Raw genomic sequence first — 115,343 nt, 5'->3', positions numbered from 1 at the left:
CCAGCATAAGAATTAAGTAATGGGTCACCGCAGTCCCTGATTTTCTAAAGCTATTAATCATATCGTTATGTTTTTAAATGCTTTTGTTTGTGTTGTTTAATCCATTAGTTTAGAGACTTGTCTGCGAATTAATGAATAAGTGGTGGCGATTGCCCGTGGGCTTGCCGCTAAACCAGAGATATTGCTGCTGGATGAGCCTTTCGGTGCGCTGGACGCCTTAAAACGTCAGCAATTGCAGGACATGCTGGTGACGATTCGCCAGCAAACTTCGTTGAGTATTCTGCTGGTGACCCACGATGTAGAGGAGGCTATTTACCTTGCAGATCGTGTAGTCGTCATGTCGCCGCATCCAGGACGAATTCGTACCACACTGCCCATTACCTTGTCGTGGCCACGCAGCCGCACCGATAGCGCACTGCAACGACAGCGCCAACAGCTATGCGATTTGCTGTAACGGGAAGAGCAGGAAACATCTCGCACTGCACATTTAGCGGCATTGTTATGAGAATAAATGGACTCCAGCGACGATACAAGAACACATAAAGCACCCGCTTGAAGAGGATAAAATGGGTGAGCAGTTATCTATCCCTTATCCGGGATGCGCGTTTACGGGTCATAAGTAACGAAGTTTAATGCGAATGTCAGATCGTATGCGCCTGTTAGGGCGCGGCTGGTAACAAAGCCTTATAGGCGCATCTGAAAAACCTCCGCCTATGCCGGAGCATATTTATTGCGCCGACTCCACCCAGTGGCACGCCACCTGATGACCAGAGCGCACTTCGCGCAGTTCCGGAATTTCAATGCGGCAGCGTTCTGTTGCCTGCGGGCAGCGTGAAGAGAAACGGCAACCGGAGGGCGGGCGTGACGGATCGGGGATTTCCCCCTGCACCACCGCCACGGGCTCGCTTTCCGGGTCGAGCGTCGGCACCGCCGCCAGCAGCGCCTGGGTGTAAGGGTGCAGCGGCTGGCTGAACAGCGCATCGCGGCTGGCGGTTTCCACCAGTTTCCCCAGATACATCACCGCCACGTCATCACACAAATGTTCCACGACACCAAGATCGTGAGAGATAAACAGGAAGGTGACACCGTGGTCATCGCGCAGATCGGAGAACAGATTAATGATTTGCGCCTGGATGGAGACATCCAGCGCCGAGATGGGTTCGTCGGCGATAATAAAATCCGGGTTGAGGATCAGCGCGCGGGCAATGCCAATACGCTGGCGCTGGCCGCCGGAGAACTCATGGGGAAAGCGATTGTAATGCTGCGGCGCCAGGCCACAGATTTTCATCACCTCCAGCACTTTGTCGCGCAGTTCCGCTTTGCTGCACAGCTTGTGTTCCAGCATCGCTTCGCCGATCGCATCGCCAATGCGAATGCGCGGGTTCAGCGAGCTGTAAGGATCCTGAAACACCAGTTGGATTTTCGGGCGCAGCGCACGCATCTGTTTCGGCGTCAGATCCTGCAACTCTTGCCCGCGATACTTCACGCTACCCGCCGTTTTGTCATACAGCCCCAGCAGCGTGCGTCCGACGGTGGTTTTACCGCTGCCGGATTCGCCCACCAGGCCAAAAATGGTGCCGGGTCGAATGTTAAAACTGACGCCATCCACGGCGCGTAGCTGTCCGGTTTCCTGACCAAACAGCCCGTCGCGCAGCGGGAAGTGCTTTTTCAGACCATCTACTTCAATGACATATTGCTGGCTCATGCAACCGGCTCCGCTAACTCACTGTGAATACATGCGGCTTGCCGCGTTTGCCCGATCAGCGGCGGAATGCCCGCGCGGCACTGCGGCGTAGCGCGTTCGCAGCGATCGTAGAACGCGCAGTACGGCGGCAGTTCGGCCAGATCCGGCACCTGACCGGGAATCGAATAGAGGCGGCGTCGGCGCTCGCCCGGAACAGGGCGCGACGCGATTAGCCCTTTGGTATAAGGGTGCAGCGGGTTGCGCAGCACGTCGGCGGTCGGACCTTGCTCAACGATGCGTCCGGCGTACATCACTACGACGTGTTCCGCCATCTGCGCGATAACGCCCAAATCATGGGTGATCAGCATCAGCGCCATCTGCTGCGCCCGCGCCTGGTCACGCAGTAAGCGCAGGATTTGCGCCTGCACGGTGACATCCAGCGCCGTGGTTGGCTCGTCGGCAATCAACAGTTTTGGCTGGCAGCTTAGCGCCATGGCAATCATGATGCGCTGCAACATGCCGCCGGAAAGCTGGTGCGGATAGCTGCTCATCAGGCTCTCCGCCCGCGCCAGCCCGACATCGGCGATCAGTTGCGTGGCATGTGCCCAGGCCGCTTTTGCTGTTTCACCGCGATGGCGAATCAGCGGTTCGCAGAGCTGCTCGCCGATGGTCAGCACCGGGTTGAGCGCCGTCATCGGCTCCTGAAAAATCATCGCTAACTGATTACCACGCAGATCGGCCATTTTCGATGGCTTCAGACGCAGCAGATCGGTGCCCTGAAAGCGGATTTCTCCACCGTCGATACGCGCAACCTGCGGCGGTAACAGCCCCATCAGCGACATGGCGGTAACGCTTTTGCCGCAGCCGGATTCACCCACCACGCCAATGGTTTGCCCGGCCTGAATGGCAAATGAGACATTCTGCACAGCGCGCACGCGCCCCTGCTCGCTGGCGAAGGAGATGGATAAGTTGTTAAAGGTAATTAGCGGCTCGCTCATTTCAGGCTCCGTTTCATCTTCGGATCCAGCGCATCGCGCAGGCCATCGCCCAGCACGTTAATAGCGATGACGGTCAGAAAAATGGCGATACCCGGCGGCATCCACAGCCACGGGCGACGCTGAAAATCGATCAGGCTGTTGGCCGCATCCATCATATTACCCCACGACGGTGTTGGCGGTACGACGCCAAGGCCGAGATAGCTGAGCGCAGATTCCATCAGAATGGCATTGGCCACCGCCATCGTCGCCATCACCACCAGAATGGGAATGGTGTTCGGTAACAGATGGCCGAACAGGCGGCGGCGCGAAGAGAGGCCCAGTACCTGCGTCGCCAGCATAAAATCGCGTTCGCGCAGCGAGAGGATTTGCCCGCGCACCAGCCGCGCCAGCTTTGGCCACTCCAGCAGGCTGAGCATCACCACCACCATGTAGATGCGCGAATCGGGCGAGAAATCGAGCTCTGACAACATCGCCCCGGCGACAATCAGCAGCGGCAGGCTGGGGATCGTCATCACCAGATCCGCAAGGCGCATAATCAGTTTGTCCGTCCAGCCGCCGACATAACCGGAGATCGCGCCCAGCAGGTAGCCCAGCGCCACCGAAAGCAGCATGGTCAACAGGCCAATAATCAGCGAGATACGCCCTGCAAGCAGCAGGCGGGTATAAATATCGCGGCCAAGAAAATCGGTGCCCAGCCAGTGCGCTGCGCCAGGTGGTTTATTGATCATCAGCGCGTCGGTGGCGTCATCTTTCCACGGCGACCACACCGGCCCCAGCACGCACCAGATGGTCATGACCACCAGCAGAACCAGGCACAACATCGCCAGATGATTGTGGCGCAGCGCTTTCCACGCCTGACGCCACGGAGAGGGCGTGGCCTGCGCCAGCGCCGGAATTTCCGCCTTGCGCAGGCGGCGATTCGTTGAGAAAAGGGAACCGAACATCACGCCCTCACGCGAATGCGCGGGTCGGCCCACGCGTACAGCACATCGGCAATCAGATTGCCAACAATGGTTAATACCGCCAGAAACAGGGTGAATCCCATCAGCACCGGGTAATCGCGGGCGGCCAGCGAATCAATATGGATATGCCCCGCGCCCGGCCAGTTAAACACCTTTTCGGTGATGATCGCGCCGGAAAATAGCCCCGGCAGCTCAAAACCGAGTAGGGTGATGATCGGCAGCAGCGCATTGCGCAGCGCGTGTTTGAGGATCACCGTACGTTCGCGCAGCCCTTTGGCGCGCGCGGTGCGGATAAAATCCATCTTCACCACGTCCAGCATGCTGGCGCGGAAGTAGCGCGTCAGGCTGCCCGCCTGCAACATGACCAGCGCCATAACCGGCAACGCCAGATGCGCCGCAACCTGCATCACCCACGCCCAGCCGCTGTCGTCGCTGCCAGTGTTGGTCATGCCGCCCACCGGCAACCAGTGCAGATCGACCGCGAACCACTTAATCAGCAACAGGCAGAGGAAAAAGGTCGGGAATGACATGGCGGCGAACACCACCACGCTCACCAGATGATCGAACAGCGAATTGGGTTTCAGCGCAGAGGCAATGCCCACCGCCAGCCCGATGCCCCAGTAAAACACCATCGCAACGCTTGCCAGCAGGAACGAGTTCCAGATGTACTGGTTAAGTAGCTGGCTCACCGGGATTTGGTATTGCAGCGAGAACCCCAAATTGCCGCGCAGCAACTGGCCGAGCCAGTGCAGATAACGGCTGAAGAGTGGTTGATCGAGGCCATAAATGGCTTTCAGTTCGGCGGCGCGGGCGGCGGTGAGGGTAATGTTACCGTCGATAAAGTCGCCCGGCGTTTTTGCGAACAGCATAAAAATAATCAGTGATGCGAGCAGCAGCATTGGCAGGGTTTGCAGCAGTCGCCTGAGGATAAAATTTCGCATAGCTTTCTCATGACAACTGCCGGAGATCCCCGGCAGTTGTTTGTGTTACTTGACGATTTTCACATCCGGGAGGCTACCGGTCAGTCCGTTGTAGATATCCGGCTTAAAGCCGGTGACGCGGGCGCTGCTGGCCGACAGAATCTCGCGGTTACCCAGCAGAATCGCCGGTGGATCGTCCGCCAGCACTTTATAGAGCTGGTGATAGATCGGTTTGCGTTTTTCCACGTCCAGCACCGCATTGCCTTCATTGATCAACTTATCAACCTGCGGATTGTTATAGCCGGACTCTTTCGCTTCCGTGCTGTAGTAATCCCACACACCATCATGCGGATCGTTGAGCGTGCTGGTGCTGAAAGAGGCCAGGTCATAGTTGCCCGCTTTGCGTTGCGCCATCAGGGCGTTGAAATCCACCACCTGCGGTTTCAGCAGTACGCCAATCTGCTGCCAGTTCTCTTTGGCGATGGGGATCAGCGCATCATTCAGTACTTTCTTGCTGACCAGCAGCGTCAGCTCCAGACGTTTACCGTCCTTCACGCGGATGCCGTCCGGCCCCGGTTTCCAGCCCGCTTCATCAAGCAGTTTCTTCGCCTGCGCCGGGTCGAATTTGTACGGGTTCACGCCGTCGGTGTTATACGCCCATGAAATCGGGGCGATAGGTTCAATCGCCACTTTGCCATAGCCCTGATAAACCACATCAATCAGCTTCTGGCGGTCGAGGCCGTAAATCAGCGCCTGGCGCACTTTCACGTCCTGTAACGCCGGGCGACGCACGTTAAATTCCACTTTGCTGTAGTCGCTGGAGCCGAACAGGTTGATATTGGCGAAGCCCAGCATTTTCAGTTGTTCTATATCATCCGGGCGCGAAGTGAATGCGTCATAATCGGTTTCGCCGGTCTGGAACAACTGGAAGTTGGTGGACGGGTTGGTCACGCGGTAGATAAAGCGCGGCGTCGGCGGTGTGCCACGGTAGAAATGGGTGTTGGCGTGGAAACGAATCTCCTGGCCCGGAATATATTTTTCATAGACATACGGCCCGTTGCCCAGCGGTTTACCGTGCAGCGTACGCAGATAATCGAGGTTGCCGCGCTGATACCCTTTACCGTAATACGCTTTTGACAGCACCGGGCCGCCGATTTTCGCCAGCGTTGTCGCGCCTGGCTGCGTGGTGGTGACCTGTAAGGTCAGCGGGTCGATCACTTTCAGGCCGCTGACGCTATCGGCTTTCCCGGCTTTATACTCCGCGCCGCCCGCAATATTAGCGAGGGTGATATCGGTATCGCCATCGTATTTCGGGTCATACAGCACGGTCAGGGTAAACGCCACGTCTTCAGCGGTCAGCGGCGAGCCGTCGCTGAAAGTCAGGTTCGGGCGCAGCTTAATGGTATAGACCTTGTTGTCCGGGCTGACGCTCCAGCTTTCCGCCAGGCCTGGCACCAGATTACCGTGGCTGTCCCAGTCGATCAGGCGTGAGAAAATCACATTGGTGACGTTTTCGTCCCAGCCGTTGACAAAGAAATAGGGGTTAAAAATACCCTGCGGCTCAGAAATGCCTGCCACCACAGTGTCTTTACGCAGCTTTGCCGCCGCCGGGATCTGGCTAGCGTCCGTCGCAGGCGTAATCCCTTCTTTTAAGGCTTCATCGGCAAACGATGCAGAAGAGAAAGCCACCACGCTGCTGAGCAGGGCAATTTTGAGGGCAAGGGTAAAGTGCGTGGGTTTTGTTTTTAAGTGGGTCAGTAAGCTGGACAAAATTGCTCCCTCATCAAGTAATTGCGTAAAATTTACAAATCATGACGAAGATAAGAGCCGTACTTCCCCCTGTCTAACAATGAAAAAGCATGGCTTATAACAAATCATCCTTAGCAAATTCATGGTAAATCAAAGCTTAATTTCAGCTAAAGGAGGTGAGACATCTATGTACTCATTTTAGACTGCGCTTCCATGAGATCACATGAGACAACGTGGAATAAAAAATCCACGCAAGTGCGTGGATTTTAGAGGGTTTTTTGAGCTTCAAGAGATGTTCTGACACCTCATGAGACAACAAAACTAATTAGACGTTGAACAGGAAGTTCATCACATCGCCATCTTTCACGATGTAATCTTTACCTTCTGCGCGCATTTTGCCCGCTTCCTTCGCGCCTTGCTCACCTTTGTAGGTGATAAAGTCTTCATATGCGATGGTCTGCGCACGGATGAAGCCTTTTTCGAAGTCTGTATGAATTTTACCTGCCGCCTGCGGGGCAGTTGCGCCAACCGGGATCGTCCATGCGCGCACTTCTTTCACGCCCGCTGTGAAGTAGGTTTGCAGGTTCAGCAACTGATAACCAGCGCGAATAACGCGGTTCAGGCCCGGCTCTTCAATGCCCAGTTCGGCCATAAATTCTTCGCGGTCTGCATCGTCGAGTTCAGCGATATCGGACTCAACCGCCGCACACACGGCAACGACAACAGAACCTTCGGCATCGGCGATTTCGCGCACTTTATCGAGGTAGGGGTTATTTTCAAAACCGTCTTCGTTAACGTTCGCGATGTACATGGTCGGCTTGAGTGTCAGGAAGCTCAGATATTTGATCGCGGCTTTGTCTTCTTCGGTCAGGTTTTTCAGAGCACGCAGCATGCCTGCGTTTTCCAGTTGAGGCAGACATTTTTCCAGCGCCGCCAGCTCTGCTTTCGCGTCTTTATCGCCGCCTTTGGCCTTTTTCTGTACGCGATGAATAGCGCGCTCACAGGTGTCCAGATCAGACAGCGCCAGCTCGGTATTAATAACCTCGATATCATCCGCCGGATCCACTTTATTATTCACGTGAATGATATTGTCGTTCTCAAAGCAGCGTACCACATGGCCAATGGCTTCGGTTTCGCGAATGTTGGTCAGGAACTGGTTACCCAGGCCTTCACCTTTGGATGCGCCTTTAACCAGACCGGCGATATCCACAAACTCCATCGTGGTTGGCAGAATACGCTGTGGCTTGACGATCTCCGCCAGCTTGTCCAGACGCGGATCGGGCATCGGTACGACACCGGTGTTCGGCTCAATAGTACAGAAGGGGAAGTTTGCCGCTTCAATACCTGCTTTGGTGAGCGCGTTGAACAGGGTGGATTTACCTACGTTGGGCAGGCCAACGATACCGCATTTGAATCCCATGATGTAATTACCTTAATTTCTGAATAATCAATCCGTTATATAAAACAGATTGCATAAAAGTTAATAACTTTGCCTATTATACACGTAACCGTTGTATCGCGCGGCAAAAATGCCAGAGGGCGCGTGTTACTGGGCCTTAAAGGCGTGCAGACGGTTGGTCGCTTTTGTCAGGCCGTCTTTCAACCAGATTTCCGTGCAACGTGCCGCTTCATCTACCGCTTCGTCAATCAATTTCTGTTCAGAAACAGGCGGTTTACCCAGCACAAAACCGACAACTTTGTTTTTATCGCCCGGATGGCCAATTCCCACGCGCAAACGGTGGAAATTGGGGTTATTGCCCAATTTACTGATAATGTCTTTCAATCCGTTGTGGCCGCCATGACCGCCGCCCAGTTTAAACTTCGCCACGCCCGGCGGTAAGTCCAGTTCATCGTGGGCAACCAGGATTTCGTCCGGGTTGATGCGATAAAAGGTTGCCATCGCGGCAACGGCCTTGCCGCTGAGATTCATAAAAGTCGTGGGGACCAGCAGACGCACATCTTCGCCCGCCAGATTGATCCGTGAGGAATAGCCAAAAAATTTCGGTTCTTCGCGTAGCGGGGCACGGCAACGTTCAGCCAGCAGATCGACGTACCAGGCGCCTGCATTATGGCGTGTCGCGGCATATTCCGCGCCGGGATTTGCCAGCCCGACAATCAGTTTAATCGTCACTTTTTCTTCCTGACCAGGTCAATATCTGGCGCGTAGTTTACGTCGTGCGGCGCGTGATGACAAAGTTCTCAGGACGAAACGGGGAAAAGGACAATGATTACCCATATGAACCATTAGAAATACAAGTAGTTCAGAGGGTTATTTGTAAACATATGTGGTCTTAATATGTGTAATTGTGATCCTGGGCGCAATCGCCATAACCCCCCTGTCTATACTTTACTCACAAGGATTGGGGTTATTCCCTTTCAACCCATCGTTCCGGAGGTGACACCATGAAACGCAAAAACGCTTCGTTACTCGGTAATGTGCTTATGGGCCTGGGGTTAGTCGTGATGATAGTCGGTGTGGGTTACTCTGTTCTGAATCAGTTGCCGCAGCTTAATCTGCCGCAGTTCTTCGCCCACGGTGCCATTCTCAGCATTTTTGTCGGGGCAGTACTCTGGCTTGCAGGCGCACGTATTAGCGGCCATGAGCAGGTCTGCGATAAGTACTGGTGGGTGCGCCATTACGACAAACGCTGCCGCCGTGACGGACACGGTCATAGCTAACGTATAACAACACAAACAAGCGGTTTCCTCAGGAAGCCGTTTTTTTTTGGCTTTTTTCTTGACCCTTACGTAACGTTAGGCCCGAGAGTGGCAGTCAAGGGGAAGAAAAGGAGCCGTTATGTTAATTCAAGCTGGTGAACTGGCACGTCGTGCCGGGATCACTGTCCGTACTCTGCACCACTACGAACATATCGGTCTACTTACGCCTTCATCCCGAAGCGCTGCCGGTTACCGTTTATACAATCTCGCTGATGTCAAACGCCTGCATATGATTCAGGTACTGGCGAAGGCGGGTATGGCGCTGGCAGCTATCAAGGATTACCTGGCGCGGGAGACGCGTCCGCTTCACGTTCTGCTCGATGAACAAATCAGCTTGCTTGATGCGCAAATGCGCACGATCCAGACGTTGCGCCAGCAACTGCTGATGTTAAAGCGTGGAATGGAAAGCGGTGCTGAGCCTGACCTGGAGTCCTGGTTACTGACGCTGGAGTTAACGAATATGTATAACCGTTGGTTTAGTGCTGAGGAATTGCGCGAGCTGCCGTTTGCCGCGCATGACGAAGAGCGCAGCCTTGTATGGGCGAACATGGTGGCGGAAGCCAAAGCGCTGATGGCGCAGGGGTGCCCGGTTGATGATGAAAAGGCGATGAATCTGGCAACGCGCTGGATGACGCGCCTGGAGGAGGATACCGCCCGCAGGCCGGAGTTTTTGACCCGGCTCAATGAGATGCACCTGGTTGAGCCGCAAATGCGTGAACAGACCGGAATTGATGATGCGACAATTAATTTCATTACCCGCAGTTTCGGCGAAAGCAAACTGGCTATCTGGCAGCGCTATCTGACGCCAGAAGAGATGGCATTTACCCGCGCGCATTATTTTGACCGGATGATGGAGTGGCCGCCGTTAGTGAGTCGCGTTCGCCAGGCGGCACTCGAGGGGATTGACCCGCAGTCAGAAGAGGCGCAGGCGCTGGCAAATACCTGGCTGGAGCTGTTCCAGTCCTATGCCGGAACCGATCCGCAAACCCAACAGAAGTTTCGCCTGTCGATGCAGCAGGAGCCGCATCTCATGAAAGGAACCTGGGTGACGCCAGACCTGCTGCAATGGCTGCAGCAGGCGGTAGATGCCCTGATGCGCAAACGCTACGGGGCATCGGGTTCATCATAAATCCGCTAACGCGGCGTCACGATTTGGCCAGAACGACAACCGGCCCGCAATGGGTTTGATACCCGCTCGCGCCATGGTGCGCAGCGGCTGAAACTCCAGATTGCTGACGCGCAACTCGGTGCCTTCCGGCAGGCGATTGACAAAACGCTGGAAGGCATCGAGCCCACCCGCATCAAGCAGCGGTACCGCATCCCACTTGAGTATCACGACCCGTTTGCCTGCAATCCGCGATTCCAGTTCGGTGAACAGACCGTCGGCGGCGGCGAAAAACAGCGGGCCAATCACACGCAACACCAGAATATCGTCCGCCACGTCTACATTGACAGGCGACAGACGGGTCATGCGCGCGATACGGCGCATAAACAGTAGTGATGCCAGAACGATACCCACGCTAATGGCGATAACCATATCGAACAACACGGTCAGCGACATACAAATCAGCATGACGATAATGTCGTCTGTCGGCGCGCGACGCAGCAGGTTTACCACCTTATGCGCCTCACTCATGTTCCAGGCCACCATCAGCAGCAGCGCGGCCATGGCGGAAAGCGGCAGCCAGGAGAGCAAGGGAGCGAGCACCAGCAGGGCAAGGATCACCAGAACAGCGTGAATAATAGCGGAGACCGGGGACGATGCTCCGGCGCGGACGTTGGCCGCTGAACGGGCAATCGCCGCCGTAGCGGTGATGCCGCCAAAGAAAGGCGCGACAATATTCCCCAGCCCCTGACCTATCAACTCGCTATTGGCTTTATGGCGTGTTCCGGTCATGCCATCAAGCACCACCGCGCAGAGCAGAGACTCAATGGCCCCCAGTAACGCCATCGAGAACGCGGCGGGCAGCAGCGCCTGCAAAGAGGCCCAGCTCAGGGTGAAGCTCGAACCCGGCAAATCCCATGGCAGCACAAGCTGTGGCAGCAATTGTGGGATACCGTTGCCCTGTGAACCGTCTGCCAGTACGTAGTGAAATTGAGAGCCAATGGTGGCGACATGACCCCCCACCAGATTAACCACCGCCATCACGGCACAACCGGCAAGCAGTGCCGGTAAATGCCCCGGCAGGCGAATGCGCAGACGAGGCCACAAAATCAGGGTGCCGAGGGTAACGACACCGATGGCCGCATCACCGAGATTAATACTCGGCAGTGCCATTGCCAGCGCGCCGACTTTTTGCAGGTAGTGTTCCGGCATATGCGCAACCTGCAAACCGAGGAAATCTTTTATCTGCATGGTACCGATGGTAATCCCGATACCTGACGTAAAGCCCAGCGTGACGGAAACGGGAATATATTCGATCAGGCGACCAAAGCGGGCGAGGCCAAACAGAATCAAAAAGACCCCTGACATCAGCGTCGCTACCAGCAGCCCACCGAGACCAAATTGCTGCGATACGGGATAGAGAATGACGACGAAAGCGGCGGTAGGGCCGGAAACGCTATAGCGCGAGCCCCCGGTCAGTGCGATAACGATACCGGCGACAGCGGCGGTATAAAGCCCGTATTGCGGCGCAACGCCGCTACCAATGGCCAGGGCCATGGCCAGTGGAATAGCGATGATGCCAACTGTCACCCCGGCAATCAGGTCGCGCGTGAAACGCGCCAGGCTATATTTTTCCTTCCAGCAGGCCTCAATAATGGCGCTGAATGGCATGACGTGTGGAGAAAAGAGTCTTTTCACAGAAGAGTAATCCCTGGTCAAATATCACCAATATAAATTTGTATGCTCGATATTTATTAGTCATACAAATAAAACACAGGAATAAAAAAACCCGCCGCAGCGGGTCTTTGTGCCGATTCCAATCAATGTTCGAACATTGCGGAAATGGATTCTTCGTTGCTGATGCGACGAATCGCTTCGGCCAGCATGCCAGACAGGGTCAAGGTACGCACGTTTGGCAGCGATTTGATTTCATCCGTCAGCGGGATGGTGTCACAAACGACCACTTCATCGATAACGGAGTTGCGCAGGTTGTTCGCCGCATTGCCAGAGAAGATCGGGTGAGTCGCGTAAGCAAACACGCGTTTAGCACCGCGCTCTTTCAGCGCTTCTGCTGCTTTACACAGCGTACCGCCGGTGTCGATCATGTCGTCAACCAGCACGCAGTCACGGCCTGCGACGTCACCGATGATATGCATAACCTGAGAAACGTTCGCACGCGGACGACGTTTATCAATGATAGCCATATCGGTATCGTTAAGCAGTTTTGCGATAGCGCGAGCGCGAACAACGCCGCCGATATCCGGAGAAACCACAATCGGGTTATCCAGATTAAGTTGCAGCATGTCTTCCAGCAGAATAGGGCTACCGAATACGTTATCAACCGGCACATCAAAGAAGCCCTGGATCTGCTCAGCGTGCAGGTCGACGGTGAGGACGCGGTCAACGCCTACGCTGGAGAGAAAATCCGCGACAACTTTTGCGGTGATAGGTACACGTGCGGAGCGCACGCGGCGGTCCTGACGGGCATAACCAAAATAAGGAATAACGGCGGTGATACGGCCTGCAGAAGCACGGCGCAGGGCATCAACCATAACAACCAATTCCATCAGGTTGTCGTTCGTTGGAGCACAAGTGGACTGGATGATGAAAATATCACCACCGCGTACATTTTCATTAATTTGTACGCTGACTTCGCCATCGCTAAAGCGACCTACGGCGGCGTCGCCGAGAGAAGTGTACAGGCGGTTGGCAATACGTTGTGCTAGTTCCGGGGTGGCGTTACCAGCAAAAAGCTTCATATCAGGCACGAGAAGAACCTCAGGCATGCGTCCATTGGTGGATAGAATAAGCCATAAATGTGCGGTTCAGACATAATTCTATCCATGCGGTGTATTAAAGAGCGCGATGCAACGTCTGGAACAAGTGACGTTGTCACCGGGACTCAGCTTGCCCGGCGAGGGCGCTGGCGAGAGGCGAGAGGTTTACACCTCGTGCGACAAAACCGCGCAGCCATGCCGGGGCTTGCTCTAACACCTGAAGAGCAGCAGACTCTGTGTCAAATTCAGCAAAAACACAGGCCCCTGTGCCAGTCAGGCGCGACGGCGCGTATTCTAGCAGCCAGGTAAGCGCCTCATCAACCTTACGAAAACGTTTTCTTGCGATAACCTCGCAATCGTTGCTGAATTCACATTTTAGTAACGTTTCTATTGACCGCTTTGGTGTATTTCTCGGCAATTCCGGGTCGCGGAAAATGGTCGGGGTGGGGATGCTGACGCCAGGATGGGCGACCAGATACCATTTCTCTTCGGGTTCCACGGGGGTAAGTATCTCGCCGACACCTTCGGCAAACGCCGCGTGCCCCCGGACAAATACCGGTACATCCGCCCCCAGTGCTAATCCCAGTTCTGCCAGTTCATCAACCGATAAACCGCAATGCCACAGATGATTGAGCGCCACCAGCACCGTGGCCGCGTTTGACGAGCCCCCGCCCAGACCGCCGCCCATCGGCAGGCGTTTGTCTATCTGGATATCCGCGCCGCTGCCAGCAGGCAGGCGACCCGTCTTTTGCGCCTGTTGCATCAACAGACGGGCGGCGCGCACGATCAGATTTTCTTCATCCGGCACCCCCTCGACAGGCGTTAGCAACCGAATAACGCCATCTGTTCGCGGTTCAAAGCTTAGGGTGTCACCGTAATCAAGAAACTGAAACAGGGTTTGCAGCGTGTGATAACCATCAGCCCGTTGCCCGGTGATGTACAAAAACAGATTGAGTTTCGCCGGTGCGGGAAAGCGCGTCATCATTTCGCAATCCAGTTATCCATTTTGAGCTTGATACGCTGTCCGCCATCGCTCAGCTCAAGACTGGAAGGCAGGGCCGGCTTCGTATTGCTGTCATAACCGCCGTACACCACTTTCCAGTTTTTGCCCCCCTGGCTGTAGTTAAGCTCGCTGAGTCGATACTGGTCGTCAAGCTTGTAGTCGGTCGCGTCGCCGGGCAGGCCCAGAATCCACTGACGCAGGCTGTTCAGTGGAATCGGCATACCGGTCAGTTTGCCAATCATCTCTTCCGCATCGGTGGAGGTGTAGCGCTTGCCTTTGTTGTCGACCAGCTCTACTGCGCCAGGCTGGGCGTTGAGTTCCAGCTCCGTGCTGCCCAACGGGTTTGTCAGCAGCAGGCGATAGCGATCCTGCCCGGTCTGTTGCCAGAAAAAGCGGGCATAGACTTTCTGCTCATCGGAGATAAAGGCGAAAGCGCCACGTGTCTGAAACTGGTTCAATTTGCTGACGTCTTGCTGATGTTGACGCCACTGAGGAGCATCCGGACTCTGGCCCGGCCCTTTAGGCGCAGTGAGGGTACAGGCAGTCAGTACGAGGCTAGCCAGCGGCAGCAAACGAATAAGGCGAAAGTCCGGCAAAGTCATAATGATGACGAATCCTTGAGGTGCGTTGCAGTAAATATTCTTAATGCTAGCGCCGGGCAGTGATAGCGTCTACGTTCAAGTTGTCTTAAATCATTAAATTACCGATTACTCCAAAAGGGGGCGCTCTCTTTTATTGACCTCGCGCATCCTGTATGATGCGCACAGTCTAACCTTATCAACGTTGGTACTATTCCCACTCACATGACTCTTCTGGCGCTCGGCATCAACCACAAAACGGCCCCCGTTTCGTTGCGAGAACGTATTACGTTTTCGCCGGATACGCTTGACCAGGCGTTAGACAGCCTGCTGGCGCAGCCGATGGTGCAGGGTGGTGTGGTGTTGTCAACATGTAACCGTACCGAGCTTTATTTAAGCGTTGAAGAGCAGGAAAACCTCCATGAATCGCTGGTTCGCTGGCTGTGTGATTACCATCAGATCAGCGAAGAAGAGTTGCGTAACAGCCTTTACTGGCACCACGATAACGACGCCGTCAGCCATTTAATGCGTGTGGCGAGCGGGCTGGACTCGCTGGTACTGGGCGAACCGCAGATCCTCGGCCAGGTGAAAAAAGCGTTTGCGGATTCGAACCGCGGTCATCTGAAAGCCAGCGAACTTGAACGCATGTTCCAGAAGTCGTTCTCCGTCGCCAAACGCGTGCGCACGGAAACCGATATCGGCGCGAGCGCGGTTTCTGTCGCCTTTGCTGCCTGTACCCTGGCACGCCAAATCTTTGAATCACTCTCGTCGGTCAGCGTCATGCTTGTCGGTGCGGGGGAAACTATCGAACTGGTGGCACGTCATTTGCGCGAGCATAAAGTGCAGAAGATGATCATCGCCAACCGTACTCGTGAACGTGCGCAGGTTCTGGCAGATGAAGTAGGGGCGGAAGTGATTTCCCTGAGCGATATCGATTCGCGCCTGAAAGATGCCGATATTGTCATCAGTTCTACCGCCAGCCCATTGCCGATCATTGGTAAAGGCATGGTTGAGCGGGCAATGAAGGCGCGCCGCAACCAGCCAATGCTGCTGGTGGATATTGCCGTTCCGCGCGATGTCGAGCCAGAAGTGGGTAAACTGGCGAACGCCTATCTCTACAGCGTTGACGATCTACAAAGCATTATTCAGCACAACCTCGCGCAGCGTAAAGCGGCGGCGGTGCAGGCTGAAACTATCGTTGAGCAGGAAACGAGCGAATTTATGGCCTGGCTGCGCGCGCAAAGCGCCAGCGAGACAATTCGTGATTACCGCAGCCAATCTGAGCAGATTCGTGATGAATTGACTGCCAAAGCGCTGGCCGCCCTTGAACAGGGTGGCGACGCACAAGCCATTATGCAGGATCTGGCCTGGAAACTGACCAATCGCCTGATCCACGCACCAACCAAATCTCTTCAGCAGGCCGCCCGTGACGGGGATGATGAGCGCCTGCATATTCTGCGCAACAGCCTCGGGCTGGAGTAGCACAACAATCTCTAATAACAGGGTGCATTTACGCCTATGAAGCCTTCTATCGTTGCCAAACTGGAAGCCCTACACGAGCGTCATGAAGAAGTTCAGGCGCTGTTGGGTGACGCGCAAACCATCGCCGATCAGGAGCGATTCCGCGCCTTATCCAGGGAGTATGCGCAACTAAGCGACGTATCGCGCTGTTTTACTGACTGGCAACAGATTCAGGAAGATATCGAAACCGCACAAATGATGCTCGATGACCCGGAAATGCGCGATATGGCGCAGGAAGAGTTACGCGATGCAAAAGAAAAAAGCGAACAACTGGAACAGCATCTGCAAATTCTTTTGCTGCCTAAAGATCCTGACGATGAGCGCAGCGCCTTCCTGGAAGTGCGTGCCGGGACAGGCGGCGATGAAGCGGCGTTATTCGCAGGCGATCTGTTCCGTATGTATACCCGCTATGCCGAGTCACGTCGCTGGCGTGTAGAGATCATGAGCGCCAATGAGGGCGAGCATGGTGGCTATAAAGAGATCATCGCGAAAGTGAGCGGCGAAGGCGTTTACGGACGGCTGAAATTTGAGTCCGGCGGCCATCGCGTACAGCGTGTTCCGGCAACCGAATCTCAGGGGCGTATCCATACCTCTGCCTGTACCGTTGCGGTAATGCCAGAATTGCCGGAAGCCGAACTGCCGGACATCAACCCTGGCGATCTGCGCATTGATACCTTCCGTTCATCCGGCGCGGGTGGGCAGCACGTTAACACCACCGACTCCGCGATTCGTATTACCCACTTGCCGACAGGCATCGTGGTGGAGTGCCAGGACGAACGTTCTCAGCATAAAAACAAAGCTAAAGCACTGGCCGTTCTGGGTTCGCGCATTCGCGCGGCGGAAATTGCCAAACGCCAGCAGGCGGAAGCCTCAACGCGTCGAAATCTGTTGGGTAGCGGCGATCGCAGCGATCGTAACCGCACCTATAATTTCCCGCAGGGACGTGTGACCGATCACCGCATCAACCTGACAGTCTACCGTCTGGACGAGGTGATGGAAGGAAAGCTGGATATGCTGATTGAGCCGATTGTGCAGGAATACCAGGCCGACCAACTGGCAGCGCTCGCCGGACAGGATTGATGGACTATCAACACTGGTTACGTCACGCGATAAATCGACTTTCGCACAGCGAAAGCCCGCGCCGGGATGCGGAGATTTTGCTGGGCTTTGTGACCGGAAAAGCGCGCACCTTTATTCTTGCTTTCGGGGAAACTGCGCTTTCGGACACTGAGCTTGCGCGGCTTGATGATCTGCTGGCCCGTCGTGAACAGGGTGAGCCGGTCGCGCATCTTGTGGGGGTACGCGAGTTCTGGTCGTTGCCGCTGTTTGTTTCGCCTGCGACGTTGATTCCACGCCCGGATACCGAATGTCTGGTTGAACAGGCGCTGAACCGTCTGCCGGAACAACCGTGCCTGATCCTCGATCTGGGCACCGGCACCGGCGCTATCGCGCTGGCGCTGGCCAGTGAACGTCCGGATTGCCAGATTACGGCGGTCGACGTCATGCCGGATGCCGTCGCCCTGGCTCTGCGTAACGTAGAACATTTAGGAATAACGAACGTTTCGGTGCTGACCAGCCACTGGTTCAGCGCCCTGGAAGGGCAGCAGTTCGACCTGATTGTCAGCAATCCGCCTTATATTGATGAGCAGGACCCTCATCTTGCCCTGGGGGATGTGCGTTTCGAGCCGCGTTCCGCACTGGTTGCGGCACAAGAAGGACTTGCGGATCTCGCGTGGATAATCGCACAATCAAGGCGCTTTTTGCGCCCTGGTGGCTGGCTGCTACTGGAACATGGCTGGCAGCAGGGTGAAGCGGTACGTGCGCTGTTTGGCGAACAAGGATATGTGCAGGTGGAAACCTGCCGGGACTATGGTGATAACGAGCGTCTGACGCTCGGGTGCCTGGCGCTACAGGAGTAACAGGGAATGAGTGCGTTCACATTTCTGATAAGCCTGCATTTGACCACGGTGGTTCTGACCATTAGCCTGTTTGTGCTGCGATACTGGTGGCGCTTTACGGGCGATCCTCGCGCACAGGCGCGCTGGGTGCGGGTTGTGCCCCATGCAGTGGACACGCTGTTATTGCTCAGCGGCCTCGGGCTTATCGTTGTAACGCGCTATATCCCATTTACTGCTAATGGCGCATGGCTGACGGAAAAGCTGTTTGGCGTTATCATCTACATCGTTTTGGGTTTCATTGCGCTGGGACGACATCGTCCGCGCAGCCAGCAAACGGGGTTTATTGCGTTTTTGCTGGGGCTGGTGGTGCTGTACATCATCATTAAACTCGCCGCCACAAAGATACCGATACTGGGGTAAGACATGCGGTCGTTAGCCGATTTCGAATTTAACAAAGCACCATTGTGCGATGGAATGATCCTGATATCTGAATTGATTCGTGATGATTTTCCCTCGCAGTTCGTGCACGACGAACTTGAGCGTCTGATCCGTCTGGCGCGTGAAGAAATAAGTGAGGCTCAACCGCAGGACTTGCAACTGGAGAAACTCCTTGAGCTGTTTTACGGCGAATGGGGTTTTAAAGACACCCGCGGTGTGTACCGTCTGTCGGATGCGTTGTGGCTGGATAAAGTCCTGCAAAACCGTCAGGGTAGCGCGGTGTCACTGGGCGCCATTCTGTTATGGGTTGCCGGGCATCTGGACATTCCGCTGATGCCGGTGATTTTCCCGACGCAGCTCATTCTGCGCGCTGAGTGGCTGGATGGGGAAATGTGGCTGATCAATCCCTTTAATGGCGACACGCTGGACGAGCATACGCTGGACGTCTGGCTTAAGGGTAACATCAGCCCTGTGGCTGAGTTGTTTAATGAGGATCTCGACGAGGCAGATAACGCGGAAGTTATCCGTAAACTGCTCGATACTTTGAAATCGGCGTTGATGGAAGAGCAACAAATGGAACTGGCTTTGCGTGCCAGTGAAGCCTTGTTGCAGTTTAACCCGGAAGACCCGTATGAGATCCGCGATCGTGGCTTAATTTATGCGCAACTCGAGTGCGATCATGTTGCGCTGCACGATCTGAATTACTTCGTAGAGCAGTGTCCTGAGGATCCCATCAGCGAGATGATCCGTGCGCAAATCAACACCATTTCGCACAAGCAAATTACACTGCACTAAACTGAATTAATAGACTGAATCTTGATAAGGGAATTATATGACACAAAAAGTGGTTAGCATTGGCGATATCAATGTCGCGAACGATCTGCCGTTTGTTCTGTTTGGCGGTATGAACGTGCTGGAGTCCCGCGACCTCGCGATGCGTATTTGTGAGCACTACGTGACTGTTACCCAGAAACTGGGTATTCCGTACGTGTTCAAAGCCTCTTTTGACAAAGCCAACCGTTCCTCCATCAAGTCTTACCGTGGGCCGGGCCTGGAAGAAGGGATGAAAATTTTCCAGGAGCTGAAACAGACGTTCGGCGTGAAAGTGATCACCGATGTTCACGAAGCCAGCCAGGCTCAGCCCGTCGCTGACGTGGTTGACGTGATTCAGTTACCGGCATTTCTGGCGCGTCAGACCGACCTGGTCGAAGCGATGGCGAAAACCGGCGCCGTCATTAACGTGAAAAAACCGCAGTTCGTAAGCCCTGGCCAGATGGGTAATATCGTGGATAAATTCCATGAAGGCGGTAACGATAAAGTTATCCTGTGCGACCGTGGCAGCAACTTCGGTTACGACAACCTGGTTGTTGATATGCTCGGCTTTAGCGTGATGAAAAACGTCTCTGGCAACTCGCCAGTCATTTTCGATGTAACGCACGCATTGCAGTGCCGCGACCCGTTTGGCGCCGCGTCTGGCGGCCGTCGTGCCCAGGTTGCTGAGCTGGCGCGCGCGGGTATGGCGACAGGCCTGGCCGGTCTGTTTATTGAGGCGCACCCGGATCCAGCCAACGCGAAATGCGATGGTCCGTCCGCACTGCCGCTGGATAAACTGGAGCCGTTCCTGAAACAGATCAAAGCGATTGATGATCTGGTGAAAAGCTTCGATGAGCTTGATACCAGCAAGTAATCGGAGCAAAGCGTCTTAAGGTGACATTTCGTCAACCGAACGGCGAGTAACAAAACAGGCATAGCTCCGGGCAATCTTTCATGTGTCAGATTGCCTCAGTCGGGTTGGTAGCTATGCCTGTTTTAACAGCCCGCAGCCTGTTTTGTATCACTCTCACCGCGATTTAATGGCATCGGGAGCCTTATCGAGACTGCTGAGATCGCACTCCAGTTCAACATTATTCTTAGGTATCCAGATCCCCGCCGTAAACCCTCCCCATGCTTGCAGACGAAGCTGTGCGCGTCGTCCGCGGAACGCCACTTTGATGAGCGAGGGAGAAAAGGTTGGATGCAACGAGAACCAGGCAAAGTCGCCGATGCCGATATCCGCTGAACGTTGCGCCTCTACGGTAAGAATGACCGTCCCCCAATGACGTCTTTTCGTCTCTTCGAACTCCACTTTCAACAAGAACCCGTTATTCTCTGGCTGGCTACCAAAGCGCCCTTTATTGGGATCGTCCGGGAAGATAACAGGACGAGAAAAGGCGGGAAGTTCCGGTGAGTGTTCTGGCGGCAATTGGCCGAAAAAAGTAAATGCTGTTTCCAAAACGCTTTGCGGAGGCGCCAGTCGAGGGGATCTCACGCTTTTTGGGCTCGATCGTGACAGGGTGATTTTTCCGGCGCTGATTTCGCCTTGAAAGATCACAAAAGTGTTATGCGTGGGAAGACGACCAGAAGGGGTCCGGTTTGGCGTGAGAATGTTGTACTTTTTCAGAGCATCTAAATCGCGTGCAAGCCAGCTAAATGTTGGGCCGACACCACGTTGGAGTGGTAGCTCACGGTGCCAGCGTATATTAAGTCGTTCAAAGGTGCGTACTATCGCAGGCTGGATGGCTTCCCTATTGGTTTTGATGTAATTAGCAATACCTGACAACAGTTCATTGAATAATTGATTGGTATAGCGGTAGTAGGGCGAACCTGCCGTTTGTGCCTTTGCAAGGCTCAGAATTGCCTGCGAGACGGCGTGATGTTGCTCTTGTGAACCTTTTTCCTGCGCCGCAGAAAGAGATTTGCTGGCAATAATTACATGGGTATCAAACGCCCATGCGGCTCGTTCCTTGAGCGATATGATCGGGAAAGCATCTTGCTGCGCAAACAACTGCGGAAATCGTATCGACAGAAGACCAATAAGTATTGCGGCCCAGGGATCTGTGAATAATACAGTGACATTATCTTTGCGAATGATGTTATCCCTGACAGCCTGAACCTCTGCCGAGGTTCCTGCATCCAGTGCACGTAACAGCGCGCGTAATCGGGGGGCGGCAGGTGTAATGCTAAGCTCAAGATCTTCCGGGGCAAACGGAGGTGCCACTACCGTAATCAACGTACCACCTTGATACAGCGGCAACAAACAACGCTCAATCCTCACTTTTTCGATGGCTGCCGTTAACCGCACCCGATGACCCAGCCAGGGGTCGCGATCGGGCGCGTCCGGTATCTGGAGTTCAAGCCGCCCGGAAAATATTTCCATCTTTGATTCGCCGCGAAAGAGAGTAAACGTTTCTCGTCCGCCTTGTTCCTCGGACAGACCGAGCGAAATACGTCTTTTGTCTGGAGAAACCGCAACGGGCAGCGTTTTAATCATCTCTGACACAGGCGCTGCACCGGAAGATCCCCATTCCTTATACAAGGGAAGGGCTGTTATATCTGAGGTAAACCATGGTGGAATTTTTGTCTCAGTCTGCTGCTTTATCGAATTAAAGAAAGTGGTTTTGCTTCCCGAAGACAGGAGGGCGGAAAAAGTGGGCAAGATAACGTTGTTCGTTTTTCCCGCTTCTACATAAAAAATAACCGATTGCGGTGCCATACCCGCAGGTGCAATGTCGGCCCAATAAATGCCGGGACTGATATTTTCTGATGAGAAGGTGCGGTTATTGGGTGTGGCAATCCAGTCGGCGAGAAATCGATCTTTGTTTTGAATGCGAATCGTGCCAATGGAAAGGTCACGCGGTGCCACGAAATTAAGCGTTGTTTTCATGGGACGGTCACCCACTGTTCGAAGAGAGGCTCTTTAGGTTGAAAAAGCTGTGAGAAATGGCCTGTACCGTCTATCGCAATGGCATAAAGTGCGTTAATTCCCGGAGGTACGGTTGTACACCAGGGCAATGCATCACGCGTCTCTTTGTTTTTCAACCAGGGCGGTGAAGGTTCATCCCGCTGACTAATGGCGAAATCAAAATTGGGCATTCGCTCTGGTGGATCGGTCATGACCACCAGGGGCAGCTCAAAGTTCTGTGGATAGACAAAGGGCGTGGGATCGCTCTGGGTTACAGCAAAATAGGGGTCGAAAGGTTCATTATCTCGCCAGTGTTCAAAATAAATTCGCCGCAATGATTTGAGATCACTCTGCAAATCGCGGCTATTGACTCCCCAACCTGAGCGGGAATAGCGTGCAGAGGAGCCGCTCAGCCCTTTCAGACATGTTTGCGTAAAGCGCCCAAATTTACGGTTACTACCAGCGGCATCCGTCCCTTCATAGGCCAGTTGCCCCTCCGAGGCCGCACAGAGCAAGGAGACCTGATTACGGCTCACGGCAAAAAGATCCGGCTCAGGATAAAACAGACAAGGCTGCGCCTGAGGTCTCAGTTCGAATTTAGAAACAAATTGGCCGCATGCATCGGAAAATAAAAACGCAGCGGAAATCGTCTGGTTTTTTCTTAATGCGGTCGAAAGCTGCCCGAGATTGATGTGCGACCAGACATTGGTGATATCGTGGTTCAAGTCCTCCAAAAAGAGCACCGGTTGCTGCAAATGCGATGCACCGTGGCCACAGCAATAAAAAAAAGCCACATCGCCCGGCTGTATGCATAACCGCTGATACCAGGCCAGTCCGCGTGTAGAGACGTTTAACTCTGTTGCGGGGTCAACAGGCACCGCAGCGGTCCATGGGTAGCGATTTGCTGTGGCGGGTGGATCGGAAATCAATACATCGAGTGTTGCCAGCGGCGCGGCAAGGCGATCTTGATTATCGAGTAACCAGTCGCAGACAAGTTTTGCGCTATCTGCGGCGCTCGGTAAGGGAGGGACCGAGCGTAAGTCAGCGTCAACACCTTGTCCGGCGCGGGCGAAGGGATAATTTCCCACACCGACAACAAACGCGTGTGTCTTCGGGCCAATAACGTGACGATCCAAAAGTAGCGTCATTGTCTGTCCCTCATAAAATACCAGACGCTTTAAGTCGCGCCCGGGTCCGTGCGTAAAACTGCGGACGCTGGAAATATTTCGAGTGCGTATCAGTAATGCCGGCCACAGAATTGAACATCACGTCTTCTGCTCCCGCATAAATCATGTCGGCACGGAAGGCCAGGGGATCGATCGGATCGAAGACATTGAACCAGTGCTTAACGCAATCCGGTCGGCGGCGAGGCGACCCGGCAGGAAGGTTAGAAGACAGGACACCGAGTGCGGCAAAAAGACCGGGTTGCGAGCCCACCGTGAAGAGCGCATCAACTTCAATATCCTTGGGTAATCCGGCGGCTTCCGGGTCGGTCAACATATCGGTGAGGATCACTCCTCCCATACTGTGTCCGACCACGATCAGCGGGCCTTTAGCGGCTTTCTTCGCACTATAAGCGCGCATAAGGTCGCCACGTACAACATCCTGAATGGCATTTCGCGTTTTGCCCTCTTTGAGATAGACAAAAACATCTCCCATAAACAGACCGATGGCGGGGCTGAGACTTCCACGTACAGCATCAAACCCCAGCGTTGATGCCGCATTGGAGATACGTCCTGTTACTGCAGAAATCGCATTACTGATCGCACCTCCAATACTGAAAGTACCGTCGACGCCTTCTTTCAGCCGGTCACTAACACTTTGCGCAGTCGCATCCGCAGGAAACAGGCTGGCACTTTGCTCTGACGCAATGAGCGCAAATGCATTGCGAAACGCCTGAAGTTCCTCACCTGACAGCGGACGTTTTTGGCTCATGGCCTTGTCTGCAATTTCTGAACAAATTGCATCAAGCGCAGCAATAGGGTCTTGCTGCCCTAGTGCGACGATGGACAAATCAGACGTCTTACCGCCCGTGCTCCCGAACCCGCCATCAAGACCGGTTAACAAGGGGAGATTTAGTGAGAAGGTGGCAATATCCGTATTGGTCTGAAATACCTCGGGTGGAATGGGGGCGACAAAGGTTCCCCACATCGGCGAATAGATGTCGACGGGGTTACCGTCAAAAACCAATTCCCGATAGAACGTATTGCGGTTAGCAACCGCGAGTGCGTAATCAGCGTCTGCACGCGTTGCGACACCATGGACAAAAACGAGTTGCGGCATGTTTATTCCCCATATCTTGTTATAAAGGGGGTCCTGAGTGTCCTTATGCCGGGCCTTCACCGTGAAGCACCACTTACCACGCTCAACTTTAAAAAGCGTAGCTAAGCGCAACGGTAAAGCAATATAAAAATCGGGGTTTTTATAAAGGAGATAATAAAGGGGCTTATACCTGCTATCGGATAGGAAAAGACGGAGAGTATGGCTGATCCTCTCCGCCCCTGTTGAAATAGTTTACATCGGGGTATATTCCGTCGGGCAAATGCGACTGAATATCAGGCAAAAATCGTCATCAAATAAGCCGCAAACAGTGCCAGATGCGCGGCGCCGTTAAGGACATTGGTGCGACCCGTTGAAAACGAAATATGGCACAGCATCAATGACGCCAGCATCACCACCAGCTCCGGTTTGCCCAGGCCAAACATCAAATCATTCCCGGTCACCCAGGCAATCAGCGTGACAACCGGTACGGTCAACGAAATGGTCGCCAGGACTGAGCCGAAGAACAGGTTCATTGCGCGCTGCACCTGATTATTTAATACCGCTTTCAGGGCGCCTAATCCTTCGGGAGAGAGAATCAACAGCGCAACCAGGAAGCCGGTAAAGGCAACAGGTGCATTCATTTCCGTCAGCAGATTTTCCAGCGGATTGGCATTCATCTTGGTGACCGCAATAACGGCAATCAGATGGACCAGCAGCCAGACGGTATGCCAGCCGCTGCTGTGCGCCGACGGTTTGCCGTGGTGTGGGTCATCATCGTCGCCGTCATCTTCGTGCTCATAAACGAACAGACTCTGATGCGTTTTCGTTTGAATCAGCAGGAATACGCCATACATAGCGGCAGAAATAAGGGCCACCAGTAATGATTGTCCGGTCGTGAAATTGCCGCCTTCTAAGGCCACCGGGAAGACCAGCACAATAATGGCCAGCGGGAAAAGGGCAATCATATATTGTTTGATGCCGAACAGGTTCACATATTGCGTGGCAAATTTCCGCCCACCGAGCAATAACGAGAAGCCAACCAGACCACCGCTGACGATCATAATGATGGAATAAAGTGTGTCGCGCATGAGCGTTGGCGCAGCATCGCCGGTCGCCATTAACGCAGAAATCAGACTCACTTCAAGAATAACGACAGAAAGGCTTAAAATTAATGAGCCATAGGGTTCACCGAGACGGTGGGCCAAAACATCGGCGTGGCGTACGACGCTAAATGCGCTGGCAAGAATCCCCACCAGGGCCAGAGCATTCATTCCGATTATCACTGGCAGCGACTGACTGTTTCCCCAATAAAGCAGGGCTGCCAGTGCCAGAACCGGGAAAATGAGCGAAGTCTCCTTGTGGCGGGTTTTAACCGCCTCGTGCGTTGTTGTCATTGTTGATCTCCAACCAGCAGGTATTTGTAATTATAGAAAGAAATTCAGGGCGCATAAAATAACAAACATTCGCCTTTCATTATCCCTTTTTTACGCTTTTTTACGTCATGCGAATTTTCTGTTTTGAGATGAATATTTATAAAGCTTTAAGGGAAAATAGAGTTAATTAACAATGTAATGCCATTGGGGTTTTGTCGAAAATCAAAATCGGTTGGATAAGACGGGAAGAATAAACCAGACTTAAGTTTTTGCTTAAGGAGGTATACACGATGCCCTATAAAACGAAATCAGACTTACCCGACAGCGTGCAACATGTCCTGCCTGCCCACGCACAGGAAATCTATAAAGAAGCCTTTAATAGTGCCTGGGAGCAATATAAGGATAAAGACGACCGCCGCGGTGATGCCAGCCGGGAAGAGACCGCGCATCGCGTGGCCTGGGCGGCGGTAAAAAATGATTATGAAAAGGGTGACGATGATAAATGGCATAAAAAGCGATAACCCTCTGAAATAGTGAGCCGCATTTTTATATTGCCAACATGATTAATCGCCCTTCGCCTTACGCCCTATAGAGTTCACTTGAAAACGGCCTGTGAATTGCATATCGTCATTGAAAAGCGCCAGGAAGGCAGCAGTAAAGTCGTCGCAAGGAAGCAGGCAGTGGCGGAGGTAGAAAGAGATGTTGACGCGTGATTTCTTGATGAAGGCAGATTGTAAAACGGCGTTTGGAGACATTGAGGAATCGCTGTTATGGTCGGCGGAGCAACGAGCAGCATCGCTTGCGGCGACGCTGGCTTGCCGCCCGGATGACGGCCCGGTATGGATTTTTGGTTACGGTTCGCTGATGTGGAACCCGGCGCTGGAATATGACGAGTCCTGTACCGGTACGCTTCCCGGCTGGCACCGCGCATTTTGTTTACGTCTGACAGCGGGACGCGGCAGCGCCTGCCAGCCCGGACGTATGCTTGCACTAAAAGAGGGCGGGCGCACCACCGGTGTGGCCTATCGCCTGGCAGAATCGACCCTACACGAAGAGCTTTCTCTGTTGTGGAAACGCGAGATGATCACCGGCTGCTACCTGCCAAGCTGGCGCAAGCTGGAGCTTGACGACGGCCGTACGGTAAATGCGCTGGTATTCATCATGGACCCGCGCCATCCGCTTTATGAGTCCGATACCCGCGCGCAGACCATTGCGCCGCTTATTGCCTCAGCGAGTGGCCCGCTGGGTACCAACGCGCAATATCTGTTCTCGCTGGAACAAGAGCTGATCAAACTGGGTATGCAGGATGATTGCCTCAACGAGCTGGTGGGAAGAGTGCGTCTGCTGCTGGAGGGAGAAAAACCAGGTCCGGAGATGCAACCTGGTTTTGCCTGAGTGTGATGCTAACTTATGCTGGAACGTAACTAATGGAATGTTCCAGCGACTGGCTGTGGCTATCGATCAGCACATTCCAGATGCCGCTGTAAGGAACCGCCAGATACGCACTGGCACGATCCTGAACGCTTAACACATCAGTCTGACTTGCGGCCTGACTCTTTTCGCTCATCAGATGGATATGGCAGCTCTCAGAACAACGTACTACCACTGTATCCCCACCAAATAACTTCAAACTTGTTTTTACCAACGCCATTGTTTTAAACCCCGTATATATCGACAACGCACTCCCTGCGGGAAAATCCCGTGCGTGATTTTGTTCACAATTCACTCATTGCATAACACCAAAGGGAAGGGGTTCAGATGCTGACTTTGATCAAAAAATGGCGTAACGATTAAACAATAATGACAAAATTCGGCGGGGGATTATGTCGGCGCGTTAAATTCGGGGAAAAACGCGCCGACAGAAGATTAAATGCGGAAATGACCCGCAGTTTCAGCAAGCTCGCCCGCTTGTTCCTGCAACGCGCCTGCGGCGGCGGCTGACTGGATCACCAGTTCGGCGTTTTGCTGCACCATCCGGTCCAGATCGATGACCGCATGGTTAATTTCCTGGATACCTTTCATCTGCTCGTTCGTGGCGACGGTGATTTCACGCATAATGACCGATACGCTGTCGATGCTGGAGACAATTTCCCCCATGCTTTCCCCGGCCAGACGCACGTAGCGGGAACCCGTTGCCACGCTGTCTGTTGTCGAATCAATCAACGACTTAATCTCTTTCGCCGCCTGCGCGCTGCGACTGGCAAGGTTGCGCACCTCGCCGGCAACAACCGCGAAACCACGCCCTTGCTCGCCTGCACGTGCTGCTTCGACCGAGGCGTTCAGCGCCAGGATATTGGTCTGGAAAGCGATCCCGTCAATCACGCTGGTAATATCCCCGATTTTGGCCGACGCCACTTCGATTGTCTGCATGGTTGAAATGGCCTGCGATACTACTTTGCCGCCGCGTGACGCCGCCTCAGAGGCGCTGTGCGCCTGTTCGTTGGCCTGAGCGGCGGAATCGGTGGACTGGGCGACGGAGGCGGTAATCTGCTCGACGGCACTGGCGGTCTCGCGCAGGCTGGAGGCGGCCTGTTCGGTACGCCCTGACAGATCCTGGTTGCCTGTCGCAATCTCTTGTGCCGCCTGCTGAACAGAGTGGCTGGAATCGCGCAGTTTAACCATCACCACGGCGAGTTTGTCGCTAAAGGCGTTAAATGCATGGGCGATTTGCGCTACTTCATCGTTACCCTGCTCCGGCAAGCGCTGCGACAGGTCATCTGTGCCGCTGCTAATCGCGTTCATCGCGTCACGAATGGTGATCAGGCGCTTGAGCATAGTGGCGACAATCCAGTGCATGAGGGCACCCGCCAGCACGACCAGTACAATCAGCGAAACGGCTGAGGCTTTTAATTGCGCGCGCAGGCCCGCAGTGGCGTCTGCGCTGTCCAGAGCGACAACCAGCAGCCAGTTGGTGCCGTTCACTTTGGTGGCAAGAAACGCTTTTTCCGCACCGGCAAAGAGGCCCGTGAGCGGTTTACCCGCTTGCAGATCGGCAAATTGCACTTCCCTGATGGCTTCGCCAAACGGTTTCAGCGTCAGTTTGCCATCGTTGGCGGCAATCACGCTGCCATCACTGTTCAGTAACAGTCCGCTGCTGTTTGGGGTGGGTTTAATACCCTGGACGTTGGCCACCACGCTGTCCATTGACACATCACCTGCGACCACCGCTTTAAGCGTACCGTTTTCTTTGACTGGTACCGCGAAGGTGACCACCAGTTTCCCGCTGCCTGCATCGACATAAGGTGCGGTGACTATCGGAGCATCCGCTTTGGCGGCCTGCTGATACCAGGGACGAATGGTCGGATCATAATCTGCAGGCACACCGTCCGGGTTTGAGAATTTGGCCGTTTTACTGGCGTACCCCACATAGACGTTGATAAAGCCGGCGGCCTGAGCAATCTGGGTGAACACCGGAACGGGGTCATCGGTTAGGGCGACTTTCTGGAGAGAGGAGATGGCGGTCGTTTTACTGCTGACCCAGTCGCTGATAGCGAGGCTATGGCTGGAGCTGGTGCTGGTGAGGATGTCTTGCTGAGCGTCCTGATTATGCTGGCTGGTTACCTGGTAGTTAATAACGGTGTTAAGAAGAAGAGCAATAGCGAGACAGCCCGCCGTCGCCGCAATGATACGAGCGCGAATTGACCTGAACATATTTATGAGTACCTGCTGTGTTGTCTTTAATGCCTATCGGCAGCACAGCAGGCAAACTTGATGCCAGAGAGGCACCCATAAGAAAAAAGTATTAAAGAATGGTGAATATTAAAAGGTCAGCACTTTGTCTGCCGCCAGCGTCCACTGCGCCAGTTCGACCAGGGTGCCAATCGCCACGCCATCCACTAAGGGCAACGTCGTGATACCGCGCCCGTCGGTGCAGGTCTTACACAATTTCACCGGTACATTTTGCGCAGTAAGGATTTCCAGCATTTGCTGAATATTGTACCCCTCGGCGGGTTTTTGCCCACGCAGCCCGGCGGTCACCGCATCGGACATTAAAAACAGGCGTAAATCGAGGTCGGCTTCTTGCTCGCGCAGGGCGATGGCCAGACGCAGACTGTTAAATAAGGATTCACTGCCGTACGCCGCGCCGTTGGCGACAATCACGATCTTTTGCATCTTCACTCCTTCGATAGGGCATGGTTATTGCTTATTACTCTCCAGCAGACAGCCACGGAGAGTAAGCATGAATAATTATACTGATGCGACACCCGACGCCACCGACTGGTTTCGCTATGCGCGTCAGGTCCAGAAACAACAGCTTTACCAGCTCACCCAGCTTGGCGTGCTGGCGGGAAAAATCAGCCATCTGACCCATATGTTGCAGTGCGAACGCGGCGCATCGAATATCTGGCTGTGTTCAAAAGGGCAGCTTTACGCGCTGGAATGTCGTGCCAGCAGCGCCCTTGCCGATGAGAACATCACCCCGTTTTTACCGTTACTCGCCACGCTCAGGCCACTTGCCAGTAGCGCATTATGCCACCGTATTGCCGCCGCTGTTGGGTGTCTGGAACAACTTCCACAGTTACGCGAACAAATAAAAACCCAGCGTATTACGGCAGAGCAGGCGATGGCGCAGTTCAGCCGTACCATTAGCCATCTGCTGAGCATTATCCCGCAGCTTAACGACAGCGTTGATGATCCCAGAATCGTTAAACATCTGGTGGCCCTCTACAGTTTTATGCAGGGAAAAGAGCTGGTAGGGCAAGAGCGCGCGCTGGGGGCGATTGGGTTTACCCAGGCGGCGTTTAGCGATGCATTGCGCCAGTCGCTGGTGGACCGCATTGATGGTCAGCAACCCTGTTTTGAGGCCTTCCTGTCGCTCGCGGCGCCTGATGTCAGTGCGATATTTGCCCGCGAATGTACCGCCGGGCTGGAGATTGAACAGCTCCGCCGTCAGGCCTGCACCCGCGTGCCCCCCGCAGACGGCGGCGAAGGGGCGCTACGCTGGTTCGCACTGCAAACCCAGAGGCTGGAACATCTGCGTGCGCTGGAAGAGTTGCTGATCAATGAACTGATGCATACGACAGCGACCATGCTGGAGGAAGACGACGACTTTAATGTCAGTAGCTGGATTGAGGAAACGACGAGCGACCGCCTTTCCGCGCGGCTCGACAAACAGCTCTTACCCCTGGTGCGCCAGCAAGCCCGTGAACTGGAGCAACTTAGTGCGCAACTGGCGTCGCTACAGGATTCTCTGGAGGAACGCACGCTGATTGATAAAGCGAAAAATATCCTGATGAATCACCAGAACATGAGCGAAGAGCAGGCCTGGCAATGTCTGCGCAAAATGGCTATGGACAAGAATCAGCGCATGGTTGAAATCGCCCGCGCGCTGCTCACTGTACGGGCGTTATGGTCTCTAACACCTAAGGAGTAGTTGCACATTCTGCGGGCATTCCCTGCACATGTGCAGTGCGAAAACATCCTGAAAACAGGTGAAAAGCACGAAAAACAGCGGCTTGTAACCTGGCATAGTGGTTGCATTGTTAAGTGTGTAAATGAATACATTTGTGGCGGGGAACCAACGGCGGTTCACTGACCATACGGATAAAGGCGTCCATTGGTGCGAAAGCATCGACGGGCGCTTTTTTTTTACTTCGGGAGTGGGTATGGGCGATTCATCGGTTTCACTAACGCGCAGGCGTTTTCTACAGGCAGGAGCCGCACTGGGCGGTGCGATGCTGATGCCCGGCCTGATGCAGGCAGCATGGGCGGCGGGTTCCGACAAACCGGAACTGACTACTGTTCGTGTCGGGTTTATTCCGCTGACCGATTGCGCGCCGCTGGTCATTGCTGCCCTGAAAGGGTTCGATAAAAAGTACGGCATCACCCTGGTGCCCACCAAAGAGGCCAGTTGGGCGGCGGTGCGCGACAAACTGGTCTCCGGCGAACTGGACGCCGCGCACGTGCTTTATGGCTTGCTGTACGGCCTGGAACTCGGGATCGCCGGGAAAACCCAGTCGATGGCCAACCTGATGACCCTTAACCAGAACGGGCAGGGGATCACCCTTTCCAGCGACCTGCTGGATAAAGGCGTCACCGATGGCGAGAGCCTGAAAAAACTGATTGGGCAGAGCGCCCCCGGAACATACACCTTTGCCCATACCTTCCCGACCGGCACTCACGCCATGTGGCTCTATTACTGGCTGGCGAGCGCGGGCATCAACCCCTTTACCGACATTCGCACGGTGGTCGTGCCGCCGCCGCAAATGGTGATGAACATGCGGATCGGCAACATGGTTGGTTTTTGCGTGGGTGAACCGTGGAACGCCCGCGCCATTAATGACCGCATCGGATTTACCGCTGCGACCAGCCAGTCCGTGTGGCCGGATCATCCGGAAAAAATTCTCGGCACGCGCAGCGCCTGGGTCGAACAAAACCCACACACCGCCCGTGCGCTGGTCTGTGCGGTGATGGAGGCATCCCGCTGGATTGATGCTTCCGATGATAACCGCCGGGAAACCGCCCGCATCCTCGCGCGTCGGGCGTGGCTTAACACCAAAGAGCAGTATCTGACCGGGCGCATGCTCGGTGAATACGACAACGGTGCGGGCAAGCGCTGGCAGGACGCGCACGCTATCCGCTTTTTCAATGACGGCCAGGTGAGCTACCCATGGCACTCCGACGGCATGTGGTTTTTAACCCAGTTTCGCCGCTGGGGGCTGCTGAAAAGCGCACCGGATTATGCCGCCATCGCCGGGCGCATTAACCGTATCGATATCTGGAAAGATGCCGCCACGGCTATCGGGGGCATTACGCCGCCTGCGCAGACCATGCGAACCAGCACACTGATGGATGGTACGCGCTGGGACGGTACCGACCCGGAGCAATACGCCAGACGCTTCGACATTCAACGAACAGGGGCCTGATATGAAACATCAACAGAACACACAGCGCGTTACGCCGCCGTCCATACCTGGCGAAGTGATTACGCTGCCTCCGGTAAAAGTCCGCACCCGTAAGCCCACCTTGTCGCGCAAAACTCGCGCGGTAGCCGAACGTGTCGTTCCCGCGCTGCTGGGGCTTGGGCTGCTGCTTATCGCCTGGGAACTGGCGGCAATCAACAGCAAAGGCTTTCCCACCCCGCTCAGCACGCTGGATTCGGCAATGACGCTATTTGCCGACCCGTTCTATCGGGATGGGCCGAATGACATGGGGATCGGCTGGAACGTACTGGCTTCATTGCAGCGCGTCGCCATCGGTTTTGGTCTGGCGGCGCTGGTGGGGATCCCGCTGGGTTTTATGATTGGCCGCTTTATCTTTCTGGCGCGGATGTTCAACCCGCTGATTGCACTGCTGCGCCCGGTCAGCCCACTGGCATGGTTACCGATTGGCCTGCTGCTTTTCCAGAAAGCGGAACCGGCATCAAGCTGGACCATTTTCATCTGTTCCATCTGGCCGATGGTGATTAATACCGCCGAAGGGGTGCGCCGCATTCCGCAAGATTACCTCAACGTGGCCCGCGTTCTGCAGTTGTCCGAATGGACGGTCATGCGCCGCATTTTGTTCCCGGCGGTGTTGCCCGCCGTGCTCACCGGCGTCCGCTTGTCGATCGGCATCGCCTGGCTGGTGATTGTCGCCGCGGAAATGCTCACCGGCGGCCTGGGGATCGGTTTTTGGATCTGGAACGAATGGAACAACCTCAATGTGGAAAACATTTTAATCGCCATTGTCATCATCGGTGTGGTCGGCCTGCTGCTTGAGCAGGGGCTGATGCTGGTGGCGCGTCGCTTTAGCTGGCAGGAGAAATAAGATGAGCAAAAAACCCATTATCCAGGTGCAGGCGGTGAGCCAGCGCTTTTCAACCACGGGCGGTGAGTTTGTGGCGTTGCAAAATGTCTCATTCGATATTCATGAAGGGGAAACGGTCAGCCTGATTGGTCATTCGGGCTGTGGGAAATCGACCTTACTGAATTTGATTGCCGGTATCACGCTCCCAACCGAAGGCGGTTTGCTGTGCGATAACCGGGAGATAGCGGGACCTGGCCCCGAGCGCGCGGTCGTGTTCCAGAACCACTCTTTATTGCCGTGGCTGACCTGTTTTGACAACGTGGCGCTGGCGGTGGATCAGGTGTTCCGTCGCACCATGCACAAAGCGGAGCGCCGCGAGTGGATTGAGCACAATCTGGAGCGGGTACAAATGGGTCATGCGCTGCACAAACGTCCGGGGGAAATTTCCGGCGGGATGAAGCAACGTGTCGGCATTGCCCGAGCTCTTGCCATGAAACCCAAAGTGCTGCTGATGGATGAACCTTTTGGCGCGCTTGATGCGTTAACCCGCGCCCACCTGCAGGATGCGGTCATGCAGATCCAGCAGTCGCTGAACACCACCATCGTGCTGATCACCCATGATGTGGACGAGGCGGTATTGCTCTCTGACCGGGTACTGATGATGACCAACGGCCCGGCGGCAACCGTCGGTGAAATCCTCGACGTCAATCTGCCGCGCCCGCGTAACCGGGTGCAACTGGCTGATGACAGCCGTTATCACCACCTGCGCCAGCAGATCCTCCATTTCCTCTATGAAAAACAGCCGAAAGCGGCCTGAGGTGAGTGAGATGACCCTGCGACTGTTAATCATTGGCAACGGCATGGCGGCCACCCGCCTTGTCGAAAAACTCAGCGAATCGGCTGCCGACCGCTATGCCATCACGATGATTGGCGACGAGCCGGGCCATGCCTATAACCGCATCCAGTTATCACCGGTGCTGGGTGCAGAGAAAGCGTTCAGCGACACCGTCCTGCATGACGCGCAGTGGTACAAAGCGCGCGGCATCAGGGTACTGACGGGGGAGACGGTCACCCAGGTTGATGTGTCGGCGCGTCGGGTCATTACCACCCAGCGCGAGTTGACCTGGGATGAACTGGTGTTTGCCACCGGATCGACGCCCTTTATCCCGCCCGTACCGGGCCACGACTTACCGCATGTCCATGGCTTTCGCCGTATCAGCGATGTGCAGGCCATTCTGGCAGGCAGTGGGTCGGTGGTTGTCCTCGGCGGTGGCGTACTGGGGGTTGAAGCGGCTGCGGCGCTGCGCCGTCACGGTGACAACGTCACGTTGGTAAACCGCGGCGAATGGCTTATGGAGCAGCAGCTTGACGCACAAGCCGGGGGGCTGCTGGCAGCGCATCTGCGTGAGCGCGGCATTGACTGCGAACTCTCTGCCAGCATCCGCTGTATTACACCCGATAGCGTCACGCTGACCAACGGCCGCGTTTTGTCGGCAGGCCGCGTGGTAATGACCACCGGCGTGCGCCCCGCGATATCCCTTGCCCAGGCCAGCGGTATTCCCTGTGCCCGTGGCATCGTGGTGGACGGACAGTTGCGCAGTGCGGTCGCCGGGGTGAGCGCCCTCGGTGAATGCTGTGAAATTGCCGGACAAACCTGGGGACTGCTGGCCCCTTGTTTGCAGCAGGCGGAGATTCTCGCTGCGCGTCTGCTCGGCACGCCTGAGGCAGACTTTCACTGGCAGGCGGGCGGGCTGCGACTGAAAGTGACCGACATCGACCTGTTCAGTGCCGGGGAGGTGCAGGCGCGTGATGGCGATGACATCTGGACCAGCTTCGATCCCCTTAGCGGCCATTACCGTCGCCTGCTGGTGCGGGAAAACAGACTGTGCGGCGTACTGCTGCTGGGCGATTGTGCCAGTGCGGCTGCACTCACAGAACGATTAAATACGCCGGAACCGCCGCAGGCGGGCTGGCTTTTTGACAGCTTTACAGCGCAGCCAGCGGCTGCCGGGATCCCAAAGATGACAAAACCTACTCTGGTTGTGGTTGGACACGGTATGGTCGGACACCATTTTTTAGAACAGTGCGTGAGCCGCAACCTGCATCAGGCCTATCACATCGTGGTATTCGGCGCGGAGCGTTATGCCGCCTACGATCGCGTGCATTTATCCGAGTACTTTGCCGGACGCAGCGCGCAGTCGCTCTCCATGGTTGAGGGGGATTTTTTCGACCAGTACGGCATTGAGCTGCGTCTCAACCAGACCATTACCGATATCGACCGCGCGTTACAGGTGGTGCGGGATGCCCGGGGGCATGAAACGCGCTGGGATAAACTGGTGCTGGCGACCGGTTCATACCCGTTTGTGCCGCCGGTTCCGGGGCATGATGCCCGTGGCTGTTTTGTCTATCGCACCCTGGATGACCTGGATGAGATTGCCGCGCGTGCGAAAAACGCCACGCGTGGCGTCGTGATTGGCGGCGGGCTGCTGGGGCTGGAAGCGGCGAATGCGTTAAAACAACTGGGGCTGGAAACCCACGTGGTGGAGTTCGCCCCGGCGCTGATGGCCGTTCAGTTGGATGAACAGGGCGGCGCTATGCTGCGCAAGAAAATCACCGCGCTCGGGGTGCAGGTTCATACCAGCAAGGCGACCCGGGAAATCGTGGCGAATGGCGACACGCTCACCCTCAACTTTGCCGATGGTGAGAGCCTGACGACCGACATGGTGGTGTTCTCCGCCGGCATTCGCCCACAGGATGCGCTTGCCCGCAGCGGGGCGTTGGACCTGGGGGAACGCGGCGGGATCACCATTAATGAACAGTGCCAGACCTCGGATGAAAACATCTTCGCCATCGGCGAATGTGCGGTGTGGGAGGGCAAAGTCTATGGTCTGGTGGCGCCGGGATATCAGATGGCGCGTGTCGTGGCGGCGCATCTCAGCGGCGAAGCGGCGGCGTTTACCGGTGCGGATATGAGCACAAAGCTGAAATTGCTTGGCGTTGATGTGGCGTCGTTCGGCGATGCCCACGGGCGCACACCCGGCTGCCTGAGTTATCAGTGGACCGACGGCCCGGCGCAAATCTATAAAAAAATCGTGGTCAGTGAAGACGGTAAACAACTGCTCGGCGGCGTACTGGTGGGGGAAGCCAGCGACTATGCGACGCTGCTACAAACCATGCTCAACGGGCTGGCGCTGCCAGCACAACCGGAAAGCCTGATCCTGCCTGCGCTTGCTGGCAGTGCGCCAAAAGCGCTCGGCGTGGCGGCCTTGCCGGACAGCGCGCAGATTTGCTCCTGTCATAACGTCAGCAAAGGCGATATTTGCCAGGCGGTCAGCGCGGGCGCCAGCGACATGGGCGCCATCAAAAGTTGTACCAAAGCGGCCACCGGTTGCGGCGGTTGCAGCGCGTTGGTCAAACAGGTCATGGAACACCAACTGGCGTCGCAGGGCGTGGAAGTGAGAAAAGACATCTGCGAACACTTCCCGTACTCGCGCCAGGAGATCCACCATCTGGTGCGCGTCAACCATATCCGTACTTTCGCACAGTTAATCAGCCGTTATGGTCACGGGCAGGGCTGCGAGGTGTGTAAGCCGCTGGTCGGGTCGATTCTGGCCTCCTGCTGGAATGAGTATCTGCTCAAACCGGCGCACCTGCCGCTGCAGGATACCAATGACCGTTATTTCGCCAACATCCAGAAAGACGGGACCTATTCCATTGTGCCGCGGATGCCCGCCGGAGAGGTCACGCCGGATGGCCTGATTGCTATCGGGCAGATCGCCAAACGCTACCAGCTTTATAGCAAAGTCACCGGCGGCCAGCGTATCGATCTCTTTGGCGCCCGTCTGGAGCAGCTTCCGGCCATCTGGCAGGAGCTGGTCGATGCAGGGTTTGAAACCGGGCACGCCTACGGCAAGTCATTGCGCACGGTGAAATCCTGCGTTGGTTCGACCTGGTGCCGCTATGGTGTGCAGGACTCCACCGGGTTGGCGGTCACCCTGGAGCATCGATACAAAGGGCTGCGTGCGCCGCATAAGATAAAAATGGCGGTGTCCGGCTGTACCCGCGAGTGTGCGGAAGCGCAGGGGAAAGATGTGGGGGTGATCGCCACGGAGAAAGGCTGGAATCTCTATGTGTGCGGTAACGGCGGCATGAAGCCACGTCATGCGGATCTGTTTGCCAGCGATTTGGATGAGGCCACGCTGATCCGCACCGTTGATCGTTTTCTGATGTTCTACATCCGCACGGCTGACCGCCTGCAACGCACCAGTACCTGGCTGGATAACCTGGAGGGCGGCATCGACTATTTGCGCGATGTGATCCTGAACGACAGTCTTGAGATTGCCACTGAGCTGGAAGAAGAGATGGCGCGGGTGGTGGACAGCTATCAGTGCGAGTGGCAGACCACGCTTAACGATCCTGACCGTCTGGCGCTGTTCCGCTCGTTTGTTAACAGCGACGTGCCGGACGAAACCGTTCACCGCGAGGTTGTCCGTGACCAGCCACAACTGGCGGCGGCACCGGAGCAGTCAGAAGGGCAACTGCCGTGGCGGCCATGGCAGGTTATCTGCGACATCGCCGCGATACCTGAACAGGCTGGGATTGGCGCACGGCTGGGTGAGCGGCAAATCGCGCTGTTCCGCTTTGGTGAAACCATCTATGCGCTCGATAACCACGAACCGGGCAGCCACGCCCAGGTGCTGTCGCGCGGGATCTTAGGCGACACGAACGGTGAACCGCTGGTGATTTCGCCGCTCTACAAGCAGCGTATTCGCCTGCGTGACGGCTGTTATGCGGAAAGCGGTGAACCGGCGGTCCGCGCCTGGCCGGTTAAAATTGAAGGTGGCAAAGTGTGGGTCGGCAACCAGGTCCTGTTGATGCGCGCGGAGGCATCATGAGTACCCGCACCACCTGCCCGTATTGCGGCGTGGGCTGCGGCGTAGTTGCGACCGTCACTGACGATGGGGTGAGCGTGGCGGGTGACCGCGCGCACCCGGCAAACGCCGGTCGGCTGTGCGTGAAAGGGGCGGCGCTGGGGGAAACCACCGGGTTAGCGGGGCGGCTTCTGGCTCCGCAGGTGGATGAGCAGACGGTAAGCTGGCAGGCGGCGCTGGATGCCGCCGGGGAACGCCTGAACGCCATCATCAGCGAATTTGGTCCGCAAGCGGTGGCGTTTTATGCCTCCGGGCAGTTGCTAACCGAAGATTACTATGCCGCCAACAAGCTGATGAAAGGCTTTATCGGCGCGGCAAATATCGACACCAATTCACGGTTGTGCATGTCATCTGCCGTCACGGGCTACAAGCGGGCCTTTGGTGCAGACGTTGTACCGTGCAGCTATGAAGACATCGAAAAGAGCGATCTGCTGGTGCTGGTGGGGTCGAATGCCGCCTGGACCCATCCGGTGCTCTACCAGCGCATTGTGCAGGCAAAGCATGATAACCCGGCGCTAAAAGTGGTGGTCATCGATCCGCGCGTCACCGCCACCTGTGACATTGCCGACCTCCATCTGCCGCTAGCGCCGGGGAGCGACGCCGGGCTGTTTGTCGGCCTGTTGAATATGATTGCGAAGGGAAATCAATCAATTGTCGATTTTGATGACAGCGAGGCCGCACTGGCTGCCGCGCGTGCGTGGACACCAGAGGTGGTCGCGTCATTCTGTAATTTGTCGCGTGACGTTGTCACAATGTTTTATGACTGGTTTATTACCGCGCCACGGGCAATGACGCTGTTCACTATGGGAATTAACCAGTCATCGAGCGGCAGCGATAAGTGTAATGCCATCATGAATGTGCATCTGGCCAGCGGCAAATTTGCCCGTCCGGGATGCGGCCCGTTTTCGCTGACCGGACAACCGAATGCCATGGGCGGGCGCGAAGTGGGCGGTCTGGCGACACAACTGGCGGCACACATGAATTTTGAAGCGGCAGACCTTGCCCGGCTGGCACGTTTCTGGGTGACGGAGCGGCTGGCGCAAACGCCGGGACTGATGGCAGTGGATCTGTTTGAGGCCATCGGGCGTGGCGAGGTGAAAGCGGTGTGGATAATGGGCACCAATCCGGCGGTTTCGCTGCCGGACAGCCATGCGGTGTGCCGCGCACTGGCGGCCTGTCCACTGGTGATTGTCTCTGAGGTGGTGGCGCAGACCGACACCAGCCGCTACGCACATATCCGTTTCCCGGCGCTGGCCTGGGGGGAGAAAAATGGCACAGTGACCAATTCCGAGCGACGCATCTCACGCCAGCGGCCCTTTTTACCTCCGCCGGGCGAGGCAAAAGCTGACTGGTGGATAATCTCACAGGTCGCGCAGCGCCTCGGCTTTGGCTCCGCGTTTGCCTGGCAGCATCCTCATGAGGTGTTTTCTGAACATGCGGCGCTCTCCGGCTTCGAAAACAACGGTACGCGGGCGTTTGATATCAGTGAACTGGCCGGGTTAACGCGCGAACAGTGGGACAGACTGGAACCCTACCAGTGGAGCGTGACCCCGAAGGCATTACAACGCGGCTGGCGGCCTTCCGGGCGTTTACGCACCGTACCTGTATCGCCCGCACGCGCAGTGGCGCAACCGACGGCGCGCTATCCACTTTTACTTAACACCGGGCGGATCCGCGATCAGTGGCATACGATGACCCGCACTGGCACCGTTGCGCGGTTGATGCAGCACATTGCCGAACCCGTGGTGGATATTTCCCCGGCGGATGCTGCCCGTTTTGCACTCAGTGAGGGAGACCTCGCACATATAAGCTCTCCCCGCGGCGTTATGGTGGCACGAGCGCGTATTCAGCATGGCCAGCGGGAAGGTGAACTGTTTACGCCGATGCACTGGAACCACGCCTTTGCGCGTCAGGGGAAGGTTAACTCACTGGTGGCCCCGGTGTGCGACCCGCATTCCGGGCAGCCGGAGAGCAAACAAACGGCGGTGCGCATCGCCGCCTGGCAGCCAGACTGGCAGGGCGAATTCTATGCGCGTGAAATGCCGCCGCTCCCCGCCGATCTCTACTGGGTACGCAAAGCGGCGGATAGCGTTTTGCATTTCACCCTGGCGGGCAATGGCGATGCGTCGCCATGGCTGACGGCATGGTGTCAGACGCAAGGTTGGCAGATGCAGACTCTTCGTGCCGGTACGGTGAGAAATATACTGGCCTGGCATCACGGGCAATTGATGCTGGGGTGGTGGAGTGATACGCGGCTTCCGGTTATTGCACATGATGTCATTGTGCAGGCATTTATCAGCGCGCCAGCAACGGCGCAGGCGCGGCATAGCCTGTTAGCCGGGCAGTCACCGTCCTGCTTACCCGTGCCGGGGCGCACGGTCTGTAGCTGTTACAGCGTGGGGGAAAACGCGATTCGCGCCGCGATTGCCACAGGATGCGACAGCACAGCAGCGCTGGGGAATGTCCTGCGCTGCGGCACAAACTGTGGCTCCTGTCTGCCGGAATTAAAAGCGCTACTGTCCGAAGCGGCCAATTAAACCTGCCGCGCCCAGGGTGTGGCCCTTGAGTTTGGCAAACAGCTCGTCCCGGGTTAATCCTTTGGGGAGGTCCGGTGGGAGGCTGGTGGCAATCAGGGTAAAGGTGTAGTGGTGTGCGCCGCTACCCGGTGGAGGGCAAGGACCATACCACTGCACGGTGCCGGGGGTATTTTTACCGCCGGTATAGCCTTTGCCGTCACGCAGATCATTTTCGGCAAAACCGGTGCCGGAAGGGGGAATGTTGTAGGCCACCAGATGCGTAACGCCAAGGCCCATCGCCCCTTCCGGGTCATGCACGACCAGGGCGAAGCTTTGCGTTTTTGCCGGCGGATTGTTCCACACCAGCGCCGGGGAAATATTCTCTCCCGTGCAGTTAGGATTGCTGGCGGCGTTGCCCGCAAATCTTTTCTCCATCAGCGCGTTATCGCCAAAAGCAGGGGATTGCAGTTGGAAAATGTCGGTGGCGCTGGCCGACACGGCATACAACAAAATGGAACTGCACATGGCCCATCGTAGTGTCTGAGTCATTCGCTTTTTCTCAGTTATCAGCATTCAGTTAACTGTAGTCTGGCGAAACGGGAAGGATTAAGGATTTTCCTGAAATTTGCGCAAAAGCTGAAATTGTCGGGCAAAGCCGCTAACCTGAACGACTGGCGATCATTTCCAGCCCGGAGCGACCCCCTACAAACGTGATGCACTGGTTTTCCTCTTCCCCAATACTGCTTTTATTCTTGCCGCTGGCGGGAAGCGCGGTCAGTGGCGTACAGACCACCCCGCAGTCCTGGTATGTTCAGCAAGCTCAACATCCGTTTGATAATGATGGTGATTCTCTGCCCGATCTCGGTATGACGCCCGACAAAGGCAGCAGTGAAAAACATCTGGCCGAAATGGCGAAAGCCTTTGGCGAAGCCAGCATGACAGACAACGGGCTGGATGCCGGGGCACAGGCGCGCCAGTTCGCCTTTGGTCAGTTGCGCGATGTGGTGAGCGATGAGGTAAACCAGCAGGTAGAGTCATGGCTGTCGCCCTGGGGCAAAGCGACCGTCGATGTCAAAGTTGATGATAAGGGGGGCTTTAACGGCAGCCACGGCGACTGGTTTGTACCTTTGCAGGATACGTCCCGCTATCTCAGTTGGAGCCAGCTTGGTCTGACCCAACAGGATGAGGGGCTGGTTGGTAACGTGGGTATTGGGCAGCGTTGGGTTTCCGGTGACTGGCTGCTGGGGTATAACACCTTCTACGACAACCTGCTCGATGAAAACCTGGCCCGTACCGGGCTGGGGGCTGAGGTGTGGGGACAGTCGCTGCGTTTTTCCGCCAATTACTATCAACCGCTCACCGACTGGACGTATCGTTCGGCAACGCTCCAGCAACGTATGGCGCGCGGCTATGACATTACCGCTCAGGCGCGTTTACCCTTCTGGCAGCAACTCGATACCAGCGTCAGTCTGGAACAATACTTTGGGGAGAGCGTGGATTTATTCGACTCCGGGACGGGGTATCGTAATCCGCTGGCGGTAAAAGTGGGGCTGGATTACACCCCCGTACCGCTGGTAACGCTCTCGGCGCACCATAAACAGGGAGAGAACGGCGAAAGTCAGAACGATTTAGGCCTGAAATTGAATTATCGGTTTGGTGTTCCTCTCTGGAAGCAGCTTTCCGCCAGCCAACTGGGAGAGGAGGCCTCTTTGCGCGGCAGCCGTTACGATAATCCGGTGCGTGATACGGTGCCGGTATACGAATATCGCCAGCGCAAGACACTCTCAGTATTTCTCGCCACACCGCCCTGGGATTTACAGCCTGGCGAAACGGTGGCACTGAAACTGGATATCCGCAGCACGCACGGGATACGCGAGTTACGCTGGCAGGGAGATACTCAACAGCTTAGCCTGACGCCGCCTGCTCATCCCAGCAGTACGGAAGGCTGGTCGATCATTATGCCGAAGTGGGATAACAGTGAAGGGGCGACCAACGAGTGGCATCTGTCGGTGATTGCCGAAGATGAAAAGGGTCAGCGCGTCTCATCCAATGAGATTGTGCTGACGCTGACGCCACCGCTGGTGGACACCTCCGGCGCGACGCCGCGCTGGGATCTGACGGCGCCTGACAATTAGAAAATGCGTTCCTGATGAACCCAGACCGCTGCTTCCACGCGGGATTTCAGGCGCATTTTTTTCAGCATATGTTTTACGTGCACTTTCACCGTACTCTCGGTGATGTCCAGACGACGGGCAATCATCTTATTCGGCAGACCCTGCGCGATAAGCTTAAGAATGTCGCGTTCGCGCGGCGTTAACTGACTGATATCGCGATCCGAGGTTGCACGGTTGGCGCGCAGGCTGGCAGCCAGCACGGGGGTTAGCGCATCGCTCAGGACCATCTCACCTGCTGCGGCCTGCTGGAGGGCTTTGAGTAAATCTTCTGGCTCCATATCTTTAAGCAGATAGCCATCGGCGCCGCGTTTAAGGGCAGTGACAACATCCTCTTCGTGATTCGATACGCTAAAGACCACCACGCGACCCGACAACGTTTTCTCACGCAGTTTGTCCAGCGTTTCAAGGCCGTTCATCCCCGGCATATTCAGATCTAACAGAATCAGGTCCGGGTCCAGATCCTCTGCCAGTTCGATGCCTTGTTCGCCATTACTGGCCTCGCCGACGACGGTGATTTCAGGCGACATGCTGATAAGTTGCTTGACGCCGGTACGCAACATCGGGTGATCATCGATGAGCAAAATGGTAGCCGGTTCCTGGTTAGTCATAGTTATCTCCTTGCACAGATGAGAGAAGATTTTCGGGAATAAACGTCACGGTCACATCGGTACCGCCGGACTCACGCCGTCGAACCTGGCAATCGCCACGTAAACTTTGCGCACGGTCGCGCATGATAATCAAGCCATAATGGTTTGTTCGCGCTGCGTTTTCCGGCACGCCACAGCCGTTGTCGCGAACTTGCAATATTACCCGTTTTTCCTGCTGGACGACCGAGACGATGACCTCAGTCGCGCCGGAATGTTTCAGCGAATTGCTCAAGGCTTCGCGGGCAATCTGCAATAAATGGATTGCCTGATGTGAGGGCACGAGACGCGCGGGGAGCTGGTAATCCAGCCTGACCTGAAAACTGAAGCGCGCGCTGTATTCCTGACAACTGGACTCCAGGGCCGGGCGCAGTCCAGGCTCTGTTAATTGTAAGCGGAATGTCGTTAACAGCTCACGCAACTGCGCCCATGAGGTATTGAGTTCGTTTCGTATTTGCCCCAGCAACTGCTGGCTACTTTCGGGCAGGTCGCCGCCCTGCATCTGCAAACAACTAACCTGCATCTTCATACAGGAGAGAGACTGGGCGATGGAGTCATGCAGTTCCCGGGCGATGGTGGCACGCTCTTCCATTACCATCATCTGCTGCAGATGTTCCTGATGACGGTCCAGCGCCAGCGTCGCGGTTAACTGCTCGACAAGCGTATCCACCAGTTGTTGTTGATCGTGGCTAAGATGCCTGCCGTGGGGGAGCTGGGCGAGCAGCAAACCATATTGCGTATGGTTGTCCGCCAGGCGCCATTTCAGAGTGGAACTGCCACCAGCGGGAGCAGGTAGAATGCCGCGCGGACATAAATGGCACCCCCGATCATCACAGGTAATATCCGAATGGCAGGTGAATTCCTGGTGGTTTTTCTCATCTTCCATATCGTAAACGCGCAGCTCAATATCATGCAGCAGCGTCAGGTTTTGCAGCCCGTGAAGCACCGGTGACAAACGTTCGCACAATGGAATACGCGAATGCAGACGATGATTGGCCTGCCACAGGAAAGAGAGAATCTGGTTTTTTTGTTCAAGTCCGGCGGTTTTTTCCTGAACGCGCTGTTCAAGGACGGCGTAACTTTCCGCCAGCTCTTCCGACATATTATTCAGTGCGGTACCGAGGGTCGCCATCTCATTGCGTCCGCTGATTTGTGCCCGCCGGGTAAAGTTACGCTGGCTGACCGCCTGGGCCATTTTCAGTAACTGTTCCCACGGCTGGAGCAGGCGGGCGCGAAGCCAGACAACGGTAAAGAGCAGCAGTAAGCCCAGTAAGATGGCCATTACCCGATGCAGGATCACAACGCGCGCCATGCGCTGTTCGGTGCTGTGATCGAAGGCGGTAACCAGCGTGTCGATTCGATTAACGTAGGTGGTTATTTTATCGGTGACAGCCTGAGGCTCCTGGGCCTGCTTAAGGGCTGGCGCGACCTCGTTGCGCCAAAAATGTTGCAGCGCCTCTAACTGCTCTTGCTGCCCGTCACGTTCGGCGACATCGGCCAGTTCAGAACTGAACGCCGTTTGCTCCATCTCTTTGAGTAATACGTCGTCTGCCGGGCGCAGCGGCACGCTTGCCAGCAGACGATAACTTTGCATACGCAGCGAGCCCGCTTTGTTGATGGCGTGGGCACTGCCCTGAACGCCAAGCACCAGCCAGCCGGAAACCGCCATGCCCGCCACACCGATAACCGTCGACAGCAGCATGGTCAGCGCGACCTGGTTAACCAGGGAGAGCGGTGTAAAGAGGCGTTTAAGCATAGAGGGCAACGCTCCGGCGCACGGAAATAAAGAGTGGTCGATATTGTCCGCCATACCCTGAGGTATACCCATACCTACAAAGAAGTACTCCTTTATCGTTGCCGGTATCCATAAAAGGAGTGGGTCTTTTTCATCAGGCGACAGGGTTGTGAAAAACCACACTTTTTTAAGAAAAACGATCTACTCACTAATGAGCATGGCGATTTTTTGCTCGTTGTTACGCACACTTTTCCTTTGATTTATATCAACTTACCTTGCGCTGTAAAAACTAATGTGGCCTCGTCAAATCAATAACCAGAGGTGTCTATGAGTCACTCTTCTACCCCCCAAAGGGCGTCAGGCCGAGTTATTAGCGACTGGCGTCCGGACGATCCGCTTTTCTGGCAACGACAGGGACACGGCATCGCCAGTCGTAACCTGTGGATTTCGGTTCCGTGTCTGTTGCTGGCGTTCTGTGTGTGGATGTTGTTTAGCGCTGTTGCCGTAAACCTGAATAAAGTTGGCTTTCAATTTTCGACTGATCAACTCTTTATGCTGACGGCTTTACCGTCCGTGTCGGGCGCACTGCTGCGCGTACCGTACTCTTTTATGGTCCCGGTATTCGGTGGCCGCCGCTGGACCGCGTTCAGTACCGGCATTCTGATCATTCCTTGCGTCTGGCTGGGCCTGGCGGTTGAAGATACCTCCACCCCATTTAGCACGTTCATCATCATTGCGCTGTTGTGTGGTTTTGCCGGAGCGAACTTTGCCTCCAGCATGGCAAACATCAGCTTTTTCTTTCCAAAAGAGAAGCAGGGGAGCGCGCTGGGGATTAACGGCGGTTTCGGTAACCTGGGTGTGAGCGTGATGCAGCTTCTGGCACCGCTGGCTATTTCGTTTTCGATGTTTGCTGTGTTTGGCGCAACGGGTGTGGCACAGCCTGACGGCAGTATGATCTTCCTGGCGAATGCCGCATGGGTATGGGTGCCGTTGCTGGCCGTCTTTACCCTCGCCGCCTGGTTTGGCATGAACGAACTGACCGCCTCGAAAGCATCACTGAAAGCACAGTTGCCGGTGTTGAAGCGTAAGCATATGTGGATCATGAGCTTTCTCTATCTGGCCACCTTTGGTTCGTTTATCGGCTTCTCTGCCGGTTTCGCCATGCTGTCGAAGACCCAGTTTCCGGACGTGGTCATCATGCATTACGCCTTTTTTGGTCCACTCATCGGCGCGCTCGCCCGTTCTGCAGGTGGGGCGCTGTCGGACCGGCTGGGGGGGACGCGTGTGACGCTCGTGAACTTCATCCTGATGGCTATTTTTAGTGCCTTACTGTTCCTGACGCTGCCAACCAATGGCGTGGGTGGGAATTTTACCGCCTTCTTTGGCGTCTTCCTGATGCTGTTCCTGACGGCCGGACTGGGCAGTGGTTCTACCTTCCAGATGATTTCAGTCAATTTCCGCAAGATGACGCTGGAACGGGTGAAAAACGCCGGCGGCAGTGAAGCCACGGCACTGCGCGAGGCGGCAACCGAAACCGCTGCTGCACTGGGCTTTATTTCAGCTATTGGGGCGATTGGCGGCTTCTTTATCCCGAAAGCCTTCGGCACTTCGCTGGCACTCACCGGCTCCCCGGCGGGCGCAATGAAAGTGTTCCTGGTGTTTTATATCGCCTGTGTAGTGATCACCTGGGCTATCTACGGACGGAATTCTAATAAAAAGTAAGTAAATGTTGATTATCCTTGCGCGGGCCTGGCTCGCGCTTTTTTTTGTTCTTACTTAGTTACAACATACTTTAAAAGAGAGTTACCCACGACAGCGAAAAACCCTCGTCTTCAGAGGGCTATACCCCTTAATACCTGCTTAGCGCATTTTTTCTCGCTTGCTGTCATTTTGGTTATTTATTTTCTTTATATATCAATAAATTAAATTTAAAACCATTCTACCCTTTTGGAGGTAGACAGTGATTTTCCTGCCTTTATGAAGCCCTTACAGCTTGATCGCCATCAATTCTTCTCGCCTTTCAGAGCGTTACTTTCGCCGCAAATGCTGTAACCCCTAATTTGTGCAATGTCGATTTATCAGAGAGCCGTCAGGCTCCATACAGGAGAAACCCGATGAGTAAATTCCTGGACCGATTTCGCTACTTCAAGCAGAAGGGCGAAACGTTTGCCGATGGGCACGGCCAGCTTCTCGAAACAAACCGGGACTGGGAGGATGGATACCGCCAACGCTGGCAGCACGATAAAGTCGTGCGTTCTACTCACGGTGTAAACTGCACCGGGTCTTGCAGCTGGAAGATTTACGTCAAAAACGGTCTCGTTACCTGGGAAACCCAGCAGACCGACTACCCACGTACCCGCCCTGATATGCCAAACCATGAGCCACGCGGCTGCCCGCGCGGCGCCAGCTACTCCTGGTATCTTTACAGTGCGAACCGCCTGAAATACCCGCTGATGCGCAAACGCCTGATGAAAATGTGGCGTGAAGCGAAAGTGGCACACCCTGATCCGGTGAACGCCTGGGCCTCGATCATTGAAGATGCTGATAAAGCGAAAAGCTTTAAACAGGCACGCGGACGCGGTGGCTTTGTTCGCTCCTCCTGGCAGGAAGTGAATGAGCTGATTGCGGCTTCTAACGTCTATACCGTGAAAACTTACGGTCCTGACCGCGTGGCAGGCTTTTCGCCGATCCCGGCGATGTCGATGGTCTCCTATGCTTCCGGCGCACGCTACTTGTCGCTGTTAGGCGGTACCTGCCTGAGCTTCTACGACTGGTATTGTGACCTGCCGCCAGCCTCGCCGCAGACCTGGGGTGAGCAGACCGACGTTCCGGAGTCCGCCGACTGGTATAACTCCAGTTATATCATTGCCTGGGGTTCCAACGTACCGCAGACCCGTACCCCGGATGCCCACTTCTTTACCGAGGTCCGCTACAAAGGCACCAAGACCGTTGCCATAACCCCGGATTATGCCGAAATCGCCAAGCTGTGCGACCTGTGGCTGGCACCGAAGCAGGGCACCGATGCGGCAATGGCACTGGCAATGGGCCACGTCATGTTGCGTGAATTCCACCTCGATAACCCGAGCCAGTACTTTACCGATTATGTGCGTCGCTATACCGACATGCCGATGCTGGTGATGCTGGAACCGCGTGAAGGATACTACGCCGCGGGTCGTATGCTGCGCGCATCGGATCTTGTGGATGCGCTGGGCCAGGAGAATAACCCGCAGTGGAAAACCGTTGCGCTCGCTGATAACGGCGAAATGGTGGCACCGAATGGTTCCATCGGTTTCCGCTGGGGTGAGAAGGGCAAATGGAACCTTGAACAGCGTGATGGCACGACCGGCGTTGAGACGGAGCTGCAACTGAGTCTGTTGGGGCGTCAGGATGAGATCGCGTACGTTGGCTTCCCGTACTTTGGCGGCGACAGCACCGCGCACTTTAGTAAGGTTGAACTGGAAAACGTTCTGCTGCATAAACTGCCGGTTAAACGCCTGCAACTGGCCGATGGCAGCAGCGTGCTGGTGACCACCGTTTACGACCTGACCCTGGCGAATTATGGCCTGGAGCGCGGTCTTAATGATGAAAACTGCGCCACAAGCTACGACGATATCAAAGCCTATACGCCGGCCTGGGCTGAAAAAATCACCGGTGTTACCCGCGCCAATATTATCCGCACCGCCCGTGAATTTGCGGATAACGCCAACAAAACGCATGGCCGCTCGATGATCATCATCGGGGCCGGGATGAACCACTGGTATCACCTCGATATGAACTACCGTGGGATCATTAACATGCTGATCTTCTGCGGCTGTATTGGTCAAAGCGGCGGCGGCTGGGCACACTATGTAGGCCAGGAAAAATTGCGCCCGCAAACGGGCTGGCAACCGCTGGCGTTTGCCCTGGACTGGAACCGTCCGGCGCGCCATATGAACAGCACCTCCTACTTCTATAACCACTCCAGCCAGTGGCGCTACGAAACCGTCACCGCGCAGGAGTTCTTGTCGCCGCTGGCGGATAAATCACGCTACACCGGCAGCCTTATCGATTTCAACGTTCGCGCCGAGCGTATGGGATGGTTGCCATCGGCACCGCAACTGGGCACCAACCCGCTGCGTATTGCCGAAGCGGCGAAAAAAGCAGGTATGTCAGCGGTGGAGTACACCGTGAAATCTCTGAAAGAGGGCGCCATGCATTTTGCGGCGGAGCAGCCAGAAAACGGCAAAAACCACCCGCGTAATCTCTTTATCTGGCGTTCAAATCTGCTGGGCTCCTCCGGTAAAGGTCACGAGTACATGCTCAAGTACCTTCTGGGTACGGAAAACGGTATTCAGGGCAAAGATCTCGGCAAGCAGGGCGGCGTGAAGCCGGAAGAGGTGGAGTGGAAAGATAACGGGCTCGACGGCAAGCTGGATCTGGTGGTGACGCTGGACTTCCGTCTGTCGAGCACCTGCCTGTACTCCGACATCGTACTACCGACGGCAACCTGGTATGAGAAAGACGATATGAATACGTCGGATATGCATCCGTTTATTCATCCGCTATCTGCTGCCGTTGATCCGGCCTGGGAGTCAAAAAGCGACTGGGAGATTTATAAAGCGATCGCCAAAAAATTCTCCGAAGTCTGCGTGGGACACCTTGGTAAAGAGACCGATCTGGTGACCCTGCCGATTCAGCATGACTCTGCCGCTGAACTGGCTCAGCCGCTGGATGTGAAAGACTGGAAAAAAGGCGAATGCGACCTGATTCCAGGTAAAACCGCACCGCATCTCATTGTGGTTGAGCGTGATTATCCGGCGACTTACGAACGCTTTACCTCCATCGGCCCGTTGATGGAGAAAATCGGTAATGGCGGTAAAGGCATTGCCTGGAACACTCAGAGCGAAATGGACCTGCTGCGTAAGCTCAATTACACCAAAGCGGACGGCCCGGCGAAAGGCCAGCCGATGCTTAACACAGCAATTGATGCCGCAGAGATGATCCTGACGCTGGCACCGGAAACCAACGGCCACGTGGCGGTCAAAGCCTGGGCGGCGCTCAGCGAATTTACCGGTCGTGACCACACGCATCTGGCAACCAACAAAGAAGAGGAAAAAATCCGCTTCCGCGATATCCAGGCGCAGCCGCGCAAAATTATCTCCAGCCCGACCTGGTCCGGCCTTGAAGATGAGCATGTCTCTTATAACGCAGGCTATACCAACGTTCATGAGCTCATTCCATGGCGTACTCTCTCCGGTCGTCAGCAGTTGTATCAGGACCATCAGTGGATGCGTGACTTCGGTGAAAGCCTGCTGGTCTATCGTCCGCCCATCGACACCCGTTCAGTGAAAGAGGTGATGGGCGAGAAGTCCAACGGTAACCCGGAAAAAGCGCTCAACTTTCTGACGCCGCACCAGAAATGGGGGATTCACTCCACCTACAGCGACAACCTGTTGATGCTGACGTTAGGCCGCGGTGGTCCGATTGTCTGGATGAGTGAGACGGATGCCAAAGAGTTGGGTATCGAAGATAACGACTGGATTGAAGTCTTTAACAGCAACGGTGCCCTGACTGCGCGTGCGGTGGTCAGCCAGCGCGTGCCAGCCGGGATGACCATGATGTACCACGCCCAGGAACGTATCGTGAATATTCCGGGGTCCGAAATCACCGGTCAGCGCGGGGGTATCCATAACTCGGTAACCCGAATTACGCCAAAACCGACCCATATGATCGGCGGCTATGCCCAACTGGCCTATGGCTTTAACTACTACGGAACGGTTGGCTCCAACCGCGATGAGTTTGTGGTGGTACGTAAGATGAAGAACATTAACTGGCTGGATGGCGAAGGCAATGACCAGGTACAGGAGAGCGTAAAATGAAAATTCGTTCACAAGTTGGCATGGTGCTGAACCTCGACAAGTGCATCGGCTGTCATACCTGTTCCGTCACCTGTAAAAACGTCTGGACCAGCCGTGAAGGGATGGAGTACGCGTGGTTTAACAACGTGGAAAGTAAGCCCGGCGTCGGTTTCCCTAATAACTGGGAAGACCAGGAAAAATGGAAGGGCGGCTGGATCCGTAAAGTGAATGGCAAATTGCAGCCGCGGATGGGTAACCGTCCGATGCTGCTGGGAAAAATCTTCGCCAACCCGCATCTGCCGGGCATCGACGATTACTACGAGCCGTTTGATTATGACTACCAGACGCTGCATACCGCGCCGGCTGACAGCAAACACCAGCCAATCGCCCGTCCGCGCTCGCTGATCACCGGCCAGCGGATGGATAAAATCACCCGTGGGCCAAACTGGGAAGATGACCTGGGCGGCGAGTTTGAGAAGCTGTCGAAAGACAAAAACTTCGAGAACATGCAGAAGGCGATGTACGGTCAGTTTGAAAACACCTTCATGATGTATTTGCCGCGCCTGTGCGAACACTGTCTTAACCCGGCCTGTGTGGCGACCTGCCCGAGCGGCGCGATCTACAAACGTGAAGAAGACGGCATTGTGCTGATTGATCAGGATAAATGCCGCGGCTGGCGTATGTGCATCACTGGTTGCCCGTATAAGAAAATCTACTTCAACTGGAAGAGCGGTAAATCCGAGAAGTGCATCTTCTGTTACCCGCGTATTGAAGCCGGTCAGCCAACGGTCTGTTCCGAAACCTGCGTGGGCCGTATCCGCTACCTCGGCGTGCTGCTGTATGACGCGGATGCCATCGAAACGGCGGCAAGCACTGAGAACGAGAAAGATCTCTATCAGCGCCAACTGGATGTGTTCCTTGACCCGAACGACCCGAAGGTTATCGAGCAGGCAATTAAAGACGGCATTCCGCTGAGTGTGATCGACGCGGCTCAACAGTCGCCGGTTTACAAAATGGCGATGGACTGGAAGCTGGCGCTGCCGCTGCACCCGGAATATCGCACGTTGCCAATGGTCTGGTACGTGCCGCCTTTGTCACCGATTCAGTCTGCGGCGGATGCAGGTGATCTGAGCAGCAACGGTATTCTGCCGGATGTGGACAGTTTGCGCATCCCGGTACAGTACCTGGCAAACCTGCTGACCGCAGGGGATACCGGGCCGGTACTGCTGGCGCTGAAACGCATGCTGGCAATGCGTCACTACAAACGTGCGGAAACCGTGGACGGCAAAATCGATACCCGTGCGCTGGAAGAAGTGGGTCTGACCGAAGCACAGGCGCAGGAGATGTACCGTTACCTGGCCATCGCCAATTACGAAGATCGTTTTGTGGTCCCGAGCAGCCATCGTGAGCTGGCGCGCGAAGCGTTTCCTGAGAAGAGCGGTTGTGGCTTTACCTTTGGTGATGGCTGCCACGGTTCGGACAGTAAATTCAACCTGTTCAACAGCCGTCGCATTGATGCCATTGATGTTTCAGTGAAAACGGAGCCGCATCCATGATTGAGCTGGTCGTTATTTCCCGTCTGCTGGAATACCCGGATGCTGCTCTGTGGCAGCATCAGCAGGAGTTGATCGAGGCGCTGCAATCGTCAACGCACTTCACGGCGTCTCAGTCACAAGGTGTTATCGATTTTTTGCAGCAGTTGACCTCGCAGGATCTGCTGGATGCCCAGGCAAACTACAGCGAGCTGTTTGATCGGGGGCGCGCCACCTCATTGCTCCTGTTCGAGCATGTTCACGGCGAGTCCCGCGACCGTGGACAGGCGATGGTCGATCTGCTGGCGCAATACGCCCGGCAAGGTCTGGAACTGGACAGCCGCGAGCTGCCGGACCACCTGCCGCTCTATCTGGAGTATCTGGCGCAACTGCCGCCGGCGGAAGCGTTGGGCGGATTGCAGGACATTGCGCCGATCCTGGCGCTGCTGAGCGCTCGTCTGCAACAGCGCGACAGTCATTACGCGATGCTGTTTACGCCGCTGATCGAACTGGCGAATACCGCTATCGATCAACAAAAAGTGGCTGAAAAAATCGCGGATGAAGCGCGTGATGATACCCCGCAGGCGCTGGATGCCGTCTGGGAAGAAGAGCAGGTGAAATTCTTCGCCGAACAGGGGTGTGGCGAATCTGACATTACTGCGCATCAACGTCGCTTCGCTGGCGCTGTCGCACCGCAGTACCTGAATATCACAACCGGAGGACAGCAATAATGCACTTCCTGAATATGTTCTTCTTTGATATGTACCCGTACATTGCCGGGACAGTGTTTCTGGTGGGGAGCTGGCTGCGTTATGACTACGGCCAGTACAGTTGGCGTGCCGGTTCCAGCCAGATGCTGGACCGCAAAGGAATGGTGATTTGGTCAAACTTGTTCCATCTGGGGATCCTTGGCATCTTCGCCGGGCACTTCCTGGGGATGCTGACACCGCACTGGATGTACGAATCCTTCCTGCCCATCGAAGTGAAACAAAAAATGGCGATGATTGGCGGTGGGGCCAGCGGTGTGATGTGCCTGGTGGGCGGTATCATGCTGCTGAAACGCCGACTGTTCAATCCGCGGATTCGCGCAACATCCTCGGCGGCCGATATTCTGATCATGACATTGCTGATGGTGCAGTGTGCGTTGGGGCTGTTAACGATTCCTTTCTCCGCACAGCATATGGATGGCAGCGAAATGATGAAGCTGGTGGGCTGGGCGCAGGCCGTGGTGACGTTCCACGGCGGGGCTTCCGCGCATCTTGACGGGGTGGCGTTTATCTATCGTATGCATCTGGTACTGGGGATGACGCTGTTTGTGCTGTTCCCGTTCTCGCGGCTGGTGCATATCTGGAGCGCGCCCGTTGAATATCTGACGCGCAAATATCAGATTGTCCGCGCACGCCGCTAACTGGACCGTGTTTTGATTCCAACCCCGCACTCGCGGGGTTTTTTTTCACCCCAACCCAGGTTGTTACCTGCGGCGGCAAACAGGATCAATACGCCGCCCATCAGTTGTGTGGCGTTGAGCGTATGACCAAAGACCAGTTTATCGACCACAATCGCAATCACGGGATAAATAAAGGAGAGCGAGCCTGTGATGGGGGTAGGCAGCTTCTGAATCGCGCTGTAGAGCAACTGGTACATCACGCCGGTGTGTACGATCCCAAGAGTAAGTATGATAAGCCACGGATAGTCGGCGGAAAATACCGGCCTGCCGGTCAGTGGCAACAGGAGAACGACACCGGTTAACACCTGAATAAAGGCAATATGCTGCGGTGCTATCCCGGTGAGTTTGCGGGTGATGATTGCGGTCAGCGCATAAAAAAAAGCGGCGCTCAGGGCCAGCACAATGCCAGAAAACCACTGTGTGGAGTGGCCGGACGTCAGCTCGCCGGAGAGCAGAATCACCACCCCTGTGAAGGCGAGAAAAAGCCATCCCCATTTGACCAGGCTGACTCGCTCACCCAGCGCCATCCCCATTAAGACCAGCATGAACGGCTGCGTATTGTAGACCACTGTCGACAGGCCAATCGAGATACGGCTATAGGCGGCGAACAGCAATAGCCAGTTGACGACCAGGGCGATACCGCCCGCAATGGCTAATGCCAGCGTGACTTTAGTCAGCGGACTAAAGGGCTGCTTACTGGCGCGGATAAAGATAAACAGTGTGAGTGCGCCGATCAGGCATCGCCAGAAAACCACTTCCGTGACCGGTAATCCCGACAGCAAAACGAATGCGCCAATAGAACCGGAAATCAACATCGCCAGGCTCATCTGCCAGACGCCTTTTTGCCTGTTATTCATAAATCACCTCCTGAATGATGGCCTTTATTGTCGAAAATGCCAGGTTACTTTTACAGAGATGATGTAAGGTGAAATTTGCGTATGACATATATTAATTAGGTAAAAACAATGGAAAACCTTATCGATGAGATCGACCGGCAAATTCTGGCGTGTCTGGTGGAAGATGCGCGGATGTCGCTAAAAGTATTAAGTGGCCGCGTCGGGCTGTCGTCACCCAGCACGGCAGAAAGGCTCAAACGCCTGGAAGAAAAGGGGGTGATTGAGGGGTACGCGGCGCGGGTGAATCTGGCGGCGTTAGGGTATACCTTGCAGGCGCTGGTTCGTGTTCGGCCATTGCCGGGGTTATTACAGAAGGTGGATAAGTACATTCAGGCGATGCCCGAATGTATCGAGAGCGATAAGGTCACCGGGGAGGATTGTTTTGTTATCCGGCTGGTGGTGCGTTCCATCGAACAACTGGATACATTGCTGGATGGTTTAGCGGAATACGCACAGTGCAACACCTCGATTGTGAAAAGCTCGCCGGTCAAACGTCGGTTGCCGCCCGTGTAATGATTTTGAAGCCTCGATGCGTTGCGTTTATTCGACGTACGGGCGGGTAGCCCTGATAAGCGCAGCGCATCAGAGAAATGTTGCTTCTCATCCTTCCCGGCATGGGGAGGATATGTGGCATTAAGGATGTGATTTGACGGTGTGCTACATAAAGTGATGGTGGTGGGGGAAGGATTACTCGTCGCGCTGCTCCTCGCCCTTCGGGTCGTTGCCTGCGGCAACGCTTTCTCGCTGCGCTCGAATCGAACCTTAGTCGAAGCTTCTCATCCTTCCCTGCATGAGGAGGATATGTGGCATTAAGGATGTGATTTGACGGTGTGCTACATAAAGTGATGGTGGTGAGGGAAGGATTCGAACCTTCGAAGTCGATGACGGCAGATTTACAGTCTGCTCCCTTTGACCGCTCGGGAACCCCACCAGGGGTAATTCATATTGTCTGGAACTGCTTTGAAGATGGTGGTGGGGGAAGGATTATTCGTCGCTTCGCTCCTCACCCTTCGGGCCGTTGCCTTCGGCAACGTTGTCTCGCTTTCGCTCGACTCGAACCTTAATCGAAGGTTCTCACCCTTCCCGATAAGTGCAAACATCTGCATAGCTTGTCGGTTTTACTACATCGCTGTAGTGAAAAATGGTGGTGGGGGAAGGATTATTCGTCGCTTCGCTCCTCACCCTTCGGGCCGTCGCCTGCGGCAACGTTGTCTCGCTTCGCTCGACTCGAACCTTAATCGAAGGTTCTCACCCTTCCCGATAAGTGCAAACTTCGCGAACTCTCATCGGTATTACCACATTGCAGTGGTCAATAATGGTGGTGGGGGAAGGATTCGAACCTTCGAAGTCGATGACGGCAGATTTACAGTCTGCTCCCTTTGGCCGCTCGGGAACCCCACCACGGGGTAATGCTTATACTAGCCTGCCTCCGTTTCAGGAAGCGGGGCGCATCATACCAAATGACGCGCCGCTGTAAAGCTTTCCTTCAACGAAACTGAACCGTTTGCGTACTTTTCATCCGTAACGGATTAAAGCTAATCAATTCATTCCGTTAGCGATTAAAGAATAATCGTTCTGTTACCGTAAACGAAGACACGTTGCGCCAGCACCTGATACAGCGCACGGCTCAGGACATTCTTTTCAACATCGCGGCCCGCACGCATCATATCTTCGGCAGTGTAAGTGTGATCGACGTGAATGACGTCCTGCATAATGATTGGACCTTCGTCCAGATTATCGTTTACGTAGTGTGCCGTCGCGCCGATGATTTTTACCCCGCGCTCATAAGCCTGGTGGTAAGGACGCGCGCCGATAAATGCCGGCAGGAACGAATGGTGAATATTGATAATTTTATTCGGAAAACGGGAGACAAAGCCCGGTGTCAGTACACGCATGTACTTCGCTAACACCACATAATCCGGTTGATGTGCTTCAATGGCTTGCGCCATCCGCTCATCGTGCTCTTCGCGGGTTAACCCTTCATGGCTGACCAGTTCAAACGGAATATCAAAGCGCTCAACCAGCGAACGCAGCGTTTCATGGTTGCCGATGACCGCTGCAATATCAATATCCAGCCCGCCGTAGTTGGCTTTCATTAATAAGTCGCCAAGACAATGTGCTTCTTTGGTCACCAGAATAACCACGCGACGCTGTCCCGCGGGGTTCAGTTCGCGGACAGAACCTTCCGGTAGCGCGCTGTCCAGGTCGGCCAGCAGGGTAGAGTCGTTAAAAATACCTTCCAGCTCGGTACGCATGAAAAAGCGACCGGTGCGGTGGTCAACAAACTCATTGTTTTGCACGATATTGAGTTCGTGTTTGTAACAAATGTTAGTAATCCGCGCGATGAGACCTTTTTGGTCAGGGCAAATGGTGCGTAATACTTTACGTTGTAATGAATGCATTGCCGGGTAAATCCTGTTGATGGTGTTTGCTATGAGTTATCGCTGGGCGTATTGCCCGCAGCACTTTTTGAATTTCTTACCGGACCCGCATGGACACGGATCGTTACGGCCAAATTGCGGTCGTGTGCCGTCAATATAATACCACCGGCCGTTCTCCTTTAAGAATCTGGAACGTTCAATAATTGCTCCCGCTTTGCCATCCTCATTGAAACGGGCAATAAAACTGACGTAACCTTCTGTGTCGTTTTTCCCGCTGGCATGTTCGAACACCGTCAAACCCAGCCACTGGGTACGGTTGAAACCGGCTTCAATGTCCGGACGAAACGTGGCGGCATGGCAAGTCGGGTGCCAGGTGCTAACTAAATAGTCGACATCTTTCATCACAAATGCGCTATAGCGGGAGCGCATAAGATGTGATGGATCTGGCGCAACCTGTGAGCCAGACAGATAAGGCTGGCAACATAGGCTATACTCGACTGCGCTACCGCAGGGGCAGAGTTGAGACAAAATCGGCTTCCTGTACAAAAATAACGGCACTATAAGCCAGAGTAGCGTTATGTTAACTGAGCTGTAGCTTCGTGGCTACGCCAGTCGTTCCGGGGGACAAAAATCCAGGTAATGAGAACGGTTAAAATTGGGTTGGCGCTGGGATCAGGGGCCGCCAGAGGCTGGTCACACATTGGTGTGATAAACGCATTGCAACACGCAGGGATCAAGATTGACGTCGTGGCGGGGTGCTCTATTGGTTCCCTTGTGGGCGCCGCGTACGCCTGCAATAAGCTCCCCAGACTGGAAGCGTGGGTACGCTCTTTCAGTTACTGGGACGTCCTCAAACTTATGGATCCGTCGTGGCGACGCGGTGGATTATTACGCGGCGAACGTGTTTTCAACCACTATCGGCAAGTCCTGCCCGAAACGCTGTTCACTGATTGTCAGTTGAAATTTGGTGCTGTAGCAACCAACCTCAGCACCGGGCGAGAGCTATGGTTTACCGAAGGCGATCTTCATCTGGCGGTGCGTGCATCGTGCAGTATGCCGGGTCTTATGTCGCCCGTTGCCCATAATGGCTATTGGCTGGTTGATGGCGCGGTGGTGAATCCGGTTCCTGTCTCCCTGACACGCGCACTGGGGGCGGATATCGTTATTGCCGTCGACCTGCAGCATGACGCGCATTTGATGCAGCAGGATTTGGTGTCGACGACGTTGATGGAAGAGGCGCAAGAAGGCGATGAGAGCGACGACTTGCGCTGGCATGAACGTCTTCGGGACAGGCTAAGTAAAATGAAGGCCCGGCGCACTGTTGTTGCACCGACGGCAATGGAAATCATGACCACCTCCATTCAGGTACTTGAGAATCGACTTAAGCGCAACCGAATGGCTGGCGATCCCCCCGATATTTTAATACAGCCAATTTGCCCGCAAATTTCGACACTTGATTTTCATCGGGCAGAGGCGGCAATCGCTGCGGGGCAACTTGCTGTTGAAAAGAAAATCGATGAACTACTACCGTTGGTAAGGACAATAGACTAAGTATGTTTTTTTTATTCGAGTTCAGCAAATTCTGACAGGCGATTATTGATAGATCATGCCACTATTTATTTATCGTCGGGCAGGGGAGATAAGATGACGCAGCCGTTAGCAGGAAAACAGATACTGATCGTTGAAGACGAACCCGTCTTCCGCTCGCTGCTGGATTCCTGGCTCTCATCTCTGGGAGCGGAAACACTGGTCGCGGATGACGGTGTCTCAGCGCTCGAACAACTGGACAGGGCTTCCCCTGATCTCATGATTTGCGACATCGCCATGCCGAGAATGAATGGCCTTAAGCTTGTCGAACATTTGCGCAATAAAGGCGATCAAATGCCGGTGCTCGTCATTTCTGCAACCGATAACATGGCAGATATTGCGAAGGCGCTGCGTTTAGGGGTGCAAGACGTTTTACTTAAGCCGGTTAAAGATCTTAATCGTCTAAAAGAGACCGTGTTCGCCTGTCTCTATCCCAATATGTTTAATTCGCGTGTCGAAGAAGAAGAACGTTTGTTCCAGGATTGGGATGCTCTGGTTGAAAATCCCCAGGCTGCCGCCAAACTTTTACAGGAATTACAGCCGCCGGTTCAGCAGAAGATGTCCGGTTGCCGGGTTAATTACCGCCAGCTAGTGTCTGCCGATCAACCGGGCCTGGTGCTTGATATTGCGCCAATATCGTCACACGACTTGGCTTTTTATTGCCTTGATGTGACACGCGCAGGCAATAATGGTGTTCTGGCAGCATTATTACTGCGTGCATTGTTCAACGGCTTACTTCAGGAACAATTGTCACATCAGCATCAAAAACTCCCCGAAATGGGCAGCTTGCTTAAGCAGGTAAACCAGTTACTGCGCCAGGCAAATTTGCCCGGACAGTTTCCTCTGCTGGTTGGGTATTATCACAGCGAATTAAAGAACCTTATTTTAGTGTCGGCAGGCCTTAATGCGACATTAAATACTGGCGAACACCAAATTCAAATCAGTAACGGCGTACCGTTGGGTACTTTAGGAAATACGTATCTGAACCAATTGAGTCAGCGGTGCGATGCCTGGCAATGTCAGGTATGGGGGGCCGGTGGCCGTCTGCGTTTAATGTTGTCTGCGGAATGAGCAATCGCAACGTATTGCGCAGATAGCTTTACCTCCTTTTTAAAGCGAGTGGTACTATCGCCACAGTTTTGCGTATTAATCCTAATTAAACGTTATAGCGTCCTTTTCAGACCAGGTCATTACGATGGTACTGATATACTCAGATGCGAATTAATTCATGAACATGCTCAAAGCGTGAACAGACCAGGAGATTTTCAATGGCTGCCATAAATTCGAGAGTGACTAAAGCAGTTATCCCGGTTGCGGGATTGGGAACCAGGATGCTGCCGGCGACAAAGGCGATTCCTAAAGAAATGTTACCGTTGGTTGATAAGCCATTAATTCAGTATGTCGTGAATGAGTGTATCGCTGCGGGTATTACCGAAATTGTTCTGGTTACGCATTCGTCGAAAAATTCTATCGAAAACCATTTCGATACCAGCTTTGAGCTTGAAGCCATGCTGGAAAAACGCGTGAAGCGTCAATTGCTGGAAGAAGTTCAGGCTATTTGCCCGCCGCACGTCACCATTATGCAGGTCCGTCAGGGGCTAGCTAAGGGGCTTGGACACGCGGTGCTGTGTGCGCATCCGGTTGTAGGAAATGAACCGGTGGCGGTTATTCTTCCTGACGTTATTCTGGACGAATTCGAATCCGATCTTTCCCAGGATAACCTGGCGGAAATGATCAAGCGTTTCGACGAAACCGGAGCCAGCCAGATTATGGTTGAGCCGGTTGCCGATGTGACTGCATACGGTGTTGTTGACTGTAAAGGCGCTGAACTCAAACCGGGTGACAGCGTACCGATGGTCGGTGTGGTTGAAAAACCGAAAGCGAATGTCGCGCCGTCTAATCTCGCTGTTGTAGGCCGTTACGTCCTCAGCGAAGAGATTTGGCCGCTGCTGGCGAAAACGCCTCCGGGAGCAGGTGATGAGATTCAGCTGACCGACGCCATCGATATGCTTATCGAGAAAGAGACCGTCGAAGCTTATCACATGAAAGGCAAAAGCCATGACTGCGGTAATAAGCTGGGTTATATGCAGGCTTTCGTAGAATATGGTATTCGCCATAATGTACTTGGCGAAGAATTTAAAGCCTGGCTGGAAGACGTTGTCGGTGTCGCTAAAGCGTAACCTGATTTAGTCCCAGGGAATAAAGCCGGATTGATGATTATCACTCCGGCTTTTTTATTGCATGCAGACACCTTTGGAGTGACTGACCAGGAGCCAGAAGAAATCTTTGTACGCAGTGGGAATATCGATACGGGAACGTTGGTGAGCAAATAGTATCAGCAATGCACGTTTATCTTCATCGCTACGGAATATTGCTCAGCAACAATGGCTAAAAAAACGGTCAAAAAAAATCCCGCCATCGGCGGGATTCTTCATAAAGGCTTAGGATTATTCCTGGATGAGGAAATCTTCCAATTGTTTACCTTGTTCGTCCATCGCTTTTTTGATTACTGCTGGGGTACGGCCCTGGCCAGTCCAGGTTTTAGTTTCACCGTTTTCGTCAACGTAGCTATATTTAGCCGGACGTGCAGCGCGTTTAGCTTTAGTTCCGGTTTTAGCTGCGACCATGCTGTTCAGCAGTTCATTCGGATCAATACCATCAGCAATCAGCATTTCACGATATTGTTGCAGTTTACGAGTACGTTCTTCGATCTCAGCAGCTGCAGCGCTTTCTTCTTCACGACGCTCGTTAACTACCACTTCTAATTTTTCCAGCATTTCTTCGAGCGTTTCCAGAGTGCATTCTCTTGCCTGCGCACGAAGAGTACGGATGTTGTTCAGAATTTTAAGTGCTTCGCTCATTGTAGTAATCTCAAACTTATATTGGGGTGGTTTGTTGAGCTAATAATAGAGCGTTAATTTGAGTAGTGCAATAGGTGAGAATGTAAGGAATTCAAATTTCCTCTTTATTTACCACATTTTTAAAAAACGCTAACTTAAATTTTTCTTGAAGAACCGCACAAAAAAGCCATATAGAAAGCATTATCACCCGAACGGCTCAGGTGTTTAATCAGCGCTTTTAACTGATTAATCTCATACGAATTATAGTTTCGATGGATAAATATCAACCTTTTTTATTAGGGTTCACAACAGCGTCGTTTTGCATAAAACATTAATAATTTCTTGAGCCTGGCGCTGAAATTTCTTGTTTTTTATGCCCAGAAAAGGCGCGGTGCGCTTATTGTCTGTTTCTTTGTCAGCAACAGCTTACGAGAGAAAAATAGCGTGAAGTATATCGTTGAAATCATGTCCGCAACGTAAGTAAAGTGTACGCCCGGCATTCCAGGTGGCATGTTAAAATATGATACAATCCTGCCGAGGAATATCACACTTTGATTGGGGTCTTGCGGGCAATGGCGCAACTTTATTTCTACTACTCAGCGATGAATGCCGGAAAATCCACGGCTTTACTGCAGTCTTCCTACAATTATCAGGAACGTGGCATGCGGACGCTGGTCTATACCGCGGAAATTGATGACCGCTTTGGGGCAGGGAAGGTAAGTTCACGTATTGGCTTATCGTCGCCGGCGCGTCTTTTTAACCAAAATACATCCCTTAAAGATGAAATTAATGCTGAGCACCAGCGCGAACCTATCCACTGCGTTTTAGTTGATGAAAGTCAATTTCTAACCCGCCAGCAGGTATATCAGTTGTCTGACGTTGTCGATGAACTTGATATTCCCGTGCTCTGTTATGGATTAAGAACCGATTTCCGTGGCGAGTTGTTTATCGGTAGCCAATATCTTCTGGCGTGGTCAGATAAACTGGTTGAACTAAAAACGATCTGTTTCTGCGGACGTAAAGCCAGCATGGTGCTACGCCTTGATCAGGCGGGTCGGCCATATAATGAGGGTGAGCAAGTCGTTATTGGCGGTAATGAGCGCTATGTGTCCGTTTGCCGTAAACATTATAAAGAGGCTCTCACAGAAGGCTCTCTGTCCGCTATTCAGGCGCGAGTAAGAGGATAGTTCAACTGTAGCTACGTGCGCTGCTGATTGATTACGGGCTCAAAAACAACGCTTAAAAGCCTCAGGATTTGCGCCCGGGATAATAAGAACGTCGTGTAGTGCATATCACCTTTATGCGGCGCTAACCGCTTCTACAGCGATATCAGGGCACACGGTCTGGTGGTTGGATACTCAGTGTGCCTCTCCGCATTCCCTTCGTTTATCCCCGCCACCTGTCTGCTCAGACGTATCTATGCGTATGAAAATACTCGCATAGCCAATATCAGCCAGCCAGTGACGTCTGTGGGATGTTTACGCTTACGGCTGTGGACTTAAGTCGATTCGACAGAAATAGTCTGCTGGTAGCAGAAGAATGAGGCGGATTCAGCGCGGTTAGAGATTACATCAAGGTATGTTGAAAATATAAAAAAGCCCCATCAAAAAATTGATAGGGCTTTTGTCGTTTACCTGCCGGAAAGTTCAACCGGTCATCTTGCTTTACTGACAGGTGTTACCCATCAGGCAGGTTATCGTAGCCAGGACAATTAAGCGGTTTTCTTCGCTTTTTTGTCTGCTTTATCCGCTTTTACTGCTTCGGCTTTCACTTCTGATGGCGCGCCTTCTTTGAACTCACGTCCGTAGTAGGTGTCCAGCAGGATTTGTTTCAGCTCAGAGATCAGCGGGTAACGTGGGTTAGCACCGGTACACTGGTCATCGAACGCATCTTCGGACAGTTTGTCAACGTGAGCAAGGAAGTCAGCTTCCTGAACGCCTGCTTCACGGATTGACTTAGGAATGCCCAGTTCAGCTTTGATGGTTTCCAGCCATGCCAGCAGTTTCTCAATTTTCGCAGCAGTGCGGTCACCAACAGAAGTCAGACCCAGATGGTCAGCGATTTCTGCATAACGACGACGAGCCTGCGGACGGTCGTATTGGCTGAATGCAGTCTGTTTAGTCGGGTTGTCATTCGCGTTATAGCGGATAACGTTGGAGATCAACAGGGCGTTCGCCAGACCGTGCGGAATATGGAACTGTGAACCCAGTTTATGCGCCATGGAGTGGCACACACCCAGGAAGGCGTTTGCAAACGCGATACCCGCGATGGTAGCAGCACTGTGTACACGCTCACGTGCAATCGGGTTTTTAGAACCTTCATGGTAAGACGCTGGCAGGTTTTCTTTCAGCAGTTTCAGAGCCTGCAAAGCCTGACCATCGGAGAACTCAGACGCCAGTACAGAAACGTAAGCTTCCAGCGCGTGGGTTACTGCATCCAGACCACCGAATGCACACAGTGATTTCGGCATGTCCATGACCAGGTTTGCGTCAACAACCGCCATATCCGGGGTCAGAGCATAGTCTGCCAGCGGATATTTCTGGCCAGTGGCATCGTCAGTTACAACTGCGAACGGCGTCACTTCTGAACCTGTACCGGAAGTGGTGGTGATAGCAACCATTTTCGCTTTCACACCCATTTTCGGGAACTTGTAGATACGTTTACGGATATCCATAAAGCGCAGCGCCAGTTCTTCGAAGTGAGTTTCCGGATGTTCGTACATGACCCACATGATTTTCGCGGCATCCATCGGGGAACCACCACCCAGCGCGATGATCACGTCAGGTTTGAAGGAGTTCGCCAGCTCTGCGCCTTTACGTACGATAGTCAGTGTCGGGTCAGCTTCAACTTCGAAGAAGACTTCTGTTTCTACGCCAGCCGCTTTCAGAACAGAGGTGATCTGGTCTGCATAACCGTTGTTGAACAGGAAGCGGTCAGTCACGATCAGCGCGCGTTTGTGACCATCAGTAATCACTTCATCCAGCGCGATTGGCAGAGAGCCACGGCGGAAGTAGATAGATTTCGGAAGTTTATGCCACAACATGTTTTCAGCTCGCTTAGCAACGGTTTTCTTGTTGATCAGGTGTTTCGGACCAACGTTTTCAGAGATGGAGTTACCACCCCATGAACCACAACCCAGAGTCAGGGAAGGTGCGAGTTTGAAGTTATAAAGGTCACCGATACCACCCTGAGAGGCCGGGGTGTTGATCAGGATACGTGCGGTTTTCATTTCCGCGCCGAATTTCTGCACGCGAGCCGGCTGGTTATCCTGGTCGGTGTACAGGCAAGAGGTGTGACCGATACCGCCCATGGCAACCAGTTTCTCTGCTTTTACTACCGCATCGTCGAAATCTTTCGCACGGTACATCGCCAGAGTCGGAGACAGTTTTTCGTGAGCGAACGGCTCGCTTTCGTCAACAACAGTCACTTCACCGATCAAAATTTTGGTCGTTGCAGGAACAGTGAAACCTGCCAGTTCAGCAATTTTGTATGCCGGTTGGCCAACGATGGCGGCATTCAGCGCGCCATTTTTCAGGATAATGTCCTGAACGGCTTTCAACTCTTTACCCTGCAGCAGGTAGCCGCCGTGGGTAGCAAAACGTTCGCGAACAGCGTCGTAAACAGAATCAACAACCACTACTGACTGTTCGGAAGCACAGATAACACCGTTGTCGAAGGTTTTAGACATCAGAACAGAAGCGACAGCACGTTTGATATCAGCGGTTTCGTCGATAACAACAGGTGTGTTGCCTGCGCCTACGCCGATAGCTGGTTTACCGGAGCTGTATGCTGCTTTCACCATGCCCGGGCCGCCAGTTGCGAGGATCAGGTTGATGTCAGGGTGATGCATTAATGCGTTAGACAGTTCAACAGAAGGTTGGTCAATCCAGCCAATCAGATCTTTTGGTGCGCCCGCAGCGATAGCCGCCTGCAGAACGATATCAGCCGCTTTGTTTGTTGCATCTTTAGCGCGCGGATGTGGAGAGAAAATGATGGCGTTACGAGTCTTCAGGCTAATCAGCGACTTGAAGATTGCCGTAGAAGTTGGGTTAGTTGTTGGAACGATACCGCAGATGATACCGATAGGTTCAGCGATGGTGATGGTACCAAAAGTGTCATCTTCCTCAAGGACACCGCAGGTCTTCTCATCTTTATAAGCGTTGTAGATATATTCAGAAGCAAAGTGGTTTTTGATCACTTTATCTTCGACGATACCCATGCCGGATTCGGCAACGGCCATTTTAGCGAGAGGGATACGGGCATCAGCGGCAGCCAGAGCGGCGGCGCGGAAGATCTTGTCAACTTGCTCTTGAGTAAAGTTGGCATATTCACGCTGGGCTTTCTTCACGCGTTCAACGAGTGCGTTAAGTTCAGCGACATTAGTAACAGCCATAATGCTCTCCTGATAATGTTAAACTCTTTTAGTAAACCAGCTGTCCGAAACGACAGTATAGACAGACCGGGTGCAGGTTGCGTAAATTACAGAAAAACAAGTAGTTAGCGCCTTGCCCAACCTAACTGATTTACTGAAAGAGCCTCAACGAAACATCATTCAAACTGATGGTTCTACTCCCTGACGACGTCTCCAAGAGTACTCACTTCTGAGTACCGATTACGTGATCTAAATCAAGTTACAGCAAAGCTGACACCTTTCAGCAGGCTGTTTTTGGGCGTTTGTATCAAATGTTAATGATAAAAGGGCGGCGCCAACTAACATTATCATAATTAGTACAAATGCATAACATGCCGGGATGTAAGGAAGATGACAGGATTTATGGTGAGTTGTGCTGCAAATAATCGTATATTTAGCAGGGTCTTATTGTTTCTATACTTTCTTCTTTGCCTTGCACTGCTGCGGAGCACTCTGTGACTCAAACACTGTTTGACTTTCCAACCTGGTCTAAGTTTTTCATCGGCCTGTTCGCACTGGTAAATCCCATCGGTATTATTCCAGTCTTTATTAGTATGACCAGTTATCAAACGGCTGGGGCGAGGAACAAAACTAATCTCACCGCTAACCTTTCCGTTGCCATCATTCTCTGGACGTCGCTTTTTCTGGGGGACGGGATTCTTCAGTTATTTGGTATTTCGATTGACTCGTTTCGTATTGCGGGGGGGATCCTGGTGGTAACCATAGCGATGTCGATGATCAGCGGCAAACTGGGTGAGGACAAACAAAACAAGCAAGAGAAATCAGAAACGGCGATCAGAGAGAGTATCGGTGTTGTGCCGCTGGCTTTACCTTTAATGGCAGGGCCGGGGGCTATCAGCTCGACTATTGTCTGGGGTACGCGTTACCACAGCGTGGAGTACCTCGCGGGATTTTCAGTGGCAATAGCCCTTTTTGCTTTTTGTTCCTGGGGCGTGTTCCGCATCGCACCCTGGCTGGTGCGCCTGCTTGGGCAGACCGGGATTAACGTGATTACCCGTATCATGGGTTTATTGCTGATGGCACTCGGTATTGAATTTATCGTTGCAGGCGTTAAAGGGATATTCCCGGGTTTACTACACTGACTTGCTTCCTGGCGAAACAATGCTGCGCAGGGCGTTGGAAACGCAGCATTATCAGCAAATCATATAACTAAAGTCAGAAAAAACCATAAATATAATAAATCAACATGATTTAAATAAATTCTTTTATTTCAGTGTTTTACATTTCGTTACATTGCTAAATGGCGAGAAATTAATCCAACAACACTGTTATTTCCCTCACACGATACTCTGGGGCTTGCTGTCAGATAATTGAAATGATATTAGTAATTTCGTCGCTCAGACAGACAAATGTGCTAGATAATAATCGAATGTTGATTTTTTGTGCAAAAAAACGCGCAATCGTACTGCGAATGTAACAACACCGATGAATTACTATCTATCTGTATGATTGAAAAGACTAATTTTTTACCAGGGCACGGCTGCGCGTTCTTACAACGCGGATGAAAGCGCGAATAAAAGAGAATTAGTTAACAAATTTGCAAATTGTATTGGCGGCGTAATGGGCCATTTGGTACTTTCCGGCCCTATATTTGTTTTAAGAATCTACGCAGATGAGAATTATTTTCAAATACAAATCTCGTCCTGCAAAAGTAACAGGCGTCTCGACAGGGGAGACGTATAACGATATCGACGTAAGGGCGCCATCCGAGCGGCTCGTAAAAAATAAAGTCGGTGATAGCAAGCAGTAAAACGATGCCTGACAGCAGCCAAAAGCTCCTGCGCTGTACAGGCCCCCTTTAGGGGACAAAACAGGCTGGCATTAATGTCAGTAATTATAATGAGTGGAGTATCAACACAATGTCCATCATCACAAAAAAAAGTCTCGTAGCGGCGGGCGTTCTCTCCGCGCTAATTGCAGGTAACGTAGCCATGGCGGCGGATGTTCCTGCAGGCGTTCAACTGGCAGAGAAGCAAACGCTGGTTCGTAATAACGGTTCGGAAGTACAGTCTCTTGATCCGCATAAAATTGAAGGCGTGCCGGAATCAAACGTCAGCCGCGATTTGTTTGAAGGCCTGTTAGTCACAGACGTTGAAGGCCATCCGAGTGCCGGTGTCGCTGAAAAGTGGGAAAACAAAGATTTCAAAGTCTGGACCTTCCATCTGCGTAAAGATGCGAAATGGTCCGACGGTTCTCCGGTTACGGCACACGACTTCGTTTATAGCTGGCAGCGTCTGGCAGATCCAAAAACTGCATCCCCTTACGCCAGCTACCTGCAATATGGTCACATTGCGAATATCGATGACATCATTGCCGGTAAAAAACCGACCTCAGACCTGGGTGTAAAAGCGCTTGATGACAATACCTTTGAAGTCACGCTGAGCGAACCGGTTCCTTATTTCTACAAACTGCTGGTACACGCCTCCGTGTCGCCAGTTCCTAAAGCCGTTGTCGAGAAATTCGGTGATAAATGGACGCAGCCCGCGAATATCGTGACTAACGGTGCGTACAAACTGAAAGATTGGGTAGTCAACGAACGTATTGTGCTTGAGCGTAATACCAATTACTGGGATAACGCGAAAACGGTAATTAACCAGGTAACTTACCTGCCTATTTCCTCAGAAGTGACTGACGTTAACCGCTACCGCAGCGGTGAAATCGACATGACCTATAACAACATGCCGATTGAACTGTTCCAGAAACTGAAACAAGAAATTCCAAAAGAAGTCCACGTTGACCCGTACCTGTGTACTTATTATTACGAAATCAATAACCAGAAAGCGCCGTTTACTGACGTTCGTGTTCGTACCGCGCTGAAACTGGCTTTGGATCGTGACATCATCGTCAATAAAGTGAAGAACCAGGGCGATTTGCCAGCCTACAGCTACACCCCGCCATACACTGACGGTGCAAAACTGGTTGAGCCGGAATGGTTCAAGTGGTCACAAGACAAGCGTAACGCAGAAGCGAAAAAACTGCTGGCTGAAGCAGGCTACACGGCTGACAAACCGCTGACTTTCAACCTGCTGTACAACACCTCTGACCTGCATAAAAAACTGGCTATCGCGGTTGCTTCTATCTGGAAGAAAAACCTGGGCGTAGACGTCAAGCTGGAGAACCAGGAGTGGAAAACTTTCCTCGACAGCCGCCATCAGGGCACCTTTGACGTGGCGCGTGCAGGCTGGTGTGCGGACTATAACGAACCGACATCCTTCCTGAATACCATGCTGTCTGACAGCTCCAACAACACCGCGCACTATAAGAGCCCGGCCTTTGATAAGCTGATTACCGACACGCTGCAAGTCACCGACGAAGCGCAACGTACGGAGCTTTACACCAAGGCTGAACAGCAGCTCGATAAAGACTCTGCGATTGTCCCGGTGTATTACTACGTAAACGCCCGTCTGGTGAAACCGTGGGTGGGTGGTTATACCGGTAAAGACCCGATGGATAATATCTACGTTAAAAACTTGTATATTATCAAGCATTAATGGCAATGAGTGGGGCAGGGTAATCCTGCCCCACAGTGTCTTATTTCATCGCACTACAAAGGCACAGGCCAGAAGGTACGGGCAATGTTGAAATTTATCCTACGTCGCTGTCTGGAAGCGATTCCGACGCTATTTATTCTTATTACTATCTCATTCTTTATGATGCGTCTTGCGCCGGGTAGTCCTTTTACCGGTGAGCGTACGCTGCCGCCAGAAGTCATGGCGAATATCGAAGCGAAATATCATCTGAACGATCCGATTCTGACCCAGTACGCCAGCTATCTGAAACAGCTCGCGCACGGTGATTTTGGGCCGTCATTTAAATACAAAGATTACACGGTGAATGATCTGGTCGCGGCCAGCTTCCCTGTTTCTGCGAAATTAGGCGCTGCGGCGTTTTTACTGGCGGTGATTTTTGGCGTGAGTGCGGGCGTCATTGCCGCGCTGAAACAAAATACCAGATGGGACTATTCCGTGATGGGGCTGGCGATGACCGGGGTTGTGATACCGAGCTTCGTTGTCGCTCCGCTGCTGGTGATGATTTTCGCCATCACGCTTAAATGGTTACCCGCCGGGGGATGGAATGGCGGCGCGCCAAAATTCATGATCCTACCGATGGTCGCATTATCTCTGGCCTATATCGCCAGTATTGCGCGTATAACGCGTGGCTCGATGATTGAAGTGCTGCATTCAAACTTTATTCGTACCGCACGTGCGAAAGGCTTACCGATGCGCCGTATTATTTTCCGCCATGCGCTGAAACCCGCATTGTTGCCCGTGCTCTCCTATATGGGGCCCGCCTTCGTCGGTATTATCACCGGCTCAATGGTTATCGAAACGATTTACGGTTTACCCGGTATCGGCCAGTTGTTTGTGAATGGCGCATTGAACCGTGATTACTCGCTGGTATTAAGTTTGACCATACTGGTAGGGACGTTGACTATTGTATTTAACGCGATTGTCGATGTGCTGTATGCCGTTATCGATCCGAAAATTCGTTATTAACACTGGAGTACGCCATGATGTTAAGTAAAAAAAACAGCGAGGCGCTGGAAAACTTCAGTGAAAAACTGGAAGTAGAAGGTCGCAGTCTGTGGCAGGATGCACGACGTCGCTTTATGCACAACCGTGCAGCGGTCGCCAGCCTTGTCGTCTTGTTCTTTATCGCGCTTTTCGTGACCCTCGCGCCGATGCTATCGCAGTTTAGCTATTTCGATACGGACTGGGGCATGATGTCCAGTGCGCCTGATACAACCTCCGGGCACTATTTCGGGACGGATTCATCTGGTCGTGATCTCCTGGTGCGCGTAGCCATTGGTGGGCGTATTTCGCTTATGGTCGGTATTGCTGCCGCGCTGGTTGCGGTTATCCTGGGAACACTTTACGGATCACTGTCCGGTTACCTCGGCGGTAAAGTGGACTCTGTGATGATGCGTCTGCTTGAGATCCTCAACTCATTCCCATTTATGTTCTTCGTTATCCTGCTGGTGACTTTCTTCGGGCAAAACATCCTGCTCATTTTTGTCGCTATCGGTATGGTTTCCTGGCTGGATATGGCGCGTATCGTCCGTGGTCAAACGCTGAGTCTGAAACGTAAAGAGTTTATCGAAGCGGCTCAGGTAGGCGGTGTATCGACGGGCAATATTGTCATTCGCCATATCGTTCCCAACGTACTGGGCGTCGTGGTGGTGTATGCCTCGCTATTAGTGCCGAGCATGATTCTGTTCGAATCGTTCCTGAGTTTCCTTGGTTTGGGGACGCAAGAGCCGTTAAGCAGTTGGGGCGCATTGCTCAGCGATGGCGCAAACTCGATGGAAGTTTCCCCGTGGCTGCTGCTGTTTCCGGCAGGCTTCCTGGTGGTAACGTTATTCTGTTTCAACTTTATCGGCGATGGGCTGCGTGATGCTCTCGACCCGAAAGATCGTTAAGGAGTGCTGTTATGAGCAAGCATGAAACCTCATTGGCGCCACAGGCGCAGCAGCATTCGGGCATTCTTCTGGATGTTAACGATCTGCGTGTGACATTTAAAACCCCGGACGGTGACGTTACGGCGGTAAACGACCTGAACTTCAGCCTGCGTGCCGGTGAGACCCTCGGCATTGTGGGGGAATCGGGTTCGGGTAAATCTCAGACCGCATTTGCACTGATGGGCCTGCTGGCATCGAACGGGCGTATTGGTGGTTCGGCGAAATTCAATGGCAAAGAGATTCTGAACTTGCCTGAGCATGCGCTGAACAAACTGCGTGCCGAGCAGATTTCCATGATCTTCCAGGACCCGATGACCTCACTGAATCCGTATATGCGGGTCGGTGAGCAGTTAATGGAAGTGCTGATGCTTCATAAAGGCATGGGTAAGGCCGAAGCATTTGAAGAGTCGGTCAAAATGCTCGACGCCGTGAAAATGCCGGAAGCGCGTAAGCGTATGCGCATGTACCCGCATGAGTTTTCCGGCGGGATGCGCCAGCGCGTGATGATTGCTATGGCATTAATGTGCCGGCCCAAACTGCTCATTGCCGACGAACCGACTACCGCGCTGGACGTGACTGTACAGGCGCAGATCATGACGTTGCTCAATGAGCTTAAACGTGAATTCAACACTGCCATTATCATGATCACCCACGATCTCGGCGTGGTAGCGGGCATCTGTGACAAAGTGCTGGTGATGTACGCCGGGCGTACTATGGAATACGGTGTGGCGCGCGATGTGTTCTACCATCCGGCACATCCCTATTCGATCGGTCTGCTCAATGCGGTACCGCGCCTCGACGCCGAAGGTGAAGAGTTGCTGACCATCCCTGGTAACCCGCCGAACCTGCTGCGGTTGCCGAAAGGATGTCCATTCCAGCCGCGTTGCCCGCATGCGATGGAAATTTGTAACAGTGCTCCGCCGCTGGAGGAGTTTGCCCCGGGACGTTTGCGCGCTTGCTTTAAGCCGGTGGAGGAACTGGTATGAATGCCGTTACAGAAGAAAGAAAAGTACTCCTGGAAATTGCTGACCTGAAAGTCCATTTCGACATAAAAGACGGTAAGCAATGGTTCTGGCAGCCATCCAAAACACTGAAAGCGGTAGACGGCGTTACGCTGCGTCTGTATGAAGGGGAAACCCTCGGCGTAGTGGGCGAATCCGGATGTGGGAAATCGACCTTTGCCCGTGCGATTATTGGGCTTGTCAAAGCAACTGACGGCAAAGTGGCGTGGCTGGGCAAAGATTTGCTCGGGATGAAGCCTGATGAATGGCGCGACGTGCGCAGTGACATTCAGATGATTTTCCAGGACCCGCTGGCATCTCTGAATCCGCGTATGACCATTGGTGAAATCATCGCGGAACCGCTGCGTACTTATCATCCGAAAATGCCGCGTCAGGAAGTGCGTGACCGCGTCAAAGCCATGATGATGAAAGTGGGCCTGCTGCCAAACCTGATTAACCGCTACCCGCACGAATTCTCAGGCGGTCAGTGTCAGCGTATCGGCATTGCCCGTGCGCTGATCCTCGAACCGAAGCTGATTATCTGTGACGAACCGGTTTCTGCACTGGACGTGTCAATCCAGGCGCAGGTGGTCAACTTGCTGCAAAAATTGCAGCGGGAAATGGGGTTGTCGCTGATCTTTATCGCCCACGATCTCGCAGTGGTGAAGCACATCTCCGATCGCGTGCTGGTCATGTATTTGGGCCACGCGGTGGAACTGGGTACCTATGACGAGGTGTACCACAATCCGCAGCACCCTTATACCAAAGCGCTGATGTCTGCTGTGCCAATCCCGGACCCGGATCTGGAAAAGAACAAGCAGATTCAGTTGCTGGAAGGGGATTTGCCTTCACCAATCAACCCACCGTCAGGCTGCGTGTTCCGTACGCGTTGCCCGATTGCCGGACCCGAGTGCGCGCAGACCCGCCCGGTGCTGGAAGGTAGCTTCCGCCATGCGGTCTCGTGCCTTAAGGTTGACCCGCTCTAAATGAAAAAGGCTGACGAAAGTCAGCCTTTTCTTTTTACTACTCGCGCCACAGAATGTGGCACAACTTATGATCTTTCTCGCGACAGAGCAGTACGCGGGCAAAGACATCGTTGATTTCGCCGCCGTCGCTATCCGCGAGGCCAATCACCACCTCGGCGAAAAAGTCCGGGTTCAGATCGTAATCAACATGCTCTTGCCAGTCTTCGCTGGGATCAAACAATTCCGCACCGCCACGCTCTTCAAACTGAAGATTGAACAGAATGATATCTGCCGGGTCGAGATTATCCGCCGCAAGTTCGAGAAAAATATCGTAAGCCTGCTCCAGCGTTTCGTCTTCGCTCAGGCGGTTGTTCAGATCCATTTCCATAATGACTACCTGTTTAATATCATTTGGGCACGTTTTACAGCAATGGGCTAAAGAAGTAAAACAGTCGTTCTGCGATCCGGTGCCAGAACGGTCGTTTAACCCACAGACGCGCGTCCAGCAAGCGAGACCGCGAAATATAATCATCCTGCACGGCCGCCAGATCGCTGCCAAAGCCGGTATCGTCGATAACCAGTGTAATCTCAAAATTAAGCCACAGACTACGCATATCAAGGTTCACTGTTCCCACCAGGCTTAACTCGCCATCGACCAGCACGCTTTTCGTATGCAGAAGTCCGCCTTCAAACTGATAGATTTTTACCCCCGCAGCCAGTAGTTCGGTGAAAAAGGCCCGGCTTGCCCAGCCAACCAGCACCGAGTCATTCTTACGCGGCAGGATAATGCTAACGTCAACGCCTCGTTGCGCGGCGGTACAAATGGCATGCAGAAGATCATCGCTGGGGACGAAATAGGGCGTCGTCATAATCAGGTATTCGCGCGAGGCATAAACCGCGGTCAATAATGCCTGGTGAATAAGGTCTTCCGGAAATCCCGGACCAGAGGCAATGGTGTGGATTGTGTGCCCGCTGGCCTGCTCGAACGGCATGATATTGGCATCCGGTGGCGGTGGGAGGATGCGTTTCCCGGTTTCTATCTCCCAGTCGCAGGAGTAGACGATCCCCATCGCGGTAGACACGGGGCCTTCCATCCTTGCCATTAAATCGACCCATTGACCGACGCCCGCATCCTGTTTGAAGAAGCGGGGGTCCACCATGTTCATACTGCCGGTATAGGCGATGTAATTATCGATAAGGATCATCTTGCGGTGCTGGCGCAGGTCCATACGACGCAGAAACACACGCATCAGATTAACCTTTAACGATTCGACCACTTCAATACCTGAATTGCGCAGCATGCCGGCCCACGGACTGCGGAAGAACGCCACGCTGCCTGCTGAATCGAGCATTAAACGGCAATGCACACCACGACGGGCCGCCGCCATCAAGGATTCGGCGACTTGATCGGCCATTCCTCCTGGCTGCCAGATATAAAAAACCATCTCGATGTTATGGCGGGCTAGCTGAATGTCGCGGATCAATGCCTGCATCACGTCATCTGAGGAGGTGAGCAACTGGAGCTGATTACCTTTCACGCCCGCAATGCCCTGACGCCGTTCGCAGAGTTTGAACAGAGAAGTGGCGACGCTGCTGTTTTCAGTCGCAAAAATATGGTGATACGTCTTAAGGTCTTTTAACCACTTGGCAGTGGATGGCCACATCGCACGAGCGCGCTCAGCGCGGCGCTTACCAAGATGTAGTTCCCCAACGGACAGATACGCAATAATTCCCACCAGAGGGAGAATATAAATAATCAGCAGCCATGCCATGGCAGAAGGGACCGCACGGCGCTTCATTAGAATGCGCAGCGTCACACCAGCGATGAGCAGCCAGTAGCCCAAAAAGATCAGCCAACTCACAACCGTGTAGAAGGTTGTCATAACAAAAAATCCTTTTGAAAATCTGATATAAGGAGTTTACGCATAAGGACTCATCTGGCAAACAAAAACGGCGCTGAAAAGGACTGGTCTGGTGACATCCAGGGTTTATAATGGGGGTTCTTTGTTAGGAAAGAGTCGTAGAAATGAAGCGTAGTAGAACGGAAGTGGGGCGCTGGCGTATGTCCCGGCAGGCCAGTCGTCGCAAGGCGCGCTGGTTGGAAGGGCAGTCCCGTCGCAATATGCGTATCCACGCGATAAGAAAGTGTATTCTTAATCGGCATCGCAACGCGTTAGTTTTTGATTTTTATGGGTTCTGATGGTCCTGGGCACCTTTATGGTGCCCATTGTTTTTTATCTCTTTCTCAAAAGGGTGAATGCTGCATGTCTGTTATTGATAGTTTGATTGCTTTTACCCTTGCGGCGACATTGCTCACGCTCACACCGGGTCTCGATACCGCACTAATTTTACGTACTGCCGCGGTGGAGGGCCGGAGTCAGGCATTTAAAGCAGCCTTTGGCATTAACACCGGTTGTCTCATCTGGGGGGCTGCCGTTGCCTTCGGCCTTGGGGCATTAGTTGCGGTATCGGAACTGGCATACTCTATTCTCAAATATTGTGGCGCTGCCTATTTATGCTGGCTGGGCGTGAATATGCTCATTCGCCCGCGTAGCGCTGTTTTCTCTGTTGCGGGTGAAGATAAAAAGCAGAACTGGTTTATTCGTGGCATGTTAGGCAATGTACTGAATCCCAAAATGGGTATTTTCTACGTCTCTTTTTTGCCACAGTTTATTCCGCATGGGCAGCCGCTTATTATTTGGACATTTGGCCTGGTGATGATTCATGTGGTGCTGGGAACCATATGGTCAACAACGTTAATCGCGGCGACGCGCCCATTGTCATCATTTTTACGTAAAGAAGCCGTTATACGCTGGATGGATCGCACTACCGGGGTTGTGTTTTTGCTTTTCGCAACCCGTCTTGCGCTAAGTAAACGTTAATTTCGCCTTTGGATAACCATGAATAAAGAAGCCATTATTTTTCTCGCCCTGGCGATCGTCAGTGAAGTCATTGCGACCACTGCGCTTAAAAGTTCCGATAGTTTTACCCGCCTGGTGCCCAGCATCATCAGTATTGTTGGCTATTGTATTGCATTCTGGTGTCTGACCATCCCAATGCGCACCATACCTACCGGGGTGATTTACGCCGTCTGGTCCGGGGTAGGGATTGTATTAATTGGTACAGTGGGCTGGATTATTCACGGACAGAAACTGGATTTTCCGGCGATGCTGGGGATGGGGTTAATTATTGCTGGCGTGGTTATTATTAATTTGTTTTCAAAAACGATTGCCCATTAAACACGGGTAAAAGAAAGGGGTATTATGATTTTTACCCCTTTGTTATTTCTGACAGTCAGAACACCTTCTTAAACGGCTTAACGATGACGTGCTGGTAAACACCAGCCGCGACGTACGGGTCAGCGTCGGCCCAGGACTGCGCCGCTTCCAGAGATTCAAATTCAGCGATAACGGTTGATCCGGTAAAACCCGCCGCACCCGGATCGTTACTGTCTACGGCTGGCATAGGGCCTGCCGTTAATAAACGACCTTCGTCATGGAGCAATTGCAGACGTGCCAGATGAGCCGGGCGCACGGAAAGGCGTTTTTCGAGGGAATCAGCAACGTCCTGTGAGAAAATTACATAAAGCACGGGTAGGGCTCCTTCATTATGAGAAAACAACTACGTTATGTGAATCCATAAATGCCTGCAACGCAAAGATGATGGCGCGTGAACTTCCCCTTTCAGTGCGGCCTTTTTTTAACCATATGCGCGCAAAAACCGGGGCAGATGCGATGGCTGGTTGAATATGATTGCTATTTGCATTTAGAATCTAGCTTTGCTTTTTCAACTGAAACGATTATGACTTCAATGGCCCTTGATTTACCCCGTCGCTTTCCCTGGCCGACACTGTTGTCCGTCGGTATGCATGGCGCTGTCGTGGCGGCCATCTTGTATGCCTCGGTACATCAGGTTATTGAATTACCGGCACCCGCTACGCCGATTACGGTGACCATGGTGACACCCGCAGAGCTGGAGCCGCCGCAGGCGGTGCAGCCACCACCAGAACCCGTTGTGGAGCCGGAACCCGAGCCAGAACCCGTTCCCGAGCCGCCAAAAGAAGCGCCGGTGGTAATCCACAAACCTGAACCGAAGCCCAAACCTAAACCGAAGCCTAAACCGGAGAAAAAAGTCGAGCAGCCTAAGCGTGAAGCAAAACCGGTAGAACCCCGCCCGGCGGCACCGGTAGAAAGTAACGCACCGCCACGGCCGGCGATGAATAACGCACCAGCCATCGCCACCAAACCTGTGCCATCGGTCCCGGCAGGCCCGCGCGCATTAAGCCGCACCCAGCCCCAATATCCTCCGCGTGCACAAGCCTTACGTATCGAAGGACGTGTTCGCGTGAAATTTGACGTATTACAGGATGGACGTATCGACAACGTGGAAATTCTTTCAGCGCAGCCGGCGAATATGTTTGAGCGTGAGGTGAAAACGGCCATGCGTAAATGGCGTTATGAACCGGGTAAACCAGGCACCGGCATCACAGTTAACATTATCTTCCGTATGGACGGTGGCGCGACAATGGATTAAGCAATGAAGCCTCCAGATGGAGGCTTTTTTATGCCTGCACGGGCAGCGGTCGCGGTTTGCCGTCGTTATCCACGGCAACATAAATAAACAGTGCATCCGTGGCCTTATAACGTTGACCAATAGGTTCTGAGGCAACCTTTTTAATCCAGACTTCGACGTTGATGGTAACCGACGTATTACCGCGTTTCACACAGCGCGCATAACAGCACACCACATCGCCCACGGCGACCGGGCGCAGGAAAGTCATACCATCGACGCGGACAGTGACGACGCGTCCGTGAGCGATCTCTTTAGCAAGGATTGCTCCGCCCATATCCATCTGCGACATCAGCCAGCCGCCAAAAATATCACCGTTCGCATTGGTGTCTGCCGGCATTGCCAGTGTGCGCAGGACAAGTTCGCCCTGCGGTGCATCCTGAGTGTTAGACATGATTATCTCATCAATAAAGAAGGGGGAATTCTGGCGGGATGCTACTATGGATTTATGGCTGAAAACAATTAGATAAGCTGATATGTAGAAAAAAAACCGGGCAGTGCCCGGTTTTTTATGTACCACTCAGGATTTATCGTTTCAGGGATAAGCAAGATATCCCACCGGGGCAAAAGCTGGTGTCCACCTGTTCAACTCAGGTCATCAATAAAAACGGCATGAAACCATAGTCTCTTCACGATTTAAGAAGGATTGTTGCTACGCGATTATCTGAATTAGTAGCTCCTCCGCACGTCATTGAAAAACTGCTGGGGCATCAGATTGAAGAGTGATGGACAGGTACAACCTGCATGATTATATGGGCGATCCGCATGAAGGGTTAGGTATCTGGCAGCATCATTCAACAACCATGATTGGGTATGGTCTTTGACCAGGCGAACCGATTTGATGACTCAAGGGCATGGGTACTGCAAAAAATGGTAGGTATTCAGTGTATATCTGTAATTATGCTTTATTCAGATAAATCTTAAGATTATTCTACGGACTGTTTATGAAAAGGAGGTTGTAATGCTTGACAAGTATATATCGAATACAATCGAAGAGAATAATCGAGCAGAAGTGGTAAAAGCAGCATTAGAAATTGCAAAGGTATCTGTTGGACGCTATGACGCTGCTGCGGCATGCAAAGCAGATAGAGAAATGCAACATGTTGCACAGCAAATTAAAGCTCTCACTGATGCTATCGCTGATGCTTTAAAAGTGTCGTGATACTGACATTTCAGCCGATTGCAGCCTCGCTCAATAGCGGGGTTTTTATTGCACACGCGCATCTTAACGAGATCTTTCTGTTGTGAGCCTGGGGAACGCTGTGCTTCCAGGGCCTCCTAATGGCGGGCATTTAATTGAGCCCAACGGGTTCCCGAAATGCCAAATTTAATTTTTTCAATCAAATCTGCTGTGACATCAATTCCTTTAAGATCATCTTTTACAGTATCTACATTGCCGTTTACGTCCATGTTTTTCAGAAGCTTATCATAGGCAAAGAAGCTCTGTTCCAGACTGATAATTGTCACATTACCGTGCATGGTTCCTGGCCTGGTATTGGTTTTGCGTTCACGGATGATCCATTCTATATCCTGTTTTACCTTTTTTATTTCGTAACATATATAAATCATACTCTTTCAAAATAGGGGCTTGTTAATGGCACTCAACGCAAAACAGGACAGGTTCTGTCGCGAGTACCTCGTTGATTTAAACCCCATGCAAGCAGCTATACGGTTGGGTACAGCAAACCGTATAGCTGCCCAGAACGTGTCAAAATTTGACATCCTAAACAGGATCGCCGAGCTCAAAGCGAAGCGGCAACGAAGTTGTCGGTATTGATGCTGCTTATGTGCTCCGGCGTTTGGTTGAAATCGACCAGATGGATATTCTGGACTTCCTCAATCAGGCTGGCAGCCTGAAAGCGATTCGTCTGTGGCCATGGTTGTGGCAAACCACGCTTACCGGACTTGAAATCGCAAGATAAGTCAGGTATTCCTCTCGCGTTTGCGTCTGGGCGAATCGTCCGCAATGAGTACCTTCATTCAGACCGATTCAAAGTAGATGAACTCCTGGAATGTCGAAAAGGTTAAATAAGGGGCCAGAAGGGAGGATTTTCGTTGGCGGAGGGGCGAGATAAAGGCGACTGCCCGCGATGTGATGAGTAGCAACATCATCAAAAAAAGAAGCACGCTTCGTTTAATGTGGACACGATAGCGTGCTTATATGATTTTTTACACACCAATAAAACAATTAATTCATTGAAATTATTGGTTTTAATTTTTGAGTTATGGTTTATCGTCCTGCGGCATGTGACGATAGATATAAACACCACTTAATACGGTAAAGATAAGGGTCAGCGCCGTTAAGCCAAACACTTTGAAATTCACCCAGATATTCTGCGGCAGCCAGAAGGCGATATAAATATTGGCCAGACCACAAAGGATGAAAAACAGCGCCCAGGCAAGGTTGAGGCGCTCCCATACTACCGGGGGCAGGGTGAGCTCTTTACCCAGCATGCGCTGGATAAGTGGTTTTTTCATTACCCACTGGCTAAACAGCAAGGCACCGGCAAACAGGGCGTAGATAACCGTGACTTTCCATTTAATGAATTCGTCATTGTGGAAGAAAATCGTCAGTCCACCGAAAACGGCCACCAGCACAAAAGTAATCAGCGCCATTTTTTCGACTTTACGGTAACGCACCCAGCTATAAATCAGGACAACAGCCGTAGCGATGATCAAAGCTGTCGTTGCTGCATAAATGTCATACAGCTTGTAAAAAGCGAAAAACACCACCAGTGGGAGAAAATCAAGAAACTGCTTCATTCTACGGTTCCGTTAAATTGCCTGCTTCGCAGGCGAAAAATCACTGACGTATCAGCATATACAGGCGAAACAGATAAATGAGCAAAGCGACAGATATCATGTTGCTCACCGTGTTTGCGACCACCGCACCGACTTCCGGCGTAAGAAACGCTAAATTATGTGCAAACATCAACAGTGCGATTTTTGCCAGCAACCAGCCGATGACCGCAGGTGCGACCAGACGCATATTGTTCCAGCCCAGACGCATACTGCCACGCATCGCCGAGAAGACGCCCGCGCGATCCTGAACCATCATCACCGGTGCGAACGCCAGCAAAATAGCCAGTAATACGCCGGGTACGAAGATGAACATCATGCCGATTTGCACCATAAAAGTTGTCAACATGAACAGGATAAACAGCGCGGGCAAAACCGGCGCACTGGCACCGATAGCACGAAGCGCGCTAACGCGTTGCCCTGCCGAGATCATCCGGATCATCATCAATGTGCTGCCCGCCAGGATGGCATTCCCGATCAAACCGGAGAAGGTGGCTGCCGCTGATAAGCGTAACAATACCTGCTGCTGTTCCGGCGTCATATTGCGGACCAGGTCAAACAACCCGGTGCTTTCCGCCAGATAATCACCTTCACCCAGGATCGAAAGCTGGGCGTCACTGGGCGAAAAGACGCGCCCTAACAGCACTGTAATAAATGCACATAGAAGTGCAATCAGTAAAATGGTAACAAACTGATTACGAAAAAAATTCCCCGTGTCACGGTAAACGGATTCTGCCGTGATAGACATGCACTCTCCTTGAGTTCTGCAATGTTAAATTCATCACAATTGTACCCTGAAAGCGCCATCGGTGGCAGCCTCCGTGGATGTATGGAAAAGCATATCTTTGTAAAGCGGTGGTAATCCGTAATACGCACGGGCGCGATCGCAGGCCTCATTGGCCTCGTCATTCTCGCCCGACATCATAAATTCGCGGCACGGAGATGGCCGTTGCTCATAAATACGGCAACGTGCTGACTCACCCGGAATGCCTTCCAGCGCGACACAATGGCTTCGCTTCTGATTGGTTCCGCGCATACAGCGTAAAAAGGGGGTGACAGGCTCAGTCAGTTGAGCTGGTACGGAACCACCAGCGTCATCCGCTTCGGCCCAGTAGAAAGAGACACGAAAATAAGCACAACAGGCTCCGCACGACATGCACGGGTTGAGATCACTCATGGCACACCTGCAATAACTACGCATCAATTCAAATTGTGAGTTCATTAAAGTAGACCCACGGACACGCGTCGGCAAGAGGGGGCGATAACGATTTTTTTAGCAAGTTTAAACGGCAAAATTGATGTGAATACAAAAACTAAAAGTGTGAACTGGCAGCCAAAATTAACTCAGATCAATAAATGTTAAATTAACGAATGTAATGTGATCCAGATTGGATCACGATGTACTTATTTATAGGTATATTCACGGCGCCTATGAAAAACCACATACATGGAGTGGATATGAATAAATTAGCCGTGGCAGCATTGATCCTCAGCAGTCTTTCCGCAGGTGCGTATGCGCATGAAGCGGGTGAATTTTTCATGCGTGCCGGTTCCGCGACTGTGAGGCCGACGGCGGGGTCGGATAATGTGTTAGGGAGTCTGGGAAGTTTTAACGTCGATAATAATACCCAGCTTGGCCTGACCATGACGTATATGGCAACGGACAACGTTGGCGTGGAATTACTGGCAGCGACGCCGTTTCGTCATAAAGTAGGAACCGGCCCAACCGGTAATATCGCAACCGTTCACCATTTGCCCCCAACGTTGATGGCACAGTGGTATTTTGGTGATGCCGCAAGTAAAGTCCGCCCGTATATTGGTGCGGGTATTAACTACACCATGTTCTTTGATGAAAAATTCAACGATACGGGTAAATCGGCTGGACTTTCTGATTTGAGCCTGAAAAATTCCTGGGGCGCGGCAGGACAGGTAGGGGTGGATTATTTAATTAACCGTAACTGGCTGATTAATGCCTCGGTCTGGTACATGGATATTGATACGGACGTTCGCTTTAAAGCGGGAGGCGCGCAGCAAAGCGTGAGTACGCGTCTCGATCCGTGGGTATTTATGTTTGCTGCTGGCTATCGCTTCTGATAGCTGCTACAGAAAACTGGCCGCATAAGGGTGGCCAGTTTTTATCAACGAGAAATTCAGGTGAGTTTTTTCAGCACACCGTACGATCCCCAATTGATGACTATTGCGGCAATAACCCCTATAAGCCATGGAATACGTGAACCGGCAAAATAGTAATGGCCTATATAACTGCCAAGGGTGAAACAGGTGAAAATCGTCGCAATTGTAAACCAACCTCTTATCAATGCGGCTTTATTAAACATATGGACATCCTTCCCATTAAAGACATCAGCGTCTGACGGATGATGAATACCTACGTAGTTTACTGTCATCCGTGTCCCACATATCCGCGACATTATTAAGCCTTAGCGTTATGCAGGCAATGCAGAATTGACCCGCGATAGCCGTCGCGAGTCAGGATTGTGTTGTAGTTAACAGTCAGCCACCGGATGAATAAACGGGAAACGACAGGTCGCTGAAAACGAATAATAAGACAGACGCATCAGCAGAGAATGAGTGCTATTTGTGAAATGGGACTGTGCAGACGCTGTGTCAGTTAGCGGAAAAAAAACGCCCGGCGGCGGGCCGGGCGTCAGGAGGCATTACTGACGAGTGCCAGCTTTCATCGCCCGGACAAACGCGCCAAGTTCTTCGAGCATCACGGCAGGTTTATCAAGGTTCTTCTCGATAATTTTGACGATAGCGGAACCTGATATTGCCCCGGCAGCGCCCGCATCAATGGCTGCGGTCACCTGGTCAGGCGCAGAGATGCCAAACCCTTGCAATGGCGGCGCAGCATGATACTCGGTCAGTTTTTCAACCAGGTGGTGGAGCGGCAACGCGGCACGGTTTTCCGCCCCGGTAACCCCGGCACGGGAGAGCAGATAGGTATAACCGCGACCGTGCGAGGCGATTTGACGCAGCAATTCATCATCGGCGTTTGGCGGGCAGATGAAGATCGGCGCGACATTATGACGCAACGCGGCCTGACGGAACGGCGCAGACTCCTCCACTGGCACATCGGCGACCAGCACTGAGTCGACACCCGCTTTCTCGCACTGGGCATAGAACTCATCTATACCGCGGCTAAAGACGAGGTTGGCATACATCAGCAGGCCAATCGGGATCGTCGGATGTTTCTGGCGAATCGCGGCCAGCATTTCAAAACACTGGCTCGGCGTGACGCCTGCGGCAAAGGCGCGCAGCGTGGCGTTTTGAATGGTCGGGCCATCTGCCAGGGGGTCTGAAAACGGGATCCCTAATTCCAGTGCATCGGCGCCGGCTTCAATCAGCGTATCGATGATTTTCAGTGATTGCTCAGGTGAGGGATCGCCCAGCGTGACAAAGGGAACAAATGCACCTTCCTTGCGTTCCTTCAATTGTTTAAAAAGTGTCTCGTAGCGTTCCATCAGATTTCCCCTCGCGCTTTCAAAATATCGTGTACGGTGAAGATATCTTTATCTCCACGGCCAGACAGGTTAACCACCAGCAGTTGCTCTTTTTCCGGGTTCTCACGCATCATTTTCAGCGCATGGGCCAGGGCGTGGGAGGATTCGAGTGCTGGAATAATCCCTTCGTGGCGGCACAGCGTCTTAAAGGCTTCGAGTGCTTCGTCATCGGTAATAGAGACATAATCCGCACGACCGGTGCTGTTCAGATAAGCGTGCTGTGGCCCCACGGACGGGAAATCCAGCCCCGCAGAGATAGAGTACGACTCCTCGATCTGGCCTTCATCGGTCTGCATCATTGGGGATTTCATTCCGAAATAGATCCCCACGCGGCCATGCTTAAGCGGCGCGCCGTGTTCACCGGTTTCGATACCGTGTCCGGCAGGTTCGACCCCAATAAGGCCAACACTGGTTTCTTCAATGAAATCGGCAAACATGCCGATCGCATTGGAGCCACCGCCCACGCAGGCGATGACGGCATCCGGCAGGCGGCCTTCTTTTTCGAGGATTTGCACTTTGGTCTCTTCACCGATCATCCGCTGGAATTCGCGCACAATGGTCGGGAAGGGGTGCGGGCCTGCGGCGGTACCGAGCATGTAGTGCGCGGTATCGTAGCTGCCAGACCAGTCGCGCAGTGCTTCATTACAGGCGTCTTTCAGGGTGGCGGAACCGCTGTGTACCGGGATCACCTCTGCGCCCATTAAGCGCATACGGAAGACGTTTGGCGACTGACGCTCCACATCTTTCGCCCCCATGTAGATGCGGCATTTCAGGCCGAGCAGGGCGCTGGCGAGCGCCGATGCCACACCGTGTTGCCCGGCACCGGTTTCGGCGATGATTTCCGTTTTACCCATCCGTTTGGCCAGCAGCGCCTGTCCTAATACCTGGTTGGTTTTGTGCGCGCCGCCGTGCAGTAAATCTTCACGCTTCAGATAAAGGGTGGTATTGGTCCCTGCGGTAATGTTCTGGCATTTGGTCAGTGCGGTCGGGCGACCGGCGTAGTTTTTCAGTAAATCAGTGAACTGCGCCTGAAACTCAGGATCTTTTTGCGCGCTAACAAAGGCTTCTTCAAGCTGACGCAGTGCAGGCATCAGGATTTGCGGCACATACATGCCACCAAACTCACCAAAATACGGATTTAATAATGTCGTCATGGTTTTCTTCCTTAATAAGCGCGTAAAGTTCGGAATACCGAGGCCACTTTATCGGCGTCTTTTTTCCCGGGTTCAGACTCTACGCCTGAATTGAAATCGAGTCCGGCACAGCCGGTTTTGGCCGCCTCCACGCAGTTATCTGCGCCAAGTCCGCCTGCCAGCAGTACGTTGTCCAGCGTTTGCCCTGACAGCAGGCTCCAGTCAAAACGCTTACCGCTACCGCCCTGGCCGTTATCAAAGACATACTTATCGACATGATTCAGGTCGCGGGCGGGCAGGGTGTCGCCCACGCTGAGCGCTTTCCAGATTTGTACACTATCCGGCAACTGCTTACGCAACGTGTCGATATAGTGCTGATCTTCACTGCCGTGTAACTGTACGGCGACTAACCCCAGTTGCTCCACGTTGGCCGACACGGTTTCGACCGGCGCATTACGGAACACACCAACGTACTGGAGCGGTGCGCCCGCCATGACCGTGCGGGCCTGTGCGACGTTGACGGCACGGAGAGAAGAGGCGACGAAAATCAGACCGCCATAAATCGCTCCCGCTTCATAAGCGACCAGCGCATCTTGCGGGCGCGTCAGGCCGCAAACTTTGTTCTCGCCAAGCAAGACGCGTTTAACGGCAGCGTCCAGATCGTCATGAGACATCAGCGCGGAACCAATCAGGAAACCATTGGCGAAATGGCTCAGTTCACGCACTTGTGCATAAGTGTTAATCCCTGATTCGCTGATAACCGTTACCCCAGCGCCCAGGCGCGGAGCCAACTGACGTGTACGATTCAGATCGATGGACAGATCGCGCAGGTCGCGGTTATTGATGCCGACCACTTTTGCCCCAAGCGCGATAGCGCGCTCCAGCTCTTCTTCATTGCTGACTTCGGTCAGTACACCCATGCTCAGGCTGTGGGCGACGGCAGAGAGCTGGCGGTATTGCTCATCATCCAGTACCGAGAGCATCAGCAGGCAGGCATCGGCCTGGTAAAAGCGCGCCAGATAAATCTGGTAAGGGTCGATAATGAAGTCCTTACACAGAATCGGCTGATGCGCGATCTGGCTGACAACAGGCAGGAAATCAAAACTGCCCTGGAAATATTTCTCGTCGGTCAGTACGGAGATGGCCGACGCATGGTGTTTGTAAACCCCGGCGATTCGCGCCGGGTCGAAATCATCGCGAATCACCCCTTTTGACGGGGATGCTTTTTTGCATTCCAGGATAAACGCGGTGCGCGTACCCTGCAGGGCGTCGTAGAAGCGACGAGTGCTCGGCACCACGTCATTCTGAAAACTGGCCAGCGGCTGCTGCTCCTTGCGGGCGGCTACCCAAATCGCCTTATCCGCGACGATTTTTGCTAATACGGTTTGCATTCTTTACCCTCTTGCCGCAAGTGCGGTGACTTTGTCATAGGCGGCGCCGCTGTGCAGCACCTGCAAAACTTTTTGCGCGTTAGCTTGCAAATCCTCTTCACCATGTAAACGCATCAACATGGCGACATTTGCAGCGACGGCGGCCTCATGGGCGGCTTCACCTTTACCTTGTAGTAAGCGTGTCAGAATGTCACGGTTTTCTTCCGGTGTGCCGCCTGCCAGTTGCTCCTGGTGATAGGGCGTCAGACCGAAATCAGCAGCGGTAAGCTGGTAGCTTTTGATCTCGCCGTCACGCAATTCAGCCACCACCGTCGGAGCATGCAATGACACCTCATCCATCCCACCGCTGTGCACAACGGCCGCACGTTGATAGCCCAGAACACGCAGGGTTTCGGCAATGGGTAACACCAGTTCCGGGCTGTAAACACCGATCAACGCCAGCGGCGGGTGCGCCGGGTTAATCAATGGCCCCAGGACGTTAAACAAGGTGCGCGTTTTAAGCTGCTGGCGCACCGGCATCGCGTGGCGGAACCCGGTGTGATACTTCGGTGCAAATAAGAAACAGACCCCCAGTTCATCCAGCGCAGTGCGGGATTTATCCGCATTCATATCCAGATTAATGCCGAAGGCTGCCAGTAAATCGGATGATCCGGAACGGCTGGAAACGCTGCGGTTACCGTGTTTGGCAACCTTAAGCCCACAGGCCGCCGCCACAAAAGCGCTGGCGGTGGAAATATTGATACTGTTGCTGCCGTCGCCACCGGTGCCCACGATATCGGCAAACGGATAGTCCGGGCGTGGGAACGGCGCGGCATTTTCCAGTAACGCGGTGGCCGCTCCGGCGATTTCATTGGGGTGTTCACCACGCACTTTCATGCTGACCAGCGCTGCGGCCAGTTGTTCAGGCTTCAGCTCGCCGCGCACCACGGCAGAGAAAAGCTGGTGGCTTTCCTGTTGGCTCAGGGTTTGCGCCTGATACAGTTTTTCCAGTACTGGTTGCAGGGTATTGGTCTGCTCCAGTTTCTGCAGCGCCCAGGCCAGGGTTTGTTCCAGCAAGCGGGCGCCTTGCGAAGTCAGAATGGATTCCGGATGGAACTGGAAGCCACACACGCGATCCGCATCGTGACGCACGGCCATCACCATGCCATTAAAATGCGCGTTGATGGTTAACCCTGCCGGAATGTTGCTGCCCACCAGTGAATGGTAGCGCGCCACCGGCAGCGGGTTCGCCAGCCCGGCAAACATGGCCTGACCATCATGTTCAATGCTCGAGGCTTTACCGTGCAGAATTTCGCCTGCCTGACCGACATAGCCACCATAGGCTTCTACAATTGCCTGATGTCCCAGACAGATGCCGATAATCGGCAGTTTGCCGCGCATGCGGGTCAGCAACTCAGGCATGCAGCCTGCTTCTGACGGCGCCCCTGGCCCTGGCGAGAGCATCAGCACCGGGTTTTTCATGGTCGCCAGGCGGTCAATCAGGGTTTGTGCCGGAACATGGTTACGGTAAATCACCACGTTATGCCCGCTGGCGCGCAGTTGATCCGCCAGGTTATAGGTAAATGAGTCGATATTATCGAGCAGCAGAATGTCAGCCATCAGAAGGTCTCCTGAGCGTTATGCGCTTTAGCTATGGCGCGCAGAACCGCGCGGGCTTTATTACGTGTTTCATCGGCTTCTGATTGCGGTACTGAATCCAGTACCACGCCAGCGCCTGCCTGAACGGTGGCGACACCGTCTTCAACCCAGGCAGAACGAATCACGATGCAGGTATCCAGGTCGCCGTGGGCGGTGAAATAGCCCACCGCGCCGCCGTAACTGCCACGACGAGAGCCTTCTGCATCGGCAATAAGCTGCATGGCGCGTACTTTTGGGGCCCCACTGAGCGTGCCCATGTTCATACAAGCGCGATAGGCGTGGAGCACGTCCAGGTCCTGTCGCAGTTCACCGACCACACGCGAAACCAGATGCATTACGAAGGAGTAGCGGTCGACTTTGGTCAGATCTGCCACATAGCGACTGCCTGGAGTACAAATGCGCGCCAGATCGTTACGCGCGAGGTCAACCAGCATCAGGTGCTCGGAAAGCTCTTTATGGTCGGTACGCATTTCGAGTTCAATACGGCTATCCAGGTCGCGATCCAGGGAACCGTCGGCGCGACGTCCGCGTGGGCGAGTCCCGGCGATCGGGTAGATTTCAATCTGGCGTGAGGTGGCATCATATTTGAGAGAGCTTTCCGGCGAGGCGCCGAACAGGGCGAAGTCGCTGTCCTGCATAAAGAACATGTACGGGCTTGGGTTGCTCTTTTTCAGCACTTCATAGGCGGCCAGCGGTGACGGGCACGGCAGGGTGAAACGGCGAGACGGCACGACCTGAAAAATCTCACCGGCACGAATCGCTTTTTGCATCTGGCGCACAACCGCGCCGTACTCTTCATCGCTCTGGTTGCATTCGCAGCGCATATCGCTGACAGATTCAACCGGCAATGGCCCTGGCGGCACATTTAATTGTTCATGCAGAGTTTCAATTCGTTGAGTCAGTCGCGCTTTTTCGTCAGCATCTGCGGAAAACAGGCTCACCTGAATACGGGTGTGACGCTTCTGATGGTCGATCACCAGTAAGGTTTCTGCCAGATAAAAGCAGTAGTCCGGGCAGCGACGGTCATGGCTCAGTGCAGGTAAATCTTCGAATCCGGCCACCAGGTCGTAGGCAAACAGGCCGCCGAAGAACATGGCTTCGCGCTCATCGGCAGGGACATCGACCAGCCCCTGTAACAGACGGAAGGCATCGAAAACAGAGAGTGAACACAGGCGTGCGTCTTCGTCGAGCAGGGTGCTGACGGGCGGAAAACGTAATACGCGAGCATCTGCCCGGACGGTGTTTTCTACACCAGCCGGAAGCGCGGCATCCAGCAGCGGTAACAGAGACGCGCCGTTTTGCGTTAACGCCTCAATAGTGACAGTGTCACCCAGCGCGGTAATGCGCAGCGCGCTATCCACCAGCAGCAGGCTTTTTAAATCGTTTTTGCTGTCGATATCGGCGGATTCCAGCAATAAGGTTGCCGGGCGTGCACCACACAGTTGATGGAATAACGCGGTCGGGTTCTCCCGGTACAGCGCGTTGCTGGTGAGCAATTCGAGTGTCGGTTTTTGCGTTTGCATAGTTGCTCTCATAAATGTGTTCAAAAAAAAGCCCGCTCAGTGGGCGGGCCGGGTATCGGTGTGCTGAATACGCACGTGAAACACTGCCCAATGTCAGGGAGTGCGCCACCAGCGGTTTACGGAAATATGCATATTCATCAGTGATACCTCGTGGAGTGAACTTGCGTACTAGTTAACTGGTTCGCGCGAGGAAAGTCAACCCTCGATTTCAGAAAATCGCCGCAGAACGTTATGATAGGGCACAGTTATTGTTTTATCGGCCACGGGAGCCGCTTTTGAGCGACACGAATTACGCAGTGATTTATGACCTGCACAGCCACACCATTGCCTCCGATGGCGTCCTGACCCCACAAGAACTGGTCCACCGTGCGGTTGCAATGCGCGTAGGGACTCTGGCGATTACCGATCACGACACTACCGCCGCCATTCCCGCTGCGCGTGAAGAAATTGAACGTGCCGGGCTGGCCCTCAAACTCATTAGCGGTGTGGAGATTTCCACCGTCTGGGAAAACCATGAGATCCACATCGTGGGGCTGGATATGGATATCGAAAACCCGGCGCTGTGTACATTTTTACAGGGTCAGCATGAACGACGCCAGCAGCGCGGCAGGCTGATTGCCGAACGACTGGAAAAGGCGCATATTCCGGGCGCATGGGAGGGCGCGCAGCGACTGGCGCAGGGGGCTGCCGTCACGCGTGGCCATTTTGCCCGCTTCCTGGTGGAGTGCGGCAAAGCCACCAATATGGCCGATGTATTCAAAAGGTATCTTGCGCGCGGGAAAACCGGATATGTTCCACCGCAGTGGTGTACAATAGAACAAGCTATTGAAGTGATTCATCATTCTGGCGGAACGGCGGTCCTGGCCCATCCGGGTCGATATGATCTCTCCGCTAAATGGTTGAAAAGACTGCTGGCGCATTTTGCCCAAAGCGGTGGAGAGGCGATGGAAGTTGCCCAATGCCAGCAGGCTCCCAATGAGCGTAAACAACTCGCCGAGTATGCCCGCCAGTTTGGTTTACTGGCCTCGCAGGGATCGGATTTCCATCAGCCATGTCCATGGATTGAGCTGGGGCGCAAGCTTTGGCTACCGGCTGATGTTGAGGGCGTCTGGTGCAAATGGGAGCAGCCGCAAAACAGTGAAGAGAGGGAAGTATGAGTCAGTTTTTTTATATTCATCCGGAAAATCCTCAACCGCGCCTGATTACCCAGGCCGTAGAGATTGTCCGTAAAGGCGGGGTGATTGTTTACCCTACCGATTCCGGGTATGCGTTAGGCTGTAAAATTGAAGACAAAGGGGCGATGGAGCGGATTTGCCGTATCCGTCAATTGCCGGATGGCCATAACTTTACCCTGATGTGCCGCGATTTGTCTGAGCTATCGACCTATGCGTTTGTCGATAATGTGGCTTTTCGTCTGATCAAAAATAATACCCCAGGCAACTACACCTTTATCCTGAAAGGAACGAAAGAGGTGCCGCGTCGTCTGTTACAGGAAAAACGTAAAACCATCGGTCTGCGTGTCCCGGCGAATCCGATTGCACTGGCGTTACTCGATACGCTTGGCGAGCCGATGCTCTCTACCTCGCTGATGCTACCTGGCAGCGAATTTACCGAGTCCGATCCGGATGAAATTAAAGACCGTCTGGAAAAGCTGGTGGATTTGATTATCCATGGCGGCTATCTGGGGCAACAACCGACAACGGTGGTCGATCTTACCGACGATGCCCCGGTTGTTATTCGTGAAGGCGTCGGCGACGTTAAACCTTTCCTATAATGAAGCAAGCCGCTATACTACGCGGCCATTTCACAGGCGCCGCAGTGGCCTGATGACCTTATTCGACGCCTGTGAAGGCGACACCCGAGGAAGCTCTATGAGCGAAAAGTTACAGAAAGTGCTGGCGCGAGCTGGCCACGGCTCCCGCCGTGAAATCGAAACCATCATCGAAGCAGGCCGCGTGAGCGTAGACGGCAAGATTGCCACGCTGGGCGATCGCGTTGAAGTGACCCAGGCGCTGAAAATTCGCATCGACGGTCATCTTATCTCGATAAAAGAGTCCGCTGAACAAATCTGCCGCGTGCTGGCGTATTACAAACCTGAAGGTGAGCTGTGCACGCGTAACGATCCGGAAGGCCGTCCGACCGTTTTTGATCGTCTGCCAAAATTGCGCGGCGCCCGTTGGATTGCGGTTGGACGTCTTGACGTCAACACCTGTGGTCTGCTGCTGTTCACCACCGACGGTGAACTGGCGAATCGCCTGATGCACCCAAGCCGTGAAGTGGAACGTGAATACGCGGTGCGCGTATTTGGCCAGATTGAAGAGGCCAAGGTGCGTGAACTGTCACGTGGCGTTCAACTGGAAGATGGTCCGGCAGCATTCAAAACCATTAAATTCAGCGGTGGTGAAGGGATCAACCAGTGGTATAACGTGACCCTGACCGAAGGGCGTAACCGCGAGGTGCGTCGCCTGTGGGAAGCGGTTGGCGTGCAGGTTAGCCGCCTTATTCGTGTGCGCTACGGCGACATTCCACTACCGAAAGGATTGCCGCGCGGTGGTTATTCCGAACTGGATCTGGCCCAAACCAACTACCTGCGTGAGCTGGTAGGGTTGCCGCCGGAAACCGCATCAAAAGTGGCGGTCGAAAAAGATCGTCGCCGCATGAAAGCCAATCAGATTCGTCGTGCGGTGAAACGCCACAGCCAGGTGTCAGGCAATCGTCAGGCACCGGGTAGCCGTCGTTCCGGTGGGCGTAACAGCAACGGCTAATTTCCTGACGTTTCCGGTTACCTTGCCGGAAACGTCCTCTCGTTCCCGCATATTATAATTTCCGCCATGTTGCGATGGAGAAGCGTGACACTGTCACATGTGTGGGCGAGTGTGATGGTTGAACAAATCATTGGCATGGCAGCAGTGCCGCATTGCTACGCTGCTGCCAGCGGTGTCTTAATAGTCGATACCGATCTGTGCCTTGACGCCCGCTTCGAAAGCATGTTTTACCGGGCGCAGTTCACTGACCGTATCGGCAATCTCCAGGATATCGCGGTGACAGCCGCGGCCGGTGATGATCACCGTCTGGTTTGCCGGGCGCTTTTCCAGCGCATCAAGAACGGTTTCCAGCGGCAGGTAATCGTAAGCCACCATATAGGTCAACTCGTCGAGCACCACCATATCCAGCGATTCGTCCGCCAGCATACGTTGCGCATGTGTCCATACCTCAAGGCAGGCGGCAGTGTCGCTCTCGCGGTTTTGCGTATCCCAGGTGAACCCGGTTGCCATCACCTGAAATTCGACATCGTGCGGTTCCAGTAAATTACGTTCACCATTAGGCCAGGTGCCTTTAATAAACTGAATGGCACCGACCTTCTTTCCGTGGCCGACGGCACGTGCGGCGGTGCCGAATGCAGCGGTGGTTTTGCCTTTACCATTGCCGGTAAAAACGATAATGATGCCGCGCTCTTCCTGCGCCGCCGCCACGCGGGCATCGACTTTATCTTTCACCCGCTGCTGGCGTTGCTGGTAACGTTCTTCACTCATTGTGATATCCCCGGTTTTCGTCCTGGCTGAGCATCAAAGCTCATGCCTGTTTTGCGACGGCTGTCATCGCCCATCAGCCATAGATAGAGTGGCATAATATCGGCTGGCGTTTTTAATTTCTGCGGATCTTCGCTCGGGAAGGCGCTGGCGCGCATCTGCGTCCGGGTACCGCCCGGGTTGATGCAATTGACCCGTAAACGGTTTTGGTACTCCTCAGCCAGCACTTGCATCATGCCTTCGGTGGCAAATTTAGAGGCGGCATAGGCCCCCCAATTTGCACGACCCTGGCGGCCAACGCTCGACGATGTGAAGACCAGCGAGCCGCTTTCCGCTTTGAGTAATAAAGGAAGGAGTGCCTGGGTCAAATAGAAAGTGGCGTTGACGTTAACCTGCATTACGTTATCCCAGACGGCAGGCTGCTGTTCGCTCATTGGGCAAACATCACCCAGCACGCCAGCGTTATGCAGCACACCGTCCAGTCGCGGGTAGTGTTGCGTTATCTCGTTGGCGAGACGCTGACAATCATCGGGTGTACAGGTCGCCATGTCCAGCGTATAGAGGCTGGCGGCCTGGCCGCCTTCGGACGCTATCTGTCCGGAAACGGCCTGGAGTTTGTCTTCGTTACGCCCCAGTAAAATGACGCGTGCGCCGTAGCGGGCATAAGTCAGCGCCGCTTCTTTGCCGATGCCGTCACTGGCGCCGGTGACCAGAATAATGTGGTTTCGCAACAGGTCGCGTTGTGGCTGGTAATGCACGCTAACTCCTTGGTCTCAACCCGTTTTTAAATCGTGTTGGCTTTATGCCTGAAACAGAAAGCGATTTCAATCAGTCTGGCAGAGAGTCTCCCGTGCGTTGGGATAATGTATAGCGGAATGTGCTGAAACTGGTCGACTGAATATCCGAAAGGGTGGCAATGCGAGACGCGCCAGAAAGGCTCATGTACACTGAATGCGATTGTTAAGTGGCTGAACCAAGGTGGAATGCGTGGAATTACTGTCTGAATATGGTTTGTTTTTAGCCAAAATTGCGACTGTTGTGGTTGCGATTGCGGTGGTCGCAATTCTTATTGTTAATCTGACACAGCGCAAACGTCAGCGGGGGGAATTACGTATTACCCGCATGAGCGAAGACTATAAGGAAATGCAGGAAGAGATGGCTGTGGAGTTGCTGGACAGCCAGCAGCAAAAGCTGTGGCATAAAGCCCAAAAGAAAAAAGCCAAACAGGATGCAAAAGCGGCAAAGGCCAAAGCAAAATCTGGCGACATGGCCTCAGCGGGCAAACCACGCGCCTGGGTGCTGGACTTTAAAGGCAGCATGGATGCCCATGAAGTGGGCGCGCTGCGCGAAGAGGTAACCGCAGTGTTGACGCTGGTGAAGCCAGAAGATCAGGTGGTTCTCCGTCTGGAAAGCCCCGGTGGCGTTGTTCATGGTTACGGGCTGGCTGCGTCGCAGTTGCAGCGTCTGCGCGATAAGCAGGTTCCGCTCACCGTCGCGGTTGATAAAGTCGCCGCCAGCGGCGGTTATATGATGGCCTGCGTGGCGGATAAAATTGTTGCGGCGCCGTTTTCTATTATTGGATCGATTGGCGTTGTGGCGCAGATCCCCAACTTCAATCGCTTCCTGAAAGGTAAAGAGATTGATATCGAACTGCATACCGCCGGGCAGTTCAAACGCACGCTGACTCTGTTGGGTGAAAACACCGAAGAGGGAAGGCAGAAATTCCGCGAGAGCCTCAATGAAACGCATGACCTGTTCAAAGGCTTTGTGCATCAGATGCGCCCGCAACTGGATATAGAACAGGTAGCGACCGGCGAGCACTGGTATGGTTCACAGGCACTGGAAAAAGGACTGGTCGATGCGGTCGGTACCAGCGATGAATTGCTACTGGGGCTGTTTGAGAGCCATGAGGTCATTGGCTTGCGCTATCAGCAGCGCAAAAAGCTTATCGACCGCTTTACCGGAAGTGCTGCAGAAAGCGCAGATCGTTTGCTGATGCGCTGGTGGCAGCGCGGACAGAAACCGCTGATGTAAGGCGAGTACAAACAAAAACGCGAGGCCATGGCCTCGCGTTTTTGTTTAATCGATCAGATGGTATTTTTCAGACAGTTCATGCGCCAAGTATTTGAACATATTGAATACCGCAGTGCTTTTCCCGGTCGGCAGCCCCTGTTCATCCAGAAAATACTCGCCGCTGAACACCAGCACCCCGTTGCGTTGGCTTACGCCGGTTGCTTCAATGCCGGACAGTGTGTCTTCATGATCGCGGATAAGTTGGTTTGCCAGCTCAAGCAGAGACTGGCGATCGATAGGTTGCTTAGTCGGCTCCATTTCGCCCCTCCTTAAAAATTTAACAAGTTTACGCCCCACGCGGCCCAGGGGCAAATTTTCCCTGCGCAGGCAAGGGGTTTCCCGTTACGGTAGTGCTGGCGTGATTCGAATTTGCATGCTAATAAAGTTGCGTAACAAATTTTATCAGGTACAGTGTGACCCTTTCGTCAATCTGGCAACAGATTTGCTTGACATTCGACCGTAAAATCGTCGTGCTGTATCGTAGACTAGCGAAAAAGCCTGTTAACTCAATCATCTGCTAGCGATTACTTTCGCTTATGGTCAAGAAAAGGGTTGATATCCATTGTCGCCACCGCAATATCATTGGCTCGTCGCCAGCGGAAGGTGAATCAATGTGCGACGTATTCCTGGAAGAATTTTATTAGGTAAAGGTGAATATGGGTAAAGCTCTCGTCATCGTTGAGTCCCCGGCAAAAGCCAAAACGATCAATAAGTATCTGGGTAATGACTACGTGGTGAAATCCAGCGTAGGTCATATCCGCGATTTGCCGACCAGTGGCTCAGCACCTAAAAAGAGCGCTGACTCTGCCTCCACCAAAACGGCTAAGAAGCCTAAAAAGGATGAACGCGGCGCTCTCGTCAATCGCATGGGCATTGACCCATGGCACAACTGGGATGCGCACTATGAAGTGCTGCCCGGAAAAGAGAAGGTGGTTTCTGAGCTGAAATCGCTCGCAGAAAAAGCCGACCATATCTATCTCGCAACCGACCTTGACCGCGAAGGGGAAGCCATTGCATGGCACCTGCGGGAAGTGATCGGTGGCGATGAAACGCGCTATAGCCGCGTGGTGTTTAACGAAATCACCAAAAATGCGATTCGTCAGGCGTTCGAAAAGCCGGGCGAGCTGAACATTGATCGTGTGAATGCCCAGCAGGCGCGGCGCTTTATGGACCGCGTGGTGGGTTACATGGTTTCTCCACTGTTGTGGAAGAAGATTGCCCGTGGCCTGTCAGCGGGCCGTGTTCAGTCGGTTGCTGTACGTCTGGTGGTTGAGCGTGAACGCGAAATTAAAGCCTTCGTTCCGGAAGAGTACTGGGAAGTTGATGCTAATGCCGCAACGCCGGGTGGCGATTCTCTGCCACTCCAGGTGACGCACGAAGGGGATAAACCTTTCCGTCCGGTTAACCGCGAACAAACGATGGCGGCAGTTAGCCTGCTCGAAAAAGCCCGTTATACGGTGCTTGAGCGCGAAGACAAGCCGACCAGCAGCAAACCGGGCGCACCGTTTATTACTTCCACATTGCAGCAGGCGGCAAGTACCCGCCTGGGCTTCGGCGTGAAGAAAACCATGATGATGGCCCAGCGGCTGTACGAAGCGGGTTACATCACTTATATGCGTACTGACTCCACCAACCTGAGCCAGGATGCGGTCAGCATGGTGCGCACCTTTATTGGTGATAAGTACGGCAAAAAATACCTGCCGGAAAATGCCAACCAGTACGCCAGCAAAGAGAACTCCCAGGAAGCGCACGAAGCGATTCGTCCCTCCGATGTTGGGGTTGAGGCTGATGCCCTTAAAGATATGGAAACTGATGCGCAGAAACTGTATCAACTGATCTGGCGCCAGTTTGTCGCCTGTCAAATGACGCCGGCGCAATACGACTCCACCACCATTACCGTGGGCGCGGGTGATTATCGCCTGAAAGCACGTGGTCGCATTTTGCGTTTCGATGGCTGGACGAAGGTGATGCCAGCGCTGCGTAAAGGCGATGAAGACCGTACGCTGCCAGCGGTAAACACGGGTGATGTCCTGTCACTTATCGATCTGACGCCGGCTCAGCACTTCACCAAACCGCCTGCACGTTTTAGTGAAGCGTCACTGGTTAAAGAGCTGGAAAAACGTGGCATTGGCCGTCCGTCAACGTATGCGTCGATCATTTCGACCATTCAGGACCGTGGCTATGTGCGCGTGGAAAACCGCCGTTTCTATGCGGAAAAAATGGGTGAAATTGTTACCGACCGTCTGGAAGAGAACTTCCGGGAGTTGATGAATTACGATTTCACCGCGCAGATGGAAGACCGTCTCGATCAGGTGGCAAACCACGAAGCGGAATGGAAGAAAGTACTGGACAGTTTCTTCGGCGATTTCTCCCGTCAACTTGACCAGGCAGAAAGAGATCCGGATGAAGGCGGCATGCGCCCGAATCAGATGGTGCTTACCACCATTGATTGCCCGACTTGCGGTCGTAAGATGGGGATCCGTACTGCCAGTACCGGGGTGTTCCTCGGTTGCTCCGGTTATGCACTTTCACCAAAAGAGCGCTGCAAAACCACCATTAACCTGGTGCCGGAAAACGAAGTATTGAACGTGCTGGAAGGCGACGACGCGGAAACCAATGCGTTGCGCGCCAAACGCCGTTGTACTAAGTGCGGTACGGCGATGGACAGCTACCTGATCGATCCGAAACGTAAACTACATGTTTGCGGTAATAACCCGACCTGTGACGGTTATGAAATCGAAGAAGGCGAGTTCCGCATCAAAGGTTATGACGGCCCGGTGGTTGAGTGTGAAAAATGTGGCTCTGAAATGCACCTGAAAATGGGGCGTTTCGGTAAGTACATGGCCTGTACCAACGACGACTGCAAAAACACGCGTAAGATCCTGCGTAATGGCGAAGTCGCGCCACCGAAAGAAGATCCGGTTCCGTTGCCGGAACTGCCTTGCGAAAAATCGGACGCGTATTTCGTTCTGCGTGATGGCGCAGCCGGAGTTTTCCTTGCGGCTAACACCTTCCCGAAATCGCGCGAAACGCGTGCACCGTTAGTGGAAGAGTTATATCGCTTCCGCGACCGTTTGCCGGAAAAACTGCGTTATCTTGCGGATGCACCGCAGCAGGATCCTGAAGGGAATAAGACCATTGTCCGCTTTAGTCGTAAAACGAAACAGCAGTATGTTGCGTCGGAAAAAGACGGCAAAGCGACAAACTGGTCGGCGTTTTACGTTGATGGGAAATGGGCAGAAGCCAAAAAATAACGCTGTAAGATTAATAGCTTAAATTGAGGGCCGGTTATCCGGCCCTTTTTTTATAACACGGTTATTATTTTTTGTTCGAATCTATACATAGATGATATAAATGTTATAGTGGTTATAGTTAAATCCTTTTTTATTATGAAATCGTCTTAAGCGATTGCCCGTTTGCGCGAATTTGGATGGTCTTTCATGAAATTACAGCAGCTTCGCTATATCGTTGAAGTGGTGAACCATAATCTCAACGTCTCCTCAACGGCTGAAGGCCTCTATACCTCTCAGCCAGGCATCAGTAAGCAAGTTCGCATGCTTGAAGATGAACTGGGTATCCAGATCTTTGCCCGCAGCGGTAAACACCTCACGCAGGTAACGCCAGCCGGGCAGGAAATCATACGTATTGCCCGCGAAGTTCTCTCTAAAGTTGACGCCATTAAATCGGTGGCGGGGGAACATACGTGGCCGGATAAAGGCTCGCTCTATGTTGCGACCACCCATACGCAGGCGCGTTATGCGTTGCCCAACGTGATTAAGGGATTTATCGAACGTTATCCCAGGGTCTCGTTACATATGCATCAGGGATCGCCAACGCAAATTGCGGAGGCTGTCTCCAAAGGTAATGCGGATTTTGCTATCGCTACCGAAGCACTGCATCTCTATGACGACCTGGTGATGCTTCCGTGTTATCACTGGAATCGCTCGATTGTCGTCACCCCTGATCATCCGCTTGCAGGGAAACAATCGGTATCGATCGAGGAACTGGCGCAATACCCGTTGGTGACGTACACCTTTGGTTTTACCGGGCGTTCTGAGCTGGATACGGCCTTTAACCGGGCAGGGCTTTCGCCGCGTATTGTCTTTACGGCGACCGATGCGGACGTTATCAAAACCTATGTGCGTCTGGGGCTTGGTGTAGGGGTTATTGCCAGTATGGCGGTCGACCCGCTATCTGACCCGGATTTGGTGAAACTGGATGCGCAGGAAATTTTCAGCCACAGTACGACCAAGATCGGTTTTCGTCGCAGCACGTTCTTGCGCAGTTACATGTATGATTTCATTCAGCGCTTTGCGCCACACCTGACGCGTGATGTGGTTGACGCCGCCGTGGCGTTACGCTCGAACGAAGATATTGAGGCGATGTTTAAGGACATTAAACTTCCGGAAAAATAATCGTTAGCGGGGTAGCCTTTTATAGCAAAAGGAGCCCCTTAATCTTCCCTAAGTCGAATTATTGTTATCATTCTCTTATTTCCATCTCATACTTTTGCCTGATTGATTTTCACCTCCGTTACATAATCTGTCATAAATTTGCGACAAACATAGAAACTAAATTGCCCCTTCGCAAATTTTTCACTTCAATAATTTATTTGCGGTCAAAAGATTAAATATTCTTTGAACAGGATGCGTAAATTCACTAGCTTTTCGACTAAAGTTTCTTTAGGATTTATCTCATCCATGATTAATTGTACCGATTGTTGGTGCCTAAAATGATAAGTGATGTCGATTGTACGAGGTTAGCAATGCCATCAGGAAGCGAAGAACCGCAAAGGGACCCGCAGCTCAAGCGTAAAGCGTGGCTGGCGGTATTTCTGGGTTCAGCCGCCTTTTGGGTAGTGGTAGCGTTAATTATCTGGAAATTCTGGGGTTAAAATGGCTGTGACAGGTCGCTCTGAGCCAGTGAAGCAAGTGTGTCATCCGCATGACAAACCGAAAGCAGCGAAACCGCAAGCTTCAACTACTGTTCCGGCGTCCTGGAAATTGACGCCACAGCAGCAAGCGTTTATTGACATCTTCGCGGAAGACGAAGTGCCAAAACAATAATTGTTATCATTAGAATTAGCGGGGTAATTAACTCGCCATTCTGATGTGTACTTGTGTACTGTTAAATAAATACACCACAGCAATAATAAATTGCGTCTCAACGCAGCTTCAATGAATACATTCTTTGGTGTGTATATGATGAATAATCGCCGTTCTGTAAAATACTGGTCATGGATGAGCGCGTTTTCTTTTTCCCTGTTGTTTTGGGGAGAGCTCATCAGGATATGGTTATCCTAATCAATTGAAAAACCTCGCTCAGGCGAGGATTTTTGCTTTTACTCTCCAGCACTTGCCCGCCTGACCTCAAGATTTAGCCTTTTGAGTTGTTATAAAAACGTTACGACATGTTTGTGTTATCTTTAATACAGACCCTGATAAGCATCAGGGTTTCGCTATCCCTGTTATTAAGGAGGAGCTTATGTCGTCGACCCTACGCGAAGCCAGTAAGGACACGTTGCAGGCAGAGAATAAAACGTATCACTACTACAGCTTGCCGCTGGCCGCAAAGGAACTTGGGGATATTACGCGTCTACCCAAGTCGCTAAAAGTATTACTCGAAAATCTCCTGCGCTGGCAGGATGACGATTCTGTCACAGAAGAAGATATCCGTGCCCTTGCAGGATGGCTGAAAACAGCCCATGCCGACCGTGAAATTGCTTACCGTCCCGCTCGCGTTTTGATGCAAGACTTTACCGGCGTCCCGGCGGTGGTCGACCTTGCCGCCATGCGTGAGGCGGTTAAACGCCTCGGTGGCGATACCGCTAAAGTGAATCCACTTTCCCCCGTTGATCTCGTTATCGACCACTCTGTCACTGTCGATCATTTTGGTGATGACGACGCTTTTGAAGAGAATGTTCGCCTTGAAATGGAACGTAATCACGAGCGCTATGTTTTCCTGCGCTGGGGACAGCAGGCGTTCAGCCGTTTTAGCGTCGTACCGCCGGGAACCGGAATTTGCCACCAGGTCAATCTGGAATATCTGGGCAAAGCGGTATGGAGCGAATTACAGGACAAAGAGTGGGTGGCGTATCCGGACACCCTGGTGGGAACCGACTCGCATACCACGATGATTAACGGTCTCGGCGTGTTGGGATGGGGTGTCGGGGGGATTGAAGCGGAAGCGGCTATGCTGGGTCAGCCCGTCTCCATGCTGATTCCTGATGTGGTGGGATTCAAACTGAGCGGTAAATTACGCGAAGGGATCACCGCCACAGACCTCGTTTTGACCGTAACCCAGATGCTGCGCAAGCATGGTGTAGTGGGCAAATTCGTTGAGTTTTACGGTGATGGCCTGGACTCGCTTCCTCTGGCTGACCGGGCGACTATCGCCAATATGGCGCCGGAGTATGGCGCGACCTGTGGCTTTTTCCCGATTGATGGCGTAACGCTTGAGTACATGCGTCTTAGCGGACGTAGCGAAGAGCAGGTTAGCCTCGTTGAGGCTTACGCCAAAGCGCAGGGGATGTGGCGTAACCCAGGCGACGAGCCCGTTTTCACCAGTACACTTGAGCTGAACATGAATGATGTTGAAGCCAGCCTGGCCGGGCCGAAACGTCCCCAGGACCGTGTGGCCCTGGGAGATGTGCCTAAAGCCTTTGCTGCCAGTACTGAACTGGAACTCAATACCGCCCAGAAGGATCGTAAGCCAGTAGAGTACGTGTTCAAAGGAGAAAAACATGAGCTTCCTGACGGCGCGGTAGTGATCTCTGCGATTACCTCTTGCACTAACACATCAAACCCAAGTGTCCTGATGGCCGCGGGTTTGCTGGCAAAAAACGCGGTAAAGGCCGGGTTAAAACGCCAGCCATGGGTGAAAGCCTCACTGGCACCGGGCTCGAAAGTGGTTTCCGATTACCTCGCTCAGGCTAAACTAACGCCGTATCTCGATGAGTTGGGATTCAACCTGGTCGGGTACGGCTGTACTACCTGTATCGGTAACTCGGGGCCGCTGCCAGAACCTATCGAGCAGGCCATCAAGCAGGGGGATCTCACGGTTGGTGCGGTGCTCTCGGGTAACCGCAATTTCGAAGGGCGCATCCATCCTCTGGTGAAAACCAACTGGCTGGCATCACCGCCGCTGGTGGTGGCATATGCGCTGGCGGGTAATATGAACATCAATCTGGCCACGGATCCGCTGGGTCACGATCGTAAAGGCGATCCGGTCTATCTGAAGGATATCTGGCCATCCAGCCAGAATATCGCCCGCGCCGTCGAGCAAGTCTCCACCGATATGTTCCGTAAAGAATACGCAGAAGTTTTCGAAGGGACTGCTGAATGGAAGGCGATTCAAGTGGAAAGCTCGGACACCTACGACTGGCAGAGTGATTCAACTTATATTCGGTTGTCTCCGTTCTTTGAGGATATGGAAGCGAGCCCGAAACCGGTTGAGGATATTCACGGTGCGCGCATCCTGGCGATGCTCGGCGACTCCGTCACCACCGACCATATCTCACCGGCGGGTAGCATCAAAGCCGATAGCCCCGCAGGTCGTTATCTACAAAGCCACGGCGTCGAGCGGCGGGATTTCAACTCGTATGGCTCGCGTCGCGGTAACCATGAAGTCATGATGCGCGGCACATTTGCTAATATTCGCATTCGTAACGAAATGGTCCCCGGTGTGGAAGGGGGGATGACCCGTTATTTACCGGGTGAAGAAGTGGTTGCTATCTATGATGCCGCGATGCGCTACCAGCAGCAGGGTACGCCGCTTGCGGTCATTGCCGGTAAAGAGTACGGTTCCGGCTCCAGCCGTGACTGGGCGGCGAAAGGGCCGCGCCTGTTGGGCGTGCGGGTGGTCATTGCGGAGTCTTTCGAACGTATCCACCGCTCAAACTTGATTGGGATGGGCATCTTACCGCTGGAGTTCCCGCAAGGTGCAACGCGTAAAACGCTGGGGCTCACCGGGGAAGAGAAACTGGATATCGCCGGGCTGAATCAGCTTAAACCCGGTGCGACCATTCCGGTGACGTTAACCCGCCCTGACGGTACGCAAGAGGTGGTGAATTGTCGCTGCCGTATCGATACCTCTACAGAGCTGACCTACTATCAGAATGACGGCATTCTGCATTATGTGATCCGCAATATGCTGCATTAAACATCCGCTATGCCGGGTGGCTGCGTGACAGTTACCCGGCATATTCAGTGTTATTTGCTCAGCAGATGACCCATCTTCGCGGCTTTGGTATCAAGATAGTGCGCATTTTTCGGGTTACGCCCGACAATCAGCGGCACACGTTCAACGATATTGATTCCGGCCTCGGTGAGGATCTCGACTTTGAGCGGGTTATTGGTCAACAGTCGTACTTCATCCACACCCAGCAATTTGAACATATCGGCGCACAGGGTGAAGTCGCGTTCGTCGGCGGCAAATCCTAACTGATGGTTTGCTTCCACGGTGTCGTAACCTTGATCCTGCAGCGCATAGGCGCGAATCTTGTTGAGCAGACCAATATTACGACCCTCCTGGCGGTGGTACAGCAACACGCCCCGGCCTTCCTCGGCAATGTGCGTCAATGCCGCTTCGAGCTGGAAACCGCAATCGCAGCGTAAGCTGAACAGCGCGTCACCCGTCAGGCATTCCGAATGGACTCGTGCCAGAACCGGTAACTGCCCGGAAATATCCCCAAAGACAAGTGCAACATGATCCTGCCCGGTTGCCAGTTCTTCAAAACCCACCATCAGGAAATCGCCCCATGGGGTTGGCAGTTTGGCTTCTGCCACGCGTTTAAGCTGCATGTGATTCTCCAGATTTATGCTGGCCGTCAGAAGATTGGCCTTTTGTATAACGTCATTTTGCCACAATGCGCTTTACATCACTAACCACCTCCTGACGCATTGCTGTTAAAACGCACAAATCTGGCACTTTTCCCGAAAATGTTATTTATCAGTTATGATTGTGAAGCTACAGATCAAAGGAGAAGAGATGTTTTCTATTGCAAAGCGTACGACAGTCGGTGCGGGAATACTGTTAATTATGCCGGTTGTTGTATGGATATCAGGCTGGCGCTGGCAGCCTGGGGAAAGCAGTGGATGGCTGCGCGCAATGTACTGGATGACGGAGACCGTGACCCAACCCTGGGGCATTATCACCCATGTGATTCTCTGCGGCTGGTTTTTGTGGTGCCTGCGTTTTCGATTAAAAGCGGCACTCATGCTGTTTGCTATCCTGGGCTGTGCGATCCTTGTGGGCCAGGGAGTGAAATCGTGGGTGAAAGAGCGGGTACAGGAACCCAGACCATTTGTGGTCTGGCTTGAAAAAACACATAATATTCAATCCGATGAGTTTTACAGCCTGAAACGTAAAGCGCGAAGCCAACTCGTGGAAACACAGTTGATCAACCAGGCGGCTATTCCTGAGTTTTTACGCAAACACTGGCAAAACGAAACGGGGTTTGCATTCCCCTCAGGCCATACCATGTTTGCTGCCAGTTGGGCGCTCCTTGGCGTCGGTTTGCTTTGGCCTCGTCGTCGTACCTGGACCATTGCCGTATTACTGCTGTGGGCCACAAGTGTCATGGGAAGCCGATTACTGCTGGGCATGCACTGGCCTCGCGATCTGGTTGTCGCGACACTCATCTCCTGGATGCTGGTGACAATCGCCACCTGGCTTGCGCAACGCCTGTGCGGACCGCTGACGCCACCCGTCGAAGAGAAGCAGGAAATCGCTGAAAGGGAGCAGGAAAGTTGAAATTCTGCATTTAGACCCTAAATCAGTATGAGGTGTTACGCATTTCCGTTTCCCGCCAGACGCTAAAATGGTAGTTTATAAGGCTGGATGCAGTCAGTTGAACATAACTTATTCGCTCATAACCACATAACGGGAAGTAATGTGAAATATTTACTCATTTTCTTATTGGTGCTGGCGATTTTTGTCGTTTCGGTCACGCTTGGTGCACAAAACGATCAGCAGGTGACCTTCAATTATCTGCTCGCCCAGGGCGAATATCGCATTTCAACATTACTGGCTGTTCTTTTTGCTGCTGGTTTTGTCATTGGTTGGCTGATTTGTGGTCTGTTCTGGCTGCGCGTGCGCGTTTCTCTGGCGCGTGCGGAGCAGAAAATTAAACGACTTGAGCATCAACTCGCGCCTGCTACCACGGCTGCTGTGAATCCCGGTACGCCGGTAGTAAAGGAATAATCGTATATGTTGGAGTTGTTGTTTCTGCTGTTACCTGTTGCGGCTGCATACGGCTGGTACATGGGGCGCAGAAATGCTCAACAAACTAAGCAGGACGAAGCAAACCGGCTATCGCGTGATTACGTAGCCGGGATGAACCTGCTTCTGAGCAACCAACAAGACAAGGCGGTGGACCTGTTCCTCGACATGCTCAAAGAGGATACCGGCACTGTCGAAGCCCATCTTACCCTCGGAAACCTGTTCCGCTCGCGCGGCGAAGTCGATCGCGCTATCCGAATTCACCAGACCCTGATGGAAAGCGCGTCGCTCTCCTATGACCAGCGATTGCTTGCCGTGCAGCAACTGGGCCGTGACTATATGGCCGCAGGGATGTATGACCGTGCGGAAGATATGTTTAATCAACTTGTTGATGAGACAGATTTTCGTATCAGCGCGCTCCAGCAGCTCTTGCAAATTTATCAGGCGACCAGCGACTGGCAGAAAGCCATTGATGTTGCGGAGCGGCTGGTTAAACTTGGTAAAGATAAGCAGCGAGGCGAAATTGCCCATTTTTACTGTGAACTGGCGTTACAGCAAATGGGGAATGACGATATGGACAAGGCGATGGCCCTGCTGAAAAAAGGGGCGGCCGCCGACCGCGATAGCCCGCGCGTGTCGATCATGATGGGGCGCGTGTTTATGGCAAAAGGGGAATACGCCAAAGCGGTAGAGAGCCTTCTGCGTGTCATCGACCAGGATAAAGAACTGGTCAGCGAAACGCTGGAAATGCTGCAGGTGTGTTATCAGCATCTGGGCAAACAGGATGAATGGTCCGCGTTCCTCCAGCGCTGTGTCGAAGAGAACACCGGCGCAACAGCGGAATTGATGCTGGCGGAAATTATGGAAAACCGCGAAGGGCAGGATCCTGCGCAGATGTACGTCACGCGTCAACTGCAGCGCCACCCAACGATGCGTGTTTTCCATAAATTGATGGATTACCATCTGAACGAAGCGGAAGAAGGGCGCGCAAAAGAGAGCCTGATGGTACTGCGCGACATGGTAGGCGAGCAAATTCGCAGCAAACCGCGCTATCGCTGCCATAAATGTGGTTTTACCGCCTTTACGATGTACTGGCATTGTCCGTCATGCCGTGCCTGGTCGACCGTTAAGCCTATTCGAGGTCTCGACGGGCAGTAGTATTAAAAAAAAGCGCACTTTAGTTACAACATACTAATGATGTTTTTCACTCATCTGGTTTAGCATCGCAGTCTCGTCGCCTGGCAGTAAGTGAATGGAACCTGTCAATTCCGCTTTAGCACAGGTAGAATGCTCGCCGTTTATTATTCGCGCCTGAGCGGGTGCCCTCATCAAAGAAGGTCTCATCATGACGTCTACTGCTTCATCTATTTCCCGCGCGTTAACGTCTTCTCCGATCGTGGTCGCGCTTGACTACGATAATCGTGATAAGGCTCTGGCCTTTGTCGACCGCATCGATCCCAGTGACTGCAGGCTGAAAGTCGGCAAAGAGATGTTCACGCTGTTTGGCCCGCAACTGGTTCGCGACCTGCAACAACGCGGTTTTGACGTGTTTTTGGACTTGAAGTTTCATGACATCCCAAACACGGCAGCGCACGCGGTAAAAGCAGCGGCAGATTTAGGCGTGTGGATGGTGAACATACATGCTTCTGGCGGTGCACGAATGATGACTGCCGCCAAAGAGGCGCTTATCCCTTTCGGTAACGATGCGCCACTTCTTATTGCAGTAACGGTACTCACCAGTATGGAAGCCAGCGATCTGCAAGGATTAGGTATTACCGCTACCCCTGCTGAATACGCAGAACGTCTGGCGGGCCTGACTCAGCAATGTGGTCTGGACGGTGTCGTCTGCTCAGCGCAAGAAGCGGTGCGCTTTAAAGCGGCTTTTGGTCAACAATTCAAACTGGTGACGCCGGGCATTCGTCCGCAGGGCAGTGAGGTGGGCGATCAGCGTCGCATTATGACCCCGGAGCAGGCACTGGCAGCCGGTGTAGATTATATGGTGATTGGTCGCCCGGTCACGCAGTCTGCTGATCCTGCGCAGACCCTGCGCGATATTAACGCATCTCTTGGCCTGGGGGCGTAATGAGCGATAACAATAGTCGTCTGGTCTATTCCACCGGAACCGGGCGAATCAATGAAGAAAAAGCGCCCGTTGAGCGCCCGAAAGGCGATGGTGTTGTGCGTATACAGCGTCAGACCAGTGGCCGTAAAGGGAAAGGGGTATGCCTGATCACTGGTGTTGAAGGTGATGACGCCGCGCTTGCAACTTTAGCCGCTGAGCTCAAAAAGAAATGTGGCTGCGGTGGTTCAGTGAAAGATGGCGTTATTGAAATTCAGGGTGATAAGCGTGATTTGCTTAAATCATTACTGGAAGCGAAAGGGATGAAAGTTAAACTGGCAGGCGGCTAAGATTTCTGCCAAAGAAAAAGGCCGCGATTTTCATCGCGGCCTTTTTAATACTGCTTATTCAGACCTGAAAGAAAGTATCTTTATTCTGTTTTAGATGCCGTGATGAAGCGAATTATTTACCAACCTGGTGACCGATGATACCACCAACCGCCGCGCCACCCAGTGTACCCAGCGTGCTACCATCGGTTAAGACAGCACCACCTAAAGCACCTGCGCCGGCACCGATTGCGGTATTACGATCGCGTTTAGACCAGTGACCGCATGCACTCAGAGACATTGCCAGGGTTACAGCCAGCAGAGCGGCTGCCATTTTTTTGCTTGTTAACATCATCATACTTTCTCCTGAATAGTTGATTCACGGAAAGCGTTCTCTTTAAGTATAGTGCCTTTAGCCTGTACTAAAGACTTTCCGTAAAACCTTGTGGCGCAGGTGTTACTATATTCACGCGTGTGATAGTTACGTCCTGTTATATCGCTGAATATAATTTTACGTCTGAACATTTTTACCGGCAGGGTAAATAGTCTTAATTGGCGGGTCAGAATAGTCTCAGATATGAAGGAGATAGCCCGACTGAGCGGGCTGTTTCTATTAAAGCGAAGCGGCTGTGTTGACGATATCGACCAGAAGACCAGATTCCTGCAACTGGCGCTGAGCATCTGCGGGGATACCCGCATCGGTGATTACACGATTAAAGCAGTTGCCCACGCCCAACGTGTATGGATGCACCGCGCCAAATTTTGAGCTGTCGGTCAGGACAATGGCTTCGTTGCCTTTTTCCAGCACCGCGTTAACCACGTCAGAGCGCATCATATCTCTGCCGGTAAAACCGGTATCAGGCAACCAGCCATCAATGCCAATATATGCCTTGCTGAAATGCACTTGCTGAACGTATTGCCGGGTAAGGGGGCCGACGACGCTTTCACTCTTCTTCTGATAAATACCGCCCAGCAGAATAACGTCACACAGGGCATCTTTAAGGAGATGTGCGATATAGCTGCTAACGGTAATGATAGTGATGCCACGTTGCTCACCCAGGCGACGGGCCAGCAGCGCGTTGCAGCTACCGTTTTCGATAAATACCGTTTCTCCGTCACCCACCAGTGACGCGGCGTAGTCAGCAAGCTCGCGTTTTACAGTGTAGTTATTCATCATGCGCGTTTCGACGTCATCGCTATCCAGCGGAACGGCAAAACCATGCGTGCGACGCAGGTAACTCTGTTTTTCAAGGGTATTGAGGTCCTGCCGGATGGTTACTTCGGAAACCCCTGTCATTTTTGACAGATCCGAAACGCTCATCCGTCCCTTATCGATTACCGTCTGCAGTATTAATTGTTGTCGGGAATTCATATCCACTACTTTCAGAGTCGTTACGTCTATTAATAAAAAGCTATAACGGCGCCATCTTCCTGTGGTCCGCTATCGCGAGAGGGTATCAGTCAGACTTCCCAGGGTGTTTTAGGGTTGCCAGCAGATGCGGATTTATCCGCGTTATCAAGGTGCTGTAATTCAGCTTTCAGAATTTCCAGGTTACGAATGGCGGATTGGTAATCGCCCGCAACCAGAATGTCCAGAACGGTATCAAGCCGTCCGGTCAGTTGCTTTACATCAATGTCGGCCATGTCTTCACCTTTATGTTTGAAAATTAACAAAATGAATGATGCAGAAAACAGTTTAAAAAGAGAAGAGGAAAAGCGAAATCTCAAAATATTATAAGTACCAATTATATATTCATTAAGTTACATACAGCTAAGGTTGCTGCTGGATTAGTCTTGCTCTGCGCACACTGCGCTTTTATTTCCGGAGGAGTAAGTCTATGACAGTTATCAACCAGGCTACGTGTAAACTTTTTACGGATAATGAACGTTTTACGCAACTTTCGGGCTACTACGAAGAAGAACGCCGCACTGTATGGATGATGTTGCGAGCTCAACCTCGGCCCTGTTTTAACCACGTGTTAATCGAAGAGATCATGAACATCTCCTGGCTTGTCCGACAAGCGGGATTTGCCGTCGATTTCTGGGTAACGGGCTCGCTGGTTCCCGGAATGTACAACGTGGGGGGCGATCTGAACTTCTTTGTTGAGTGCATTCAAAATGGTCGCAGGGAAGCATTGCGTGCCTATGCACGCGCTTGCGTCGATTGCGTACATGCAGCGTCGCGCGGGTTCGATACTGGCGCGATTTCGCTAGCCATGGTCGAAGGTAGTGCATTAGGCGGCGGCTTTGAAGCGGCGCTGGCGCACCATTTTGTCCTGGCGCAACGCGATGCTCGCCTCGGATTTCCGGAAATTGCCTTTAACTTGTTCCCGGGCATGGGAGGTTATTCGCTGGTGGCCCGTCGCTCAGGGATGAAACTGGCGGAGGAATTAATCTACAAAGGCGAGCCCCATACTGCGGAGTGGTATGCGCAGCAGGGGCTGGTGGATGAGCTTTTTGAGCCTGGACAAAGCTATCTGGCTGTACGTACGTTTATCGATACGCTGCAACCCCGGCTCAATGGTGTCCGCGCGATGTTGCGCGCGCGTCAACGCGTAATGCAGCTTCCTCGCAGTGAGCTCATGGACATTACCGAAGACTGGGTCGATGCTGCTTTCTGCCTGCAACCGAAAGACGTGGCTTATATGGAACGTCTGGTGCAGTTGCAGAACCGGCATTCATCCACCAGTTTAAGTAAAGCGAGCTAGCCCTTTTTCCGCGCCTGATAGCGCTTATACCATCGCTCGAATACGGCAGCGGGCATGGGTTTAGCAAATAAAAATCCCTGCCGTTCGTTGACGCCATTCTTAGTAAGGAAGGCGTCTTCTTTCGCATTTTCAACCCCTTCGGCAATCACCTGTAAATTCAGCGCCTGTGCGACCGCAACAATCGCCCGAACCAGTGACTGTGAAACAGACTGTTTATGGATATCCTTGACGAATGATTGATCGAGTTTTATCGCATCAATAGGAAAACGCGCCAGTTGTGAAAGGGAAGAGTAACCGGTACCAAAGTCGTCGAGATGTACCTGAGAGCCCAAATCACTGAACTGCTGAATCACCGACAGAGCCAGATCCGCATTTTCAATCAGACAGCTTTCTGTCAGTTCAACGTCTATCGGGCAATATTCAAAATTCAGGTCATGCAAAGCCTGTTTTAAATCGCTGAATATCGACTGGTCTGCTAACTGCCGTGCTGAGACGTTTACCGCCACACGCAAATTGATACCCTTATCGCGCCACTTCGCGACCTGACGCACGACATCGAGCATAACCCAGCGTCCCAGGGGCACAATCAGCCCTGATTCTTCTGCATAGGCAATAAAATCCTGCGGTGGAATTAACCCACGTTCCGGCGACTGCCAGCGCACCAGGGCTTCCAGACTGCGCACTTCACCACGCCAGGTAACTTTGGGCTGATAGTGAATCACCAGTTGGTCATTATCGAGTGCTTTACGCAGGTTGGTATCCAGCCATAAATACTCGAAAACCCGCTGGTTCATTTCGGGGGTGAAAACACAAAATTTCCCGCGTCCATTTTCTTTGGCGATATACATCGCGGTATCGGCGTTGCGAATAATGCTTTCGCGATCGTTACCATGCTGTGGGGCGAGGGATATGCCCAACGAGCAACCGGTGTAAATCTCGATTAGGCCAATCCGGAAGGGCTGGCGCAGACGGGTGATAATACGCGAAGCCATCGCCTCCAGCGCGCTCTGCGACGAATCTGTCGCCAGGACAATAAACTCATCACCTCCCAGGCGAGCCAGGGTCTGGCCTTCGTCCAGACAGCTTAAAATCGCCAGGGCCACGGCCTGTAAAAGTTGGTCGCCGAACATATGGCCATAGGCATCGTTTACTTTTTTGAAATTATCCAGATCCAGGTAAACGATACCAATTTGTGTGTCGCCACGATTATCAATCGCGTTGCTGATTAACTCATGAATAGCATTACGATTGGGCAACCCGGTAATGGTGTCGGTATTCGCTAAAACCCGTAAACGCTCTTGTGCCCGACGTTCTTCGGTAATATCAGTGCCGGAACAAATAAGGAAGATTTCGTTTTTTCCGCTGCCACTGTGTACGAATTTATTGCGAAATAAGAACAGACGTTGCCCCTTTCGCGTCTTAATCCAGCGTTCGACTTCGTAAGAGGCGCCGTTACGGAAAAATTCAGAGATATTGCGTTTAGAGGCTTCGGCTTCGTTATGGCTCATAAAGAGTTTAAAAACGTTTTGCCCTATAACCTCTTGCTCTTTTAAACCCGTATATTCTTCACAAAGTCGATTAAAGCGCTGAATATTGCCATGGCGATCGAGGATGACGATCACAGAATTGGCTTCGGAAACAACCTGTTCGGCAAAGGAGAGCCCCTGAACCAGATCCCGTGCCACGGATGACGTGTCATTCCATGCCGATGCGGTTCCGGCCCACTCGGTTTTATTGATTTTACGGCCGACTAAATGCACGGGAACGTTATCGCCAAATAAGGATATATGCATGGTCAGGCTGGAAGTAATAACGGTCATTTGCCGTAGCTGTGTTGCCTGCTCATCATTAAGTGTCACCACCTGACTTGACTCAGAATCCTCATCAGGGGCGAAATGTAATGCGTTGCTGTCAGCGGTCAATCGCCAGAATGGGCTGCTGGAACCCAGGTAACGAAACAGTAGATTCTGTTCCTGATCGTCTCTCATGCTGTCTCCCAACCCACCAAAAAGCGCAACGGTTAATCATCTAATGACGGATTAACCCCGTTAAATCAAGGGGTAATCAGGGATGAAGGTGTTGTTTTTATTTACAATCTTATAATAAAACGAGTCCCGGACAAAAGAACAGCAGGCGCGAAAAAATGGATAAAGCGCCGCAAAAATGTGCAAAGTTATTTTATTGTGGTCGCTTTTAATGCTTTTTGTGAGGATTAGAAAAAAAATGAGGGTGGTATCGCTTTCACAAAGAAATTTTTGCTCCCTCTGAATGAGAGAGGGAGCAAAACAACGTGGTTTATCAGGCGGCTGGGCGCGCGATAATACTACGGGTTTCCATACGAACTTCCGCAATGGTGACATCAATAACGTCAGTCACTTTATAAACGGTTTCGCCTTTAATTTGCACGGTCCCGGTTTCCTGGCTGCATACTAATTCATCGCGTACTGCATGCAGGAACGGTGCCGGGATAAACGCAATGGCACCGTTATCCACCAGACGAACACGCATGCCGCCACGGCTGATATCGATAATCTCGGCGCTAAATCGGGTTTCGGTACCGGCTTTATTCTGCAAGAAACGGGCATACAGCCAGTCACCAACATCGCGTTCCGCCATGCGGTTAAGACGACGACGCTCAGCCATCTGCACGGTAGCTTCGGCCTGTGGGCGTTCTGCCGTTTCACCTTTGATCACCGCTTTCAGCAGGCGATGGTTGATCATATCGCCATACTTACGAATAGGGGACGTCCAGGTGGCGTAAGCTTCGAGGCCCAGACCAAAATGTGGACCTGGATCGATGCTGATTTCCGCAAAGGACTGGAAACGGCGAATGCGACTGTCGAGGAAACCAGACGGCTGTGCGTCCAGCTCGCGACGCAGCTTACAGAAGCCATCCAGCGTCAGCACTTCTTCCGCATCCACATGCATTCCGTGGCCTTTCAGTAGCGTGGCAAGCTGTTCACTGTTCGCCGGGTCGAAGCCCAAATGCACGTTATAAATGCCAAAACCGAGCTTGTCTCGCAGCACGCGAGCTGCGCAGATATTGGCGGCAATCATTGACTCTTCAACAATACGGTTTGCGATTCGACGCGGCTCGGCAACGATATCCAGTACTTCGCCTTTTTCGCCAAGAATGAAGCGATAGTCAGGACGGTCTTTGAACACCAGCGCATGTGTCTGGCGCCACTGGGAACGAGCCTGACATACGCGATGCAGCAGACGAATTTGTGCGGCTATGGCGTCGTTCTGTGGCTGCCAGCTACCGCTGTTTTCCAGCCAGTCAGAGACCTCGTCATAAACCAGTTTGGCTTTTGACGTAATCGTCGCGGCGAAGAATTCGATATTGTCTTCGATAGCGCCTTGTGCATCCAGCGTCATGCGGCAGGCCAGAACCGGGCGAACTTCATTAGCGCGCAGTGAACACAAGTCGTCAGACAGTTCACGCGGCAGCATCGGAATGTTGAAGCCCGGCAGGTAGTTGGTAAAGGCCCGCACTTTGGCGATGTTATCCAGCTTGCTGCCTTCTGCGATCCACGCGGTTGGGTCGGCAATCGCAACGGTCAGTTGCAGTTTGCCTTCGGCGGTCTCTTCAACATACAGCGCATCGTCCATATCTTCGGTGCTGGCACTATCGATGGTAACAAAATCCAGCGCGGTCAAATCGATACGCTCAAGGCCTTCATCCAGCATTGCGGTCGCTACGCCATTTGGTGCTTCTTTTTCAAGATTATGACGCGCCAGGGTGACCCACCATGGTACAAAATGGTCGTCGCCAAAGGTGATGAATTGCGTCAGCTCAGCATAAAAGCTGCGGTCGCCTTTGAGCGGATGACGGCGCATTTCAGCAACCGCCCAGTCACCGTCTTTGAAATCGTGCGTCACGCCACGCTCAGCGCGGCAGGGGATAACATCTTTAATTAACGGATGGTCAGGAACGATAGAAAGACGATCATCTTTCTTCTGCACCCGGCCAACAAAACGGCTCAGGAACGGCTCAACCAGCTCTTCAGGTTCAGCGGATTCGCGTTCCTTTTCGGTGTG

At 53.2% G+C, this 115,343-nt stretch carries 104 protein-coding genes, 2 tRNA genes, 3 other RNA genes, 4 pseudogenes and 1 other annotated feature (1 of these 114 running past the window's edge); of the genes and pseudogenes, 59 read left to right on the top strand and 54 right to left on the bottom strand.

All coding sequences use genetic code 11. The features are described 5' to 3' along the window. Positions 1-142: 142 nt before the first annotated feature. Together ABU190_RS06055 and ABU190_RS06050 are read left to right on the top strand one after the other, a co-directional pair. Positions 143-454 (top strand): annotated as a pseudogene (locus ABU190_RS06055) (ABC transporter ATP-binding protein); the annotation flags it as partial. A 67-nt stretch (positions 455-521) separates the two neighbouring features. After that, a pseudogene (locus ABU190_RS06050) lies at positions 522-623 on the top strand (IS200/IS605 family transposase); the annotation flags it as partial. Between the two features lie 104 nt (positions 624-727). On the opposite strand, the gene ABU190_RS06045 reads toward ABU190_RS06050, so the two are convergent. The 7 genes from ABU190_RS06045 to pth form a co-directional block, all read right to left on the bottom strand. Beyond that, positions 728-1,705, bottom strand: a complete 978-nt coding sequence (locus tag ABU190_RS06045) for an oligopeptide/dipeptide ABC transporter ATP-binding protein (RefSeq protein WP_354690702.1) — start codon at positions 1,703-1,705, stop codon at positions 728-730. After that, the gene (locus ABU190_RS06040) at positions 1,702-2,682 is read right to left on the bottom strand and encodes an ABC transporter ATP-binding protein (protein WP_354690701.1); all 981 of its coding nucleotides are present in this window, start codon (positions 2,680-2,682) and stop codon (positions 1,702-1,704) included. The genes ABU190_RS06045 and ABU190_RS06040 overlap by 4 nt, the downstream gene beginning before the upstream one ends. Then, positions 2,679-3,626: an oligopeptide ABC transporter permease gene (gene opp4C, locus ABU190_RS06035; RefSeq protein ID WP_354690700.1), complete on the bottom strand. Its 948-nt coding sequence runs from the start codon at positions 3,624-3,626 to the stop codon at positions 2,679-2,681. Before opp4C ends, ABU190_RS06040 begins: the two co-directional genes overlap by 4 nt. Continuing rightward, positions 3,626-4,585 (bottom strand): ABC transporter permease, encoded by a 960-nt coding sequence (locus ABU190_RS06030; RefSeq protein ID WP_354690699.1) that lies wholly within the window; start codon positions 4,583-4,585, stop codon positions 3,626-3,628. Before ABU190_RS06030 ends, opp4C begins: the two co-directional genes overlap by 1 nt. A 45-nt stretch (positions 4,586-4,630) precedes the next feature. After that, on the bottom strand, positions 4,631-6,334 hold the full coding sequence (locus tag ABU190_RS06025) for an ABC transporter substrate-binding protein (RefSeq protein WP_354690698.1): 1,704 nt from the start codon (positions 6,332-6,334) through the stop codon (positions 4,631-4,633). Between the two features lie 304 nt (positions 6,335-6,638). Continuing rightward, entirely contained in the window at positions 6,639-7,733 is a 1,095-nt protein-coding gene (ychF, locus tag ABU190_RS06020) for a redox-regulated ATPase YchF (protein WP_039079207.1), read from the bottom strand. Positions 7,734-7,859: 126 nt separating this feature from the next. Further along, positions 7,860-8,444, bottom strand: a complete 585-nt coding sequence (pth, locus tag ABU190_RS06015) for an aminoacyl-tRNA hydrolase (RefSeq protein ID WP_039079206.1) — start codon at positions 8,442-8,444, stop codon at positions 7,860-7,862. 272 nt (positions 8,445-8,716) lie between these two features. On the opposite strand from pth, the gene ychH reads away from it, so the two are divergent. Further along, positions 8,717-8,992 carry a stress-induced protein YchH gene (gene ychH / locus ABU190_RS06010; RefSeq protein WP_271849539.1) on the top strand — a complete coding sequence of 92 codons (276 nt, stop codon included), beginning with the start codon at positions 8,717-8,719 and terminating at the stop codon, positions 8,990-8,992. A 118-nt stretch (positions 8,993-9,110) separates the two neighbouring features. Then, complete coding sequence (locus tag ABU190_RS06005) at positions 9,111-10,160, top strand: MerR family transcriptional regulator (protein WP_354690697.1); 1,050 nt, start codon at positions 9,111-9,113, stop codon at positions 10,158-10,160. On the opposite strand, the gene dauA is transcribed toward ABU190_RS06005, so the two are convergent. From dauA to lolB, 4 genes are all read right to left on the bottom strand, one after another. Beyond that, positions 10,155-11,834 carry a C4-dicarboxylic acid transporter DauA gene (gene dauA / locus ABU190_RS06000; protein WP_075203585.1) on the bottom strand — a complete coding sequence of 560 codons (1,680 nt, stop codon included), beginning with the start codon at positions 11,832-11,834 and terminating at the stop codon, positions 10,155-10,157. The genes ABU190_RS06005 and dauA overlap by 6 nt on opposite strands. 122 nt (positions 11,835-11,956) lie before the next feature. Beyond that, positions 11,957-12,904, bottom strand: coding sequence for a ribose-phosphate diphosphokinase (gene prs / locus ABU190_RS05995; RefSeq protein WP_090085106.1), 948 nt, complete (start codon positions 12,902-12,904; stop codon positions 11,957-11,959). Positions 12,905-13,028: 124 nt separating this feature from the next. Continuing rightward, entirely contained in the window at positions 13,029-13,895 is an 867-nt protein-coding gene (ispE, locus tag ABU190_RS05990) for a 4-(cytidine 5'-diphospho)-2-C-methyl-D-erythritol kinase (RefSeq protein ID WP_354690811.1), read from the bottom strand. Continuing rightward, positions 13,895-14,518, bottom strand: coding sequence for a lipoprotein insertase outer membrane protein LolB (gene lolB / locus ABU190_RS05985; protein WP_354690696.1), 624 nt, complete (start codon positions 14,516-14,518; stop codon positions 13,895-13,897). The genes ispE and lolB overlap by 1 nt, the downstream gene beginning before the upstream one ends. A gap of 201 nt (positions 14,519-14,719) precedes the next feature. Here lolB and hemA point away from each other — a divergent pair, with 201 nt between their 5' ends. The 6 genes from hemA to kdsA are packed head-to-tail and all read left to right on the top strand — an operon-like array spanning position 14,720 to position 20,038. After that, positions 14,720-15,976, top strand: coding sequence for a glutamyl-tRNA reductase (gene hemA / locus ABU190_RS05980; RefSeq protein WP_039079200.1), 1,257 nt, complete (start codon positions 14,720-14,722; stop codon positions 15,974-15,976). A gap of 36 nt (positions 15,977-16,012) precedes the next feature. Beyond that, complete coding sequence (prfA, locus tag ABU190_RS05975) at positions 16,013-17,095, top strand: peptide chain release factor 1 (RefSeq protein ID WP_039079199.1); 1,083 nt, start codon at positions 16,013-16,015, stop codon at positions 17,093-17,095. Next, a complete protein-coding gene (gene prmC / locus ABU190_RS05970; protein WP_354690695.1) occupies positions 17,095-17,934 on the top strand; it encodes a peptide chain release factor N(5)-glutamine methyltransferase in 840 nt (279 codons plus the stop codon). The genes prfA and prmC overlap by 1 nt, the downstream gene beginning before the upstream one ends. A 6-nt stretch (positions 17,935-17,940) precedes the next feature. Beyond that, entirely contained in the window at positions 17,941-18,333 is a 393-nt protein-coding gene (gene sirB2, locus ABU190_RS05965) for an invasion regulator SirB2 (RefSeq protein ID WP_039079197.1), read from the top strand. A gap of 3 nt (positions 18,334-18,336) precedes the next feature. Further along, positions 18,337-19,146 carry an invasion regulator SirB1 gene (gene sirB1, locus ABU190_RS05960; RefSeq protein WP_039079196.1) on the top strand — a complete coding sequence of 270 codons (810 nt, stop codon included), beginning with the start codon at positions 18,337-18,339 and terminating at the stop codon, positions 19,144-19,146. Positions 19,147-19,183: 37 nt separating this feature from the next. Continuing rightward, complete coding sequence (kdsA, locus tag ABU190_RS05955) at positions 19,184-20,038, top strand: 3-deoxy-8-phosphooctulonate synthase (RefSeq protein ID WP_039079195.1); 855 nt, start codon at positions 19,184-19,186, stop codon at positions 20,036-20,038. 153 nt (positions 20,039-20,191) lie between these two features. On the opposite strand, the gene ABU190_RS05950 is transcribed toward kdsA, so the two are convergent. From ABU190_RS05950 to chaA, 4 genes are all read right to left on the bottom strand, one after another. After that, entirely contained in the window at positions 20,192-22,054 is a 1,863-nt protein-coding gene (locus ABU190_RS05950; RefSeq protein ID WP_354690694.1) for a pYEATS domain-containing protein, read from the bottom strand. Then, positions 22,051-23,220 (bottom strand): hypothetical protein, encoded by a 1,170-nt coding sequence (locus ABU190_RS05945; protein ID WP_354690693.1) that lies wholly within the window; start codon positions 23,218-23,220, stop codon positions 22,051-22,053. Before ABU190_RS05945 ends, ABU190_RS05950 begins: the two co-directional genes overlap by 4 nt. A gap of 10 nt (positions 23,221-23,230) precedes the next feature. Beyond that, positions 23,231-24,355: a hypothetical protein gene (locus ABU190_RS05940; RefSeq protein WP_354690692.1), complete on the bottom strand. Its 1,125-nt coding sequence runs from the start codon at positions 24,353-24,355 to the stop codon at positions 23,231-23,233. A 272-nt stretch (positions 24,356-24,627) separates the two neighbouring features. Further along, on the bottom strand, positions 24,628-25,728 hold the full coding sequence (gene chaA / locus ABU190_RS05935) for a sodium-potassium/proton antiporter ChaA (RefSeq protein WP_039079191.1): 1,101 nt from the start codon (positions 25,726-25,728) through the stop codon (positions 24,628-24,630). Positions 25,729-25,997: 269 nt separating this feature from the next. Here chaA and chaB point away from each other — a divergent pair, with 269 nt between their 5' ends. Beyond that, positions 25,998-26,228, top strand: coding sequence for a putative cation transport regulator ChaB (gene chaB, locus ABU190_RS05930; protein WP_039079190.1), 231 nt, complete (start codon positions 25,998-26,000; stop codon positions 26,226-26,228). A gap of 178 nt (positions 26,229-26,406) precedes the next feature. Next, positions 26,407-27,102, top strand: coding sequence for a gamma-glutamylcyclotransferase (locus tag ABU190_RS05925; RefSeq protein ID WP_039079189.1), 696 nt, complete (start codon positions 26,407-26,409; stop codon positions 27,100-27,102). 13 nt (positions 27,103-27,115) lie between these two features. On the opposite strand, the gene ABU190_RS05920 is transcribed toward ABU190_RS05925, so the two are convergent. The 3 genes from ABU190_RS05920 to ABU190_RS05910 form a co-directional block, all read right to left on the bottom strand. Next, positions 27,116-27,358 carry a DUF1883 domain-containing protein gene (locus ABU190_RS05920; protein WP_039079188.1) on the bottom strand — a complete coding sequence of 81 codons (243 nt, stop codon included), beginning with the start codon at positions 27,356-27,358 and terminating at the stop codon, positions 27,116-27,118. 215 nt (positions 27,359-27,573) lie between these two features. Beyond that, positions 27,574-29,358 carry a methyl-accepting chemotaxis protein gene (locus ABU190_RS05915; RefSeq protein ID WP_354690691.1) on the bottom strand — a complete coding sequence of 595 codons (1,785 nt, stop codon included), beginning with the start codon at positions 29,356-29,358 and terminating at the stop codon, positions 27,574-27,576. A 108-nt stretch (positions 29,359-29,466) separates the two neighbouring features. Beyond that, complete coding sequence (locus ABU190_RS05910; RefSeq protein ID WP_039079186.1) at positions 29,467-29,820, bottom strand: DsrE/DsrF/TusD sulfur relay family protein; 354 nt, start codon at positions 29,818-29,820, stop codon at positions 29,467-29,469. A gap of 67 nt (positions 29,821-29,887) precedes the next feature. On the opposite strand from ABU190_RS05910, the gene nasR reads away from it, so the two are divergent. From nasR to ABU190_RS05880, 6 genes are all read left to right on the top strand, one after another. Further along, the gene (nasR, locus tag ABU190_RS05905; protein ID WP_354690690.1) at positions 29,888-31,081 is read left to right on the top strand and encodes a nitrate regulatory protein NasR; all 1,194 of its coding nucleotides are present in this window, start codon (positions 29,888-29,890) and stop codon (positions 31,079-31,081) included. Between the two features lie 232 nt (positions 31,082-31,313). Next, the gene (locus ABU190_RS05900) at positions 31,314-32,573 is read left to right on the top strand and encodes a CmpA/NrtA family ABC transporter substrate-binding protein (RefSeq protein ID WP_354690689.1); all 1,260 of its coding nucleotides are present in this window, start codon (positions 31,314-31,316) and stop codon (positions 32,571-32,573) included. Position 32,574: 1 nt separating this feature from the next. Beyond that, positions 32,575-33,456, top strand: coding sequence for a nitrate ABC transporter permease (gene ntrB / locus ABU190_RS05895; protein WP_354690688.1), 882 nt, complete (start codon positions 32,575-32,577; stop codon positions 33,454-33,456). A gap of 1 nt (position 33,457) precedes the next feature. Next, positions 33,458-34,252 carry an ABC transporter ATP-binding protein gene (locus ABU190_RS05890; RefSeq protein ID WP_296432869.1) on the top strand — a complete coding sequence of 265 codons (795 nt, stop codon included), beginning with the start codon at positions 33,458-33,460 and terminating at the stop codon, positions 34,250-34,252. Positions 34,253-34,262: 10 nt separating this feature from the next. After that, entirely contained in the window at positions 34,263-38,330 is a 4,068-nt protein-coding gene (gene nirB, locus ABU190_RS05885; RefSeq protein WP_354690687.1) for a nitrite reductase large subunit NirB, read from the top strand. Further along, positions 38,324-40,903 (top strand): nitrate reductase, encoded by a 2,580-nt coding sequence (locus ABU190_RS05880; RefSeq protein ID WP_354690810.1) that lies wholly within the window; start codon positions 38,324-38,326, stop codon positions 40,901-40,903. The genes nirB and ABU190_RS05880 overlap by 7 nt, the downstream gene beginning before the upstream one ends. On the opposite strand, the gene ABU190_RS05875 is transcribed toward ABU190_RS05880, so the two are convergent. Further along, positions 40,880-41,431 (bottom strand): YbhB/YbcL family Raf kinase inhibitor-like protein, encoded by a 552-nt coding sequence (locus ABU190_RS05875; protein WP_354690686.1) that lies wholly within the window; start codon positions 41,429-41,431, stop codon positions 40,880-40,882. The genes ABU190_RS05880 and ABU190_RS05875 overlap by 24 nt on opposite strands. Before the next feature lie 164 nt (positions 41,432-41,595). On the opposite strand from ABU190_RS05875, the gene ABU190_RS05870 reads away from it, so the two are divergent. Continuing rightward, the gene (locus ABU190_RS05870; RefSeq protein WP_354690685.1) at positions 41,596-43,017 is read left to right on the top strand and encodes a YchO/YchP family invasin; all 1,422 of its coding nucleotides are present in this window, start codon (positions 41,596-41,598) and stop codon (positions 43,015-43,017) included. Here ABU190_RS05870 and narL read toward each other — a convergent pair. Together narL and narX are read right to left on the bottom strand one after the other, a co-directional pair. After that, entirely contained in the window at positions 43,014-43,664 is a 651-nt protein-coding gene (gene narL, locus ABU190_RS05865; RefSeq protein WP_039079179.1) for a two-component system response regulator NarL, read from the bottom strand. The genes ABU190_RS05870 and narL overlap by 4 nt on opposite strands. After that, positions 43,657-45,456: a nitrate/nitrite two-component system sensor histidine kinase NarX gene (gene narX / locus ABU190_RS05860; protein ID WP_354690684.1), complete on the bottom strand. Its 1,800-nt coding sequence runs from the start codon at positions 45,454-45,456 to the stop codon at positions 43,657-43,659. Before narX ends, narL begins: the two co-directional genes overlap by 8 nt. A 306-nt stretch (positions 45,457-45,762) precedes the next feature. On the opposite strand from narX, the gene ABU190_RS05855 reads away from it, so the two are divergent. The 5 genes from ABU190_RS05855 to narI all read left to right on the top strand — a co-directional run bounded on the left by ABU190_RS05855 (position 45,763) and on the right by narI (position 54,212). Continuing rightward, entirely contained in the window at positions 45,763-47,157 is a 1,395-nt protein-coding gene (locus ABU190_RS05855) for a NarK family nitrate/nitrite MFS transporter (protein WP_354690683.1), read from the top strand. A gap of 392 nt (positions 47,158-47,549) precedes the next feature. After that, complete coding sequence (locus tag ABU190_RS05850) at positions 47,550-51,293, top strand: nitrate reductase subunit alpha (RefSeq protein WP_354690682.1); 3,744 nt, start codon at positions 47,550-47,552, stop codon at positions 51,291-51,293. Beyond that, positions 51,290-52,828, top strand: coding sequence for a nitrate reductase subunit beta (narH, locus tag ABU190_RS05845; protein WP_354690681.1), 1,539 nt, complete (start codon positions 51,290-51,292; stop codon positions 52,826-52,828). Before ABU190_RS05850 ends, narH begins: the two co-directional genes overlap by 4 nt. After that, entirely contained in the window at positions 52,825-53,535 is a 711-nt protein-coding gene (gene narJ / locus ABU190_RS05840; protein ID WP_039079175.1) for a nitrate reductase molybdenum cofactor assembly chaperone, read from the top strand. Before narH ends, narJ begins: the two co-directional genes overlap by 4 nt. After that, positions 53,535-54,212 carry a respiratory nitrate reductase subunit gamma gene (gene narI, locus ABU190_RS05835; protein ID WP_354690680.1) on the top strand — a complete coding sequence of 226 codons (678 nt, stop codon included), beginning with the start codon at positions 53,535-53,537 and terminating at the stop codon, positions 54,210-54,212. The genes narJ and narI overlap by 1 nt, the downstream gene beginning before the upstream one ends. Here the strand turns inward: narI and ABU190_RS05830 are convergent. Beyond that, a complete protein-coding gene (locus ABU190_RS05830; RefSeq protein ID WP_354690679.1) occupies positions 54,209-55,108 on the bottom strand; it encodes a DMT family transporter in 900 nt (299 codons plus the stop codon). The two genes, narI and ABU190_RS05830, sit on opposite strands and share 4 nt — an antisense overlap. A 108-nt stretch (positions 55,109-55,216) precedes the next feature. On the opposite strand from ABU190_RS05830, the gene ABU190_RS05825 reads away from it, so the two are divergent. Further along, complete coding sequence (locus ABU190_RS05825; protein WP_071194069.1) at positions 55,217-55,660, top strand: Lrp/AsnC family transcriptional regulator; 444 nt, start codon at positions 55,217-55,219, stop codon at positions 55,658-55,660. Between the two features lie 157 nt (positions 55,661-55,817). Here the strand turns inward: ABU190_RS05825 and ABU190_RS05820 are convergent. The 7 genes from ABU190_RS05820 to ABU190_RS05790 form a co-directional block, all read right to left on the bottom strand. Next, positions 55,818-55,948: non-coding RNA, RtT sRNA (locus ABU190_RS05820), on the bottom strand. A 45-nt stretch (positions 55,949-55,993) separates the two neighbouring features. Then, positions 55,994-56,078: transfer RNA gene (locus ABU190_RS05815), tRNA-Tyr, on the bottom strand. Positions 56,079-56,114: 36 nt separating this feature from the next. Then, a non-coding RNA gene (locus ABU190_RS05810) (RtT sRNA) lies at positions 56,115-56,246 on the bottom strand. Positions 56,247-56,289: 43 nt separating this feature from the next. Beyond that, positions 56,290-56,420, bottom strand: a non-coding RNA gene (locus ABU190_RS05805) — RtT sRNA. A gap of 43 nt (positions 56,421-56,463) precedes the next feature. Then, positions 56,464-56,548, bottom strand: a tRNA-Tyr gene (locus ABU190_RS05800). Positions 56,549-56,706: 158 nt separating this feature from the next. Beyond that, positions 56,707-57,549, bottom strand: coding sequence for a formyltetrahydrofolate deformylase (gene purU / locus ABU190_RS05795; protein ID WP_039079171.1), 843 nt, complete (start codon positions 57,547-57,549; stop codon positions 56,707-56,709). Positions 57,550-57,585: 36 nt separating this feature from the next. After that, positions 57,586-58,056: a YchJ family protein gene (locus tag ABU190_RS05790; RefSeq protein ID WP_354690678.1), complete on the bottom strand. Its 471-nt coding sequence runs from the start codon at positions 58,054-58,056 to the stop codon at positions 57,586-57,588. 111 nt (positions 58,057-58,167) lie between these two features. Here ABU190_RS05790 and rssA point away from each other — a divergent pair, with 111 nt between their 5' ends. The 3 genes from rssA (at position 58,168) to galU (ending at position 61,295) form a co-directional block, all read left to right on the top strand. Then, the gene (gene rssA, locus ABU190_RS05785) at positions 58,168-59,079 is read left to right on the top strand and encodes a patatin-like phospholipase RssA (RefSeq protein WP_354690677.1); all 912 of its coding nucleotides are present in this window, start codon (positions 58,168-58,170) and stop codon (positions 59,077-59,079) included. Positions 59,080-59,172: 93 nt separating this feature from the next. Then, positions 59,173-60,186, top strand: a complete 1,014-nt coding sequence (rssB, locus tag ABU190_RS05780) for a two-component system response regulator RssB (RefSeq protein WP_110294963.1) — start codon at positions 59,173-59,175, stop codon at positions 60,184-60,186. Between the two features lie 197 nt (positions 60,187-60,383). After that, entirely contained in the window at positions 60,384-61,295 is a 912-nt protein-coding gene (gene galU, locus ABU190_RS05775; RefSeq protein WP_039079167.1) for a UTP--glucose-1-phosphate uridylyltransferase GalU, read from the top strand. A gap of 267 nt (positions 61,296-61,562) precedes the next feature. On the opposite strand, the gene hns is transcribed toward galU, so the two are convergent. Next, a complete protein-coding gene (hns, locus tag ABU190_RS05770; protein WP_039079166.1) occupies positions 61,563-61,976 on the bottom strand; it encodes a histone-like nucleoid-structuring protein H-NS in 414 nt (137 codons plus the stop codon). 551 nt (positions 61,977-62,527) lie between these two features. On the opposite strand from hns, the gene tdk reads away from it, so the two are divergent. Further along, complete coding sequence (tdk, locus tag ABU190_RS05765) at positions 62,528-63,142, top strand: thymidine kinase (protein WP_039079165.1); 615 nt, start codon at positions 62,528-62,530, stop codon at positions 63,140-63,142. A gap of 524 nt (positions 63,143-63,666) precedes the next feature. On the opposite strand, the gene adhE is transcribed toward tdk, so the two are convergent. Next, positions 63,667-66,348, bottom strand: a complete 2,682-nt coding sequence (gene adhE / locus ABU190_RS05760; RefSeq protein ID WP_071194070.1) for a bifunctional acetaldehyde-CoA/alcohol dehydrogenase — start codon at positions 66,346-66,348, stop codon at positions 63,667-63,669. A gap of 473 nt (positions 66,349-66,821) precedes the next feature. On the opposite strand from adhE, the gene ABU190_RS05755 reads away from it, so the two are divergent. The 6 genes from ABU190_RS05755 to oppF all read left to right on the top strand — a co-directional run bounded on the left by ABU190_RS05755 (position 66,822) and on the right by oppF (position 73,832). Then, the gene (locus ABU190_RS05755; protein WP_039079163.1) at positions 66,822-67,469 is read left to right on the top strand and encodes a YchE family NAAT transporter; all 648 of its coding nucleotides are present in this window, start codon (positions 66,822-66,824) and stop codon (positions 67,467-67,469) included. A 777-nt stretch (positions 67,470-68,246) separates the two neighbouring features. Further along, complete coding sequence (gene oppA / locus ABU190_RS05750) at positions 68,247-69,878, top strand: oligopeptide ABC transporter substrate-binding protein OppA (RefSeq protein WP_354690676.1); 1,632 nt, start codon at positions 68,247-68,249, stop codon at positions 69,876-69,878. 84 nt (positions 69,879-69,962) lie between these two features. Then, positions 69,963-70,883, top strand: coding sequence for an oligopeptide ABC transporter permease OppB (gene oppB / locus ABU190_RS05745; RefSeq protein ID WP_039079161.1), 921 nt, complete (start codon positions 69,963-69,965; stop codon positions 70,881-70,883). 14 nt (positions 70,884-70,897) lie between these two features. After that, positions 70,898-71,806: an oligopeptide ABC transporter permease OppC gene (gene oppC, locus ABU190_RS05740; protein ID WP_193796042.1), complete on the top strand. Its 909-nt coding sequence runs from the start codon at positions 70,898-70,900 to the stop codon at positions 71,804-71,806. Between the two features lie 11 nt (positions 71,807-71,817). Then, on the top strand, positions 71,818-72,831 hold the full coding sequence (locus tag ABU190_RS05735; protein WP_071194071.1) for an ABC transporter ATP-binding protein: 1,014 nt from the start codon (positions 71,818-71,820) through the stop codon (positions 72,829-72,831). After that, positions 72,828-73,832 carry a murein tripeptide/oligopeptide ABC transporter ATP-binding protein OppF gene (oppF, locus tag ABU190_RS05730; protein WP_039079158.1) on the top strand — a complete coding sequence of 335 codons (1,005 nt, stop codon included), beginning with the start codon at positions 72,828-72,830 and terminating at the stop codon, positions 73,830-73,832. The genes ABU190_RS05735 and oppF overlap by 4 nt, the downstream gene beginning before the upstream one ends. A gap of 37 nt (positions 73,833-73,869) precedes the next feature. Here the strand turns inward: oppF and ABU190_RS05725 are convergent, their stop codons facing one another. Continuing rightward, positions 73,870-74,199, bottom strand: coding sequence for an HI1450 family dsDNA-mimic protein (locus ABU190_RS05725; protein ID WP_039076909.1), 330 nt, complete (start codon positions 74,197-74,199; stop codon positions 73,870-73,872). Between the two features lie 34 nt (positions 74,200-74,233). After that, positions 74,234-75,694, bottom strand: coding sequence for a cardiolipin synthase (cls, locus tag ABU190_RS05720; RefSeq protein WP_039076985.1), 1,461 nt, complete (start codon positions 75,692-75,694; stop codon positions 74,234-74,236). A gap of 143 nt (positions 75,695-75,837) precedes the next feature. On the opposite strand from cls, the gene ABU190_RS05715 reads away from it, so the two are divergent. The 3 genes from ABU190_RS05715 to ABU190_RS05705 all read left to right on the top strand — a co-directional run bounded on the left by ABU190_RS05715 (position 75,838) and on the right by ABU190_RS05705 (position 77,050). Continuing rightward, the gene (locus tag ABU190_RS05715; protein ID WP_125124753.1) at positions 75,838-76,011 is read left to right on the top strand and encodes a YciY family protein; all 174 of its coding nucleotides are present in this window, start codon (positions 75,838-75,840) and stop codon (positions 76,009-76,011) included. Positions 76,012-76,075: 64 nt separating this feature from the next. Continuing rightward, on the top strand, positions 76,076-76,693 hold the full coding sequence (locus ABU190_RS05710; RefSeq protein WP_079497532.1) for a LysE family translocator: 618 nt from the start codon (positions 76,076-76,078) through the stop codon (positions 76,691-76,693). An 18-nt stretch (positions 76,694-76,711) separates the two neighbouring features. Further along, entirely contained in the window at positions 76,712-77,050 is a 339-nt protein-coding gene (locus tag ABU190_RS05705; protein ID WP_271851960.1) for an SMR family transporter, read from the top strand. 55 nt (positions 77,051-77,105) lie between these two features. On the opposite strand, the gene ABU190_RS05700 is transcribed toward ABU190_RS05705, so the two are convergent. Beyond that, positions 77,106-77,402, bottom strand: coding sequence for a YciI family protein (locus ABU190_RS05700; protein ID WP_039076911.1), 297 nt, complete (start codon positions 77,400-77,402; stop codon positions 77,106-77,108). 210 nt (positions 77,403-77,612) lie between these two features. Between ABU190_RS05700 and tonB the strand changes: the two genes are divergently transcribed. Continuing rightward, positions 77,613-78,344, top strand: coding sequence for a TonB system transport protein TonB (tonB, locus tag ABU190_RS05695; RefSeq protein WP_271851959.1), 732 nt, complete (start codon positions 77,613-77,615; stop codon positions 78,342-78,344). Between the two features lie 28 nt (positions 78,345-78,372). Here the strand turns inward: tonB and yciA are convergent, their stop codons facing one another. Continuing rightward, complete coding sequence (gene yciA, locus ABU190_RS05690) at positions 78,373-78,774, bottom strand: acyl-CoA thioester hydrolase YciA (protein ID WP_193796047.1); 402 nt, start codon at positions 78,772-78,774, stop codon at positions 78,373-78,375. Between the two features lie 149 nt (positions 78,775-78,923). On the opposite strand from yciA, the pseudogene ABU190_RS05685 reads away from it, so the two are divergent. Together ABU190_RS05685 and ABU190_RS05680 are read left to right on the top strand one after the other, a co-directional pair. Continuing rightward, positions 78,924-79,204: pseudogene (locus ABU190_RS05685) on the top strand (tyrosine-type recombinase/integrase); the annotation flags it as partial. 137 nt (positions 79,205-79,341) lie between these two features. Further along, the gene (locus ABU190_RS05680; RefSeq protein WP_317077646.1) at positions 79,342-79,542 is read left to right on the top strand and encodes a hypothetical protein; all 201 of its coding nucleotides are present in this window, start codon (positions 79,342-79,344) and stop codon (positions 79,540-79,542) included. A 116-nt stretch (positions 79,543-79,658) separates the two neighbouring features. On the opposite strand, the gene ABU190_RS05675 is transcribed toward ABU190_RS05680, so the two are convergent. Then, positions 79,659-79,859 carry a hypothetical protein gene (locus tag ABU190_RS05675; RefSeq protein WP_354690675.1) on the bottom strand — a complete coding sequence of 67 codons (201 nt, stop codon included), beginning with the start codon at positions 79,857-79,859 and terminating at the stop codon, positions 79,659-79,661. Between the two features lie 115 nt (positions 79,860-79,974). On the opposite strand from ABU190_RS05675, the pseudogene ABU190_RS05670 reads away from it, so the two are divergent. Then, positions 79,975-80,293: pseudogene (locus ABU190_RS05670) on the top strand (terminase small subunit); the annotation flags it as partial. Positions 80,294-80,603: 310 nt separating this feature from the next. On the opposite strand, the gene ABU190_RS05665 reads toward ABU190_RS05670, so the two are convergent. The 3 genes from ABU190_RS05665 to ABU190_RS05655 are packed head-to-tail and all read right to left on the bottom strand — an operon-like array spanning position 80,604 to position 82,356. Beyond that, on the bottom strand, positions 80,604-81,143 hold the full coding sequence (locus ABU190_RS05665; protein WP_039076913.1) for a septation protein A: 540 nt from the start codon (positions 81,141-81,143) through the stop codon (positions 80,604-80,606). A gap of 40 nt (positions 81,144-81,183) precedes the next feature. Further along, the gene (locus ABU190_RS05660; protein WP_125124751.1) at positions 81,184-81,927 is read right to left on the bottom strand and encodes a YciC family protein; all 744 of its coding nucleotides are present in this window, start codon (positions 81,925-81,927) and stop codon (positions 81,184-81,186) included. A gap of 33 nt (positions 81,928-81,960) precedes the next feature. After that, complete coding sequence (locus tag ABU190_RS05655) at positions 81,961-82,356, bottom strand: YkgJ family cysteine cluster protein (protein ID WP_354690674.1); 396 nt, start codon at positions 82,354-82,356, stop codon at positions 81,961-81,963. 281 nt (positions 82,357-82,637) lie between these two features. Here ABU190_RS05655 and ompW point away from each other — a divergent pair, with 281 nt between their 5' ends. Further along, entirely contained in the window at positions 82,638-83,273 is a 636-nt protein-coding gene (ompW, locus tag ABU190_RS05650) for an outer membrane protein OmpW (protein WP_071194075.1), read from the top strand. A 56-nt stretch (positions 83,274-83,329) separates the two neighbouring features. Here ompW and ABU190_RS05645 read toward each other — a convergent pair whose 3' ends face one another. The 6 genes from ABU190_RS05645 to ABU190_RS05620 all read right to left on the bottom strand — a co-directional run bounded on the left by ABU190_RS05645 (position 83,330) and on the right by ABU190_RS05620 (position 90,385). Further along, on the bottom strand, positions 83,330-83,584 hold the full coding sequence (locus ABU190_RS05645) for a hypothetical protein (RefSeq protein WP_354690673.1): 255 nt from the start codon (positions 83,582-83,584) through the stop codon (positions 83,330-83,332). A 270-nt stretch (positions 83,585-83,854) separates the two neighbouring features. Then, positions 83,855-84,661: a tryptophan synthase subunit alpha gene (trpA, locus tag ABU190_RS05640; protein ID WP_039076918.1), complete on the bottom strand. Its 807-nt coding sequence runs from the start codon at positions 84,659-84,661 to the stop codon at positions 83,855-83,857. Continuing rightward, positions 84,661-85,854, bottom strand: a complete 1,194-nt coding sequence (gene trpB, locus ABU190_RS05635) for a tryptophan synthase subunit beta (RefSeq protein ID WP_079497527.1) — start codon at positions 85,852-85,854, stop codon at positions 84,661-84,663. The genes trpA and trpB overlap by 1 nt, the downstream gene beginning before the upstream one ends. An 11-nt stretch (positions 85,855-85,865) precedes the next feature. Beyond that, a complete protein-coding gene (gene trpCF / locus ABU190_RS05630) occupies positions 85,866-87,224 on the bottom strand; it encodes a bifunctional indole-3-glycerol-phosphate synthase TrpC/phosphoribosylanthranilate isomerase TrpF (protein WP_354690672.1) in 1,359 nt (452 codons plus the stop codon). Between the two features lie 3 nt (positions 87,225-87,227). Further along, positions 87,228-88,823, bottom strand: a complete 1,596-nt coding sequence (trpD, locus tag ABU190_RS05625) for a bifunctional anthranilate synthase glutamate amidotransferase component TrpG/anthranilate phosphoribosyltransferase TrpD (protein ID WP_079497526.1) — start codon at positions 88,821-88,823, stop codon at positions 87,228-87,230. After that, the gene (locus ABU190_RS05620) at positions 88,823-90,385 is read right to left on the bottom strand and encodes an anthranilate synthase component 1 (protein ID WP_271851188.1); all 1,563 of its coding nucleotides are present in this window, start codon (positions 90,383-90,385) and stop codon (positions 88,823-88,825) included. Before ABU190_RS05620 ends, trpD begins: the two co-directional genes overlap by 1 nt. Before the next feature lie 22 nt (positions 90,386-90,407). Beyond that, positions 90,408-90,502, bottom strand: a sequence feature (Trp leader region). 158 nt (positions 90,503-90,660) lie between these two features. Here ABU190_RS05620 and rnm point away from each other — a divergent pair. The 3 genes from rnm (at position 90,661) to rluB (ending at position 93,150) form a co-directional block, all read left to right on the top strand. After that, positions 90,661-91,542 carry an RNase AM gene (rnm, locus tag ABU190_RS05615; protein WP_354690671.1) on the top strand — a complete coding sequence of 294 codons (882 nt, stop codon included), beginning with the start codon at positions 90,661-90,663 and terminating at the stop codon, positions 91,540-91,542. Next, positions 91,539-92,159, top strand: coding sequence for an L-threonylcarbamoyladenylate synthase (locus tag ABU190_RS05610; protein ID WP_039076924.1), 621 nt, complete (start codon positions 91,539-91,541; stop codon positions 92,157-92,159). Before rnm ends, ABU190_RS05610 begins: the two co-directional genes overlap by 4 nt. Before the next feature lie 97 nt (positions 92,160-92,256). Continuing rightward, on the top strand, positions 92,257-93,150 hold the full coding sequence (gene rluB, locus ABU190_RS05605; RefSeq protein ID WP_354690670.1) for a 23S rRNA pseudouridine(2605) synthase RluB: 894 nt from the start codon (positions 92,257-92,259) through the stop codon (positions 93,148-93,150). 177 nt (positions 93,151-93,327) lie between these two features. On the opposite strand, the gene cobO is transcribed toward rluB, so the two are convergent. Next, positions 93,328-93,918 carry a cob(I)yrinic acid a,c-diamide adenosyltransferase gene (gene cobO, locus ABU190_RS05600; protein WP_354690669.1) on the bottom strand — a complete coding sequence of 197 codons (591 nt, stop codon included), beginning with the start codon at positions 93,916-93,918 and terminating at the stop codon, positions 93,328-93,330. Next, a complete protein-coding gene (locus ABU190_RS05595; protein ID WP_354690668.1) occupies positions 93,915-94,673 on the bottom strand; it encodes a YciK family oxidoreductase in 759 nt (252 codons plus the stop codon). The genes cobO and ABU190_RS05595 overlap by 4 nt, the downstream gene beginning before the upstream one ends. Positions 94,674-94,902: 229 nt before the next feature. Here ABU190_RS05595 and sohB point away from each other — a divergent pair, with 229 nt between their 5' ends. Beyond that, positions 94,903-95,949 carry a protease SohB gene (gene sohB / locus ABU190_RS05590; protein ID WP_354690667.1) on the top strand — a complete coding sequence of 349 codons (1,047 nt, stop codon included), beginning with the start codon at positions 94,903-94,905 and terminating at the stop codon, positions 95,947-95,949. Positions 95,950-95,994: 45 nt separating this feature from the next. Here sohB and ABU190_RS05585 read toward each other — a convergent pair whose 3' ends face one another. Then, on the bottom strand, positions 95,995-96,246 hold the full coding sequence (locus tag ABU190_RS05585; RefSeq protein WP_039076929.1) for a YciN family protein: 252 nt from the start codon (positions 96,244-96,246) through the stop codon (positions 95,995-95,997). A 398-nt stretch (positions 96,247-96,644) separates the two neighbouring features. On the opposite strand from ABU190_RS05585, the gene topA reads away from it, so the two are divergent. From topA to acnA, 6 genes are all read left to right on the top strand, one after another. Beyond that, positions 96,645-99,242, top strand: coding sequence for a type I DNA topoisomerase (topA, locus tag ABU190_RS05580; RefSeq protein WP_296432513.1), 2,598 nt, complete (start codon positions 96,645-96,647; stop codon positions 99,240-99,242). A gap of 186 nt (positions 99,243-99,428) precedes the next feature. Next, positions 99,429-100,403 carry an HTH-type transcriptional regulator CysB gene (gene cysB, locus ABU190_RS05575; protein ID WP_296432511.1) on the top strand — a complete coding sequence of 325 codons (975 nt, stop codon included), beginning with the start codon at positions 99,429-99,431 and terminating at the stop codon, positions 100,401-100,403. Between the two features lie 317 nt (positions 100,404-100,720). Beyond that, entirely contained in the window at positions 100,721-100,882 is a 162-nt protein-coding gene (locus ABU190_RS05570; RefSeq protein WP_193796057.1) for a YmiA family putative membrane protein, read from the top strand. A 1-nt stretch (position 100,883) separates the two neighbouring features. Beyond that, positions 100,884-101,054: a hypothetical protein gene (locus ABU190_RS05565; protein ID WP_165158723.1), complete on the top strand. Its 171-nt coding sequence runs from the start codon at positions 100,884-100,886 to the stop codon at positions 101,052-101,054. A gap of 138 nt (positions 101,055-101,192) precedes the next feature. Then, positions 101,193-101,291 (top strand): small membrane protein YmiC, encoded by a 99-nt coding sequence (gene ymiC, locus ABU190_RS05560; RefSeq protein WP_334312449.1) that lies wholly within the window; start codon positions 101,193-101,195, stop codon positions 101,289-101,291. A gap of 181 nt (positions 101,292-101,472) precedes the next feature. After that, positions 101,473-104,148: an aconitate hydratase AcnA gene (acnA, locus tag ABU190_RS05555; RefSeq protein WP_354690666.1), complete on the top strand. Its 2,676-nt coding sequence runs from the start codon at positions 101,473-101,475 to the stop codon at positions 104,146-104,148. A 50-nt stretch (positions 104,149-104,198) separates the two neighbouring features. Here the strand turns inward: acnA and ribA are convergent, their stop codons facing one another. Further along, entirely contained in the window at positions 104,199-104,789 is a 591-nt protein-coding gene (ribA, locus tag ABU190_RS05550) for a GTP cyclohydrolase II (protein ID WP_354690665.1), read from the bottom strand. Between the two features lie 187 nt (positions 104,790-104,976). On the opposite strand from ribA, the gene pgpB reads away from it, so the two are divergent. From pgpB to yciH, 5 genes are all read left to right on the top strand, one after another. Then, the gene (pgpB, locus tag ABU190_RS05545; protein WP_354690664.1) at positions 104,977-105,741 is read left to right on the top strand and encodes a phosphatidylglycerophosphatase B; all 765 of its coding nucleotides are present in this window, start codon (positions 104,977-104,979) and stop codon (positions 105,739-105,741) included. 141 nt (positions 105,742-105,882) lie between these two features. Beyond that, on the top strand, positions 105,883-106,191 hold the full coding sequence (locus ABU190_RS05540) for a LapA family protein (RefSeq protein ID WP_354690663.1): 309 nt from the start codon (positions 105,883-105,885) through the stop codon (positions 106,189-106,191). Positions 106,192-106,197: 6 nt separating this feature from the next. Next, the gene (lapB, locus tag ABU190_RS05535; protein WP_271851178.1) at positions 106,198-107,367 is read left to right on the top strand and encodes a lipopolysaccharide assembly protein LapB; all 1,170 of its coding nucleotides are present in this window, start codon (positions 106,198-106,200) and stop codon (positions 107,365-107,367) included. 187 nt (positions 107,368-107,554) lie between these two features. After that, positions 107,555-108,292: an orotidine-5'-phosphate decarboxylase gene (gene pyrF / locus ABU190_RS05530; RefSeq protein ID WP_354690662.1), complete on the top strand. Its 738-nt coding sequence runs from the start codon at positions 107,555-107,557 to the stop codon at positions 108,290-108,292. Then, positions 108,292-108,618, top strand: coding sequence for a stress response translation initiation inhibitor YciH (gene yciH, locus ABU190_RS05525; protein WP_354690661.1), 327 nt, complete (start codon positions 108,292-108,294; stop codon positions 108,616-108,618). Before pyrF ends, yciH begins: the two co-directional genes overlap by 1 nt. Positions 108,619-108,730: 112 nt before the next feature. Here yciH and osmB read toward each other — a convergent pair whose 3' ends face one another. The 3 genes from osmB to ABU190_RS05510 form a co-directional block, all read right to left on the bottom strand. After that, complete coding sequence (gene osmB, locus ABU190_RS05520; protein ID WP_039076988.1) at positions 108,731-108,949, bottom strand: osmotically-inducible lipoprotein OsmB; 219 nt, start codon at positions 108,947-108,949, stop codon at positions 108,731-108,733. A 258-nt stretch (positions 108,950-109,207) separates the two neighbouring features. Further along, the gene (locus ABU190_RS05515; RefSeq protein ID WP_354690660.1) at positions 109,208-109,966 is read right to left on the bottom strand and encodes a DNA-binding transcriptional regulator YciT; all 759 of its coding nucleotides are present in this window, start codon (positions 109,964-109,966) and stop codon (positions 109,208-109,210) included. An 89-nt stretch (positions 109,967-110,055) separates the two neighbouring features. Beyond that, entirely contained in the window at positions 110,056-110,238 is a 183-nt protein-coding gene (locus tag ABU190_RS05510; protein WP_047370475.1) for a hypothetical protein, read from the bottom strand. Between the two features lie 194 nt (positions 110,239-110,432). Between ABU190_RS05510 and ABU190_RS05505 the strand changes: the two genes are divergently transcribed. Continuing rightward, entirely contained in the window at positions 110,433-111,302 is an 870-nt protein-coding gene (locus ABU190_RS05505; RefSeq protein ID WP_354690659.1) for a crotonase/enoyl-CoA hydratase family protein, read from the top strand. Here ABU190_RS05505 and pdeR read toward each other — a convergent pair. Both pdeR and ABU190_RS05495 read right to left on the bottom strand, forming a co-directional pair. Further along, positions 111,299-113,290, bottom strand: coding sequence for a cyclic di-GMP phosphodiesterase (pdeR, locus tag ABU190_RS05500; RefSeq protein WP_039076942.1), 1,992 nt, complete (start codon positions 113,288-113,290; stop codon positions 111,299-111,301). The two genes, ABU190_RS05505 and pdeR, sit on opposite strands and share 4 nt — an antisense overlap. 310 nt (positions 113,291-113,600) lie before the next feature. After that, positions 113,601-115,343: the 3' portion of an exoribonuclease II gene (locus tag ABU190_RS05495; protein ID WP_354690658.1), read on the bottom strand. Its footprint extends 192 nt past the window's final position; 1,743 of the gene's 1,935 nt are visible here — the last part of the coding sequence; the start codon falls outside the window, past its right edge — the gene reads right to left on this strand; the stop codon is at positions 113,601-113,603.

The organism is Phytobacter sp. RSE-02, from assembly GCF_040578655.1.
In the GTDB taxonomy this organism is placed as follows: Bacteria; Pseudomonadota; Gammaproteobacteria; order Enterobacterales; family Enterobacteriaceae; genus Phytobacter; species Phytobacter diazotrophicus.
This window is presented reverse-complemented; position numbering and strand designations above follow the sequence as displayed.

Bases quoted from the DNA above. Each gene is read 5' to 3' on its own strand.
- ymiC (WP_334312449.1), top strand. From the start codon at position 101,193: ATGAATAATCGCCGTTCTGTAAAATACTGGTCATGGATGAGCGCGTTT.
- nasR (WP_354690690.1), top strand. From the start codon at position 29,888: ATGAATAATTATACTGATGCGACACCCGACGCCACCGACTGGTTTCGC.
- ABU190_RS05850 (WP_354690682.1), top strand. From the start codon at position 47,550: ATGAGTAAATTCCTGGACCGATTTCGCTACTTCAAGCAGAAGGGCGAA.
- adhE (WP_071194070.1), bottom strand. From the start codon at position 66,348: ATGGCTGTTACTAATGTCGCTGAACTTAACGCACTCGTTGAACGCGTG.
- ABU190_RS05920 (WP_039079188.1), bottom strand. From the start codon at position 27,358: ATGGCGTTGGTAAAAACAAGTTTGAAGTTATTTGGTGGGGATACAGTG.
- ABU190_RS05505 (WP_354690659.1), top strand. From the start codon at position 110,433: ATGACAGTTATCAACCAGGCTACGTGTAAACTTTTTACGGATAATGAA.
- ABU190_RS05910 (WP_039079186.1), bottom strand. From the start codon at position 29,820: ATGCAAAAGATCGTGATTGTCGCCAACGGCGCGGCGTACGGCAGTGAA.
- osmB (WP_039076988.1), bottom strand. From the start codon at position 108,949: ATGATGTTAACAAGCAAAAAAATGGCAGCCGCTCTGCTGGCTGTAACC.
- ABU190_RS05680 (WP_317077646.1), top strand. From the start codon at position 79,342: ATGCTTGACAAGTATATATCGAATACAATCGAAGAGAATAATCGAGCA.
- purU (WP_039079171.1), bottom strand. From the start codon at position 57,549: ATGCATTCATTACAACGTAAAGTATTACGCACCATTTGCCCTGACCAA.
- opp4C (WP_354690700.1), bottom strand. From the start codon at position 3,626: ATGTTCGGTTCCCTTTTCTCAACGAATCGCCGCCTGCGCAAGGCGGAA.
- tonB (WP_271851959.1), top strand. From the start codon at position 77,613: ATGACTTCAATGGCCCTTGATTTACCCCGTCGCTTTCCCTGGCCGACA.
- ABU190_RS05830 (WP_354690679.1), bottom strand. From the start codon at position 55,108: ATGAATAACAGGCAAAAAGGCGTCTGGCAGATGAGCCTGGCGATGTTG.
- sirB2 (WP_039079197.1), top strand. From the start codon at position 17,941: ATGAGTGCGTTCACATTTCTGATAAGCCTGCATTTGACCACGGTGGTT.
- ABU190_RS06005 (WP_354690697.1), top strand. From the start codon at position 9,111: ATGTTAATTCAAGCTGGTGAACTGGCACGTCGTGCCGGGATCACTGTC.
- nirB (WP_354690687.1), top strand. From the start codon at position 34,263: ATGACCCTGCGACTGTTAATCATTGGCAACGGCATGGCGGCCACCCGC.
- sirB1 (WP_039079196.1), top strand. From the start codon at position 18,337: ATGCGGTCGTTAGCCGATTTCGAATTTAACAAAGCACCATTGTGCGAT.
- ABU190_RS05715 (WP_125124753.1), top strand. From the start codon at position 75,838: ATGAAGCGTAGTAGAACGGAAGTGGGGCGCTGGCGTATGTCCCGGCAG.
- kdsA (WP_039079195.1), top strand. From the start codon at position 19,184: ATGACACAAAAAGTGGTTAGCATTGGCGATATCAATGTCGCGAACGAT.
- lapB (WP_271851178.1), top strand. From the start codon at position 106,198: ATGTTGGAGTTGTTGTTTCTGCTGTTACCTGTTGCGGCTGCATACGGC.
- rluB (WP_354690670.1), top strand. From the start codon at position 92,257: ATGAGCGAAAAGTTACAGAAAGTGCTGGCGCGAGCTGGCCACGGCTCC.
- ompW (WP_071194075.1), top strand. From the start codon at position 82,638: ATGAATAAATTAGCCGTGGCAGCATTGATCCTCAGCAGTCTTTCCGCA.
- acnA (WP_354690666.1), top strand. From the start codon at position 101,473: ATGTCGTCGACCCTACGCGAAGCCAGTAAGGACACGTTGCAGGCAGAG.
- chaB (WP_039079190.1), top strand. From the start codon at position 25,998: ATGCCCTATAAAACGAAATCAGACTTACCCGACAGCGTGCAACATGTC.
- ABU190_RS05610 (WP_039076924.1), top strand. From the start codon at position 91,539: ATGAGTCAGTTTTTTTATATTCATCCGGAAAATCCTCAACCGCGCCTG.
- ABU190_RS05915 (WP_354690691.1), bottom strand. From the start codon at position 29,358: ATGTTCAGGTCAATTCGCGCTCGTATCATTGCGGCGACGGCGGGCTGT.
- narI (WP_354690680.1), top strand. From the start codon at position 53,535: ATGCACTTCCTGAATATGTTCTTCTTTGATATGTACCCGTACATTGCC.
- yciA (WP_193796047.1), bottom strand. From the start codon at position 78,774: ATGTCTAACACTCAGGATGCACCGCAGGGCGAACTTGTCCTGCGCACA.
- ABU190_RS06045 (WP_354690702.1), bottom strand. From the start codon at position 1,705: ATGAGCCAGCAATATGTCATTGAAGTAGATGGTCTGAAAAAGCACTTC.
- trpD (WP_079497526.1), bottom strand. From the start codon at position 88,823: ATGGCTGACATTCTGCTGCTCGATAATATCGACTCATTTACCTATAAC.
- ABU190_RS05950 (WP_354690694.1), bottom strand. From the start codon at position 22,054: ATGAAAACAACGCTTAATTTCGTGGCACCGCGTGACCTTTCCATTGGC.
- ntrB (WP_354690688.1), top strand. From the start codon at position 32,575: ATGAAACATCAACAGAACACACAGCGCGTTACGCCGCCGTCCATACCT.
- trpB (WP_079497527.1), bottom strand. From the start codon at position 85,854: ATGACGACATTATTAAATCCGTATTTTGGTGAGTTTGGTGGCATGTAT.
- lolB (WP_354690696.1), bottom strand. From the start codon at position 14,518: ATGACTTTGCCGGACTTTCGCCTTATTCGTTTGCTGCCGCTGGCTAGC.
- topA (WP_296432513.1), top strand. From the start codon at position 96,645: ATGGGTAAAGCTCTCGTCATCGTTGAGTCCCCGGCAAAAGCCAAAACG.
- ABU190_RS05925 (WP_039079189.1), top strand. From the start codon at position 26,407: ATGTTGACGCGTGATTTCTTGATGAAGGCAGATTGTAAAACGGCGTTT.
- ABU190_RS05585 (WP_039076929.1), bottom strand. From the start codon at position 96,246: ATGGAGCCGACTAAGCAACCTATCGATCGCCAGTCTCTGCTTGAGCTG.
- oppC (WP_193796042.1), top strand. From the start codon at position 70,898: ATGATGTTAAGTAAAAAAAACAGCGAGGCGCTGGAAAACTTCAGTGAA.
- prfA (WP_039079199.1), top strand. From the start codon at position 16,013: ATGAAGCCTTCTATCGTTGCCAAACTGGAAGCCCTACACGAGCGTCAT.
- ABU190_RS05945 (WP_354690693.1), bottom strand. From the start codon at position 23,220: ATGACGCTACTTTTGGATCGTCACGTTATTGGCCCGAAGACACACGCG.
- narX (WP_354690684.1), bottom strand. From the start codon at position 45,456: ATGCTTAAACGCCTCTTTACACCGCTCTCCCTGGTTAACCAGGTCGCG.
- ABU190_RS05660 (WP_125124751.1), bottom strand. From the start codon at position 81,927: ATGTCTATCACGGCAGAATCCGTTTACCGTGACACGGGGAATTTTTTT.
- ychH (WP_271849539.1), top strand. From the start codon at position 8,717: ATGAAACGCAAAAACGCTTCGTTACTCGGTAATGTGCTTATGGGCCTG.
- ABU190_RS06040 (WP_354690701.1), bottom strand. From the start codon at position 2,682: ATGAGCGAGCCGCTAATTACCTTTAACAACTTATCCATCTCCTTCGCC.
- ribA (WP_354690665.1), bottom strand. From the start codon at position 104,789: ATGCAGCTTAAACGCGTGGCAGAAGCCAAACTGCCAACCCCATGGGGC.
- ispE (WP_354690811.1), bottom strand. From the start codon at position 13,895: ATGACGCGCTTTCCCGCACCGGCGAAACTCAATCTGTTTTTGTACATC.
- hemA (WP_039079200.1), top strand. From the start codon at position 14,720: ATGACTCTTCTGGCGCTCGGCATCAACCACAAAACGGCCCCCGTTTCG.
- ABU190_RS05940 (WP_354690692.1), bottom strand. From the start codon at position 24,355: ATGCCGCAACTCGTTTTTGTCCATGGTGTCGCAACGCGTGCAGACGCT.
- tdk (WP_039079165.1), top strand. From the start codon at position 62,528: ATGGCGCAACTTTATTTCTACTACTCAGCGATGAATGCCGGAAAATCC.
- ABU190_RS05900 (WP_354690689.1), top strand. From the start codon at position 31,314: ATGGGCGATTCATCGGTTTCACTAACGCGCAGGCGTTTTCTACAGGCA.
- ABU190_RS05735 (WP_071194071.1), top strand. From the start codon at position 71,818: ATGAGCAAGCATGAAACCTCATTGGCGCCACAGGCGCAGCAGCATTCG.
- prmC (WP_354690695.1), top strand. From the start codon at position 17,095: ATGGACTATCAACACTGGTTACGTCACGCGATAAATCGACTTTCGCAC.
- oppF (WP_039079158.1), top strand. From the start codon at position 72,828: ATGAATGCCGTTACAGAAGAAAGAAAAGTACTCCTGGAAATTGCTGAC.
- ABU190_RS05725 (WP_039076909.1), bottom strand. From the start codon at position 74,199: ATGGAAATGGATCTGAACAACCGCCTGAGCGAAGACGAAACGCTGGAG.
- cls (WP_039076985.1), bottom strand. From the start codon at position 75,694: ATGACAACCTTCTACACGGTTGTGAGTTGGCTGATCTTTTTGGGCTAC.
- ABU190_RS05570 (WP_193796057.1), top strand. From the start codon at position 100,721: ATGATAAGTGATGTCGATTGTACGAGGTTAGCAATGCCATCAGGAAGC.
- cysB (WP_296432511.1), top strand. From the start codon at position 99,429: ATGAAATTACAGCAGCTTCGCTATATCGTTGAAGTGGTGAACCATAAT.
- cobO (WP_354690669.1), bottom strand. From the start codon at position 93,918: ATGAGTGAAGAACGTTACCAGCAACGCCAGCAGCGGGTGAAAGATAAA.
- oppB (WP_039079161.1), top strand. From the start codon at position 69,963: ATGTTGAAATTTATCCTACGTCGCTGTCTGGAAGCGATTCCGACGCTA.
- ABU190_RS05825 (WP_071194069.1), top strand. From the start codon at position 55,217: ATGGAAAACCTTATCGATGAGATCGACCGGCAAATTCTGGCGTGTCTG.
- ABU190_RS05875 (WP_354690686.1), bottom strand. From the start codon at position 41,431: ATGACTCAGACACTACGATGGGCCATGTGCAGTTCCATTTTGTTGTAT.
- ABU190_RS05655 (WP_354690674.1), bottom strand. From the start codon at position 82,356: ATGAGTGATCTCAACCCGTGCATGTCGTGCGGAGCCTGTTGTGCTTAT.
- ABU190_RS05855 (WP_354690683.1), top strand. From the start codon at position 45,763: ATGAGTCACTCTTCTACCCCCCAAAGGGCGTCAGGCCGAGTTATTAGC.
- ABU190_RS05620 (WP_271851188.1), bottom strand. From the start codon at position 90,385: ATGCAAACGCAAAAACCGACACTCGAATTGCTCACCAGCAACGCGCTG.
- ABU190_RS05645 (WP_354690673.1), bottom strand. From the start codon at position 83,584: ATGACAGTAAACTACGTAGGTATTCATCATCCGTCAGACGCTGATGTC.
- oppA (WP_354690676.1), top strand. From the start codon at position 68,247: ATGTCCATCATCACAAAAAAAAGTCTCGTAGCGGCGGGCGTTCTCTCC.
- narH (WP_354690681.1), top strand. From the start codon at position 51,290: ATGAAAATTCGTTCACAAGTTGGCATGGTGCTGAACCTCGACAAGTGC.
- ABU190_RS05710 (WP_079497532.1), top strand. From the start codon at position 76,076: ATGTCTGTTATTGATAGTTTGATTGCTTTTACCCTTGCGGCGACATTG.
- hns (WP_039079166.1), bottom strand. From the start codon at position 61,976: ATGAGCGAAGCACTTAAAATTCTGAACAACATCCGTACTCTTCGTGCG.
- ABU190_RS05890 (WP_296432869.1), top strand. From the start codon at position 33,458: ATGAGCAAAAAACCCATTATCCAGGTGCAGGCGGTGAGCCAGCGCTTT.
- rssB (WP_110294963.1), top strand. From the start codon at position 59,173: ATGACGCAGCCGTTAGCAGGAAAACAGATACTGATCGTTGAAGACGAA.
- narL (WP_039079179.1), bottom strand. From the start codon at position 43,664: ATGACTAACCAGGAACCGGCTACCATTTTGCTCATCGATGATCACCCG.
- pgpB (WP_354690664.1), top strand. From the start codon at position 104,977: ATGTTTTCTATTGCAAAGCGTACGACAGTCGGTGCGGGAATACTGTTA.
- pdeR (WP_039076942.1), bottom strand. From the start codon at position 113,290: ATGAGAGACGATCAGGAACAGAATCTACTGTTTCGTTACCTGGGTTCC.
- ABU190_RS05705 (WP_271851960.1), top strand. From the start codon at position 76,712: ATGAATAAAGAAGCCATTATTTTTCTCGCCCTGGCGATCGTCAGTGAA.
- pyrF (WP_354690662.1), top strand. From the start codon at position 107,555: ATGACGTCTACTGCTTCATCTATTTCCCGCGCGTTAACGTCTTCTCCG.
- ABU190_RS05565 (WP_165158723.1), top strand. From the start codon at position 100,884: ATGGCTGTGACAGGTCGCTCTGAGCCAGTGAAGCAAGTGTGTCATCCG.
- ABU190_RS06030 (WP_354690699.1), bottom strand. From the start codon at position 4,585: ATGCGAAATTTTATCCTCAGGCGACTGCTGCAAACCCTGCCAATGCTG.
- ABU190_RS05675 (WP_354690675.1), bottom strand. From the start codon at position 79,859: ATGCACGGTAATGTGACAATTATCAGTCTGGAACAGAGCTTCTTTGCC.
- yciH (WP_354690661.1), top strand. From the start codon at position 108,292: ATGAGCGATAACAATAGTCGTCTGGTCTATTCCACCGGAACCGGGCGA.
- trpCF (WP_354690672.1), bottom strand. From the start codon at position 87,224: ATGCAAACCGTATTAGCAAAAATCGTCGCGGATAAGGCGATTTGGGTA.
- rssA (WP_354690677.1), top strand. From the start codon at position 58,168: ATGAGAACGGTTAAAATTGGGTTGGCGCTGGGATCAGGGGCCGCCAGA.
- ABU190_RS05870 (WP_354690685.1), top strand. From the start codon at position 41,596: ATGCACTGGTTTTCCTCTTCCCCAATACTGCTTTTATTCTTGCCGCTG.
- narJ (WP_039079175.1), top strand. From the start codon at position 52,825: ATGATTGAGCTGGTCGTTATTTCCCGTCTGCTGGAATACCCGGATGCT.
- ABU190_RS05510 (WP_047370475.1), bottom strand. From the start codon at position 110,238: ATGGCCGACATTGATGTAAAGCAACTGACCGGACGGCTTGATACCGTT.
- ABU190_RS05665 (WP_039076913.1), bottom strand. From the start codon at position 81,143: ATGAAGCAGTTTCTTGATTTTCTCCCACTGGTGGTGTTTTTCGCTTTT.
- chaA (WP_039079191.1), bottom strand. From the start codon at position 25,728: ATGACAACAACGCACGAGGCGGTTAAAACCCGCCACAAGGAGACTTCG.
- galU (WP_039079167.1), top strand. From the start codon at position 60,384: ATGGCTGCCATAAATTCGAGAGTGACTAAAGCAGTTATCCCGGTTGCG.
- trpA (WP_039076918.1), bottom strand. From the start codon at position 84,661: ATGGAACGCTACGAGACACTTTTTAAACAATTGAAGGAACGCAAGGAA.
- ABU190_RS05515 (WP_354690660.1), bottom strand. From the start codon at position 109,966: ATGAATTCCCGACAACAATTAATACTGCAGACGGTAATCGATAAGGGA.
- ychF (WP_039079207.1), bottom strand. From the start codon at position 7,733: ATGGGATTCAAATGCGGTATCGTTGGCCTGCCCAACGTAGGTAAATCC.